This window comes from Variovorax sp. ZS18.2.2 (genome assembly GCF_024701975.1).
Lineage (GTDB): Bacteria > Pseudomonadota > Gammaproteobacteria > Burkholderiales > Burkholderiaceae_C > Variovorax.
Genome location: NZ_JANLNM010000008.1, coordinates 278844 through 369688 on the forward strand (window position 1 = coordinate 278844; position 90845 = coordinate 369688).

99 protein-coding genes, 1 tRNA gene and 1 riboswitch (1 of these 101 only partly in view) are annotated in these 90845 nt (G+C 66.6%); of the genes, 57 read left to right on the forward strand and 43 right to left on the reverse strand.

Annotation, left to right across the window (positions count from 1 at the left end):
• The 5 genes in view from NU688_RS26815 to rbsD are tightly spaced (at most 27 nt apart) and all read left to right on the forward strand, a layout consistent with a single transcriptional unit that may run on beyond the window.
• Positions 1–324: the final stretch of a sugar ABC transporter ATP-binding protein gene (locus tag NU688_RS26815; RefSeq protein WP_257863906.1), read on the forward strand. 1308 nt of this gene lie to the left of the window's left edge; only the last 324 of its 1632 coding nucleotides appear in the window; its start codon lies off the left edge, out of view; the stop codon is at positions 322–324.
• Positions 321–1307 carry an ABC transporter permease gene (locus NU688_RS26820; RefSeq protein WP_257863907.1) on the forward strand — a complete coding sequence of 329 codons (987 nt, stop codon included), beginning with the start codon at positions 321–323 and terminating at the stop codon, positions 1305–1307. Before NU688_RS26815 ends, NU688_RS26820 begins: the two co-directional genes overlap by 4 nt.
• A 27-nt stretch (positions 1308–1334) precedes the next feature.
• On the forward strand, positions 1335–2432 hold the full coding sequence (locus NU688_RS26825) for a LacI family DNA-binding transcriptional regulator (RefSeq protein WP_257863908.1): 1098 nt from the start codon (positions 1335–1337) through the stop codon (positions 2430–2432).
• Positions 2429–3403, forward strand: coding sequence for a ribokinase (gene rbsK, locus NU688_RS26830; protein ID WP_257863909.1), 975 nt, complete (start codon positions 2429–2431; stop codon positions 3401–3403). Before NU688_RS26825 ends, rbsK begins: the two co-directional genes overlap by 4 nt.
• Positions 3400–3798, forward strand: coding sequence for a D-ribose pyranase (rbsD, locus tag NU688_RS26835; protein ID WP_257863910.1), 399 nt, complete (start codon positions 3400–3402; stop codon positions 3796–3798). The genes rbsK and rbsD overlap by 4 nt, the downstream gene beginning before the upstream one ends.
• Position 3799: 1 nt before the next feature.
• Here rbsD and NU688_RS26840 read toward each other — a convergent pair whose 3' ends face one another.
• Positions 3800–4681, reverse strand: coding sequence for an MOSC domain-containing protein (locus tag NU688_RS26840; protein WP_257863911.1), 882 nt, complete (start codon positions 4679–4681; stop codon positions 3800–3802).
• A 127-nt stretch (positions 4682–4808) separates the two neighbouring features.
• Here NU688_RS26840 and NU688_RS26845 point away from each other — a divergent pair, with 127 nt between their 5' ends.
• Genes NU688_RS26845 through NU688_RS26855 form a run of 3 tightly spaced genes read left to right on the forward strand, consistent with a single transcriptional unit; the run spans position 4809 to position 8528 of the window.
• Positions 4809–5936 (forward strand): FAD-dependent monooxygenase, encoded by a 1128-nt coding sequence (locus NU688_RS26845; RefSeq protein ID WP_257863912.1) that lies wholly within the window; start codon positions 4809–4811, stop codon positions 5934–5936.
• 37 nt (positions 5937–5973) lie between these two features.
• Positions 5974–6696 (forward strand): DsbC family protein, encoded by a 723-nt coding sequence (locus NU688_RS26850; protein WP_257863913.1) that lies wholly within the window; start codon positions 5974–5976, stop codon positions 6694–6696.
• Positions 6696–8528 carry a M61 family metallopeptidase gene (locus tag NU688_RS26855; protein ID WP_257863914.1) on the forward strand — a complete coding sequence of 611 codons (1833 nt, stop codon included), beginning with the start codon at positions 6696–6698 and terminating at the stop codon, positions 8526–8528. Before NU688_RS26850 ends, NU688_RS26855 begins: the two co-directional genes overlap by 1 nt.
• Here NU688_RS26855 and NU688_RS26860 read toward each other — a convergent pair.
• A complete protein-coding gene (locus NU688_RS26860; protein ID WP_257863915.1) occupies positions 8525–9115 on the reverse strand; it encodes a DUF2325 domain-containing protein in 591 nt (196 codons plus the stop codon). The two genes, NU688_RS26855 and NU688_RS26860, sit on opposite strands and share 4 nt — an antisense overlap.
• A 129-nt stretch (positions 9116–9244) precedes the next feature.
• On the opposite strand from NU688_RS26860, the gene NU688_RS26865 reads away from it, so the two are divergent.
• The gene (locus NU688_RS26865; protein WP_257863916.1) at positions 9245–10024 is read left to right on the forward strand and encodes an enoyl-CoA hydratase; all 780 of its coding nucleotides are present in this window, start codon (positions 9245–9247) and stop codon (positions 10022–10024) included.
• A 27-nt stretch (positions 10025–10051) separates the two neighbouring features.
• Here the strand turns inward: NU688_RS26865 and NU688_RS26870 are convergent, their stop codons facing one another.
• The gene (locus tag NU688_RS26870) at positions 10052–11407 is read right to left on the reverse strand and encodes a hypothetical protein (RefSeq protein ID WP_257863917.1); all 1356 of its coding nucleotides are present in this window, start codon (positions 11405–11407) and stop codon (positions 10052–10054) included.
• Positions 11408–11480: 73 nt separating this feature from the next.
• Positions 11481–12146 (reverse strand): sigma-70 family RNA polymerase sigma factor, encoded by a 666-nt coding sequence (locus tag NU688_RS26875; RefSeq protein ID WP_257863918.1) that lies wholly within the window; start codon positions 12144–12146, stop codon positions 11481–11483.
• A 135-nt stretch (positions 12147–12281) separates the two neighbouring features.
• Between NU688_RS26875 and NU688_RS26880 the strand changes: the two genes are divergently transcribed.
• A complete protein-coding gene (locus NU688_RS26880) occupies positions 12282–13817 on the forward strand; it encodes a VWA domain-containing protein (protein WP_257863919.1) in 1536 nt (511 codons plus the stop codon).
• A gap of 53 nt (positions 13818–13870) precedes the next feature.
• Positions 13871–13947 (forward strand) — tRNA-Met (locus NU688_RS26885).
• A gap of 51 nt (positions 13948–13998) precedes the next feature.
• Here NU688_RS26885 and NU688_RS26890 read toward each other — a convergent pair.
• Positions 13999–14958, reverse strand: coding sequence for a LysR family transcriptional regulator (locus tag NU688_RS26890; protein WP_257863920.1), 960 nt, complete (start codon positions 14956–14958; stop codon positions 13999–14001).
• A 112-nt stretch (positions 14959–15070) separates the two neighbouring features.
• Here NU688_RS26890 and NU688_RS26895 point away from each other — a divergent pair, with 112 nt between their 5' ends.
• The 5 genes from NU688_RS26895 to NU688_RS26915 all read left to right on the forward strand — a co-directional run bounded on the left by NU688_RS26895 (position 15071) and on the right by NU688_RS26915 (position 17352).
• Positions 15071–15634, forward strand: coding sequence for an ester cyclase (locus tag NU688_RS26895; protein ID WP_374684696.1), 564 nt, complete (start codon positions 15071–15073; stop codon positions 15632–15634).
• A gap of 58 nt (positions 15635–15692) precedes the next feature.
• Positions 15693–16415, forward strand: a complete 723-nt coding sequence (locus NU688_RS26900) for an SDR family oxidoreductase (protein WP_257863921.1) — start codon at positions 15693–15695, stop codon at positions 16413–16415.
• Between the two features lie 21 nt (positions 16416–16436).
• Positions 16437–16871, forward strand: a complete 435-nt coding sequence (locus tag NU688_RS26905) for an extradiol dioxygenase (protein WP_257863922.1) — start codon at positions 16437–16439, stop codon at positions 16869–16871.
• A 125-nt stretch (positions 16872–16996) separates the two neighbouring features.
• Complete coding sequence (locus tag NU688_RS26910) at positions 16997–17131, forward strand: hypothetical protein (RefSeq protein ID WP_257863923.1); 135 nt, start codon at positions 16997–16999, stop codon at positions 17129–17131.
• Complete coding sequence (locus NU688_RS26915; protein ID WP_257863924.1) at positions 17128–17352, forward strand: hypothetical protein; 225 nt, start codon at positions 17128–17130, stop codon at positions 17350–17352. The genes NU688_RS26910 and NU688_RS26915 overlap by 4 nt, the downstream gene beginning before the upstream one ends.
• 112 nt (positions 17353–17464) lie before the next feature.
• Here NU688_RS26915 and NU688_RS26920 read toward each other — a convergent pair whose 3' ends face one another.
• On the reverse strand, positions 17465–18115 hold the full coding sequence (locus NU688_RS26920) for a TetR/AcrR family transcriptional regulator (RefSeq protein WP_257863925.1): 651 nt from the start codon (positions 18113–18115) through the stop codon (positions 17465–17467).
• Positions 18116–18232: 117 nt separating this feature from the next.
• On the opposite strand from NU688_RS26920, the gene NU688_RS26925 reads away from it, so the two are divergent.
• Together NU688_RS26925 and NU688_RS26930 are read left to right on the forward strand one after the other, a co-directional pair.
• Positions 18233–19330, forward strand: a complete 1098-nt coding sequence (locus NU688_RS26925; protein ID WP_257863926.1) for an NAD(P)/FAD-dependent oxidoreductase — start codon at positions 18233–18235, stop codon at positions 19328–19330.
• Positions 19327–20457 (forward strand): hypothetical protein, encoded by a 1131-nt coding sequence (locus NU688_RS26930; protein ID WP_257863927.1) that lies wholly within the window; start codon positions 19327–19329, stop codon positions 20455–20457. The genes NU688_RS26925 and NU688_RS26930 overlap by 4 nt, the downstream gene beginning before the upstream one ends.
• 101 nt (positions 20458–20558) lie before the next feature.
• Here NU688_RS26930 and NU688_RS34090 read toward each other — a convergent pair whose 3' ends face one another.
• From NU688_RS34090 to NU688_RS26940, 3 genes are all read right to left on the reverse strand, one after another.
• Entirely contained in the window at positions 20559–20753 is a 195-nt protein-coding gene (locus NU688_RS34090; protein ID WP_374684691.1) for a hypothetical protein, read from the reverse strand.
• Entirely contained in the window at positions 20754–22745 is a 1992-nt protein-coding gene (locus tag NU688_RS26935) for a TonB-dependent siderophore receptor (protein WP_374684692.1), read from the reverse strand.
• An 89-nt stretch (positions 22746–22834) separates the two neighbouring features.
• Positions 22835–23227, reverse strand: a complete 393-nt coding sequence (locus tag NU688_RS26940) for a DUF2946 domain-containing protein (protein ID WP_257863928.1) — start codon at positions 23225–23227, stop codon at positions 22835–22837.
• On the opposite strand from NU688_RS26940, the gene NU688_RS26945 reads away from it, so the two are divergent.
• Positions 23213–23347 carry a hypothetical protein gene (locus NU688_RS26945; RefSeq protein ID WP_257863929.1) on the forward strand — a complete coding sequence of 45 codons (135 nt, stop codon included), beginning with the start codon at positions 23213–23215 and terminating at the stop codon, positions 23345–23347. The genes NU688_RS26940 and NU688_RS26945 overlap by 15 nt on opposite strands.
• Positions 23348–23520: 173 nt before the next feature.
• Positions 23521–24738, forward strand: coding sequence for a chromate efflux transporter (gene chrA / locus NU688_RS26950; protein WP_257863999.1), 1218 nt, complete (start codon positions 23521–23523; stop codon positions 24736–24738).
• 17 nt (positions 24739–24755) lie between these two features.
• Here chrA and NU688_RS26955 read toward each other — a convergent pair whose 3' ends face one another.
• The 3 genes from NU688_RS26955 to NU688_RS26965 form a co-directional block, all read right to left on the reverse strand.
• A complete protein-coding gene (locus NU688_RS26955; RefSeq protein ID WP_257863930.1) occupies positions 24756–25202 on the reverse strand; it encodes an SRPBCC family protein in 447 nt (148 codons plus the stop codon).
• 104 nt (positions 25203–25306) lie between these two features.
• Entirely contained in the window at positions 25307–25747 is a 441-nt protein-coding gene (locus NU688_RS26960; RefSeq protein WP_257863931.1) for a DNA-binding transcriptional regulator, read from the reverse strand.
• A 104-nt stretch (positions 25748–25851) separates the two neighbouring features.
• Positions 25852–26283 (reverse strand): GNAT family N-acetyltransferase, encoded by a 432-nt coding sequence (locus tag NU688_RS26965; RefSeq protein WP_257863932.1) that lies wholly within the window; start codon positions 26281–26283, stop codon positions 25852–25854.
• 83 nt (positions 26284–26366) lie between these two features.
• Here NU688_RS26965 and NU688_RS26970 point away from each other — a divergent pair, with 83 nt between their 5' ends.
• The 3 genes from NU688_RS26970 to NU688_RS26980 all read left to right on the forward strand — a co-directional run bounded on the left by NU688_RS26970 (position 26367) and on the right by NU688_RS26980 (position 28007).
• The gene (locus tag NU688_RS26970; protein WP_257863933.1) at positions 26367–26768 is read left to right on the forward strand and encodes a DUF2946 family protein; all 402 of its coding nucleotides are present in this window, start codon (positions 26367–26369) and stop codon (positions 26766–26768) included.
• Positions 26769–26858: 90 nt separating this feature from the next.
• Entirely contained in the window at positions 26859–27476 is a 618-nt protein-coding gene (locus NU688_RS26975; protein ID WP_257863934.1) for an SCO family protein, read from the forward strand.
• Positions 27477–27521: 45 nt separating this feature from the next.
• Positions 27522–28007 carry a copper chaperone PCu(A)C gene (locus NU688_RS26980; protein ID WP_374684693.1) on the forward strand — a complete coding sequence of 162 codons (486 nt, stop codon included), beginning with the start codon at positions 27522–27524 and terminating at the stop codon, positions 28005–28007.
• 27 nt (positions 28008–28034) lie between these two features.
• Here the strand turns inward: NU688_RS26980 and NU688_RS26985 are convergent, their stop codons facing one another.
• Both NU688_RS26985 and NU688_RS26990 read right to left on the reverse strand, forming a co-directional pair.
• The gene (locus tag NU688_RS26985) at positions 28035–28529 is read right to left on the reverse strand and encodes a hypothetical protein (RefSeq protein WP_257863935.1); all 495 of its coding nucleotides are present in this window, start codon (positions 28527–28529) and stop codon (positions 28035–28037) included.
• A 267-nt stretch (positions 28530–28796) separates the two neighbouring features.
• Positions 28797–30437 carry a 3-(methylthio)propionyl-CoA ligase gene (locus NU688_RS26990; protein ID WP_257863936.1) on the reverse strand — a complete coding sequence of 547 codons (1641 nt, stop codon included), beginning with the start codon at positions 30435–30437 and terminating at the stop codon, positions 28797–28799.
• 176 nt (positions 30438–30613) lie between these two features.
• Here NU688_RS26990 and NU688_RS26995 point away from each other — a divergent pair, with 176 nt between their 5' ends.
• From NU688_RS26995 to NU688_RS27030, 8 genes are all read left to right on the forward strand, one after another.
• Positions 30614–31285 (forward strand): nitroreductase, encoded by a 672-nt coding sequence (locus tag NU688_RS26995; RefSeq protein ID WP_257863937.1) that lies wholly within the window; start codon positions 30614–30616, stop codon positions 31283–31285.
• 65 nt (positions 31286–31350) lie between these two features.
• Positions 31351–32145: a phosphodiesterase gene (locus tag NU688_RS27000; RefSeq protein WP_257863938.1), complete on the forward strand. Its 795-nt coding sequence runs from the start codon at positions 31351–31353 to the stop codon at positions 32143–32145.
• A 42-nt stretch (positions 32146–32187) separates the two neighbouring features.
• The gene (locus NU688_RS27005; RefSeq protein WP_257863939.1) at positions 32188–32967 is read left to right on the forward strand and encodes an AraC family transcriptional regulator; all 780 of its coding nucleotides are present in this window, start codon (positions 32188–32190) and stop codon (positions 32965–32967) included.
• A gap of 35 nt (positions 32968–33002) precedes the next feature.
• Positions 33003–33878 carry a DMT family transporter gene (locus NU688_RS27010; RefSeq protein WP_257863940.1) on the forward strand — a complete coding sequence of 292 codons (876 nt, stop codon included), beginning with the start codon at positions 33003–33005 and terminating at the stop codon, positions 33876–33878.
• Between the two features lie 104 nt (positions 33879–33982).
• The gene (locus NU688_RS27015) at positions 33983–34429 is read left to right on the forward strand and encodes a hypothetical protein (RefSeq protein WP_257863941.1); all 447 of its coding nucleotides are present in this window, start codon (positions 33983–33985) and stop codon (positions 34427–34429) included.
• 4 nt (positions 34430–34433) lie between these two features.
• Positions 34434–35153 (forward strand): ubiquinone/menaquinone biosynthesis methyltransferase, encoded by a 720-nt coding sequence (locus NU688_RS27020; RefSeq protein WP_257863942.1) that lies wholly within the window; start codon positions 34434–34436, stop codon positions 35151–35153.
• A gap of 200 nt (positions 35154–35353) precedes the next feature.
• Positions 35354–35836: a hypothetical protein gene (locus NU688_RS27025; RefSeq protein WP_257863943.1), complete on the forward strand. Its 483-nt coding sequence runs from the start codon at positions 35354–35356 to the stop codon at positions 35834–35836.
• A 98-nt stretch (positions 35837–35934) separates the two neighbouring features.
• Positions 35935–36204: a hypothetical protein gene (locus NU688_RS27030; RefSeq protein WP_257863944.1), complete on the forward strand. Its 270-nt coding sequence runs from the start codon at positions 35935–35937 to the stop codon at positions 36202–36204.
• Positions 36205–36279: 75 nt separating this feature from the next.
• Here the strand turns inward: NU688_RS27030 and NU688_RS27035 are convergent, their stop codons facing one another.
• The gene (locus NU688_RS27035; protein ID WP_257863945.1) at positions 36280–37023 is read right to left on the reverse strand and encodes an SDR family NAD(P)-dependent oxidoreductase; all 744 of its coding nucleotides are present in this window, start codon (positions 37021–37023) and stop codon (positions 36280–36282) included.
• A gap of 150 nt (positions 37024–37173) precedes the next feature.
• On the opposite strand from NU688_RS27035, the gene NU688_RS27040 reads away from it, so the two are divergent.
• Positions 37174–38082: an AraC family transcriptional regulator gene (locus tag NU688_RS27040; RefSeq protein ID WP_257863946.1), complete on the forward strand. Its 909-nt coding sequence runs from the start codon at positions 37174–37176 to the stop codon at positions 38080–38082.
• On the opposite strand, the gene NU688_RS27045 is transcribed toward NU688_RS27040, so the two are convergent.
• Both NU688_RS27045 and NU688_RS27050 read right to left on the reverse strand, forming a co-directional pair.
• Positions 38066–39244 (reverse strand): acetyl-CoA C-acetyltransferase, encoded by a 1179-nt coding sequence (locus tag NU688_RS27045; RefSeq protein WP_257863947.1) that lies wholly within the window; start codon positions 39242–39244, stop codon positions 38066–38068. The two genes, NU688_RS27040 and NU688_RS27045, sit on opposite strands and share 17 nt — an antisense overlap.
• A 31-nt stretch (positions 39245–39275) precedes the next feature.
• Complete coding sequence (locus NU688_RS27050; protein ID WP_206175684.1) at positions 39276–40058, reverse strand: SDR family NAD(P)-dependent oxidoreductase; 783 nt, start codon at positions 40056–40058, stop codon at positions 39276–39278.
• A 108-nt stretch (positions 40059–40166) separates the two neighbouring features.
• On the opposite strand from NU688_RS27050, the gene NU688_RS27055 reads away from it, so the two are divergent.
• The 3 genes from NU688_RS27055 to NU688_RS27065 all read left to right on the forward strand — a co-directional run bounded on the left by NU688_RS27055 (position 40167) and on the right by NU688_RS27065 (position 44290).
• Positions 40167–42896 carry a LuxR C-terminal-related transcriptional regulator gene (locus NU688_RS27055; RefSeq protein ID WP_257863948.1) on the forward strand — a complete coding sequence of 910 codons (2730 nt, stop codon included), beginning with the start codon at positions 40167–40169 and terminating at the stop codon, positions 42894–42896.
• Positions 42897–43112: 216 nt separating this feature from the next.
• A complete protein-coding gene (locus NU688_RS27060) occupies positions 43113–43913 on the forward strand; it encodes an AP2 domain-containing protein (RefSeq protein WP_257863949.1) in 801 nt (266 codons plus the stop codon).
• A complete protein-coding gene (locus NU688_RS27065) occupies positions 43910–44290 on the forward strand; it encodes a hypothetical protein (RefSeq protein ID WP_257863950.1) in 381 nt (126 codons plus the stop codon). The genes NU688_RS27060 and NU688_RS27065 overlap by 4 nt, the downstream gene beginning before the upstream one ends.
• A gap of 27 nt (positions 44291–44317) precedes the next feature.
• Here the strand turns inward: NU688_RS27065 and NU688_RS27070 are convergent, their stop codons facing one another.
• The 8 genes from NU688_RS27070 to NU688_RS27105 form a co-directional block, all read right to left on the reverse strand.
• Positions 44318–45466: an acyl-CoA dehydrogenase family protein gene (locus tag NU688_RS27070; RefSeq protein WP_257863951.1), complete on the reverse strand. Its 1149-nt coding sequence runs from the start codon at positions 45464–45466 to the stop codon at positions 44318–44320.
• A gap of 37 nt (positions 45467–45503) precedes the next feature.
• The gene (locus tag NU688_RS27075) at positions 45504–46607 is read right to left on the reverse strand and encodes a CaiB/BaiF CoA-transferase family protein (RefSeq protein ID WP_257863952.1); all 1104 of its coding nucleotides are present in this window, start codon (positions 46605–46607) and stop codon (positions 45504–45506) included.
• A 258-nt stretch (positions 46608–46865) separates the two neighbouring features.
• Positions 46866–47633: a type IVB secretion system protein IcmH/DotU gene (icmH, locus tag NU688_RS27080; protein WP_257863953.1), complete on the reverse strand. Its 768-nt coding sequence runs from the start codon at positions 47631–47633 to the stop codon at positions 46866–46868.
• Entirely contained in the window at positions 47633–48751 is a 1119-nt protein-coding gene (locus NU688_RS27085; protein ID WP_257863954.1) for a hypothetical protein, read from the reverse strand. The genes icmH and NU688_RS27085 overlap by 1 nt, the downstream gene beginning before the upstream one ends.
• 10 nt (positions 48752–48761) lie before the next feature.
• Positions 48762–51431 carry a T6SS effector BTH_I2691 family protein gene (locus NU688_RS27090; protein WP_257863955.1) on the reverse strand — a complete coding sequence of 890 codons (2670 nt, stop codon included), beginning with the start codon at positions 51429–51431 and terminating at the stop codon, positions 48762–48764.
• 3 nt (positions 51432–51434) lie between these two features.
• Positions 51435–52508, reverse strand: coding sequence for a DUF4123 domain-containing protein (locus NU688_RS27095; RefSeq protein ID WP_257863956.1), 1074 nt, complete (start codon positions 52506–52508; stop codon positions 51435–51437).
• On the reverse strand, positions 52508–55048 hold the full coding sequence (locus NU688_RS27100; protein ID WP_257863957.1) for a type VI secretion system Vgr family protein: 2541 nt from the start codon (positions 55046–55048) through the stop codon (positions 52508–52510). Before NU688_RS27100 ends, NU688_RS27095 begins: the two co-directional genes overlap by 1 nt.
• 233 nt (positions 55049–55281) lie before the next feature.
• Positions 55282–56151 (reverse strand): UDP-2,3-diacylglucosamine diphosphatase, encoded by an 870-nt coding sequence (locus NU688_RS27105; RefSeq protein WP_257863958.1) that lies wholly within the window; start codon positions 56149–56151, stop codon positions 55282–55284.
• Between the two features lie 94 nt (positions 56152–56245).
• On the opposite strand from NU688_RS27105, the gene NU688_RS27110 reads away from it, so the two are divergent.
• Entirely contained in the window at positions 56246–57991 is a 1746-nt protein-coding gene (locus tag NU688_RS27110) for a lysoplasmalogenase family protein (RefSeq protein ID WP_257863959.1), read from the forward strand.
• A 126-nt stretch (positions 57992–58117) separates the two neighbouring features.
• On the opposite strand, the gene NU688_RS27115 is transcribed toward NU688_RS27110, so the two are convergent.
• Genes NU688_RS27115 through ruvB form a run of 3 tightly spaced genes read right to left on the reverse strand, consistent with a single transcriptional unit; the run spans position 58118 to position 60521 of the window.
• Entirely contained in the window at positions 58118–58495 is a 378-nt protein-coding gene (locus NU688_RS27115) for a nuclear transport factor 2 family protein (RefSeq protein WP_257863960.1), read from the reverse strand.
• A 4-nt stretch (positions 58496–58499) separates the two neighbouring features.
• Positions 58500–59450 (reverse strand): CDF family Co(II)/Ni(II) efflux transporter DmeF, encoded by a 951-nt coding sequence (gene dmeF / locus NU688_RS27120; protein ID WP_257863961.1) that lies wholly within the window; start codon positions 59448–59450, stop codon positions 58500–58502.
• A 6-nt stretch (positions 59451–59456) separates the two neighbouring features.
• On the reverse strand, positions 59457–60521 hold the full coding sequence (ruvB, locus tag NU688_RS27125) for a Holliday junction branch migration DNA helicase RuvB (protein ID WP_257863962.1): 1065 nt from the start codon (positions 60519–60521) through the stop codon (positions 59457–59459).
• A 170-nt stretch (positions 60522–60691) separates the two neighbouring features.
• On the opposite strand from ruvB, the gene NU688_RS27130 reads away from it, so the two are divergent.
• From NU688_RS27130 to NU688_RS27160, 7 genes are read left to right on the forward strand one after another with little or no spacing between them, the layout of a single operon-like run.
• A complete protein-coding gene (locus NU688_RS27130) occupies positions 60692–61306 on the forward strand; it encodes a CDP-alcohol phosphatidyltransferase family protein (RefSeq protein ID WP_257863963.1) in 615 nt (204 codons plus the stop codon).
• Between the two features lie 35 nt (positions 61307–61341).
• Positions 61342–63108, forward strand: a complete 1767-nt coding sequence (locus tag NU688_RS27135; RefSeq protein ID WP_257863964.1) for a bifunctional alpha/beta hydrolase/class I SAM-dependent methyltransferase — start codon at positions 61342–61344, stop codon at positions 63106–63108.
• Positions 63105–64460, forward strand: a complete 1356-nt coding sequence (locus NU688_RS27140) for a phosphatase PAP2/dual specificity phosphatase family protein (protein WP_257863965.1) — start codon at positions 63105–63107, stop codon at positions 64458–64460. The genes NU688_RS27135 and NU688_RS27140 overlap by 4 nt, the downstream gene beginning before the upstream one ends.
• Positions 64453–64893: a hypothetical protein gene (locus NU688_RS27145; protein WP_257863966.1), complete on the forward strand. Its 441-nt coding sequence runs from the start codon at positions 64453–64455 to the stop codon at positions 64891–64893. Before NU688_RS27140 ends, NU688_RS27145 begins: the two co-directional genes overlap by 8 nt.
• Complete coding sequence (locus tag NU688_RS27150) at positions 64890–65597, forward strand: lysophospholipid acyltransferase family protein (protein ID WP_374684694.1); 708 nt, start codon at positions 64890–64892, stop codon at positions 65595–65597. Before NU688_RS27145 ends, NU688_RS27150 begins: the two co-directional genes overlap by 4 nt.
• On the forward strand, positions 65594–66550 hold the full coding sequence (locus NU688_RS27155; RefSeq protein ID WP_257863967.1) for a phosphatidate cytidylyltransferase: 957 nt from the start codon (positions 65594–65596) through the stop codon (positions 66548–66550). The genes NU688_RS27150 and NU688_RS27155 overlap by 4 nt, the downstream gene beginning before the upstream one ends.
• Complete coding sequence (locus NU688_RS27160; protein WP_257863968.1) at positions 66547–67173, forward strand: YdeI family protein; 627 nt, start codon at positions 66547–66549, stop codon at positions 67171–67173. Before NU688_RS27155 ends, NU688_RS27160 begins: the two co-directional genes overlap by 4 nt.
• On the opposite strand, the gene ruvA is transcribed toward NU688_RS27160, so the two are convergent.
• Positions 67174–67746 carry a Holliday junction branch migration protein RuvA gene (gene ruvA / locus NU688_RS27165; protein ID WP_257863969.1) on the reverse strand — a complete coding sequence of 191 codons (573 nt, stop codon included), beginning with the start codon at positions 67744–67746 and terminating at the stop codon, positions 67174–67176.
• A 20-nt stretch (positions 67747–67766) separates the two neighbouring features.
• Here ruvA and NU688_RS27170 point away from each other — a divergent pair, with 20 nt between their 5' ends.
• Genes NU688_RS27170 through NU688_RS27180 form a run of 3 tightly spaced genes read left to right on the forward strand, consistent with a single transcriptional unit; the run spans position 67767 to position 69785 of the window.
• On the forward strand, positions 67767–68717 hold the full coding sequence (locus NU688_RS27170) for a PhoH family protein (protein ID WP_257863970.1): 951 nt from the start codon (positions 67767–67769) through the stop codon (positions 68715–68717).
• A gap of 1 nt (position 68718) precedes the next feature.
• Complete coding sequence (ybeY, locus tag NU688_RS27175; protein WP_257864002.1) at positions 68719–69180, forward strand: rRNA maturation RNase YbeY; 462 nt, start codon at positions 68719–68721, stop codon at positions 69178–69180.
• Entirely contained in the window at positions 69177–69785 is a 609-nt protein-coding gene (locus NU688_RS27180; RefSeq protein WP_257863971.1) for a class I SAM-dependent methyltransferase, read from the forward strand. The genes ybeY and NU688_RS27180 overlap by 4 nt, the downstream gene beginning before the upstream one ends.
• On the opposite strand, the gene dtd is transcribed toward NU688_RS27180, so the two are convergent.
• On the reverse strand, positions 69779–70222 hold the full coding sequence (gene dtd / locus NU688_RS27185) for a D-aminoacyl-tRNA deacylase (RefSeq protein WP_257863972.1): 444 nt from the start codon (positions 70220–70222) through the stop codon (positions 69779–69781). The two genes, NU688_RS27180 and dtd, sit on opposite strands and share 7 nt — an antisense overlap.
• Positions 70219–71139: a cation diffusion facilitator family transporter gene (locus NU688_RS27190; protein WP_257863973.1), complete on the reverse strand. Its 921-nt coding sequence runs from the start codon at positions 71137–71139 to the stop codon at positions 70219–70221. Before NU688_RS27190 ends, dtd begins: the two co-directional genes overlap by 4 nt.
• A gap of 152 nt (positions 71140–71291) precedes the next feature.
• Here NU688_RS27190 and NU688_RS27195 point away from each other — a divergent pair, with 152 nt between their 5' ends.
• Entirely contained in the window at positions 71292–71777 is a 486-nt protein-coding gene (locus NU688_RS27195) for a FecR family protein (protein WP_257863974.1), read from the forward strand.
• Entirely contained in the window at positions 71774–72397 is a 624-nt protein-coding gene (locus tag NU688_RS27200; RefSeq protein ID WP_257863975.1) for an OmpA family protein, read from the forward strand. Before NU688_RS27195 ends, NU688_RS27200 begins: the two co-directional genes overlap by 4 nt.
• A gap of 37 nt (positions 72398–72434) precedes the next feature.
• Here the strand turns inward: NU688_RS27200 and tyrS are convergent, their stop codons facing one another.
• Positions 72435–73643, reverse strand: coding sequence for a tyrosine--tRNA ligase (tyrS, locus tag NU688_RS27205; protein WP_257863976.1), 1209 nt, complete (start codon positions 73641–73643; stop codon positions 72435–72437).
• Between the two features lie 183 nt (positions 73644–73826).
• On the opposite strand from tyrS, the gene NU688_RS27210 reads away from it, so the two are divergent.
• Entirely contained in the window at positions 73827–75176 is a 1350-nt protein-coding gene (locus NU688_RS27210; RefSeq protein WP_257863977.1) for a M23 family metallopeptidase, read from the forward strand.
• A gap of 37 nt (positions 75177–75213) precedes the next feature.
• A complete protein-coding gene (locus NU688_RS27215) occupies positions 75214–76338 on the forward strand; it encodes an anhydro-N-acetylmuramic acid kinase (protein ID WP_257863978.1) in 1125 nt (374 codons plus the stop codon).
• Between the two features lie 3 nt (positions 76339–76341).
• Here NU688_RS27215 and mdtD read toward each other — a convergent pair whose 3' ends face one another.
• The 5 genes from mdtD to NU688_RS27240 form a co-directional block, all read right to left on the reverse strand.
• Positions 76342–77775, reverse strand: a complete 1434-nt coding sequence (mdtD, locus tag NU688_RS27220) for a multidrug transporter subunit MdtD (protein ID WP_257863979.1) — start codon at positions 77773–77775, stop codon at positions 76342–76344.
• A 90-nt stretch (positions 77776–77865) separates the two neighbouring features.
• Positions 77866–78231 carry an iron-sulfur cluster insertion protein ErpA gene (gene erpA / locus NU688_RS27225; RefSeq protein ID WP_013543663.1) on the reverse strand — a complete coding sequence of 122 codons (366 nt, stop codon included), beginning with the start codon at positions 78229–78231 and terminating at the stop codon, positions 77866–77868.
• Positions 78232–78416: 185 nt separating this feature from the next.
• Entirely contained in the window at positions 78417–78809 is a 393-nt protein-coding gene (rpsI, locus tag NU688_RS27230; RefSeq protein WP_007827948.1) for a 30S ribosomal protein S9, read from the reverse strand.
• Positions 78810–78821: 12 nt separating this feature from the next.
• Positions 78822–79253, reverse strand: a complete 432-nt coding sequence (rplM, locus tag NU688_RS27235; RefSeq protein ID WP_013543664.1) for a 50S ribosomal protein L13 — start codon at positions 79251–79253, stop codon at positions 78822–78824.
• Positions 79254–79480: 227 nt separating this feature from the next.
• Complete coding sequence (locus NU688_RS27240; protein ID WP_257863980.1) at positions 79481–80020, reverse strand: hypothetical protein; 540 nt, start codon at positions 80018–80020, stop codon at positions 79481–79483.
• A gap of 88 nt (positions 80021–80108) precedes the next feature.
• On the opposite strand from NU688_RS27240, the gene NU688_RS27245 reads away from it, so the two are divergent.
• The gene (locus NU688_RS27245; protein WP_257863981.1) at positions 80109–81059 is read left to right on the forward strand and encodes a 23S rRNA (adenine(2030)-N(6))-methyltransferase RlmJ; all 951 of its coding nucleotides are present in this window, start codon (positions 80109–80111) and stop codon (positions 81057–81059) included.
• Positions 81060–81068: 9 nt separating this feature from the next.
• Here NU688_RS27245 and NU688_RS27250 read toward each other — a convergent pair whose 3' ends face one another.
• The 4 genes from NU688_RS27250 to ahcY form a co-directional block, all read right to left on the reverse strand.
• Positions 81069–81695, reverse strand: coding sequence for a septal ring lytic transglycosylase RlpA family protein (locus NU688_RS27250; protein WP_257864003.1), 627 nt, complete (start codon positions 81693–81695; stop codon positions 81069–81071).
• Positions 81696–81778: 83 nt separating this feature from the next.
• Complete coding sequence (metF, locus tag NU688_RS27255) at positions 81779–82603, reverse strand: methylenetetrahydrofolate reductase [NAD(P)H] (RefSeq protein ID WP_257863982.1); 825 nt, start codon at positions 82601–82603, stop codon at positions 81779–81781.
• A gap of 10 nt (positions 82604–82613) precedes the next feature.
• Positions 82614–83450 carry a TlyA family RNA methyltransferase gene (locus NU688_RS27260; protein WP_257863983.1) on the reverse strand — a complete coding sequence of 279 codons (837 nt, stop codon included), beginning with the start codon at positions 83448–83450 and terminating at the stop codon, positions 82614–82616.
• Positions 83451–83521: 71 nt separating this feature from the next.
• The gene (gene ahcY / locus NU688_RS27265; RefSeq protein ID WP_257863984.1) at positions 83522–84961 is read right to left on the reverse strand and encodes an adenosylhomocysteinase; all 1440 of its coding nucleotides are present in this window, start codon (positions 84959–84961) and stop codon (positions 83522–83524) included.
• Positions 84962–85034: 73 nt separating this feature from the next.
• Positions 85035–85103: riboswitch (S-adenosyl-L-homocysteine riboswitch) on the reverse strand.
• A 117-nt stretch (positions 85104–85220) separates the two neighbouring features.
• Between ahcY and NU688_RS27270 the strand changes: the two genes are divergently transcribed.
• The 6 genes from NU688_RS27270 to NU688_RS27295 all read left to right on the forward strand — a co-directional run bounded on the left by NU688_RS27270 (position 85221) and on the right by NU688_RS27295 (position 89594).
• Complete coding sequence (locus NU688_RS27270; RefSeq protein ID WP_257863985.1) at positions 85221–85856, forward strand: hypothetical protein; 636 nt, start codon at positions 85221–85223, stop codon at positions 85854–85856.
• A gap of 168 nt (positions 85857–86024) precedes the next feature.
• Entirely contained in the window at positions 86025–86528 is a 504-nt protein-coding gene (phaP, locus tag NU688_RS27275; protein WP_257863986.1) for a TIGR01841 family phasin, read from the forward strand.
• Positions 86529–86546: 18 nt separating this feature from the next.
• Positions 86547–87464: an alpha/beta fold hydrolase gene (locus NU688_RS27280; protein WP_257863987.1), complete on the forward strand. Its 918-nt coding sequence runs from the start codon at positions 86547–86549 to the stop codon at positions 87462–87464.
• 29 nt (positions 87465–87493) lie between these two features.
• The gene (locus NU688_RS27285; protein WP_257863988.1) at positions 87494–87919 is read left to right on the forward strand and encodes a hypothetical protein; all 426 of its coding nucleotides are present in this window, start codon (positions 87494–87496) and stop codon (positions 87917–87919) included.
• Positions 87916–88989, forward strand: coding sequence for an alpha/beta fold hydrolase (locus NU688_RS27290; protein ID WP_257863989.1), 1074 nt, complete (start codon positions 87916–87918; stop codon positions 88987–88989). Before NU688_RS27285 ends, NU688_RS27290 begins: the two co-directional genes overlap by 4 nt.
• Positions 88986–89594: a GNAT family N-acetyltransferase gene (locus tag NU688_RS27295; RefSeq protein WP_257863990.1), complete on the forward strand. Its 609-nt coding sequence runs from the start codon at positions 88986–88988 to the stop codon at positions 89592–89594. Before NU688_RS27290 ends, NU688_RS27295 begins: the two co-directional genes overlap by 4 nt.
• Here NU688_RS27295 and rfbC read toward each other — a convergent pair.
• Both rfbC and rfbA read right to left on the reverse strand, forming a co-directional pair.
• Entirely contained in the window at positions 89591–90136 is a 546-nt protein-coding gene (rfbC, locus tag NU688_RS27300) for a dTDP-4-dehydrorhamnose 3,5-epimerase (protein WP_257863991.1), read from the reverse strand. The genes NU688_RS27295 and rfbC overlap by 4 nt on opposite strands.
• Positions 90136–90845: glucose-1-phosphate thymidylyltransferase RfbA (gene rfbA / locus NU688_RS27305; RefSeq protein WP_257863992.1), on the reverse strand; the 710-nt coding region annotated here is incomplete at its 5' end. The genes rfbA and rfbC, both read right to left, overlap by 1 nt.

The following is a 90845-nucleotide window of genomic DNA, read 5'->3' on the forward strand; positions in this document are numbered from 1 at the left end:
GTGCTGCTGCTGGACGAACCCACGCGCGGCGTGGACGTCGGTGCACGCGCCGACCTGTACGCCGAACTCGACCGCATGACCGACGCCGGCAAGGCATTGCTGATGGTGTCGAGCGACCTGCGCGAACTGATGGCCATGTGCGACCGCATCGGCGTGATGAGCGCGGGCAAATTGGTCGCGGTGTTCGAGCGCGGCGAGTGGAGCGAACAATCGCTGCTCGCCGCCGCCTTCAGCGACGCCACCGGACGCCACGCCACGCCGGCAACTCCTTCCGCCCTCCCCGATTCGAACCCGGCCCAACCGGCCACTGCCGAGACACCATGAACGCAGCCGCCCCGACTTCCAACCCGCGCACCTCCGCACTGAAGGGCCAGCTGGGCACCTACCTCGGCCTCACGGTCGTGCTGGTGGGCATGGTCGCGCTCTTCGGCTCGATGAGCGAATACTTCCTCACGCGCGACACCTTCATCTCGATCGCCAACGAAATCCCCGCGCTCGCCGTGATGGCCGTGGGCATGACCTTCGTGCTGATCATCGCGGGCATCGACCTGTCGGTCGGCTCGGTGCTTGCGCTCAGCGCGGCCGTGACGGCCGCCGCCATCCTCGAATGGAAGCTCTCCGTTCCTCTCGCAGCCGTGCTCGGCCTGGCCACCGGCCTGATCTGCGGCACGGTGACGGGCGCGGTGTCGGTCGCCTGGCGGCTGCCGAGCTTCATCGTTTCGCTGGGCATGCTCGAAGCGGTGCGCGGCGGTGCTTACCTCGTCACCGATTCGCGCACGCAGTACGTGGGCGATGCCATCTCGGGCCTCGCCGCGCCGTGGATCGGCGGCATCTCCGCCGCCTTCGTGCTCGCGGTGGTTCTCGTCGTCGTCGGGCAGATGGTGCTCACGCGCACGGTCTTCGGCCGGCATGTGGTGGGCATCGGCACGAACGAAGAGGCGATGCGCCTGGCGGGTGTCGACCCGCGGCCGATCCGCGTCATCGTGTTCGCCGTCACCGGTCTTCTCGCGGGGCTTGCGGGTCTGATGCAGTCGGCGCGGCTCGAAGCGGCCGATCCGAATGCGGGCGTCGGCATCGAGCTGCAGGTGATCGCGGCCGTGGTCATCGGCGGCACCAGCCTCATGGGCGGACGCGGCTCGGTGGTCAACACCTTCTTCGGCGTGCTGATCATCGCGGTGCTCGAAGCAGGTCTGGCGCAGGTCGGCGCGAGCGAGCCGAGCAAACGGATCATCACCGGGGCGGTGATCGTGGTTGCGGTGATCATCGACACCTTGCGCCAGCGCCGTGCGGACCGCCGCCTGGCCTGACAAGTAAGGAACGAGGAACAACAAGCCATGGCCACCATCAAGGACGTCGCGCTGCGCGCGGGAGTCTCCGTCACCACCGTCTCGCACGTGGTCAACGACACGCGCCATGTGAGCGCCAAGGGCCGTGAGCGGGTCGAACTGGCGATTCGCGAACTGGGTTACGTGCCCAACGCGATGGCGCGCAGCCTGAAGAGCAACACCACCTCGACGCTGGGCATGCTGATCCCGAACAGCTCCAACCCCTACTTCGCCGAGATCGTGCGCATCGTGGAAGACCGCTGCTTCGGCGCCGGCTACACGCTGGTGCTGTGCAACACCGACGACGAGCCCCGCCGCCAGAGCGTGTACCTGCAGGTGCTGGCCGAACGCCGCATCGACGGGCTGATCGTGGTGTCGACGGGCGACGACGATTCGCTGGTCACGCAACTGCAGGGCCTGCGCATTCCCACGGTGCTGGTCGACCGCGAGATCGCCGACCCGAGCTGCGACCTGGTGGAAACCGCACACATGCAGGGCGGCCTGCTCGCGGTACGGCACCTGCTGTCGCTCGGCCACAAGCGCATCGCCTGCATCGGCGGCCCGGTGGGCCTCACGCCCAGTGAGCAGCGCATCGAGGGCTGGCGCATGGCGCTGGCCGAGGCCGGAGCCACGCCGAACGCCGATGCGCTGCTGTGGCGCGGCGCGTTCACCAGCCAGAGCGGCTACGAGGCGATGCACGCCATCCTGCGCACCGAGCATCCGCCTTCGGCCGTGTTCGTCTGCAACGACCTGATGGCCATCGGCGCACTGCGCGCCGCGCATGAAAGCGGCGTGCACGTGCCCGACGAGCTCTCGATCGTCGGCTTCGACGACATCGAACTCTCGGCCTACACCAGCCCGCCGCTCACCACCGTGGCGCAGCCCAAGGAGCGCATCGGCGCACTGGCGGTCGACATGCTGCTGGAGCGCGTCGGCGGCAAGCGGCGCGATGCGCGCAAGGTGGTGCTGCAGCCCGAGCTGCGCGTGCGCGCCTCGACCGCGCGCCATGCGAGCTTCCGCGAGCCCAGCGCGCCCGCACCTTCTTCTTCGGCGTCCGCCTCTGGCGCGGCGCCTTCAACGGAAAACCGAAAGTCCCGCACGCCGTGAGTTCGAAGCCTTCTTCCCGCAGTCCCGAACCATCGCTGCCGCCACCGCGCATCGTGGTGCTCGGCAGCCTCAACATGGACCTGGTGCTGCGCGTCCCCCATGCACCGGCCGCGGGCGAAACCCTGCTCGGCCATTCGATCGCCAACATTCCCGGCGGCAAGGGCGCCAATCAGGCCGTGAGTTGCGCGCGCGAAGGCGGGCAGGTGCGCATGATCGGCTGCGTGGGCAACGACGCCCACGGCCGCGCGCTGCGTGAATCGCTGGAGCGCGACGGCATCGACACCGCCGCGCTGCGCACGGTCGACGCCGAGCCCACGGGCACGGCGCTGATCCTGGTGGAAGACAGCGGCCAAAACCGCATCGTGATGATTCCCGGCGCCAACGCGAAGGTCGAGATCGACGAGGCCGCGTTGCGGCAGCAACTGGAGGGCGCGGCCTTCCTGGTGATGCAGTTCGAGACGCCGATGAACCAGATTGCGCGCGCCATCTCGGTGGCACACGAAGCGGGCTGCAAGGTGCTGCTGAACCCGTCGCCGGTGCAGGCGATCGCCGAGCCGCTCTGGCCGCGCATCGACACGCTGGTCGTCAACGAGATCGAGGCCGAGACGCTGTGCGGCCAATCGGCCGACAGCCCGCAGGACGCCGCGCTCGCGGGCCGGGCGCTGCGCGCCAAGGGCATCGCGCGCGTGGTCGTCACGCTCGGCTCGCGCGGCGCGGTGGCCGTCGATGCCGACGGTGCGCGCCATCATCCCGCGCCGAAGGTGCAGGCCGTCGACACCACCGCCGCCGGTGACACCTTTCTCGGTGCGCTGGCCGTGGCGCTGGGCGAAGGCCAATCGTTCGACGAAGCCGTGCGCCTGGGCATCCGCGCCGCGGCGCTCTGCATCCAGCAGCCCGGCGCCCAACCCTCAATTCCGCAGCGCGACGCCGTGCTGCAAAGCCCCCTGCCTCCCGACTGGATCACGCTGTGAAACGCTCTCCCCTGCTGCATGCCGAACTCTCGCAAGTGATTGCCGCGCTGGGGCATGGCGACATGGTCGTCATCGGCGATGCCGGGCTGCCGATTCCGGACGGTCCGAAGCGCATCGACCTCGCGCTCACGCCCGGCATTCCGCGCGTCGCGGACGTGCTCAAGGCCGTGCTGTCGGAGATGCAGGTGGAGCGCGCGCTGCTGGCGCGCGAGGCGGTGGAGCAACTGCCCGCCGGCACGCTGCCCGCATGGTGCGAAGGCCAGTTGGCCGTGGTGCCGGAGACGATCTCGCACGAGGAACTCAAGCGCCTGAGCGCTCGCGCCAAGGCCGTGATCCGCACCGGCGAATGCACGCCCTACGCCAACATCGTGTTGTGCGCGGGCGTGACGTTCTAAATCACTCGAACCGGTAGTTCGCGCCCACGGTCTGCCCGACCTTGAGCATGTGTTCCACGCCCTGCACCACGATGCAGTTCATGCCGAAGGTGATGCCGCCATCGACGCGCGCATCCGCGCGGTAGGTGCGCAGCACATTGCCGACCTCTGGGCTGCTGGTGCCGGTGGCCGGGTCGATGTCCGGGATCGGGCAGCGCGTGCAGGGCTTGACCGGCCTGAGTTCGGCTTCGCCTTCGCCGGTGGTGACGTGCAGCGCATCGACGCGATCCTCGTCGTGCGACTCGATGCCGGCCAGCACGATGTTCGGCCGGAAGCGTTCGATGCCGACCGCTTCGTGCCCCACCGCCGCGAGCCGCTCGTTGAGTTCGGCCAGCGAGCCCTCGCTCGCCACCAGCAGCGGATAGCCGTCGGCAAACTGGTTCAGCGCCTCGACACCATCGGTCCACTTCAGGCTCGACAGGCGTTTCTGCTCGGGGTCGAAGCGCACCAGCCGCAGGGTCTGCGGCTTGCCAGGCTCGGAGAGGAAATCGCTGAACCACTGGGCGGCGATGTCGCCCATGTCGTAGGCGGCGACTTCGTCTTTCCACACCCGCACGCGCACCGGCTTCTCGACCCGGTCGAAGGCCAGGTGCAGCGCCAGCATGCCGGGGGCGCGCAGCACCACCTCCATGTGCTTCATCTGCGGCTTGATGAGCGCCATGCGCGGGATCTGGCGCTGGGTGACGAACTCGCCGTTGGCATCGACCACCATCCAGGCCCGGTCGAACTCGAGGCCGGTTTCGGTCAGCAGCATTTCATTGAGTTCGACACCGGCACACGACTTGACGGGGTAGACGAACAGGCGCGCGATGGTGGCTTCGAGGTCGAAAACGGGCTGCGACACGGTGGGGGTTCCTTGAATCCTTGGAAAGCGACCGCGATTGTCCCGCATCGGCGCCGCCGGGAAACCCCTCGCCCACCGGGGGGCTGGCGCAGCGCGCCGGCGAACGGGCAACTCCTACAATCCTTTGATGGCCCTCCCCCCAGAAGTTTGCATTCGCGGCGCCGGCATCGTTGGCCGTACGCTGGCCCTGCTGCTCGCACGCGAGCGCGTGCGCGTGGCGCTGGTGGTGCCGCCGGCCGCACAGGGCAAGCAGGACATCCGCGCCTACGCGCTCAACACGGCCTCCCGCACCCTCCTCGAATCGCTGCGCGCCTGGCCCGATGCGGCCCATGCCACGCCGGTGCGCGAGATGCTGGTGCATGGCGACGAAGGCGGCCGCGTGCAGTTCAGCGCGGCGCGGCAGAAGGTCGATGCGCTGGCGTGGATCGTCGATGTGCCGGCGCTCGAGCAACAACTGACCGACGCGGTCCGCTTCCAGCCCCAGATCGAGGTCGTGGCCGAGCCCGTGCCCGCACCGCTCACGGTGGTGTGCGAAGGCAAGGCCAGCGCCACGCGTGAAGCGCTCGGCGTGAGCTACGAAGTCACGCGCTATCCGCAGCACGCGGTGGCCGCGCGCCTCGAAGCCGAACAATCGCACGACGGCATCGCGCGCCAGTGGTTCAACGACAAGGGCGAGGTGCTCGCGCTGCTGCCGCTGGGCGGCACGCACGGCAAGACGGTCGCGCTGGTGTGGTCGGTCGACCAGCTTCGAGCCCCCGCCCTGCTCGCGCAAGGCGACGAAGAATTCAACGCCGCGGTGACCGAGGCCAGCCATGGCGCGCTCGGTGCGCTCAAGCTCACGAGCGAGCGCGCGGCCTGGCCGCTCGCGCGCGCCATCGCCGACCGCTGGACCGGCGCGATGCCCGGGCAGCCGAACCGGTCGTGGGCACTCGCGGGCGATGCGGCCCACACGGTGCACCCGCTCGCGGGCCAGGGCCTGAACCTCGGCCTGGCCGACGCGGCCGCGCTGGCCGAGGTGATCAAGACACGCGACTACTGGCGCAACGTGGGCGATGCGCGGCTCCTCCGCCGCTACGAACGCGCCCGCCGTGCCGACGTGCTGCAGATGAGCCTGGCCACCGACGGACTGCAGCAACTTTTCTCGCACAACCTGGGTCCACTGCCTGCGTTGCGCAACTGGGGCATGCGCGGCTTCGACCGCACGCGCCTCGTCAAGCACTGGATCACTGCGCAAGCCATGGGCTTGAAGGCATGACACCCCACCTACCCGAATGAATCGAACGGACTTCTCGATGACCCTCGCTCGCACCCTTCTTCTCGCCGCCTGCACGCTGGGCGCGGTCATGACCGCCACCGCCGGCGAAGCCGAGATTCGCAAGAACCTCCCCACGCACATTCCGCAGTTCCCGTCGATCGACGAAGTGACGAAGTCGCCGATCAACGGCCTCTACGAAGTGCGGGTGAACGGCTCGCAGATCTTCTACACCGACGAGCAGGGCAGCTACCTGATCCAGGGCAACCTGATCGATGCAAAGACGCGCCGCAATCTCACCGAGGAGCGCGTCGAGAAGCTCAGCGAAGTCGCCTTCGACAAGCTGCCGCTGAAGGACTCGATCAAGATCGTGCGCGGCAACGGCAAGCGCAAGCTGGCGGTGTTCGAAGACCCGAACTGCGGCTACTGCAAGCGCTTCGAGAAGGACATGAAGACGATCGACAACGTCACCGTCTACCTGTTCCTCTACCCGGTGCTCGGCGCCGATTCGACCATCAAGTCGCGCGACATCTGGTGCAGCAAGGACAAGGGCAAGGCCTGGGGCGACTGGATGGAAGCCGGCACCAAGCCCGCCACCGCGGCGACCGGCTGCGACGTGACCCCGCTGCAGCGCAACGTCGAGTTCGGCCGCAAGTACAACATCACCGGCACGCCCACGCTGATCTTCAGCAACGGCACGCGCACGCCGGGCGCCATTCCTGCAGAGCAGGTCGAGAAGCAACTCGCCGCTTCCGCCAGCTGATGGCGACGAAAGCCGTGTCCCGGCGCGCAGCCGGCGCGCCCGCTGCAGGCGTGCGCTACCGCATCGAGTGCGCGGACCTGCATGCGCATCTCTTCGCCGTCACGCTGACCATCGACGCACCCGCCGCGCTGCAGCGGGTGACGCTGCCGGTGTGGATTCCGGGCAGTTACCTCGTGCGCGAATTCGCCAAGAACCTGCAGGGCCTGCGCGCTGTGCAGGGGCGCCGCAAGCCCGCGCTGACGCAGGTCGACAAGTGCAGCTGGCTGGTCGACTGCGCGCCGGGCCAGCCGCTGGTGCTGCACTACCAGGTCTGCGCGTACGACAACTCGGTGCGCACCGCCTGGCTCGACGCCGAGCGCGGCTTCTTCAACGGCACGAGCCTGTGCCTGCGCGTTGAGGGTCAGACCGATGCGCCGCACGCGCTCGACATCGTCGCGCCGTCATCAACGGCCGACGGCGCTGCCTGGTCGTGCGCCACCGCGCTCATGCCCACGAAGGTCGACAAGCAGGGCTTCGGGAGCTACCAGGCGAGCGGCTACGACGAACTGGCCGACAGTCCGGTCGAAATGGGCGCCTTCTGGAGCGCCGAATTCGACGCCTGCGGCGTGCCGCACCGCTTCGTGATCGCGGGCGCCGCGGCCTCGTTCGACGGCGACCGGCTGATCGCCGACACCAAAGCCATCTGCGAAGCCGAGATGCGCTTCTGGCACGGCGACAAGGCCGGCAAGCGCGGTGGAACGAAGCTGCCGATCGACCGCTACGTCTTCATGCTGAACGCGGTCGACGACGGCTACGGCGGACTCGAGCACCGGCATTCGACGGCGCTCATCTGCAACCGCCGCGACCTGCCGCAGCGCGGCGAGAAGAAAAAACAGCCAGAGGGCTACACCACGCTGATGGGCCTCATCAGCCACGAGTATTTCCACACCTGGAACGTCAAGCGCATGCGGCCGGCGGAGTTCGCCCGCTACGACTACAGCCGCGAGAACTACACGCAGTTGCTGTGGTTCTTCGAAGGCTTCACTAGCTACTACGACGACCTGCTGCTGCGACGCGCAGGGCGCATCGACGATGCGGCGTACCTGCGCCTCCTCAACAAGACCATCAACCAGGTGCAGCAGACGCCGGGCCGGCTCGTGCAGCCGGTCGCCGACGCGAGCTTCGACGCCTGGGTCAAGTACTACCGCCAGGATGAGCAGACGCCCAACAGCACGGTGAGCTACTACACCAAGGGCGCGCTGGTGGCACTGTGCTTCGACCTCACGCTGCGCCACGAAGGCAAGGGTTCGCTGGACGACGTGATGCGCCACCTGTGGACGCACAGCAGCGGCGGGCCGATCAGCGAGGCGGACATCGCGGCCGCGCTCGAGGCTGTCAGCGGCCGCTCGTATGCGCTGGAGCTCGCACGCTGGGTGCATTCGACCGAGGAACTGCCGCTCGCGCAGCTGCTGCGCGCGCATGGCGTGGCGACGCTCGAAGATCCGTCGCAACAGGCGCAGGTGCTCGGCGTGCGCGTGGCCGAAACCGGCGGCAGTGTGCAGGTGAAGGTGGTGCTGCGCGGCGGTGCGGCTGAAAAGGCCGGCTTCTCGGCCAACGACGAATGGATCGGCATCGAACTGCCCGCCGTCGGCAAGAAGAAGTCTGCGCAGGCCTGGCGCATCGCCAAGCTCGACGACCTCGCGCTGTATCTGGGCGACGCGACGAAGTTCACTGCCATCGTCGCGCGCGATCGCAAGCTGCTCCGACTGCCGCTCACGCTGCCGACAGGCGTGACCACATGGCGCCTGTTCACGCACGACGCCGCGAAAGTGACCGGCTGGCTGGCCGGCTAACTGGCGTTTTCGGTCACCGCGGGCTGCTGCCGAACGAACAGCATCGGCTGCGGCTCGCCCACCAGCACGCAGGGCTTGCCGGTGCGGCGGCAGTGGTCCTGCACGCGCCAATAGGCGCCGTGGCTCATGCAACCCGTCTGGCAGATCACGAGATCGGCGGCGCGCAGGCCCGCTTCGAGTGCCGGATCGTCGGCATCGTCGCCGCCGTCGTGGTGCAGGTAGCGGCCCCCGGCGATTTCGACCAGCTGACGTGCGAGCGACGGGGCTTCTTCCTCGCGGCCGACGCACAGCACGGCCTTTTCGCGCAGATCGGCAGGCGCTTCGGGCGTGGGCGGCATTTCGTGGCGCCGGCTGCCCGGCGACAGCAGGGCGTTCAGGCGCTTGGGCAGCGCGCCGCCGACGGCCGCGCGCGCCGCGAGCTCTTCGCGGACCATCGCAATGGCCGAATCGCGCGCCACCAGCGCGCCGCGCAGGCGCACGATCTGCGCCTCGAGCCGCTCGACCAGCGCGGCCTGTTCGGCCAGCAGGCGCGAGCAGCGCTCCTGCACCCGGGCATACGCCCGCAGCAACACGGCATGTTCTTGCATCGGGAACTCCATGCGGCCATTCTAGATGAGAGCAATTCTCAACTGGAAGGATATTGGGTGTCAGCAGGCCAGAAGCCTTGCTCGGTATAGTGGCCCGGACGAATTTTCCCCACCTCTCCCGGAGACACCATGAGCTACGAAAACATCGAAGTGCGGACCGAAGCAGGCAAGGTCGGCATCATCACCCTCAACCGCCCCAAGGCCCTGAATGCGCTCAACGACGCGCTGATGACCGAGCTGGGCCAGGCGCTCAAGGCCTTCGATGCGGACGAGGTCATCGGCTGCATCATCCTCACCGGCAGCGAACGCGCTTTCGCCGCGGGCGCCGACATCGCCGCGATGGCCAAGTACAGCTTCATCGACACCTACAAGGGCGACTACATCACCCGCAACTGGGAAACCATCCGCACGATCCGCAAGCCCGTGATCGGCGCGGTCGCCGGCTTCGCGCTGGGCGGCGGTTGCGAACTCGCGATGATGTGCGACTTCATCATCGCGGCCGACACCGCCAAGTTCGGCCAGCCCGAAATCAAGATCGGCGTGATCCCCGGCGCCGGCGGCACGCAGCGCCTGCCGCGCGCGGTGGGCAAGAGCAAGGCGATGGACATGGTGCTCACGGCCCGCATGATGGACGCCGCCGAAGCCGAGCGTGCGGGCCTCGTGAGCCGCGTGGTGCCTTACGAGAAGCTGGCCGACGAGGCACTGGGCGCGGCGCTGGTCATCTGCGGCTTCTCGCAGATCTCGGTGATGGCGGCCAAGGAATCGGTCAACCGTGCCTTCGAGAGCGGCCTGAGCGACGGCGTGATGTTCGAGCGCCGGCTGTTCCACGCGCTGTTCGCCACGGTCGACCAGAAGGAAGGCATGGACGCCTTCCTGAACAAGCGCGCGCCCGATTTCAAGAACGCCTGAAGGCGCTGCGGCGCGCGGCTCTATTAATTAGCGCGTCAGCAGCGCCCGCAGCGCAGCGAGCGCCTGCGCCGGCGGGGTGCCGACCGTTGCAGTGCCGCCGGGCTGCGGCGTCCAGCGCACCTGGTCGCCCGCGATCTCGAGCACGGCGATCACTGTTCCGCCTTGATGGAGCGACAGGCGCGCCTCGACCGGCGCGGCCAGTTGCATATCGGCCGCCGTGGCCGAGCGGGCCACCGTGTTCACCAGCGCCGCCAAGCCTTCGATGTCGCCGCGTGCGTGCTGCACGCCCAGGCCTGCACGCATGAAGTCGAAGGAAGTCCAGCGGTCGAGCGCGGAGAACGTTGAAGCGCCCGTCGGCGACCTTGTGGCCTTGGTGGCGGCAGCACGCGGCGGCGCCGTATCGCGCAGGGCGCCCGAGACGTCGGCATTCGGACTGCCTCCCCGCGCAACGGCTCCGAGTGCACTGCCCGCCGGCTCGCCGTGCCACGGCGGAGCCGCGCCAGGCGCAGGCGGCGCGGCCGCGATCGCGGGCGGACTTCTCTCGGGCACGGCGATGGGCGCAGGAGGCGCCACCGACGGCGCAGGCGCAGCTGCGTATGCACTGCGTCTCTCCTGCTCTCGTCCATCCAGCACGCTTTCGCTCTTTTGACGCACGCGCGCGGCCGATTCGGCAATGCCCGCCGCTTCCGCAGCGGGTGCCGCAGGCGCGGGTGGAGGCGGTGCCGCCGCGATGATGGCGGGCGCCGCGGGAGCTTGTGCCACAGCCGGTGCGGCTGGTGCGGCCGGCAGTTGCTCGGGCGGCACTTCTTTCGTCTCCGGCGCGGGGGCGGCCTGCTTGCGGGCAGGCGTTGGTGCCGGCTTGCGAGCGGCATCGACCGTCGCGCGGTCCGGCGCTTCCTTCGACGCATCGCGCGGTGATGCCGCGGGTGCCTCTGCGGCGGGCGCCTGCTGCGCTGCGATGGCGGGGCTGGGCGCCTGCGGTGCCGACTCCGCCGCGGGCGGCGTCGGCGCGGCAGCAGGTGCTGGCGCACTCGCCACCTTCGCCTCGCCATCGAGCCTCGCATCGGGAATCGGCTCGCGGTGCCACAGCACGGTCACGAAGCCGGCCACGAGCACGGTGGCGAAGGCCGCGTTCCAGGGCATGCGTGCGCGCGTGTCGCCGTTGCCGAACAGCCGGCGCCACCAAGGTGCGGCGCTCGCGTTGTTGGCGGCGGAGGCCGGCGCCGCTGCAGGCGCGGCCGCCAGGTTGTGCGCCATCTTCAGGATCGCATCGCGCGTGCGCGGATCGGGCGTCGCATCGCGATCGGGCGCATGGTCGAGCGCGCGGCGCAGCGCCGGGTCGCGCAGATCGCCGTTGTCGGAGAGATCGACGTCGTTGCTCATTGGTGCACCCTTGGCGCTGCGCGCCTTCCCGCCAAGCGGGAGCGAGCTTGCTTGGGGCGGCCCGGCGCGGCGCTCATGCGCGTTGCTCCAGCACCGACAGGTAGCGTTCCATGCAGCCGCGCAGCTTCTGCAAGCCATAGCGCAGGCGGCTGCGCACCGTCTCGAAACCGATCTCCAGGCTCGCAGCCAGCGCCTCGACGGTCAGGCCGTCTTCGTGGTGCAGCAGGAATGCGGCGCGCTGGTCGGCCGGCAGTTCGTCGAGGCAGGCCAGCAGGCGCCGACCGGCCGCGCGCCAGAAGGCCAGTTCTTCGGCGGACGGGTGCGCCGCGGCATCGACCGCGCCGCGCACGCCTCGGTCGAGCGTGGGTATGCCATCACCGTCGTCGTCCGGATGCGCATCGAGCGTCACTTCGCGCCCGCTCACCCGCAGGCGGTCCATCGCAAGGTTGTGCGCGATCGTGAAAGCCCAGGTGCGCCAGGCGGCGCCCTGCGGCGAGAAGCTCTCGCGCGCCGAGATGATCCGCACCCAGGTGTCCTGGAACACCTCGTCGGCCTGCGCCGTGAGCCGCGCGCCCAGCAGGCGTTTGACGAAGCGGAACAGCCCGCCCTCGTGGCGCGCATAGAGCACGTCGAACGCGGCGGCGTCACCGTGGGCGTAGGCCAGCATCAACTGATCGTCGGGCATGGCGTCGCGCTCGGTGGCGGCTTTGGCGGAAGGGGCGCGTGGGAGCGCAGACATCGGCGGATTTTCACCTGAGCTTGTACGGGCGGCGGCCGGCATCGGGGTTCGCCTCCAGAAAAAAAGTCGCACGGCCTAACCCCGTGGCCGCGCGCCGGCCGTATCAGCCTGCATCCCACAACCCGGAGTCCTTTCATGGCCCAGCCTTTCGCTCCCCGTTTTCGCCGCCCACTGGTCGTGCTGCTGTGCGCCCAGTTCCTCTTGAGCGCAAGCGGCGCCACCGAGATTCCGGCCGTCGGCGCCAACGCTCGGTGGCCCCAACCTGCCTTGCAGGTCTCGCAGACCGAGCCGAACTTTCAGGCGCCCTCGGCCACCCATTGCGCGCGGCCGGTACAGACCCATGAGACGCCGGGCGTACGGAATGCGCAGCTCCAAAGACCCAGGCCGACCCCGGCGCCAACGATGGGGCACCTCGACGCTGCGCCGCCCGAGGCATTGCGCAAGGCAACACCGGCCGCCGCAGCGGAGACGAAAGCCTACGGCTCGAGCGCTCGCGAGCTGAGCGCGGCCGTGCCGCCTGCTGCGGAATTTGCGCCGGCACCGGCCGCCGTGGCGCCTGTAGCGCCCCTACCGCCGGCCTCGCCGGCCCCGCGCGCCAGCATCGCCCAGCCCGTCCAGGCCGGACGCCCGGCGAACGAGCCCGTCACCGCCGGCATGGTCGACGACAACGCCGACTTCAACGAATACCTGAACTTCCGTGGCCGCACCCAGGTGGCCCATCGCGAGCGCGACATCAACATGCGCTACCTGCTCCAGGTGCGCGACGCGCGCGGCGCCGTCGTGCCCGATGCCGAAGTGGCGGTGCAGGCGCCCAGCGGCGCCGCCATGTGGGCGCGCACCGATGCGGGCGGGCGCGCCTGGCTGCATCCGCTCGCTTTCGACAGGACGCACAGCCGGATGTACGAGGTCACGGTCCGCAAGAACGGCCGGCAGGGCACGGCGTTCCTGCAACGCGGCCAGAAGAACGCGGTCGACGTGGTGATCGACAGGCCCGGCGCCGCCCCCGCGCGCGCCCAACTCGACCTGGTCTTTCTCATCGACGCCACCGGCTCGATGGTCGACGAGATCGCCAAGCTCAAGAGCACGCTGCGCACCATCGCCGACGAGGTGGCGCGGCTGCCGAGCCGCCCCGACACCTGTTTCGGACTGGTCGCCTACCGCGACGTCACCGACGACTTCGTCGTGCGCCGCCACGACTTCACCGACAACCTCAACGCCTTCCAGGGCGTGCTCAACGGACTGCAGGCCGCGGGCGGCGGCGACTACCCCGAGGCGATGAACGAGGCGCTGGCCGAAACGGTCCACCAGCTGAACTGGCGCGGCACGGGCACCACCCGCCTCGTCGTGCTGCTGGCCGATGCGCCGCCGCACCTGGACTACGGCGGCCCGCAGTACGACGACAGCATGGTCGCGGCGCTGGGCAAGGGCATCAAGGTGTTCAGCGTGGGCGCCTCGGGGCTCGACAAGCAGGGCGAATACATCCAGCGCCAGATCGCGCAGTACACCGGCGGGCGCTTCGTTTTCCTGACTTACAAGGAGGGCTCGAACCCCGCGAGCGGGCCGGGTTCGGAGACGCGGCACGATGTTGCGAACTACTCGGTCCAGACGCTCGACCGCCTGATCGTGCGGTTGGTGTCGGAAGAATTGGGCAAGTTGCCGGCGGGTGGTTGAACGGGTCCCGCGGACTGGGCTATAATTTTGGGCTCAGTGCAAAACGCTGAAACGGCTCTTTAGCTCAGTCGGTTAGAGCGATGGAATCATAATCCACAGGTCCGCGGTTCGAATCCGTGAAGAGCCACCAACATTACTTTCGCGGTTCTCCGCTTAAGTCAAAAAGCCCTAGGTAGATCAACTACTTAGGGCTTTTTTCATTGCGCTTGTTTCCAGGAGCGAGGAGCGCCTGCGGCGCCTGTCCATGCGCGAACTGCGCCACAAGCAAGTCGACGAACTGCCGCGTTCGCACCGGCAGGAAGCGACGTGATGCAAAGACCACCTGGATTGGCACGCTCTCGCCCATCCAGGCACTCATGACCTCGATCAGTCGGCCATCCGCCAATTCAGCCGCCACATCCCACACTGAGCGCCGCACCAGGCCGAGTCCGGCGAGAGCCCAGTCGTGGGCCTGCTCGCCGTTGTCCGTCACCATGTGTCCGCGCACGCGGACGGTGGTCAATGCATCACTGGAGCGATCGATCGGCCTGAAACTCCAGTCGGCATGCCCGGAGGCGCTGCGGGTCATCACGATGCAGTCGTGCGCCGCGAGGTCGACGGGCGTTTGCGGTGGTTCGCGGCGAGCCAGATAGGCCGGCGCGGCGCATACCACGCGTCTGTTCGACGCCAGCGGGCGCACGACCAATCGTGAGTCCTCCGACCCGCCGATTCGCACGGCGCAATCGAAGCCGCCTTCGATCAAATCCACCACCGAATCCGAGAGCGACAGCTGTACCGATACGCCAGGGTTGTCGAGCGCAAAGCGCGCCATGGCCGGCCCGACCCATCGGCGTCCCAACGCCACCGGCGAGGACACGCGCAGCACGCCGCGCGGTTCCTTCGAGCCGTGGCCGATGGCTGCTTCGGCCTCGTCCACATCCGCCAGGATGACCTGGCAACGCTCGAAGTAGATGGCGCCCTCATCGGTCAGTGCGAGCCGGCGCGAACTGCGATGCAGCAGACGCGTGCCCAGAGCCGCCTCCAGTCGCGCCAGGCGCTTGCTGCCGACGGCCGGCGAAAACCCCAGTTCGCGACCGGCTGCGGAAAGGCTGCCGGTGGTCACGGTCTGCACGAAGAGCTTCATGTCGGCGAGTTCGGGCATCTTTGTCTTCCTGGAACAGGTGGTTGTCAGATTTCGGCCATTTTCTCCGGAAGGGAAAAATTGGACAGTGAACACCTGCGCGACACATCGCGCGTCCATCCAGGAGTTCACCATGCCGTTTCTTCCTCTGCCTTCCCGTCGCGACGTCGGCCTCGCCTTTGCCATGGCGACGGCTGCCGCGGTTTCCGCCCCCACCTTCGCCGAGACGCCTGCGCCCTTGCCTCGGCCCGCCCACGTTGTCCAGGACCACTCGATTGGCAAGTCGCAACGCGAATCGATGACGCTGGCCGCACGGCGCTATTTCGCCTTCTGGAACACGGGTGACGAAAGCTATGCCCGGCTCGCGCTGTCACCCGATTTCGTGGACCGTACGCTGCCGGCGGGACGTCCACAGGGCTTCGAAGGCCCATTGTTCGCATCAAGGAACTTTCGCACCGCCGTGCCGGACCTGAAGGCCGAGGTACAGGAAATGATGCTCGTGGGGGACCGCGTGGTCGGGCGCCTGCACTTCACCGGCCACTACACCGGCACCTTTCAGGGCAAGGCTGGTAGCGGCCAGCCGGTGGATTTCATCGCAACCGACATCTACCGCATCGCCAACGGGCGGATCGCCGAGAACTGGCACCTCGAGGACAACCTGACGCTGCTGCAGCAGCTCGGCGTCGTGCATCCCTGAAATCGCCCTCGTCCTTTCGAGTTCCGAATCCCGAACACCCCAGCTACAGGAATTACCCATGTCTTGCTCTCTGACCAATCAGACCGTCGCCGTACTCGGCGGCAGCTCCGGCATCGGTCTTGCCGTCGCGCGTGGTGCACACCGGCTCGGTGCACGCGTGATCATCGGCGGACGCGATCCACAGCGAATTGCCGCGGCAGCGCGCGAGAACGCCGGCCTCGAGACCGCGACGCTGGACATCACCGACGAAGCGGAAGTGGCCGCCTTCTTCGAGCGCATCGGCACACTCGATCATCTGGTCGTGACGGCCGGTGCATTGCTCGGCTCGTCGCCGCTGGGCGCGCTCGACTTCAAGGCAGCGCGCGAAGCCTTCGACGTGAAGCTCACGGGCAGCCTCCTTGCGGCCAAACACGCCGCGCCGCGTCTGCGCCCGGGAGGCTCCATCGGGTTCACCTCCGGCATGCTTGCGCGCAAGCCCTCGCCCAACGCCGTCGTCAAGACGGCTATCAATGCGGCGCTGGAAGCCGCGACCAGGCAATTGGCGCGTGAGCTCGCGCCGGTGCGTGTCTATGCGATCAGCCCTGGGCCGGTGAACACGCCAAGCTGGCGCCTGATGGACGATTCCAGCCGCGCAGCGATGTTCGAAAAGCTCGGCAACACGCTGCCGGTGGGCTTTGCCGCCACCGACGACGACACCGCAGCCGGCTACCTGTTCGCGATGCAGGCACGTGCGCTCACGGGCGCCGTCATCGACCTCGATAGCGGTGCATTGGTCGCCTGAAGCAACGAACCTCACGCCCACATGATCACCACTGAACACAAGGCGGTCGATATCGGCGCGCCGTCACTTGACCATGTACTTCTTGTCACCCAGCACGCACAGCCAACGCTCGCGTTCCTCACCGAGGTGGTTGGACTGCACGTCGGCCCGAGGCCACCATTCCGTTTTGCCGGGTGGTGGCTGTATGCCGGAGACCGCGCAGTGGTGCACATCGCGCTGCGCGAAGTTGGTACAGCGCAAGAGCTCTCGAGGCAGGTGGGAGTTCGGACTTCCGGGGGCGGCGGTGGGGTCGTCGATCACATCGCCTTTCGCATGGTGAATGCCGCCGCCGTGCGCCAACGTCTCGATGACAGTGCTTGGCCGTACCACGAGGCTTGCGTTCCAGAAACGGGTGAGTGCCAATTCTTCGTTTCTATTCCCGAAGGTCCGGTTGTTGAATTGGTCGCGAGCAATTGAGCTTCGACCTCAGTCGTCGCCGCCCTTGGGCGCCGAGAGAAGCCGCACGGCCTCCGAGATATGCCGGCGCAAGGCGGCCTGACTCGCGCCCCTCGCCAGGCGACCCGGTCAATATGGTCAAGATCATGATCGACAGCGTCGCCCAGAACCCGGCGCCGCTTCGCATCGCACTGGGCGCCGACGCCTACACGGCCACTCACAAGACGTTGACGGAGCGTCTCGCCGCGCTCGAAGCGCAAAAGTGGTCAACGCCGGGGTGAAACTGACCGGCCTGCCTGTGGCCGAATTCACCGAGTCGCAGTTCGGCCGACTGTTCGACATCAACACGAGGGGCGCGTACTTCACGATGCAGAGCGCGACCGCGCGTGTTGTGGACAAAGGCAGGATCATCTACATCGGCTCCAGCACGACCGGATACCCCGGCCGGGCTATGCCCTCCATGGCAGCAGCAAGACGGCGAGCGACCTTTCCGCCTTTGTGAGCGGTCAGCTTTTGCTGCTGAGCGGCGGCGCCGCCGCTTGATCAGTGCCATGTGCCCCCTCGATGAGCGACAAGGGCAAGACCCGCTGCGACTGACTGGTGTTGGAGCCGCTCTATGCGGGCGACTTCTCGGCATATGGGCCTGCCGGCGGCAAGCCAAGAAGATCGGCAGCCAGGTTCACGGCCTTTTCGACTTCGTCCGGCAAGAACGGGTCGGTGCCTGTCATCAGCCGGTATTCGTTGGCGAACACCAGGCTGCTCGTGATCACGCCGATCACCGCATAGTGCAGCCGGCCCGGGTCGCCCGCCCGCGCCACGCCGGCGTCCTGCGCCGCGCGGATGGTGCGCGTCGAAATTTCGTAGTGCGGGCGCACGAAGGTCTCGAGCAGCCAGGTCAGGCGATCGCTGTTCGCCTGACCTTCGAAGGACAGCAGCCGGTGCAGCTCGGGCCGCTTGGCCGTGAACAGGGCGAACGCCCGCAGCATTTCCCGCATGGCGTCGGCCGGTCCAACCTGCTGGACCCGCTCGGCCCAGCGCGAAAGCGCCTGCTCCTGTGCTCCCTCTTCAAAGATGGAGGCGACCACCTGCCGCCACAGGGCATCCTTCGACTTGAAATGGTAGACAACGAGCTGGTGCTGCACGCCCGCATGCTGCGCAATCTGGCGCAGGCTCGATCCCTCGAAACCGGCTACGGCGAATATGTCGAGCGCCGCTGCAAGAATTCGTGCGCGCCCGTCTTGCAGATGGGTCCTGGGTTCGCTCATGCTGTTACCTCTTGGCAGGCCATGCAGCCCGGGTTGACTTTCCGATCGGAAAGTCTATCATCGCACCAAACTTTCCGATCGGAAAGTCAACCGGATTGAAGATTGGCGGGACCTCTGATGAAGCGAGTGATCGTGGTGGGTGGCGGCTATGCCGGCACAGCCCTTTCGAGGGCACTGGACAAAGTGGCGGACGTGCATCTCGTCGAGGCACGCGATCGCTTTGTCCACAACGTTGCAGCGATCCGCAGTGTCGTCGACCCATCGTTGCTCGACCGCATCCTCATCCCCTACGACCGGCTGCTGCATCGCGGCCGTGTCCGGCAAGGCACCGTGACCGGCGTGTCGGCACAGGGCGTCCGGTTGGCCGATGGCGAACACATCGAAGGCGACATCGTCGTGCTCGCGACGGGGTCGCGCTACGCGAGCCCGTTCAAGCCGCAAGGCGACTCCACCGAGGCATTTGCCGACGAACTGCGGGCGGTCCACGCCCAACTCGAAAGCATGAACAAGATCGCCATCGTCGGTGGCGGTGCAGTGGGGGTCGAGTTGGCCGGTGAAATCTCCACCGCCTACCCCGGCAAGGCCGTGACGCTCGTGTCGGGGTCCCCTGCGTTGATGCCTGGCTATTCCGACAAGCTGGCCGAAACCCTTGCAGCGCAGTTGCGCAGCAAGGGGGTGTCGCTGCAACTGAACACCAGGGTGGACACGCTGGCGTCCCCCGATCGCCCGTTCGCAGGCTCTCTGGATACAGGCCCGGAGGAAGCCGGCACGCAGTTGGTGTTTCCGGCGATGGGCGCCCGGCCGGTAACGACGGTGTTCGACCAGATCCCAGGGGTCAGCCGGGACTCGCAGGGTCGCGTCGTGCTCGATGCCTGGCTGCGACCTGCCGGTGCCCAGCATCTGTTCGCGCTCGGAGACGCGGCAGCCACAGGGGACCCCATGACGATCGTCGCCATCACACGCCAGGTTCCCTGGTTGAGCAAGACCATCGCGGCGGTGCTCGCAGGCCGGCCCCTCGATTCGTTGCCGCCGTACAGGCCATGGCCCATGCGCGGCATCCTGGTTCCGATTGGGCCAAGCGACGGCGCGAGCGTGCTGCCGGTGTTGCGCAACGGGGTGCAGGTCGGCAAGTGGGTGACTGCCCGTCTCAAGGGGCGTGAATTGTTTATTCCCCGCTACCTCAAAGAGTTCGGTTACGACGGAGCAACGCAATGACGAAATATCTTCGACTTGCGAGATGGATGGCAGTCGCGCTGTCTGTCGCGTTGGCGGCATGTTCGACCACCCCCACCACGGTGTCGGAGGGCGACAAGCTGCACTTCCAGACGACCCCGGCCGACTACGCCGCGCTCGGCCTCACCGACACCATCGTGCCGCGCGAGGACGGCCGGCGGACGACGCCAAGCCCCGAGAACTTCGAATGGTGGTACTTCGACGGATTGCTCGACGACGGAACCGTGGTCGTGATCTGGTTCGGTGACAACTGGTTCTACGGCTCGCACAAGCGAGCGGTCAGCATCGAGATGACCCTCCCCGGGCAGAAGACACGCCGCATCCTGCGCACCTTCGATGAACCGGGTGCCTTTTCGACCACCGGCGCGGACATCAAGATCGGCCCCCACACCTTCAAGGGCGACCTCGACACCTACACCATCCACGTCGACGCCAACGAGACCGGCGGCCTGGGCTGCGACCTGGTCCTGCGCCGGCTCGTGCCGTCCTTCCGACCCGCCACGGGTTACATGAGCGCCGGCAAGCAGTACTTCGCCTGGCTCGCCGCGGTGCCGGAAGGCAAGCTCAGTGGAACGATCACGACCGACAAGGTGACTCGCGCGGTCACCGGCAGCGGCTACCACGACCACAACTGGGGCAACGTGTCCCCGGCCGCGTTGTTTGACGGCTGGTGGTGGGGCCGGGCCCAGACCGGTCAACACACGGTGATCGCCTCGGTCCTGCAGGCCAAGCCCGCATTGGGCGGCCACCGCCTTCCGATCCTCTTCATCGGCGACGAGAAGAAAATCATCGTGAGTGCGATAGGAAACGACGTGACGTCCGTCGAAGGACCCGCTGTCGCCCACCCGGATCCAAAGCACCCCCGCACGATCGGCTCGAGTGTTTCCTTCGAAACGCCGAATGGCAGCCGGGCGCAGTTCAACATCTCGGATCGACTGCTGACGTCTTCCGATCTTCTGGCCAGCCAAGGCCTCCTGAAGCGCATGGCCGCGGGCGCCCTGGGACTGAAGCCCTGGTATACGCGCTTCGAAAGTTCGGTCACGACCAGGCTTCCAGGACAGCCTGCATCCACGGGCTCGGGCACGCTCGAATATTTCGAACTCCAATAGCCTCTCTGTACACGCAAGAACGGGACGTTGCGGGATTCAGGGATACTGGAGCGATCAGCAGCGCGGCGAATCGAGTTGGTTGAGTTCGTGGCTTGCCCTGGTCAGTAGTCCAACCTCAGCGTGAGCCTGGCGGTGCGCGGCGTACCCAGCTTGATCCAGTCCGAGACGAACTGATGGCTGCCCGTGTAGTACTTCTTGTCGAAGAGGTTGTCGATGTTGAATTGCAGCGCGGCCTTGGCACTGCCCAGCGCGAAGCGGTACGCCAGCATGGCGTCGACACGCGCATAGCCCGGCAACTAGAAGGTGTTGCCCACGTCGCCCTGGCGCTGGCTCTGCGCGAACACGCCCGCCCCACCGCTCCATTGGCTGTCGAAGGCATAGCGCGCCCACAGGCTGGCCGTGTGGCGTGCCACGTTGGCCAGTTGCCTGCCTTCGTAGGTCGGGTCTTCGGTGACCTTCGTGTCGGTGTAGGCGTAGGAGGCGATCAGCGAAAGCCGCTTCGTGATCTCGCCCGACACATCCCATTCGAGGCCACGCGAGCGCGCCTTGCCGATGGTGACCGTGTTGTAGTACGGCGCCGTGTCGGTGGGCACAGAACCGCCGCGATTGCGCTTCACGAGCTGATACAGCGCCACCGTCGAGCTGAGCTTGCCGTCGAACAGTTCGATCTTGTGGCCGATCTCGATCTGGCTGGCCTTCTCGGCCTTCAAGGCCGTCTGGGTCACCGAGTCGCGACCGTTGTTGGCCGAGACAGCGTCCTGGTACTGCGCATACACCGCCTGGTTGGGCGCGAACTGCCACACGGCGCCCAGGCGCGGCGTGGTGAAGGACGCCTTGTTGGGCAGCGTGGTGGTGTCGCCTGCATAAACGGCGCTGGTGCGGTCGTGACGCAGCGCACCGGTCAGGAACACGCCGTTGCCGAAGGCCAGCTGGTCCTGCACGTACACGCTGGTCCAGCGCTTCTGGTCGCGGATGTCCAGGGGCGACGACATGGCCGTGTCGAGCCGCGGCGTTGTACCGAGCAGCGGGTTGTAGATGTCCACCGCCGACAGTTGCTGGAAGTACGTGGTGCCGCTCTTGCGGCTGTTGTAGGCGTCGAAGCCCACCAGCACCGTGTGCTTGATGCCGCCAGTGTCGAACTTGCCGATCAGGTCCACGTTGAACTGGTCGAGCTTGTACTTTCCCTTGGGCCGCGCGTAGTAGTAATACCGGCACATCGGGTTGCCGGAGCCTGAACAGCTGTCGCCCGGCAGCACGCCGGCTCCAAGATCGACACGGTAGGGCGTGACGTCCACCTCCGAGGTGTCGCCGCGCACGCTCAATACCTTGCCCTTGAGCTGCCAGGTGTCCGACAGCTGGTGCGAGCCCTCGAGCTTCAGGCTGGTGGTCCTGGTGCCCGAAAGCGCCGGCGAATCGTTGAACTGCCGAGACCACGGCAGGTCGACGGGCCGGTCGCCGATGGCGGGCACGCCGTAGTCGGTGCGGTAACGCTGGCTGCTGTAGTCGATGGTCGCGATCACGCTGGTGCGCGCATTCGGCACCCAGGCAAGGCTGCCGGTGAATGCGCCGAGCTTGTCGGTCACGTGGTCGCGGATGGAGTTCGAGTTGTAGTACGAGGCCGCCACGCGCGCACGGACGGTGCCGTCCACATTGACCGGCCCCGATGCCTCGATGCCGGTGCGCGACAGCCCATACTGGCCGACCGTCTGCTCGAAGCTGAAGGCCGGCACGCTGCTGATCGGCTTGGTCACCACGTTGATCAGCCCGCCCGGCTCGGCGCGCCCGTACAGCACGCTGGAGGGGCCCTTGATCACTTCGACCGACTGGACATTGGCCATGTTGATCGGCACGCCCGTGACCTTGCTGCCGTCGATGTAGTAGCTGGAGCTTCCCGACATCGGGCCCATGGCCGTCATCGACGCGCTCGGGAAGCCGCGCAGGATCGCCAGCGGCTGCGCCGAGCCGTTGAAGCCAAAGTCGAACTGCACGCCGGCCACGTTGCGCAGCGCGTCGCCCAGGTTCAGCACGCCCTGGTCCTGGATGACCGACAGCGGCACGGTCTGCGTGCTTTGCGGGTTCTGCAGCGAGGGCGTCTCGGTGCGTGTCGCGGTCGAGCTTTCGGGGGCCTGATAGCCATCGCGGTCGCCAGTGACGGTGACGGCCGGCAGGCTTTGCTGCGTGTCGCTTTGGGCCAGTGCAGCACCGGCGCACAGGCCGAATCCGGCGACGCAGGCGGTGCCGATACTCAAATGCGTCATCGCGCGCAGTGCGCGTTCGACGAAGGTCATGGGAACTCCTGAAGCCGGACGCACCGGTCCGGCGAAAAACAAAAGAACCGCTCCCGTGCGTCAGTGCCGGCAGCGGAGGTCTTTGAACTTCAGGAGATGCGCGGAGGTGCGCGAGGCTGCGCAGTCGACCACGCGAACAATGTGCGCGGCGCTGCGAGAAAGAGCTCGGGCAGGCCGTACCGCAGCGTCGGCACGAACAGCACCGGCGACGATGCGGGCGCAAGACCCGGTTGTGCAGCGTGCGACGAGCAGTACGGGCAGTGTTGCTGGGCATGATCGCCCGGCTGCTTCGTCCTGGACGGTTCGGCGGCTGCGTCGTCGACATGAACCAACTGCTGACCGAGGATCGTGCAGACCTCGATCCATTGCGCGCCTTGCGACGATTGAAATGCATGCGACAGAACCGGTGCGACAGAGCCCATCAGGACCGCGACGCAGGCGATCCATGAGATGAGTTTTCCGAGGCGGTGGCCGACACGCATGGCGCGGATTCTAGATGTCTGAATCGAGGCCTGACTGTGGACGCCAGCGGCAATTTCTATGTGGCCGACACGGGAAACATCCGGCTCCGCAAGATCACACCACCTGCGCCCGGGCCATGAGCCGCAGGGCCGCTCCCAAGGCATCTTTCGACCCAGTGAAGACCACCGACACTGCTGAAACGGCTCTCCGCTAAAGTCAAAAGCCCCAGGTAGATCGACTACCTGGGGCTTTTTCCGTCTGGCCGTACCGAGAGTCCCCGCCCATGAACCTGCCCCAGCAATCCCAGCCAGACATGCCGCCCGAGGTCGATGCCACAGGCGACATCCGCTCGCGCGGCACGGTGCTCGAAGTTCTGCTCGCATTCCTCAAGCTCGGCCTGACATCTTTCGGCGGACCGGTCGCGCACCTCGGCTACTTCCGCGCGGAGTTCGTCGAGCGCCGCAAATGGCTGGACGACAAGAGCTACTCGGACCTGGTGGCGCTGTGCCAGTTCCTGCCCGGGCCCGCGAGCAGCCAGGTCGGCATCGCGCTGGGACTGGGGCGCGCGGGCTGGGGCGGTGCGATGGCCGCATGGATCGGCTTCACGCTCCCTTCGGCAGCGGTGCTCATTCTGTTTGCGGCCGGCGTCACGCAATGGGCGGCCCTTTCGCAATCGGGCGCCGTGCATGGTTTGAAGGTCGTCGCAGTCGCCGTCGTCGCGCAGGCGGTGTGGGGCATGGCCAAGTCGCTGTGCCCCGATCGCCTGCGTGCAGGCGTGGCCATCGCCGCGGCGCTGCTGGTGCTGGCGGTTCCCTCGGCGATGGGACAGATCACGGCCATCGTCGCGGGCGGCCTGGTCGGGCGATGGGCGCTGAAGCTCGGTCATCTTCCCACCGCCCAACACCGCGACTACGGTGTGAGCAAGGTGACCGGTGCCGCCCTGCTGGTTCTCTTCGTCGTCCTGCTCGCGGCGTTGCCGTTGCTGGCCGCGACGATGCACTCGCCGATGCTGTCTGTCGTTGCAAGCTTCTATCAGGCGGGAGCGCTGGTCTTTGGCGGCGGGCACGTCGTGCTCCCTTTGCTGCAGGCAGGGGTGGTGCCCGCAGGCCTGGTCTCGAACGATGTCTTCCTCGCGGGCTACGGCGCCGCCCAGGCGGTGCCGGGCCCTCTGTTCACGTTCGCGGCCTTCCTTGGCGCCGTCATGCCCAGCCCGTTTGGCGGCTGGCTGGGCGGGCTGGCATTGCTTCTTGCCATCTTCCTCCCCGCCGCGCTGCTCGTGGTCGGCGCGCTCCCTTTCTGGGAGACCCTGCGGCAGCGCGACGGTGTGCAGCGCGCGATGGCCGGCATCAATGCCGCGGTCGTCGGCGTCCTGCTGGCGGCGCTCTACGACCCGGTGTGGACGAGCGCCATCCACTCGCCAGCCGATTTCGGATTGGCCCTGGCGGCATTCGGGCTGCTGGTCTACGCGCGTCTTTCGCCGGTGCTGGTCGTTGCGCTGGCCGCTGTCGCCGGATGGCTGCTTGCCCTCTGAGGCCGAAGCCTCCGGCGCTACTCGTTGATCTCCGGTTCCACCAGCCTTGCGAGATTCTGCAGCGACTCCTGCCAGCCGAGATAGCAGGCTTCCACCGGAATCACTTCGGGCAGCCCTTCCTGGACGATGCTCAGCTCGGTGCCGACCGACACCTGCTTCAGCGTGACCGTCACCTGGACCTTCCCGGGCAGGTTCGGATCGTCGAAAACGTCGGTGTAGCGCAGCCGTTCGTTCGGCACGAGCTCCAGGTATTCGCCGCCGAACGAATGGCTCTTGCCCGTGGTGAAGTTCGTGAACGACATCCTGTACTTGCCGCCCACCTTGGCCTCCATCTCGTGGACCTTGCCCGTGAAGCCGTTGGGCGGCAACCACCGCGCCTTGGCGTCGGCATCGAGGAATGCCCGATAGACCTTTTCGGGTTTTGCGGCGAGGACGCGATGCAATCTGACCGTGTTGGTGCTCATGGTTCTTCCTTTCGAAACCGCGAGCCTACGGACATCCAATCTGCATCACAAGGACCGAGAAATCGTAGATCCTGCCAATGGCCCCCGCCGGGCGGAGCGTCCTTCTACGCAGTTTCCAGTCGCTCGGCCACTTCGTGCTTGCCCAGCTCTCTTACAACGGCGAGCTTCTCGAGCTGCGCCGCGCGCGGCCGGGCCTTCCCCTGCTCCCAGTGATAGATCGTCTGGCCCGACACGCCCACGAGTTTCCCGTAGGACGCGGCGGAGAGGCCGAGCTTGCTGCGATGCGCAGCCAGCCGCGTCGCGCTGAACCGCCGCTTCGGCCCCGACTCGCCCGCCTCATCGGAATCGTCGGCAGGCGCGCGCCGCGCGGAGCCCTTGGCGGCACGTCGCAGCTCTTTCTCCAGCGCACTCACCTGTCGCCGCAATGCAGCAATCGAGGCGCGATGGTTGGCGGATGCCTTTTTGAGAATGTCGATCTCCGCGCGCACTTCTTTCCTGGCAACGCGTGAGATCTCGGCTTTGAGGATGGATGCAATATTTGGCATGCCCGCATTGTGACCAAATCGTAAACATCCGCGGATGTCAGGATCTGTAAACGAAATGGTGAGGTATGGAGCCTGGGGCCTGGGCAGGCGTCCGCGTGGTTCACTCAGGGCACACGCACATAGACATCCGGCACGTACTTCTCCATGAGCGTGTGCGGCCGCGACGGCGGCGTGAAGTCGAACTTCGCATAGAGCCCATGCGCATCGCCGGTCGCCAGCATGAAGCGCCGCAGTCCCTGCAGTTGCGGATGGGCCATCACCGCAGCGACCAGCGCTGCGCTGTACCCCCTGCCGCGATGCTCCTTCAGCACGAACACATCGACAAGGTAGGCGAAGGTCGCGAAGTCGGACACGACCCGCGCAAACGCCACTTGCGATTCGCCGAGAAAGCCGCCGAAGTTCAACGAGTTGCCGATGGACGTTCGCACGGTCTCGATCGGAATCTGCCGCGCCCACGCCGACTCTTCCGACAGGAAGCGATGGATGAGCGACACGTCCAGGTCCTCGATTGCGGTGGAGATTCGAAGTTGATGCATGTCGTCGAGCATAAGCAAAGCCCTTTCATTCGCGAAGTGCTGGCACATGACCCGGCCGCACCCGTCGCCGATAATCCGCGCCAATGCCCACGCCCTTCCACGCCGCACCAAACAGGCACGCAGCCCCTGCGGTCTGGCGGCGTCCGGGTGTGCCGCTGATCCGCTGGGCGCTGCTGTGGTTCGCGCTGTCGATCGGCGCAGCCATCGCCTCGCCGATGGTGCATCCGCTGTCGATGGAACTGGTCTGCTCGGCCAGTGGTTCGGTCAAGGCCATCGTGCACACCGACGACGGCGCGCACGAACTGGGCACCGGTCATCTCGACTGCCCGCTGTGCGTGCTCGGCGGCGCACCGCCCGCGGCGCCAAGCGTCTCGCTGCCGGCCGTCGTGCCCGCGGTCCACGCGGCCGCAGCGGTCGCGCAGGCGCACATCGCCGCCATTACCGCAGCGCCGCCGCCGGCGCGCGGGCCGCCCTCGCTCTCCTGATTCGCTTCCGGTTCCCGCGCATGCGACGCCGCATCGCGCGTTCCCGCCATTCATGCGCTCGCGTTCGCGCGACCGCCAGAGAGAGCCTTCATGCACACGACACGACCTCGAAAATTTTCACGCCGCCATCTGCTCATCGCCGGCGGCGGCCTCGCCGCGCTGTCGCTCGCCGCCTGCGACAAGGTGCTGCCCGCGAGCTTCCACGGCATCGACATCACCGGCGCCAACTATGCGCAGGACTTCCGCCTGACCGACCCCGACGGCCGCGAGCGCACCGTGGCCGATTTCAAGGGCAAGGCCGTGATGCTGTTCTTCGGTTTCACGCAGTGCCCCGACGTCTGCCCCACCGCGCTGTTGCGCGCCGCCGAGATCCGACACATGCTCGGCGCCGATGGCGAGCGCCTGCAGGTGATCTTCGTCACCGTCGATCCGGAGCGCGACACGCCCGTCGTGCTCAAGGCCTACACGAACGCTTTCGATGCGAGCTTCATCGGCCTCTACGGCGACCTGCAGAGAACCAGCGAGACGGCCAAGGCCTTCAAGGCCTATTACAAGAAAGTGCCCACCGGTTCCTCGTACACGATGGACCATTCGGCCTTCAGCTACGTGTACGACCCGCAAGGAAAAATCCGGCTGGTGCTGCGCCACGAACAAGGCGCGCCGGAATGCGCCGAAGACCTGCGCACGATTCTCAAGACGACCGCCTGAACTTCTGTTCAACCCGATCCATTCATATCCAAGGAGATTTCTCTCATGACGAACATGACCCCCATCGCCCGCATCCTCGCCCTCTCCGCCGCTTCGTTCCTCGTGGCCACCGCGCACGCGCAGGTCACGGTGAAGGAGGCCTGGGTGCGTGCCACTGTGCCGCAGCAGCAGGCCACCGGCGCGTTCATGCAGCTCAGCGCCGCGAAGGACACCAAGCTCATCTCGGCCAGCTCGCCCGTCACGCCGATCGTCGAGGTCCACGAGATGGCCATGCAGGACGGCGTGATGCGCATGCGGCAAGTGCCGTCGGTCGTGCTGCCCGCGGGCAAGACGGTCGAGCTCAAGCCCGGCGGCTATCACGTGATGCTGCTGGACCTCAAGCAGCAGGTGAAGGAAGGCGACACGGTGCCGCTCACGCTGGTGTTCGAAGGCCAGGACGGCAAGCGCGAAACGCTGGAGGTGAAGGCGCCGGTGCGCGCGCTCAACGCCGCGGCCAAGCCCGCTGCCGCGCACGGCGAGCACAAGCACTGAGCGACGCCGCGAGAGAGGGTGCCGCGGCTAGCCGTCGACTTGCACCCGTCGCGCCGTCCCCGATTCGAAGAAGGCCGTGAAATAGCGGCCCGCCGATTCGAACAGGAACGTGGCGTCCCACGCCGCACGGACATCGCCATGCGCGGGAACCGTGAAGCCGTCGAGCTGGAAGGCTGTGCGCCACGCCGAAGGAAATGGCTGCTGCGTCGCCCACGATACGAACTCCGGCTCGAACACCGGGCGACATCGCAGGAACAAGCCATCGAGGTCCGCAAGCTGCGCGCGACAGAACGCTTCCGCCGCGGGGTCCGGCCCCTGCGCCGTGCCATTCATGGTGACCGAGATGCGGCGGTCGTCGCTGCCGGGAACCTGGAGCTCCGCTTCCCAATAGCACTTCGATGTGTCCCTGTGCGCGAAGTACACGAGCTGCTCGAAGTAGGGATGACCGACCTCCTTGTGCGACGACCTCCCGGTGAGATCGGCATTGAGAACGTCGAACAGTTTCTTGAAGAAGACGGGCACGCGCTTTCCCCCTCGAAAGCATCGTTCGCTGCGCACGAACGGCCGGCGATGTTACCCAAGACCGCCGCGCATCGCACAGGAAATCTGCTGGGGATTTCCCCTTATGCCGGTCACGAACCCACCGATTTGCGTAGCCCGGGCTCCCTCCTGGCCGAAGGGCTGCTCATTCAACAGGCAACGTGGTGGGAAGGCCCGTCAATGCTCGCTTTGAAGGGTGCGCTCCTCCGGCAACCCACAGAGTTGTCCACAGAAAAATCGAACAAGTCATCAAACTGACTTCGCCGCGACATATCCCTTGAACAACTCGCGCAGCTTGGTTTTCAGCAGCTTGCCGGTGGCTGTATGCGGCAGGCTGTCGACGAAAGCCACGTCCTCGGGCAGCCACCACTTCGCCACGCGCGTCGAAAGAAAAGTGAGCAGTTCCTCGCCCGTGACCTCCGCGCCCGCGCGCTTCACCACGATGAGCAGTGGCCGCTCCTGCCACTTCGGATGTGCGATGCCGATCACCGCGGCCTCTGCCACGGCCGGGTGCGCGCTCGCGGCGTTCTCCAGGTCGATCGACGAAATCCACTCGCCGCCCGACTTGATGACGTCCTTCCCGCGGTCGACCAACTGCACATAGCCGTCTTCGTCGATGGTGGCGACGTCGCCCGTCGGAAAGAAGCCTTCGGCATCGAGCACCGATCCGCCCTCGCCCTTGAAGTAGCCGCTCGCGATCCAAGGCCCGCGCACATGCAGGTGGCCGAAGGCCTTGCCGTCGTGCGGCAGGCGCCGGTCGTCCTCGCCGACGATCTTGATCTCCACGCCCCACACACCGCGGCCCTGCTTCATCTTCACCGTGGTCTGCTCCTCCTTCGATAGCGCGCGGTGCTTGGGCAGCAGGTTGCCGATCACGCCGATCGGGCTGGTCTCGGTCATGCCCCAGCCCTGCACGAAGTCGGCGCCGAAGTCGCGCTCGAAGCGTTCGATCATGGCGCGCGGCGTGGCCGCGCCGCCCACGCCGATGCGCTTCAGGCCGATCGCATGCGTGTCGATCTCGGGGTGCGCGTCGAAGTACTGGAAAAGCATCAGCCAGATGGTGGGCACGGCCTGCGAGAAGCCGACCTTCTCGTCGCGCATCAGCTCGTACAGGCTCTCCGGGTCCATGTGCGGGCCGGGCATCACCAGCTTCATGCCGGTCATGGCCGCCGCATACGGCATGCCCCAGGCGTTGGCATGGAACATCGGCACCGCGAGCAGCAGCGTCATCTGCGAGTTGACGCCGAAGGTATCGGGCGCGCACTCCATCAACGAATGCAGCACGGTGGAGCGGTGCGAATACAAGACACCCTTGGGGTTGCCTGTAGTGCCCGAGGTGTAGCAGAGCGACGAGGCGGTGCGCTCGTCGAACTCGGGCCAGGCGTATTGCTCGCTCTGCGCACCGACCAGCTCGTCGTAGCACAGCAGGTTCGGCACATCGATGGCGGGCATGTGCGCGCGGTCGGCCATCGCGATGAAGGCGCGCACGGTCTTGAGCTGCGGCGCGAGCTTCTCGACCAGCGGCGCGAAGGTCGTGTCGAAGAACAGCACCTTGTCTTCCGCGTGGTTGACGATGTAGTCGATCTGCTCCGGAAAGAGCCGCGGGTTCACCGTGTGCAGCACCGCGCCCGAGCCCGAGACGCCGTAGTACAGCGCGAGGTGCCGATACGTGTTCCATGCGAGCGTGCCCACGCGGTCGCCGGGCTCGATGCCGAGCACCTTCATCGCGTTGGCCACCTGCTTCGAGCGGCGCTGCACCTCCCCGTAGTTGGTGCGGTGGACCGGCCCCTCCACCGTGCGCCCCACGATCTCGGCATGCGGGTGGAAGGTGGCCGCATGGTCGATCAGCGAAGAGATCAACAGCGGGCGGTCTTGCATCAATCCGAACATGTTCTTGTCTCCTGTGCGCCGGGGAAATCTCATGCGGCGGCCGGCTGCATCGTAGGCAGGGGCCTCCGCACGCCACATCGTCGGAACGGACGATTGAGCACCCCGGGGTTGTCCCTAGCATCGGCCTCGTTCAAGATGAACGCATCCCCGCTCTCTTCCCGAATGAAAGCCAAAGCATGAACGTGTACGAAGCCGTTGCGAGCCGTCGATCGGTGCGCGAATTTTTGGGCACGCCCGTGGCGCCCGATGTCATCCGCCGCGTGCTGCAGGAAGCCTTGCGCGCGCCCTCGGGCGGCAACCTGCAGCCCTGGCACCTGCATGTGGTGGGCGGCGAGCGGCTCGACGAACTCAAGGCCCTCATGCGCACCCGCGTGCACGAAACGCCGACCGGCGAAGGCAGCGAGTACGACATCTACCCGCGCGAGCTCGTCGCGCCGTACCGCGACCGCCGCTTCGCAGTCGGCGAGGCGATGTATGCGCGCCTGGGCATTCCGCGCGAGGACAAGGCCGCGCGGCGCGAATGGTTTGCGCGCAACTACCAGTTCTTCGGCGCACCGCTCGCACTGTTCTGCACGGTCGATCGCCGCATGGGCCCGCCGCAGTGGTCCGACCTCGGGATGATGTTGCAGAACGTCATGCTGCTGCTGCGCGCCGAAGGGCTCGACAGCTGCCCGCAGGAATGCTGGGCGATCTATCCGCAGACCATCGGCCGGTTCATCGAACTGCCGCCCGAGCGCATGCTGTTCACCGGCATGTCCATCGGGTATGCGGACCGGAGCAAGCCGCTCGATGCACTGGTGACCGAGCGCGCACCGCTGGCCGAAGTGGCCGAATTCATCGGCATCTGATCCACAGGACATCGGCAGGGGGAACGAATCCTGCTTGGCTGCAGGAAACCACGAAACTCCCTTCCATGCTCATCGCCCAGATCTCCGATCCGCACGTCCGACCCGCCGGCCAGCTGTACCAGGGCGTGGTCGATTCGAACCGGATGTTCGAAGAGACCATCGCGCACCTGCACGCGCTCGACCGGCGGCCTGACCTGGTGCTGCTGACGGGCGACCTGGTCGATGAAGGCCGCCCCGAGGAATACGCGGAAGCCCGGCGCCTGCTGGCAAAGCTCTCGATTCCTTATCTCGTCATCCCCGGCAACCACGACCATCGCGAGAACTTCCGCTCCGCCTTCGCGGACCACGCCTACCTGCCCGCGACGGGCGCGCTGCACTACTGCATCGACACGCACCCGGTGCGCATCGTCGCGCTCGACTCCTGCATTCCCGGTCTCCACCACGGCCACGTCGATGCCGACGGCCTGGCATGGCTGCAGTGCACGCTCGCAGCCGACCGCAGCAAGCCGACGCTGCTGATGCTGCACCACCCGCCTTTCACCAGCGGCATTCCGTACATGGACAGCTACCGGTACATCGACACCGCACCGCTCGAAGCCATCGTGCGAAGCGTCGGCAACATCGAACTCGTGCTCTGCGGGCATGTGCACCGCACGATGCTCAGGCGCTGGGCGGGCACGGTCGTCTGTTCATGCCCGAGCAGCACGACCGAGATCGCGCTGCAGCTCGCACCTGATGCGGCGCCCGCGTCCTACCTGGGGCGGCCGGGCTGCATGCTGCATCTGTGGGACGAGGCAGAGGGCATGGTGAGCCATGTGAGCCACATCGGAAAGCTGGACGGGCCTTATCCGTTTGCGTGACACTGCCGCTCGCGACTTCACACACACGCACGCACGCACCCCATGCCCCAGGAACGAACCCTCATCTACGCCGGACGCGAGTTCGAGGTGGAGCACGTTCGCTCCCACACGCATGGCCATCATGAATGGAGCGCGCCGTACGTCATGGCGTCGCAGCGCATCGTCTTTCCGATCAGCCGCGCGATGCTGGACCTGCGCTTCGGCGCCAACACCTGGCTGGTCGATGGGCTGACTGCCATCAGCTTCGGGGACGCGGCGGTCTATCAGTTGCGGCCGGGCGCGCAGGCCATGCGGCGCAGTGTGGTCGTCAGTCGGCATCAACGGGTCTTGGGGCATTCGGAGCCGGCCTTCTGTTTGCTCTCGCCGAAATCGCTCTATCGCGTTCATGCGGCACAACAGCAGCTTGGATCGGGCAGCGACGATGCGACTTCCATCGCCTCGCTGGTCAGCGAGTTGCGTTCCGCGCGCAGGCTGATGCCGTTGACAGAGCCCGTCGCCAGCGCCCGGCGACTGCTCGCGGAAACCGCCGACCGGTACGCGGCACCGTCGCTGCACGAAATCGCCGATGCAGTCTCGCGCTCTCCGTTCCACATGGCACGCAGCTTCAGGAAGCAGACTGGCCTCAGCCTGCACCAGTACCGCCAGCATCTGCGTCTGGCTGCGGCAATGGAACGCCTCGTCGACGGCGACCGCGATCTCGCCGGCATCGCGCACGATCTCGGCTACTGCAGCCAGAGCCACCTGGGCACGGTGTTCAAACAAGAGGTCGGCGTCACGCTGGGCGAGGCCCGCCGCATGCTGCGCCCGGGCGCACGAATCTGATAGCTTTCGCGCCGGGCCGTCGCGAGACTCGCCCGATGGATCGCAACCTTCCCATCGGCTTTTTCGCCGCACTCGCCGCGGCACTCGTGGGCAGCGCCTGGCAACTCATCTCGCGCCACGGCGTCACCACCACACTCGGCCCGCTGGACATCGCGCTGCTGCGCTACGGCATACCGGCGCTGTTGCTCTGCCCCCTCCTGTTCGGCAAGGAGCGAGGCTTGCCCAAGGCACCACGCACAGCGCTCGTGCTGCTGGTCATCGGCGGTGGACTGCCCTTCGGGCTGCTGGTGCTCGCCGGCGCGCAGTGGGCGCCGGCCAGTCACATGGGCATCTTCCTGGCGGGCAGCTTGCCGCTCTTCACGGCCATCGGCGCGCGCATCCACAAGGGAGAGAAGGTGCAAGGCTTTCGATTGATCGGGCTTGTCTGCATCGCCCTCGGCATGGCGCTCTTTGCGGTGGGCAGCTTCCGGCCGGGCTCGCTGAGCTGGCAAGGCGATCTGCTCTTTCTCGCGGCCGCGATGCTCTGGGCCGTCTACTCGCTCGCCTTCGGGCATTGCGGCCTGACACCGTGGCAAGGTGCGGCCTTCGTCAACGGCTGGTCGACGCTGTTGCTGCTGCCGCTGCTGTGGTTCACGGGCATGCCGCGGCTGCTCAGCGCGCCCTGGCCCGATGTGGCGCTGCAGGCCGTGGGACAAGGCGTGGTCGCCGGCACGCTCGGCCTGGTGATCTACGCGGTGGCCATCTCGCACCTCGGCGCGGCCCGCGCCTCGCTGTCGGCCGCCGCCGTGCCTGTGCTGACCACGCTCGGCGCGGCCTGCTTCATGGGCGAGCCCATCACGGCGGCGGTGGTGCTGGCGTTGGCGCTGGTGGTGCCGGGGATCGTGCTTGCGAGCGGTGCGCGCATCAGGTAGCGGCGATCGGTCCGACCAGCCCAAGGGTGAGACATGACCCTGCGGCAGAATCCGCCCACTAACGCCCATCCGCGGCGGACCACCAGCACTCAGGGCATCGCACCATGGGCTTCAGCATCTACTACACCGCCAAGCGGGACACGCCCCTGACCCCCAGCGAGGTGCAGCGCATCGACGCGATCGTGCAATCGTTCGACATCACCGCCGAGATCGAGCGCTACGACCACACGGGCAAAGGCCTCAACTGGGAAAGCTTCACCCTCTACGAAACCTCCCATCTCAGCGGCGAAGAGGTGCTCTCGGGCGCAACAGCCCTCCCCGACAACAAGCCCTTCGCCATGCACAAGGGCGCGCGCCACTGGGTCGATTGCCTCAACCGGATTCGCCGCGAAGTGCTCGCCGATGCCAAGTGGAGCGTGCAGATCGAGGACGACACGCTGCTGTGGGACGACAAGCACGGCTGGCACGACAAGGCATCGGATGGGCTCGCATCACTCTGGCTGGGATGCTTGTTGAGTTCGCCGTTCCGACTGTTCACCCGGAGCGCATGAGCCCATGAACAACGCAGCCGACTTTCACACCCAGGAAGACGACGTGTTCGGCCGCATCGCCGGACGCTATGACCTTCTCTCGGATCTCTTCAGCTTCGGCATTCATCGGCTGTGGAAGCGGCGAGTCGCGGCGCTGATCACGCAGGAGCCGTGGACCGATCTCCTCGACGTCGCGGCAGGCACGGGCGATGTCGTCCTGAAGGTGGCGCAGCGCAAAGGCCTGCAATCCGGCCAGAAGATCGTCGCCACGGACATCAGCCCGCAGATGCTCGCGATCGCACGCCGTCGTGCCACGCAGTTGAAGGTGCCGGTCGAGTTCCGGGTGATCGATGCACATGCGATGCCGGACATCGCGGACAACAGCGTCGACCTCTATTCCATCTCGCTGGGCCTCAAGATCTGCGAGCGCAAGCTGGCGTTGCGCGAAGCGCTCCGCGTGCTGAAGCCGGGCGGCCGCTTCATCGCGCTGGAGGCATCCAACATTTCGGTGCGCTGGCTTCACCGCGCCTACCTCGGCTACATGGCCGTGTGCATGCCCGTCATCGGGTGGGCCGCGACCGGCGGCGATGCCTCGGCCTACCGCTACCTGCTCAAGGGCATCCAGGATTTCCCCACGGCCGAAGGGCTTGCCGCCGAACTCCGGGAGATGGGGTTCGCGGACGTGGCGTTCGAGCGGCTGTCGCTCGGCATCGTGGCGATCCATATCGCGCGCAAACCCCTCTAACCGCGCCCCTGACTGCTACCTTCGGTATCGTCACGCGATACTTTTTTCCTTTGCGCAGGGGACGGCCAGGTTGCGCCGTTACAGTCGCCGCGCCCGATTTTTCTGCATTGAAGAATCTCCCGGGCCCCTCCCGCCCCCGATCCTGAGCCGAGCACCCGGCACTTCGGGCGAACGCGTACGCAGACACCCGAAGCACCCCCATGTCGCTGGTCAAAAAAGCAATCGAAGAACACAAGGCCGCGATCGCCGCGCGTGCCGCCAGCAAGGCGGCGGCCGCCGTCAACACGCAGGTCGCCCGCGAAGCGTTTCTCTCGGAGTTCAAGGCGCGGGTCGAAGCAGGCGTGAGGCCGCTGCTCGATGCGTTCGTCGCGGACCTCGTCGCCTCGCGGCACGATGCGCTCGTCGACGACGACCTGGCCAACCCCTACAAGCCCTACATCTCGGTGCGCTTCTCGCCGGTCACCGGTGCGAGGCTTGAAGACCTCGCTTCGCGCGAGTCGGTCTTCACGCTGCGCGCCTTCGCGGCGACACGGCAGGTGCACCACGTGTCTTCCTACGACCAGCGCTCGGGCGAGCACGGCGTCACGCACGAGGCGCTGGGCATCGAGTCGGTGAATCCGTCGCGCGTCGAGCGGGGTTTCGAGGAGTGCCTGCGGGCCGCGCTGAAGGCCTGGCAGGCCTGAGTGCTTGAGCGGAACCGGCGACGTCCGCTTGCTTGCTTGCGTCGGACAGGATTTCGGCCAACAGTGGCGGCTTGCCCACATCCACGGAGGTTCATTCGATGGATGAAGACCTCGACGCACTCACCCGCGAAGCGCTGATCGCGGAAGTCCGCAAGCTGCGCGCCGCGATCCGTCAGCACAGGGATTCGAGCGGCCACGAACTCTGCTGGCACCACCCCGATCTCTGGGCGCTGCTGCCCGACAAACGCGACCCGCGTTTCATCGTGCCCGACTGGCCGCAGTTCATGCGGGGCTGCGTGCGATACCGGCAGTCGCTCGACGAGCAGGTGCCCGATGCGCCGCGGGCGGGGCTGGCGTTTGAAGACTGAGCCACGCCGGTACCCGGAGTCACTTCACGGCGGTGCTGCCAACTCTTGCAGACGAAACCGTGGCGCTCCCTGGGTTCAGACAGCGTAGCCGCCCGTGACCTCGATCGACTGCGCGTTGACCCAGCCGCTCTCGCCGGACAGCAGGTGGGCGATGACCCGGCCGACTTCCTCCGGCTCGCCGACGCGGCCAAGCGCGGTCTGCGATGCAAGCAGGGCCTCGAACTCGCTGGTCAACCCGCCGCCCAGCTCGGTGCGTATCGCGCCGGGGGACACGGCATTGGCGCGGATGCGCCGCTCGCCGAACTCCTTGGCCATGTAGCGCGTCAGCACTTCGAGCCCGCCCTTGAATGCCGCGTAGGGCGCGACGCCCGCGGTGGCCACGCGCGTCGTGGCGCTGGTGAGGTTCACGATGCTCGCGCCCTGCGCCATCAGCGGCAACAGTGCCTGCGTGAGAAAGAACGGCCCCTTCAAGTGGACGTTCATGAGGCCGTCGAACTCCGCGGGCGTGACCGTCTCGATGGGGTTGTAGAGCCCGTAGCCCGCGTTGTTGACCAGGCCGTGCAGCGTCGTGGCGCCCCATGTCGTCTTCAGCGCATGCCGCACCGTGTCGCGGAACGCGCCGAAGCTCTGCGCATCGGCCACGTCGAGCGCAAGCGCCACGGCCTTGCCGCCCGCAGCCTCGATGCGCCGGACGACGGCATCGGCCGCCGCCGGATTGCTCTTGTAGGTGAGGATGACGCCCATCCCGCGCTGTGCGCATTCGACCGCGGTGCTGGCTCCGATGCCTCGGCTGCCGCCGGTGATGACGATGACGCTCATGTCTTTCTTTCGTGTGTTGAGGTGTGCACTGACGATATCGATCGCCCCCCGACGCGGCATGCCTGTTCTTGCCTCAAGCCTGCCTATTCCTGCCCGATGGCCTGCCCGGTGACTTGTGCAATGCATCGCGCTGCGGTTAGATGCACGGCAATGAAAGATCAGCTGAACGAACTGCGCGCGCTCGCTGCGGGCGCCGCCAACCGGCGCACCGAGACCGGCATCCCGCGCGTGGCCATGGTCAAGGGCGCGATCCCCGAACACGAACTGGCTGCCGTCTACGACCCGATGGTCAATCTCATCCTGCAGGGCAGCAAGTCGATGACGGTGGGAGACCGCACGCTGCACTACGACCCCGCGACCTATTTCGTGATGTCCATCGACCTGCCCGCGGTCGGCACGGTGCGGCCGTCTGCCTCGGGCGAGCCGTATCTCGCCGTCAGCCTGACGCTCGATCCCGCCGTGGTTTCCGCCTTGCTGATCGACCTGCCCAAACCTGCCGATGCAGGCGAGCACCAGGCCGGCTTCTCGGTGGCCGCCGTGTCGGCCGAATTGATGGATGCCTGGGTCCGCATGCTGCGGCTCATGACGCGGCCGGACGACATCCCGGCGCTGGCGCCCGCCTACGAGCGCGAGATTCTCTACAGGGTGCTGCAGGGCCCGCACGGCTGGATGCTGCGCGACATCGCGAACCCCGACACCGCGCTCGCGCGCATCGGTCTCGCCATCCAGTGGATACGGCGCGACTTCGCCAAGCCGCTGCGCATCGACACGCTGGCCGAGAAAACCGCGATGAGCCCGTCCGCCTTCCACCGCCATTTCAAGACGGTGACCGCGATGAGCCCGCTGCAGTTCCAGAAGCGCATTCGCCTGCTGCAGGCGCGCATGTTGCTCATCGCGGGCGGCAGGAACGTCACCGCCGCCGCGTTCGACGTGGGCTACCAGAGCCCAACGCAGTTCAGCCGCGAGTACGCCCGCGCGTTCGGCCTGCCCCCGACGCAGGACGCGGCACGGATTCTCGAGACCGTGCGGGCGCCCGGCAGCCTCAGAGCCGCTCGATGATCGTCACGTTCGCCATGCCGCCGCCTTCGCACATCGTCTGCAGCCCATAGCGCTTGCCGCGCTGCGCGAGCGCGTGGACGAGCGTGGTCATCAGCTTGGTGCCCGAGGCGCCCAGCGGGTGCCCCAGCGCGATCGCGCCGCCGTTGACGTTCAGGCGGTCCGGGTCGGCGCCCAGTGTCTGCAGCCAGGCCAATGGCACCGGCGCGAAGGCTTCGTTGACCTCGTACAGGTCGATGTCCTCGATCTTCATGCCGGCCTTCTTCAAGGCGCGTTGCGTTGCGGGCAGCGGCGCCTCCAGCATGATCACCGGGTCGTGCCCCATCACGCTCATGTGGTGGATGCGCGCGAGCGGCTTCACGCCCAGCGCCTTGAGCCCGCGCTCGTTCACCACCATCACGCCGCTAGCGCCGTCGCAGATCTGACTCGCGCTGGCCGCGGTGCAGCGGCCGCCTTCGGCGATCAGCTTCACGCCGGCGATGCTCTCCAGCGTGGCGTCGTAGCGGATGCCTTCGTCGGTGGTGTGCAGATCGGCCGGCTCGGTGCCGTCGTTCATGCGAGCGGCCACGGGCACGATCTCGGCATCGAAGAGGCCCGCCTTCGTCGCGGCGATGGCGTTGCGATGGCTGCGCAGCGCGTAGGCGTCGAGCTCGGTTTTCTCGATGCCGTAGTTCTTCGCGATCATCTCGGCGCCGGTGAACTGGCTGAACTGGATGTCGGGGTAGCGCTTCTGCATCAGCGGGCTCACGTAGAAGCCCAGGCCGTTCTTCATCGGCAGGATGTTCGGCGTGCCCATGGGCACGCGCGTCATGCTCTCGACGCCGGCGGCGATCACGATGTCCATGCTGCCCGACATCACGGCCTGCGCCGCGAAGTGCAGCGCCTGCTGCGACGAGCCGCACTGCCGGTCGACAGAAGTGGCCGGCACCGACTCGGGCAGCCGCGAGGCCAGCACCGCATTGCGCGCGATGTTCGAAGCCTGCTCGCCGACCTGGCCGACGCAGCCCATGATGACGTCCTCGACCTGCGCAGGGTCGACATCGGTGCGCTCGACCAGCGCGTTGAGCACCTGTGCGGCGAGGTCGGCGGGGTGCCAGCCGGACAGGCGTCCGTTGCGGCGGCCGCCTGCGGTGCGGGCGGCGGCGACGATATAGGCTTCGGGCATGGGGGTCTCCTGTTGATTGCGAGAAATTGTCTTAGCGCGGCGCCATGCGGATTGCGCCATCCAGCCGCACGCTCTCGCCGTTGAAGTAGCCGTTGGTGATCATCAGCTCGGCCAGCGTCGCGTATTCCGCCGGATTGCCCAGGCGCTTGGGGAACGGCACCGAGGCCGCGAGCGCCGCCTTCACGTTGTCGGGTGCGCCCTGCAAAAGCGGCGTATCGAAGATGCCCGGCAGGATGGTGTTCACGCGGATGCCCTCGCTCATCAGGTCGCGCGCAATCGGCAGTGTCATGCCGACGATGCCGGCCTTCGACGCGGTGTAGGCCGCCTGCCCCATCTGCCCGTCCTGCGCGGCCACCGAGGCCGTGTTGACGATGGCGCCGCGCTCGCCGTCCTGCAGCATGTCGAGCGTGAGCATGCCGGCCGCCGACTTGGCGATGCAGCGGAAGGTGCCCACGAGGTTGATCTGGATGATGCGATCGAAGTTGGCGAGCGGAAAGTGCTTGATCTCGCCCGTCGCCTTGTCGCGGCTCGCGGTCTTCACCGCATTGCCGGTGCCCGCGCAGTTGACCAGCACCCGCTCCTGCCCGTGCGCCGCGCGGGCCTTGGCGAAGGCCGCGTCGACCTGCTCTTCGGAGGTGACGTCGACCTTGCAGAACACGCCGCCCAGTTCCTTCGCGAGCGCCTCGCCCTGCTCCGCGTTGAGGTCGAACAGCGCGACCTTCACGCCGTGGCTGGCCAGGCGGCGCGCGGTGGCGGCGCCCAGGCCCGAGGCGCCGCCGGTCACGACGGCGGAAATACTGGCATCGAGTTGCATCTTGGCTTGTCTCCGGATGGATTGTCTGAAAGCGACTTTAGGCCGCAGAATCGACCGCCGGAATCGTCGGAAGCGACGGAATTTCAAGGCGCTCACTCCCCGTTTGCGATGCCTTCTCCTGCTTCTCCACCGCCGCCCTCTCCCCGGATTCTCGAGACCAAGCTGAACCCGCCGGCGTTCGTCGTCACGCAGGTGCCGCGCACCACCATCGGCCAGGAGGTCGCGGCGGCCGGCGTCAAGCTGGTGCTGGTGCGCGCACCCGCCGGCTTCGGCAAGACCACCGCCATGGCGCAGATCCGCGAGCGCATGGAAGCGCAAGGCACCGCCACCGCCTGGCTCACGCTGGACCGTGCCGACAACGACGTCTCGCGCTTTCTCAACTGCCTGGCCGAGGCCGCGCAGCGCCTGGGCGTGGAAGAGCCCCGCGCCAACGGCCCCTTCGACGCCGTCGCCGCGCTGGCCGCGCACGACGCGCCCTTCACGCTCTTTCTGGACGACTTCGAGGTGGTGCAGGAGCCCGCCGTGCTCGGCCTCGTGCGCGAGATCATCGAGCAGCTGCCGCGCCGCGGGCAGATCGTGATCGGCTCGCGCAGCCTGCCCGACCTCAGCCTGGGGCGGCTGCGCGCGCGCGGCCAGCTGATGGAGATCGACACCGACCGCCTGCGCTTCACGCTGGAGGAAACCAGCGCCTTCTTCGGCTTGCGGCAGGCCCATGCATCGCAGACATCGCAAGGCTTGCAGACGCTGCCGGCCGACCTGCTCTCGCAACTGCACCGCAAGACCGAAGGCTGGGTGGCCGCCATCTGGCTCGCGTCGATGGCGCTGGAGCGGCACGGCACCGAGACCGGCTTTGTCGAGCGCTTCTCGGGCTCCGACCGCGCCGTGGCCGAGTACCTGGCCGAAGACGTGCTCGCACACCAGCCCAAGGAGATTCGCGACTTCCTGCTGCGCACCAGCATCCTTCGGCAGCTCGATGCCTCGGTGTGCCAGGCGCTCAACCCGCGCATCGACTGCGCGGCCATCCTGGAACAACTGGCCGCGGCCAACCTTTTTTTGACGCCGGTGAGCGGCGACGGCCGCGCGTGGCGCTATCACAGCCTGTTCGCCGACTTCCTGCGCGCCCAGCTGGCGCGAGACCACCCCGGCGAGATCGAGCGGCTGCACCTCGCGGCCTCGGGCTGGTACGAATCGCAGGACCGGCCCGTGCCCGCCATCGACCACGCGATCGAAGGCGGCGACCATCCGCATGCGTTGACGCTGCTCGACAGCTACGCGGGGCAGTTCCTCGAACAGGGCCGCATGCGCATGCTCGCGCGCTGGTTCTCCGCCATTCCGGAACACCAGCTGCGCGCGCACCCGTTTTTGCAGCCCATCGCGCTGTGGGCCACCTGCTTCACGCACGGGCCGTGGGAGGCGATGCAGATGCTCGAGCAATCGGGCTGCATCGACAGCGAGATTCCCGAAGTGCGCGCGAGCGCGCACACGCTCGTGCCGCTGCTGCTCGCGATGCAGGACCGGCACGACGAGGCGTATGAAGTGGGCCGCACCAGCCTTGCGCGGCTGCCCACCGGGCTGCCCTTTGCCGACAGCGTGCTGCTCAATGCGATGGCGCACATCCTCGCCGTGCGCGGCGACCAGCGCGAGGCGCAGCGCCTCCTCGATGCCGCGCGGCGGGAGCAAGGGAACAGCACCTTCAACCGCATGTACACCGAGTCGCTGGCGGGCCTGTTCGACCTGCACGAAGGCCGGCTGCGGCAGGCGACCGCGCGGCTGCGCATGGCAGTCGATACGACGCATGCCGTGTCCTACAACCACAGCCACGGCAACGCCTGGGCCGGCGTGCTGTATGCCGGCGTGGTGTACGAATCGAACCAGTTGCCGCAGGCCGACCACCTGCTGAATGTGTACCTGCCGCTCGCACGCGACGTGGGGCTGCCGGACCACATGATCCTGAGCCATGTGATGCGCTCGCGCATCGCGTTCCATGCGGGCGACATCGACGCGGCCGTGCAGGCGCTGACCGAACTCGAGTACCTCGGTCACCACCGGCAACTGCCGCGCGTGGTGGCCGGTGCGAAGCTGGAGCGCTCGCGCATGCTGCTGCTGCAGGGCAACGGGCCCGCGTCACGCGATGAGTTGTTGCGTGCGGACGATCCCGAGCTGTGGGAACGCGAACGTCGGCAACGGCTGCCCGCGCACGACCTCGACTACCTGGCGCTGGCGAAGGCGCGCTGGGAGATTGCATTCGGCGATGCGCGCGCGGCGCTGACGGCGCTCGATGCCGAGATGCACGCGGCCATCGCCTCGAACCGTTATCGCCGTGTGCTCAAGCTGCGCGTTCTGCGCGCGATGGCGTTGCAGCGCGCCGGCGATGTCGCTGCCGCGATCGATGAGATCAGCGCCGTGCTGCAGACGGCGAGCCAGGAAGGCTTCATGCGGCTGATCCTCGATGAAGGGCCGGCTGTGGGCATGCTGGTGCAGCGGTATGCGAATGCGGCGGCGCAGGAGGTGGCTGCTTCGTCTGCTCCCTCGACGCGCGGTGATCCGATTTTTGCGGACTATCTGCAGCGGCTCCTGCAGGCGATGGGGCCGATGGCGGCGGTCGATGCGGAAACGGCGCCGGCTGCTGGCGATGCAATCAAGGAGCCGCTGACGCGCAAGGAGATCCGGGTGCTGCAGTTGCTGGCGGAGGGGTATTCGAACAATGCGATGGCGGAGAAATTGTTCGTGTCGGACAGCACGGTGCGCACGCACCTGCGGAATATCAATATGAAGCTGGATGCGAAGAGTCGAACGCAGGCTGTGGCGATTGCGCGACGGCTGGGCGTGATTCGGTAGTTCCAGCGCCCCGTCACCCCCCTCGCCGCCATGGCACAGCGTTGCCGCGAGGCTGCCCGCTGTCGGCGAGCACCCCCGGCCTTCCGTCCAGTCGCCTCAGGACTACGGAAATCGGTGATACCGCCACCCCCGCGCAATCCCTAGCATGGCTGACAGAACAGCCCAGCCCGCCAGGGAGCCCCCAGCAGAAATGCTGAACAAAGCAGCGCGTCCGAAATGCCCAGAGGTATCCCCAACCCCGCCGCCATGTACGGCATCGCCCCTCGCCCCTGGGGCTTTGAAGTCTCGCTCGTGCGCAACGGCATCCGTTACTACCGGCAGTTCGGCAAGGCCAGCTACGGCGGCCTCGAGCAGGCGCTGCTGCAGGCGCAGGACTGGCGCGACGCCGTAGTGCGCAGCGTGCCGCCGGTGGCGCGGCGCACGCGGGCCGAAAAACTGCGGGCCAACAACACGACGGGCGTCTCCGGCGTCTTCTGCCAGGTCGCGTCCGGCGGCCGGGTGCGAGCGTGGGTCGCAAAAACCTACATCGGGCAGGACGAGATCCTTCGCACCGACTTTCCGGTCGATGCGGTGGGCAGCGGGGCGCTGGCGCTCGCCATCGAGGAGCGCGAAAAGCAACTGGAACGCATGTCGGGCCTGGCGCGGCTGCATCCGGCCGAAGAGGCGATCCGCCAGGGCCTGACGCTGCAGCCGCCGGGGCCGCGCGTTTCCAAGCGCTCGAAATCCGAAATCACCCGCAGCACCAACTCCAGCGGCGTGAGCGGGGTGCAGTTCAAGATGCCCAACGCGGGCCATCCCGGCTACTGGCTGGCGACCACGTTCACCGCGGGCAAGGGCAGCGTGTGCAAGGCTTTCTCGGTGAAGGAGCACGGCCACGACATGGCCAAGAGCCTCGCCATTGCCGAGCGCGAGCGCCAGCTCGCCGAAAAACTGAAGGAAGCCGAGCAGCAACACGCATCGTCGTCGCCCGACCTCTTTCTTGCACGCAGGGCCGGCGGCCAGACGGCCCGGCCATGACGAACCTCAAACCCCTTCATCAGCTGCTGCGGGTGGCTTCGCATCTGCTCGACCAGGCGGCCACGGAGGTGCGCGAGACCCAGCTGGAGCCGACCTCCGAGAACATCGAGAGCATCGGCCGGGCGCTCCTCGAGGTGATGGAGGTGCAGCGCAAGATCTTCGCGGAGCATCCCGAGCTGCGACCCAAGACGCTCGCGGCGTCCGACCGGGAGGCCGACGCCAACAAGCTCTTCACCCAGTTCATGCTCGAAGCGCTGGAGCTGGAAGACACGGGCAACACCGTGGCGGCGGTGGAGCGCTATACGCGTTTCATCGGCATCTCGCCCTCGTACCACCACCGCGAGATCGCGCGGGCCGAGATCCGTCGGCTGACTTAGTTAGTTAGTTGATCAGCCACCGGGCGTTCACAGCGCCCGTGAAATCACCTCTTTCATGATCTCGTTGGTGCCGCCGTAGATGCGCTGCACCCGCGCATCGGCGTACATGCGCGCAACCATGTATTCGTTCATGTAGCCGTAGCCGCCGAAGAGCTGCAGGCATTCGTCCATCACGCGGCCCTGCGCCTCGGTGCCCCAGAGCTTGGCCATGGAGGCGGTGGCGGTGTCGAGCCGGCCGGCGACGAGGTCTTCGACGCAGCGGTCGATGAAGGCGCGGCCCACCTTGATCTGCGTGGCGATTTCGGCGAGCTTGAACTTGGTGTTCTGGAACTCGGCAATCGGCTTGCCGAAGGCCTTGCGGTCGCGCACGTAGTCGAGCGTGGCTTCGTAGGCACCCTCCATGGCGGCGAGCGCGGTCACGCCGATGATGGTGCGCTCGTAGGGCAGGTCGCTCATCAACTGGAAGAAGCCCTGCCCCTCCTGGCCGCCGAGCAGCGCATCGGCGCTCACGCGCACATCGTCGAAGAAAAGCTCGGAGGTGTCCTGCGCCTTCATGCCGATCTTGTCGAGCACGCGGCCCACGCGAAAGCCCTCGCAGCCTTCGGTCTCGACGATGAGGATCGAGGTGCCCTTGGCGCCTTGCGCCGGGTCGGTCTTGCACACCACCAGCACCAGGCCGGCGAGGTAGCCGTTGGTGATGAAGGTCTTCGATCCGTTGATGAGGTAGCCGCCGTCTTTTTTCTCGGCGCGGGTGCGCACGCCCTGCAGGTCGGAGCCGGCGCCGGGTTCGGTCATGGCGATGGCGCCGATCAGCTCGCCGCTCGCCATGCGGGGCAGGTAGCGCTGCTTCTGTTCCTCGGTGCCGTGGTTGAGGACGTAGTGCGCGACGATGGCGTGCACCGAGGTCGCCATGCCGGTGAGCCCGCGGCGCGACATCTCTTCGTACACCACGGCCTCGTGGCGGAAGTCGCCGCCGGCGCCGCCGTAGTCGTCGGGGATGTCGGCGCACAGGAGGCCGAGCGCGCCGGCCTTGCGCCAGACCTCGTGGCCGACGTGGCCGCGCTTGCGGGCCTCTTCATCGTGCGGGAGCACTTCGGTTTCGACGAAGCGCACCACGTTGTCGCGGTAGAGCTCGAGGTCTTCATCGCTCCAGGAGCGGCGGAAGTCGATGGGCATGGGAGTTTTCCTTTTTGGTTGTTTTGTGGAGGCGCGCTCAGCCAGCCGCGACGGGCGCGATCGTCGCGCCCCAGCGGCGCAGCATGGCCTCGCCGTTGTCGTGGGCGGTGGCGGGCGGCATCACGGGCGCGGTGCGGCTGAAGCGCGGCGCGGGCGCGGGCTGCACCACGCCGCCGACGTTCGCAAAGGTGCCGCGCGCCACGTTGTGCGGGTGCGCGGGGGCCTCGTCCCAGTCGAGCACGGGGGCGAAGCAGGCGTCGCTGCCTTCGAGCAGCACGCACCATTCGTCGCGCGTGCGGGTGCGGAACAGGTCGGCCATGCGCAGCTTGAGCAGCGGCCAGCGGTCGGCGTCCATCTGCGCGTCGAAGGCGGTGTCGTCGGCGATGCCGCAGCGCTCGCGCAGCAGCGCATAGAACTGCGGCTCGATGGCGCCCACGGCCACGTACTTGCCATCGGCACAGGCATAGGTGTCGTAGAAGTGCGCGCCGCCGTCGAGCATGTTCTCGCCGCGCTGGTTGCTCCACATGCCGGCCGACTTGAAGCCGTACATCATCGAAGACAGCAGCGCCGCGCCGTCGGTCATCGCGGCATCGACCACCTGGCCCTGACCCGAGCCCTTGGCTTCATGCAGCGCGGCCAGGATGCCGAAGGCCAGCAGCATCGCGCCGCCGCCGAAGTCGCCCACGTAGTTGAGCGGCGGCACCGGCGGCTCGCCCGCGCGGCCGATGGCGTGCAGCGCGCCGCTGATGGCGATGTAGTTGATGTCGTGGCCCGCCGCATGCGAAAGCGGGCCGTGCTGACCCCAGCCGGTCATGCGGCCGTAGACCAGACGCGGGTTGCGCGCATGGCACTCTGCCGGGCCGAGGCCCAGGCGCTCCATCACGCCGGGACGAAAGCCTTCGATGAGCACGTCGGCCTTGGCGATGGCGTCGAGCACGTTCTCGGCCGCGCCTTCCGCGCGCAGGTCGATCTGCAGCGTGCTGCGACCGCGCGCGAGGATGTCGTAGGGCGCGGTGCGCGTGCCGGGGCGCTCGATGCGGACGACCTCCGCGCCCATGTCGGCGAAGAGCATCGCGCAGAACGGGCCGGGGCCGATGCCCGCCATCTCGATCACCCGAAGGCCTTGCAATGGACCTGCCATGGTCTGTCTCCTTTGTTGGGAGGCATCTTGGCGCGGGGGCGGTGGGGGTGCATCGTCCAAAGCGACGAATGCGGGGTGCTGTCTCCTTCTTTCTATAGGGCGGTGGCGTGCAGCTTCGCCGCGCGCCGCGGCTGAATTCGTCTCGCCAGCTCAGGCGGCGACTGCTTCGCGCGCCCGCGTCGCCTTCGAGGGCACCGGCATGTGCTCAGCCCGCGCCTCTGCGCCACTTGTCGTGCTTCTTGATGATCTGGTTCGCGCTCATTGAAACAGCGCCTGCGCAGTGTCCGCCAGCTCGCCGGGCAGCACTTGGCCCCACAGCAAGCTCTCGATCACGTTCCAATGCGCCCGGTGCATGCCGTCGCCCCGGCAAGAACGCACCGTTGAAAAGAGGGTATGACGGATGTCGTCGAGAACGCGCTTGCCATTGGTGGCTCTGCGATACGCGCCTTCGAACCCCAGTGCGATGACGATCAGCAGCAGCTCCAGCACGTCGACGTGTTCGGCTGGTCTCTTGAGCAGGTTCGCCATGAACTTGAAAACGTTCTCGCCGCCTCTGCCGTCGCCATGAAACTGAACCGCCAGCAGTCGTCCGGTCCAGGTGTTGACGCCAGTGGTGGCGTCTGTCGCCCAGACGGACAGGCCCGCCGCTTCATCGAGCGCGGTGCACAGCATGTAGCTCGCGCCGGTGATGTACTCCTTGCGGATAAAAGCATCCGCGCACACGGACTGGAAGCTGCCGACCTCGCGCACCAGATCGCGGTGCAAGGTACCGGCGTGCGCTGCGTCGAACTGCCTGGCCATGTGAACCAGGGCCAGCAGCAGCGGCCGGGCCGCCTCGATCAGAGGGACGCGGGCAGCCTGAACGGCCACCAAACGGTCGGGCTGAGGGGACTGGCGGGAGAGGATCTGTTCACTCGTCAGGAGAGGCTTGGGCTGGGGCTTGGGAGCGCCTGCTGCGGCAAGGCGCTGGGCGGCCTGCTCGAAGTGGTTGTAAGCAGCGAGCGCGAACTCTTTGCGAAGCGGCATCAATCCCTCCGCGCCTGCGCTGCAGCCAATGCCTCGGCGGTGCCATAGCGCTCCATCAATTCCACTTCTTCGTCCTTGCTCAACTGCCCCCTGGCGCGGTAGACCAGCGCCGTCATCACGGCCCCCGTTTGCACGGGTCTGTCCTCGGGCTCGCCCATGCCGCTGTCGCTTTGCCATTCCTTTGGGAAACGCGGCCAACTGCAAGTGATCTGGCTGCTCATGTGAAAGAAGGTTTCCATGAAGCCGGGTCTGCACTCCTGCCTGTACTGGCGGCTGCTGGGCAGACCGCAGTAGGTGGTGTAGTCCGGGTGCAGGTAGCGCGCGATGCCTTTAAAGTTAGCTGGTGCATCGGGCGGAATGCGGTCGATGGTGGGCCCGGTTTCCATGTATTGGCGGATGTATTCCCACAAGTGGGCTGCGCCGCTGGGACCGGTGACGGCGGGGCCTGCGAACAGGCAGTCTTCGCCTTGGGCCGTAGGGTCGGTTGCGTCGAAAGGCGGGTGGTACAGGGCCAGGGCCTTGATGGTCTGCTTGGCTCCAGCGCTGGTGCCCTCGGGCTCGAACAGTGCGACCAGTCGATCCCACTCGAACACCGCGTTGCCTCCGCAGTACTTGGGACGCAGCACATACACCTTGCGTGTGAGCCGATTGAAGCGGATGCGACCTCGTGCAAAAGTGAAGAAGCAGGTGCGCATGCCCATGTAGTAGAACCAAGCGAAGATCATGAAGGCGGAGGCTGCGGCCATGGGAAATAGCAGAAGCCAGCCAAGCCAAAGAATAGTATTCGGGACCTCATCGCCGATAACAAAGAAAAAAATGATTTCCCCGAAGAGAAGCGGATGTACCGCAAGCCCGTACCACATCCAAACAATAAGCAGCGCTGGCAAGATCACATAGGGATTCCCAATCCCTGCGCGCCACTGCAAATTCCACCCGGAATTGCACAACTCCAGATAGGCCTCGTTCTGCGCGAAGGCAGAGCCATTGGGGATCGTGACTCCCCTTGCGCCTGAGCGGTTGATCGGCCATTGCTTCTGGCCTTCAAGGTTGATATGGGCCCGGCCCTTCTCGATGGATTTTTTTCGTGCTACCGCGTAGCTGTTTTCTCGAACGAACATGGGTTTTTACTCAAACAGATTGCAATTCACTCTTGGCATTGGCGAACTCTTGCAGCGTATCCCGCAAGTTGTCGTGTATTGGCTTCTTGCCCTTGCGTTGTTTGTTCAGGGGAATATCGCGCAGCCAGGTGATCCACTTTTCCTCACTCAATAGCAGCACGAAAATCGTGCTGCCAATTGCTAACACCGCGCCCGCCAAGCCCAAGGTCGCCGCGGCCGCGGCCCAGGCGCTGCTTTCAACACCAAAAATCGCCGCGCCAGTGCCTAGGATGGTGAAGATGGTTCCAGCAACGCTTGCCACTTGCGCAGCAAACAGGCCGCTACTGCCTCGCTGGTACGACTTCCACGCATCCACCCCATCCAACACCACCGAAAACATCGCCGCCGGCCCCAGGAACTTGAACGCCGTCATCCGCAGGCTCTTGAGATGAAGCGCCTTGATGCTGTCCAACCCTTCGATAAGTGCCGGGTACTTGTAGGCGTCGTACCCCTTCACCCCCTTGTAGATCGTTTCGTCATACGCCTTGGCGCGCCAGTCATACAGGCTGCCGATGCCTTGCAGCAATTGGCCCGAAAGATCAAAGGCGCTGCGCGCATCGAGCTTGGTGCCCAGCTGATTGCCCTTGATGATGGCGGCGCCCAGGTCCATCAGCGCACCCAACATCGCGGTACGTGTGCCAGGGGCCGCACTGCGTGCGCGCTCCAGCGCCGCGACCTTACCGGCGCGGGTGGCCGGATCGGCAATGGACTCCAGCTTCTTGGCGCGCAGCGCAATGCGCTTGGCGTTCTCCGCAACGTCGCTCTGCAGTTGCGCCACCGCTTTGTGCACGGTGCTGCCCAGGGTGCTCATGCCGGCCAAGGCCAAGTGCTGCACCATCCGTGCCTCCAGTTGCGACGCTTTCCAGCCGCTGATGCCGGTCGCGGCGCGCGCCGAGAGCAGGGAGAACACGTGGCCGACCCAGGCCGCCTTGCGCAGCATCGCAGGCGCGTCGGGGTTTTGCGCTTCTTCAATGAAGCCCAGTGCCTTGTCGCCCAAGGCCAGGCGCCCCGCCATCAATTTAAGGTTTGTCGCCAATGTGTCGGCCATGGCGGCTTCGGGCTCGGCCGCCGGAGTCACCACAACCGGGGGCTTGGCGTTTTCCAGGCTCTTGTAGGCCGCCTGAAGGGTGACGCTGTTGAAGCACAGCAGGCGCGACAGCAGGCTGCCGCCCCACGGATTCATTGCCAGCAGCGCCTGACGGCCGGCCTCATGCGTTTCCAGGCCTGCCAGGCACTGAGCGAGCTGCAGGCTCAATGCGGCGCCGCCGCCGGGTTTGTCGATCTTGCCGTCCTGATTGCTGAAACGGCCCAGGGCCGCGAGCAACAGGCTGCCGAACACCCATTTGCTCTGATCGCGACCCAGTGCCGCCACTCTGTCTTGCGCTTGCCCCTGCCGTACCTTTTGCTCCTGCAGGATGTCACGTGCCGCGGCCTGGTCGAACCATTGGCTGCAGGTGCTCTGCACGGCTGACTGGGCGTTGCTCAGTTCGCGCTGGTAGTTGGCCGTGCGCGCTGCGGTCCGGCGTGCACTTTCCTTGGCGGCCTCCAAGGGGTCGCGCGGCAGCGGCGCATGGATGCGTGCCGACTCCGCGAAGCCCCGGTCAACGCGCGCGACGGCGCCTTGTTGCGCGAGTGCGATCAACCCCTGCGCCCCGACGGCCGTCTGAAACACCCATTCGTTGCTCACGTCCTTGTGATGCCCCGTGGCACTGGACGCCTGCCAATGGCTATAGACGATTTGCGCTTCGGCCTGCAGGTGTCCCAGCTCTTGCGCAATGCCGATGGCGTCATCGCATGCGACGACCGCTCCACCCTTGTCGGTCAGGAATTTGGCAATGTTTTGCAGGCGCTTGCCGTGTGCGCCGGCGTAGTCGAGCTGTTTGACCAGCGAGGTTTCTTCAACTGTGATTTTTCCGGCGTGTTCGCCCGTGATCAGATAGTGATCCCTCTCCACAAAGCGCTTGTTCTCATAGTCGCCCCACCCACGCTCCATCGCATTGCTGCCCATCAGGCCGTACAACTGGGGCTCCAGCGCATCGCGCACGGCTTCGTCCTTCAGCGCTTTGAATTCGGCCACGCTCCAGCCATTGGGGTCCGGGCGGGGCACCGCGGTGTCGGGCGCGGCCTTGCTGCCGTTGGCCCAGCTGGCTACGTCGAAGCTTTGTGTGTACTTGTCCAGGTCGCTGTCGATGACCTTGCTCAAGTGATCGGGGTCCATCGGGTCGGGGTGGAACAGGTAGTTCAGCTTCGTGACATCCTTGGCGCCCTTGATCCATACAAGGCTTCTGTTGGCACCCCATTCCTGCGGACTGCAAGCGGCAAGGCCTTCGGCTTCTTTGGGGTGATCGACGTCGAATCGGGTCAGGTAGCCATGCGAATGCACGGCGTAGCCGAACCATGCAGGGCGCCGGCAGTTGGTTTCGATCCGGATGTACAAGTAACCCGCGCGCAGCATGCGCACGTTGTATTTCGCGGTCTGGAGCGCAACGCCGCCTGGCTGGTTTTTTAGATTTCCACCGGGCTTGAGCTTGTCCAGCGCCGCCGCGCCTTTGTCGGTGGCGCTGTAGGCTGCGCCGTAGCGCGTGAACAGAATCGGCAGTCCGGTTTGGGCGCATTGATCGCAGGGGTTCTTGCAGGCCATGGCTTATCTTTTTTGAGGCTGGATGATCTGGTTCAGAACCATCGAAAAACTGGCATCGGGCCGATCGCGCAGTTGGTCTTCGATCCGGCTCAAGGTCGGTGCCAGATGCGGCAGGCGCCAGTCGATGGCGCGCGCAGGGCCTTCTTTGGGGGCATGCATCCAGGTGATCCAGACATAGTCTTCAAGATCAAGGCCTTTCAGATCCATGCGCGCGGCATCGACCAGCATTTGCTGCAGGCTGTCTGGATCAGGCTGGGCCTCGGGCGGTATGTCGTGCCTGGCATAGCTGCGCCAGATCGAGTTGGCATCCGGCGAGACACCCGAGAGAAACCATTGCGTTTCGTCGAACAGATCGCGCGGCGATCCGCCCGCCTGCGTTCCGTAGGGAAGCACCGGCGCCTTGGCACAAAACCATTGGGCAGGCTCAGGCCTGCCGCTGAACGGCCCCCAGGGTTGCATCAGCGACCACCATTGCGTGACCGGGCCAAGCCACCGGCTTTGCTGCAAGGGACTCAGCGCGGGCCAGACACGCTGCATGACGCGCGAGTCCTGATAGCGAAACAGCACGCTCTCTTCTTTGTAGGGAGGCCGCTGGTCGCCCAGGCCAACCCAATGCCGGGTGATGGCCTGCGCCGATTCATGGCTGATGACCACACCGCAGAAGTCCTGTTTGGTGACGCGCTCGTTCACCTGCTGCGAAGCGAACTTCAGGCAATGCGCCAACCATGCGAGCAGGTCTCGAGTCTTGAATCCCGGGACGGGGACAACCAACTCCTCGGGCAACTCCAGCAGGCAGGGTGCGCGCTCTTCGCGGTATTCGAAGCAGCTGTCGGGCACGCTGACGCGGTCGCGCGCCCATTGGGGAAATTGCTCGCACAGTTCTTGCGCCAGTGGGTTTCCGTCCCAGCGGTTGAACAACAGGTAGGCCCGCTGGGGAAGCGGCTCTTTTCTGCTCCTGGATGTGTCTTCGGACGCCTTGGGCGAAAGCGCGGTCAGAGCACCCCAGCCCTGCATCAGCGCATCGATCAGTTTTTCGCTGTGGGCCTTTTGCCCTTCTGCATCAGCGTCGCCGATCATCAGCGCGACACCGAGTTACCGCCGTTGTCGGCAGCGTTTTCCTTGGTGGCACACGCCTTGTCGTTCACGGGCCGGGTGGGCTTGGAGTCGCCCGCAACGTAGCTGTGAACGCCGGCGTGGTTGGTGTACTTGCCGGCGGTCCCCTTGGTGATGCTGCCCGCGCTGTATTCGCCGTAGCTGCTCCCGCCATTGATGGTCAGCCTGGTCTTGGCCGTGATGTTGATGATGTCGGCGGTCAGCTCGATCTTGTCTTTGGCGTGCATCTTGATGGAGTTCTCAAGTGCCTTGATCTCGATGTCGGCCTGGGCTGCAATCACTTCCATGCCGTTTTGCATGGCGTAGACCTTGAACGCCTCCAGCGCAACCGCGATCAGGCTGCCGCCGCTGTTGATGCTGGTGTGCGCGGAACTGGTGATTTGTGTGTGTTCGACGCTGGCGATGTGCGTGGAGCCACCCGAGGTAACAGCGATGCCACTCGGGCTGGCAAGCACCAGATGGGGGTCGACCAGTTCCGGAAATCGTCCTTCCTGTGGATTGCCGCCACTGCCCTTGATGGTGTCGTTCTGTTTCTTGAGGGCCTTGGCGACCGCATCCTGATCACCTTTGATCTGGGCCTTGCTGGTACGGGCCGCATCGGATTGGCCTTCGATCAGATCGCGGGCCAGCGCGAGGCGCGGGACGGCGTCGCCCAGGTCTTTGGCATGACCTGCGGCCTCCATGCGGGCTTCGGTGGTGATGAGCATGCCGTCGGCTGCGCGCATGACACCATGGCCATCGGTGCGCAGCTCGTAGCCTTGGCCGCGCCGGTCCTTGCGCCCGGCGTTGTCTTCGACGCGGGTGATGGAGCCCAGGCTCAACGAACTGGACTGGTGATCGCTCTTGAGCTGGACTTGAATTTCCCCGGCCGTGTCGTCCAGAACCACCTGATTGCTGCGCCCCGCAGAACTGTTGCCGCCACCGCCGACAAGTTCTCGCGAGCGAAACCCGGAAAGCGCTGCCTGTTCAGGCAGCTTGTACGGCGGCATGTTCATCTGGTTGTAGACACGGCCTGTGCAGATGGGCAGGTCGGGGTCGCCACCGAAGAAGTCGATGACGACCTCTTGTCCAATGCGGGGGAGATGCATTGCGCCGAGCTGGTTGCCTGCCCATGCCTCGCTCACGCGCACCTTGCAGGAACTGTTCTGATCGAACTGGCCGTCGCGGTCCCACGGAAACTGGACCTTGATGCGGCCGTATTCGTCGGTCCAGATGTTCTGGCCGGCGGGGCCGACGACAACCGCATTCTGCGGACCACCCGTCTTGGGCTTGGGGCGGGTGAGCGCGGGGCGCAACTCTTCTTTGACCGGGTGCGCCGTGAAGTCGACACTCACCTTCCAGTTTTGCGAACGGCCAGGGGTGGCCTCCTTGACCTGACTGTCTTGCCCGACGTCTTCGATCACGAAGTCCGTATGCAGGATCAGGTATTCGGCGTTCGCACTTTCGCGCGGGTGCTTTTGCATGCGAAACGTGCAGCCCGGCACCATGCCACGCAAGTTGCCTGCGGCATCTGCGCGGGCGCCGTGGGTGCGCAGGTGCTCCATGCGCAACCGGGCGAAGGCACGACCTTCGGTGGACGGATCGTTGGGGCCCGTGCCCCCGGCCTCCGGTTGCACGAAATGACTGCCGCCGACACTTGCGTGGTACTGGTACACCTCGCCGTTGGCGTGGCTCGTCGGACGCGGTGCACTGTTCTGACCGATCAGCCGGGCCCTGCTGCGTGTGTAGTCGTAGTCTCTGGTGACGTAGGCACCACTGGTGAGTTGGTTGTGCGCCGCGAAGCGATGGATGTATTCGGCGTCGGTCTTGTAGCCAGGGGTATGGAATTCGACGTTCGCGTAGGCGGCGCTGGGGCATTCTCGGTAGGCCGCCATCGCATCCGACAGAACCAAGCGATGGGCGCCATCGCTGTGCTCGAAGTGGTAGTTGATGCCGTACTCCTGGCACAGGCGCTCGAAGAACTCGAAGTTGCTCTCGTTCCATTGCACGCAGTAGTCGCGCATCGGATAGGTGTCGTACAACCTCTTTTCCACGGGGAACGAATAATTGCCCAACACCTGATCGAGCGTTTTGACGACTGTCTGGTCCTGGTAGATCTTGCAGTCGCAATTCAGGGTCGCCAGGTGCAGCCAGGGACGAATGACGAAGCGGTAGACCACATGGCGGCCTGCTTCGCCTTCCATGACGGCATCCGTCACGATGCCGCTGATTTGTCGTGTTCCGGCACCGGTCCCGTAGGTGCTGGCGCCAACGGTTCCGGCCAACAGCTCGCCAGAGCCATCCAGCTCGATCACGCAGGTAATTGCTTGCCCGATGAAGCCGTCGAGGTTGAAATCGGCCGCGCCGCTCGCACCGAGATTCAGCGCATCGGGCGTCTTGAGGATGAGTTCGTACGCGAAGAGGCCGTTCACGCCTTCGCGGCCGGCCAGCCGCACGGGCACCAATGCGGGCAGCCCCAGGCTCGAGGGGATGGCGGTGCTGATGACGGAGAGGGTTTGGGGCACTGGCGACAGACCTGATGGATGGCAAACCAAAAAGTCTGGGGCACACGGAACCCGCACATTCGCAAACAATAGTCAAACGACCAGCACCCCGGCAATGGGCACGCGAGAGCGCGAAAAATTCACGGCTCAAGAACCAGAGTTTTTCCCAACGGGATTGGATCGTCTGCGTGCGCTGGGCGCGACGAGCAGTAACGTCAAGGCACCACCACGTCGCGGCGCCGGCTCTGCCTCCGTCAGGACGCGATGGCTTCCCGGGCCGGCATCACCTTCGACGGCACCGGCATGTGCTCGGCCCAGTCGATGATTTCCAGCGTGCCGTCGGCATACTCGGCCAGTGCCGTGAGGCTTTCCACCCAGTCGCCGTCGTTGCAGTAGAGGATGCCGTCGATGTCGCGCATCTCGGCATGGTGGATGTGGCCGCACACCACGCCCTGCGCGCCGCGCTTGCGGGCCTCGCGCGCCACGGCGTTCTCGAAGTCGCCCACGTAGCTCACCGCGCGCTTCACCTTGCCCTTGAGGTACTTGGAGAGCGACCAGTACGGCAGCCCCATGCGCGCGCGCAGCGAGTTGAGATGGCGGTTCAGCTTGAGCGTGAATTCGTAGAGCGAGTCGCCCACATAGGCGAGCCACTTGGCGCACTGGATCACGCCGTCGAACAGGTCGCCGTGGATGATCCACAACTTGCGGCCGTCGGCGGTTTCATGAATCCATTCGTCGGCCACGTCGATGCCGCCGAAGTTGTGGTTGAGGTACTTGCGGGCGAACTCGTCGTGGTTGCCCGGAATGAAGATCACGCGCGTGCCCTTGCGCGCCTTGCGCAGCAGCTTCTGGATTACGTCGTTGTGCGCCTGCGGCCAGTACCAGTGGCGCTTGAGCTGCCAGCCGTCGATGATGTCGCCGACCAGGAACAGGGTCTCGCATTCGGTGTGCTTGAGAAAGTCGAGCAGCGCGCGGGCCTGGCAGCCGGGCGTGCCCAGGTGCAGGTCGGAGATCCAGAGGGTGCGGAATTGCAGCGGTGGACGCTGGCGATCTTCGTCCTCCGGCTCAGGAGTCCCGGTCGCGGTGTCGCGCCATGCGCGAAGGAAAGCGTCGTCGCGTTGCATGGACGGGTAGGCTCCCACTCGCACGTGACAGTGCAATGGCACACCCGTGACATCCCGGTGACGCGTGGCCCTGGCGCAACGCCACAATCGCGCGATGCGCCCTGGCCAGATCATCGTTCTTGCGACCCCCGTGTTCCTCCTGCTGATCGCGATCGAATTCGCGGTGGGCCGCGCGAGGGCGCGCCGCGGCACGGGGCACGACACCTACCGGCTGGCCGATGCGGTCAACAGCATTGGCCTGGGCATGCTGAGCCAGATCAGCGCGGTGCTCACCGGGCTCTTGCGCATCGGCATCTACACCGCGGTGTATTCGGCGGTGGCGCTCTTTCCGCAAGAGGCCGCCAGCGACTTCTGGACCGCCTGGTACGGCTGGCTGCTGGCGCTGGTGTTCTATGACTTCTGCTACTACTGGCTGCACCGCATGGGCCACGAGTCGGCCGTGCTGTGGGCGGCGCATGTGGTGCACCACCAGAGCCAGCACTACAACCTGTCGACGGCGCTGCGGCAGACATCGAGCGGCGCGCTGCTCGGCTGGATCTTCTATATGCCGATGGCGGTGGCCGGCGTGCCGCCGCTGGTGTTCGTCGTGGTGGCGCTCATCGACTTGCTCTACCAGTTCTGGGTGCATACCGAGCAGGTCGGCAAGCTCGGCTGGTTCGACCGCTGGTTCTGCTCGCCGTCGAACCACCGGGTGCATCACGCGGTGAACGACAGTTATATCGACCGCAACTACGGCGGCGTCCTGATCGTGTGGGACCGCATGTTCGGCACCTTCCGCGAAGAGGACGAGCGCTGCGTCTACGGCACGCGCGGCGAGCTGAAAAGCTGGGACCCGCTGTGGGCCAATGCCGAGGTGTACTGGGCGCTGGCCAAGGACTCGTGGCATGCGCGCAGCTGGGCCGACAAGCTGCGCGTGTGGCTCAAGCCGCCCGGCTGGCGCCCGGCCGATGTGGCGGCGCGCTTTCCGAAGCCGGCCTTCGACATCGCGAAGGTCACGCGCTACGAGCCGGTGGTGAGCCGCGCGGTGCAGTGGTTCGCGGGCGTGCAGTTTTTGTTGATGCTGGGCGGCGTGGTGGTCTTCCTGTGGTTCTCCGACGACATGCCGCTGCCGCAGGCGGCCGTATGGCTGGCCACGCTGACTGCCCTTCTCTGGGCCATCGGCGCGGTGCTGCAGGGGCGGCTGTCGGTCACCGAGGTGCTGCTGGTCGAGGCGGCCGCGCTGGCGACGGCGAGCGCGGCGCTGGGCATCGACTGGCTGCACCACATCTGCAAGCCGCTGGCGCTGTCGATCGCCGTCGTCTTCGCCGCGCGGCGCGCGATGAAGGCGGGCGGCGTGACGCGCTTCGACGGGCTGCTGCTGGCGGGGCTGATCGCCTCGTTGGCGGGCGACGTGCTTTTGATGGGTTCTGCGGCGCTGTTCGTGCCCGGGCTCATCTGTTTTCTTCTCGCGCACCTGGCGTACATCGCGCTGTTCCGCATCGGCGTGGGCATGTTCCCGCGCCGCAAGGTGCTGGCGACAACGCTCTTGATCGGCGCGGGGATGTACGCGTTTCTCTGGCAGGGCGGGCTGCCGCCTGCGCTGCGCCTTCCGGTCGGGGTCTACGTGGTGGTGATCGCCTGCATGGCGGCCCAGGCCATCGGGCGCGCGGCGGTGCTGCGTGCAGCCGATCCGTCAGCCGTGTGGGTGGCGGTGGGCGCGTGCTTCTTCATGCTGAGCGATGCGCTGCTGGCGACCAATCGCTTTGTCGCGCCGCTGCCGCTGGCGCAGTTGTGGGTGCTGGCGACTTATTACGCGGCGCAGGTGCTGATCGTGCGGCACGTTCGCTGCCCCTCTGCCTGACTGGCTCCCTCCCCCGCTGGGGGAGGGCTGGGGTGGGGGCACGCGGCGTATCCATCGAGCGCCCTGCCTGCCCCCATCCCAACCTTCCCCCAGAGGGGGAAGGAGCAAGAAGAAAACGCCGCGCTTCTATGCGGCCCGTCGGCCCATCGTCGGCGAGCCGATCTCGAACGACGCCGTTTGAATCAGGCCGTCTCTGACCACATAGACGCAGACCATCTCCACCGTGCCAACCCCGTCGGGAAAGTTGCGCGTCACCACCTCATGGTCGATCACGACATTTCCCATGACCGAGCGCTGCAGCAGATGCGCATGAAGATCGGGCTCGGCAAAGCGGACCTCGGTGCGGGCGCGCAACTCGGCGTGCCCGGAGGCCAGCAGCTTTCCTGCCAGTTCGTATTGGCGGGCGTCTTCGGCATAGGCCGCCAGCCACGCCGAAAGATCCTTGGCGTTGTAGGCGGCCAGTTGGCGCTCGACCACGGCCTCTGCGGAAAGATGAATGGACATCGGCTCAGTCCGCGCAGCGCTGGATTTCCACCGTCGAGTGGCGGATCTCCTCGTGCATCGAAAAGCAGGCGCGCACCTCGTCGGCCGTGAGCGTCGGCGAGTGGGTCACCACAGTGAGCGCACAGGCGTAGGCATCGCGACCGACACGCCAGACGTGCAGGTCGGCCACGCGGGTTTCCGAGGCGGCCAGCGTGGTCTCCACGCCTTCGCGGATCTCTTCGGTGACCGGGTGGTCCATCTCGCGGTCGAGCAGCACCTTGCCGGTTTCCTTCAAGAGGCCCCGGGCCCAGCTGGCGACCAGCACCGCGCCGACGATGCCCATGGCCGGGTCGAGCCAGGCCCAGCCGTAGAACCAGCCGCCGAGCAGCGCCGCGATGGCGAGCACCGATGTGGCGGCATCGGCCACCACGTGCAGGTAGGCGGAGCGCAGGTTGAGGTCGTGGCCGTGTTCGTGCGAGTGACCGTGATCGTGGCCGTGGTGGTGATGCCCATGGTCATGGTGCGTGCCACCCAACAGCCGCGCACAGACCAGGTTGACCACGAGCCCCAGCACCGCCACCGAAATCGCCTCGGGGTAGTGAATCGCCGAAGGCGACCACAGCCGTTCCAGCGAGCCCACCACCATCAACGCCGCCACGCCGAGCAGCAGCAGCGCGCTCGCGAAGCCGCCGAGCACCTCGATCTTCCAGGTGCCGAAGGCGAAGCGCGGGTCGCGCGCATAGCGGCGCGCGGCCGCATAGGCGAAGGCGCTCAGGCCGATGGCCAGCGCGTGCGAGCTCATGTGCCAGCCGTCGGCCAGAAGCGCCATCGAGTTGAACCACCAGCCGGCGCCGATCTCGACCACCATCATCGCGGCGGTGATCCACATCACCAGGCGGGTGCTGCGCTCGGCCGAAGCATTGCCGGCGCCGAAGTGGTGGTCGTGCTGCCAGGCGCTCAGGTCATGGGTGTGCATGGGTCTTCAAACTCCGAAAAGGTCCTGTCCGTCCGAACGGCTCGAAGGCGGCGTCACGCCCAGGTGACGGTAGGCCGCCAGCGTGGCGATGCGGCCGCGCGGCGTGCGCTGCAGGTAGCCCTGCTGGATGAGGTAGGGCTCGATCACGTCCTCGATGGTGTCGCGCTCCTCGCCGATGCTGGCGGCCACGTTGTCCAGGCCGACCGGGCCGCCGTCGAAGCGGTGGATCACGGCTTCGAGCAGCTTCCTGTCCATCAGGTCGAAGCCCTGCGGATCGACGTCGAGCATCGCGAGCGCCTTGTGGGCGATCTCTTCGGTGATGCGGCCGTCGCCCTTGACCTCGGCGTAGTCGCGCACGCGGCGCAGCAGGCGGTTGGCGATGCGAGGCGTGCCGCGCGAGCGGCGGGCGATCTCGAAGCCGCCGGTGGCGTCGGTTTCCACCTTGAGCAGACGCGCGCTGCGGGTCACGATGAGCGCCAGTTCTTCGGGCGTGTAGAACTCCAGCCGCGCCACGATGCCGAAACGGTCGCGCAGCGGGTTGGTCAGCATGCCGGCGCGGGTGGTGGCGCCCACCAGGGTGAAGGGCTGCAGGTCGAGCTTGATGCTGCGCGCCGCGGGGCCTTCGCCGATCATGATGTCGATCTGGTAGTCCTCCAGCGCGGGATACAGGATTTCCTCGACGACCGGGCTCAGGCGGTGGATCTCGTCGATGAAGAGCACGTCGTTGGGCTCGAGGTTGGTCAGCAGCGCCGCCAGGTCCTTGGGCTTCTCGAGCACCGGGCCGGAGGTCTGGCGCAGGTTGACGCCCAGCTCGGCCGCGATGATGTGCGACAGCGTGGTCTTGCCGAGGCCGGGCGGGCCGAACAGCAGCACGTGGTCGAGCGCTTCCTTGCGCTTGCGCGCGGCGCCGATGAAGATTTCGAGCTGCTCGCGCACCTTGGCCTGGCCGACGTATTCGTCGAGCAGCTTGGGGCGCAGGGCCCGCTCTATCGCCTCTTCGTTGGGCGAAGCGGGGGCGGCAGACACCACGCGTTGTGGGGCGGGCGCGAAATCGTCGGTCTGGATGGTCATTGCGAGGGGGGTGTGCGCTGAAGAGTTTAGTGCCGAGCGCCGCGCCGGGCCGCCCCAAGCAAGAGAGCGGCCCCCTCGGGGGGGCAACGAGGACACGAAGTGCCGAGCGTGGGGGCCATTCTCACTGGCAGAATGCTTTGGCCATATAACGAACGAGGGGAAGGCAGCACGTGTCGATCTACGAATTGAAGCCGCGTTTCCAGGCCCTGCTCCGGCCACTGGTGGTCCGGCTGCATGCGATGGGCGTCACGGCCAACCAGGTCACGCTGGCGGCGTGCGTCGTCTCGGTCGCGCTCGGGCTCTGGCTTTTCTTTGCGGCGCCTTCGCTTGCAGCCTTCGGGCTCATTCCGGCCTGGATGTTCCTGCGCATGGCCTTCAATGCCATCGACGGCATGCTGGCCCGCGAGCACAACCAGCAAAGCAAGCTGGGCGCCTTCCTCAACGAACTGACCGACGTGGTCTCCGACGCCGCGCTCTACCTGCCCTTTGCGCTGGTGGTGCCCTTCAGCCCGTTCTGGGTCGGCACGGTGATCGTGCTGGCCGGGCTCAGCGAATTCGCCGGCGCGCTGGGTCCCACGGTGGGCGCCTCGCGCCGCTACGACGGCCCGCTGGGCAAGAGCGACCGGGCCTTCGTGTTCGGCGCACTCGGCCTCTATGTGGCGCTGGGCTGGCCGCTCGCAGGCTGGACGGCCTGGCTGATGCCGCTACTGGCGGCGCTCGTGGCCTGGACCATCGTCAACCGCATCCGCCGCGCATTGGCCGAAGCCGATGCCGCCGGCCGCTGAACACATACCTACAAACAGATATCGACAGGGATTCAATGACCGACACCACACCACGCATCGCGCAAGAGCTGCACTTCCAGACGCACGACGGCGAATCGCTTTTCTACCGCCACTGGCCGGCCACGGGCGCCGTGCGCCGCGGCGCCATCGTGCTGTTCCACCGCGGCCACGAGCACGGCGCGCGCATGGCGCACCTGGTCGACGAACTCGATCTGCCCGATTTCGACTTCTACGCCTGGGACGCGCGCGGCCACGGCCGCTCGCCGGGCCAGCGCGGCTACAGCCCGAGCTTCGGCACCTCGGTGCGCGACGTGCAGACCTTCGTCCACCACATCGGCACCGCGCACGGCGTAGCCGAGCAGGACATCCACGTGGTCGCGCAGAGCGTGGGCGCAGTGCTGATCGCCACCTGGGCGCACGACTACGCCCCCAAGGTGCGAGGCCTCACGCTGGCCTCGCCGGCCTTCAAGGTGAAGCTCTATGTGCCCTTCGCGCGCGCCGGGCTCGGGCTGATGCACAAGCTGCGCGGCCTCTTTTTCGTCAACAGCTACGTGAAGGCGAAGTTCCTCACGCACGACCCGGAACGCATCGCGAGCTACGAAAGCGATCCGCTGATCTCGCGGCCCATCGCGGTCAACATCCTGCTCGGCCTCTACGAAGCGGCCGACCGCGTGGTGGCCGATGCCAACGCGATCACGCTGCCGGTGCAGTTGCTCATTTCCGGCGCCGACTGGGTGGTGCACCACAAGCCGCAGCACCAGTTCTTCGAGCGGCTGGGCAGCGCCGTGAAGACCAAGACCGAACTGCCGGGCTTCTTTCACGACACGCTGGGCGAAAAAGACCGGGCGCCGGCCGTCGCGCAGATCCGCGAATTCATCCTGCAGCGCTTCGACGCGCCCGCCGTGCCGGTCGACCGCACCGCGGCGCACCTCGCCGGCGACACGGCCGACGAATCGCGCGCACTGGCCGAACCGCTCTCGCCGCTGTCGGCGCGCGGCGCCTACTGGGCGATGACGCGCGGTGGGCTGCGCATCGGCGGCAAGCTGTCGAACGGCATCGCGCTCGGTCACGCGACCGGCTTCGACTCGGGCAGCACGCTCGACTACGTCTACCGCAACCGCCCCGCAGGCAAGGGGCCGCTGGGCCGGAGCATCGACAACACCTACCTCAACTCGATCGGCTGGCGCGGCATCCGGCAACGCAAGATCCACGTCGAGGAGCTGCTGCGCATTGCGATGGAGCGGCTGGCCGAAATGCACCGCGAGGTGCGGGTGATGGACATCGCCGCAGGCCACGGCCGCTACGTGCTCGACGCGGTGCTCGCGAGCCCGGTCAAGGCCAGCTCGATCCTGCTGCGCGACTACAGCGACATCAACGTGCGCGACGGCCGCGCACTCATCGCCGAGAAGGGGCTGCAGGACACCGCGCAGTTCGTGCAGGCCGATGCCTTCGACCGCATCAGCCTCGCTACGGTGACGCCGCGGCCCACGCTGGCGGTGGTGTCGGGCCTGTACGAACTCTTCCCCGACAACGAGATGGTGCAGCGCTCGCTCGCGGGCGTGGGCGATGCGGTGGAAGACCGCGGCTACCTCGTCTACACCGGGCAGCCGTGGCATCCGCAGCTCGAAATGATCGCGCGCGCACTCACCAGCCACCGCCAGGGCGAGGCCTGGGTCATGCGCCGCCGCACGCAGGTCGAGATGGACCAACTGGTGGAAGAAGCGGGCTTCCGCAAGATCGACCAGCGGGTCGATGAGTGGGGGATCTTTACGGTTTCGCTGGCGGTGCGTACCGGGCGATGAAAGCTTGGCTTGGGCAGCGTCCGTGGAAGCGCGCTGCCGCATGGCTGGTGTTCCTCGGGCCGCTGTTCTATGCGACCTACGGCTTCGCCAACTGGTGGGCCACCACGCGCGCGAACGTGCCTTCGATGGCCTTCGACTGGGAGCGGCAGATCCCGTTCTGGCCATGGACGATCTTCCCGTACTGGACGATCAATGTGTTCTACGCGCTGTCGCTGTTCCTCGCGCGCAGCAAGCACACGCTGGACCGGCATGCACTGCGGCTCGTCACGGCGACGCTCGTCGCCTGCACCTGCTTCATCGTCTGGCCGCTGCATTTCAGCTTCGGGCAGCCGCCAGTCGATGGCGCGCCGGCGTTTCTCTTCAACGCGCTGCGCGGCTTCGACCAGCCGTTCAACCAGGCGCCTTCGCTGCATATCGCGCTGGCCGTGATCCTGTGGGACTGGTACCGGCAATTCATCCGTCCGTTGTGGGCGCGGCTGGTGCTGCATGTGTGGGCGTTCGCGATCTGCGCCTCGGTGCTCACGACGTGGCAGCACCACTTCATCGACATTCCGACCGGCGCTCTGCTCGGGGTGGTGTGCGTGTGGCTGTGGCCACTGGAACGGGTGGTGTCGATGCGGCGCGCCTGGCAGGTCACGCGCTTTGCCCGAGACAGGCAGCGCTGGAAGCTCGCGGGGTTCTATGCGGTGGGCGCGGTGCTGTTCCTCGCCGCTGCCTTATACGGCGGCGGTGTGTGGCTGTGGCTCGCATGGCCGGCCGCATCGCTCGCCTTCGTGGCGCTCAACTACATCGGTTTCGGCGCGCGCGGCTTCCAGATGGACGGACGCGGGCGCATGGGCTGGGCGGCGCGCTGGATGCTCGCGCCTTACCGGCTCGGCGCCGCGATCAACGCCTGGCTCTGGACGCGCAAGCTGCCCGCATCGGTAGAGGTGGTGCCCGGCCTGCGGCTCGGCCGGCGACCCACGCGGGCCGAATGGCTCGCCGCCGGCAAGCCGCGGCTCGTGAGCCTGTGCGCCGAATTGCAGATGCCGGCCGGCGTGCCGCATGCGCGCTGCGTGCCCTTGCTCGACCTGACAGTGCCGCCGACAGTGCGGCTGCAGCGCGCAGCCGCGGTCATCGAAGGGCAGCGGCGCAACGCCGATGGTGCCCCCGTGTGGGTCTGCTGCGCGCTCGGCTTTTCGCGCAGCGCCGCGGCGGTGATCGCATGGCTCGGCCGCTACGGCTCGGCAGGCGGCCTCGCGCAAGCCGAGGACGCGGTGCGCCGTGCCCGGCCGCAGATCGTGCTGCGCCCCGCATGGCTGCGTTCGCTCGCGCCCTTGAATCCTGTGCGGGAGGTTCCACCCCATGACTGACAACGACCGCGCCACCTGCGCCGCGCTCGCCGGCCTGCTGCGCGCCTTCACGGTGCTGGCGGCCTGGGGCTTCGCGCTGACGTGCATCGCGGCGCTGGTGCTCGCGCTCACGCTGCGTTCGCTCCCGACCACGCCCACCATGGGCTTCGGCGCAGTCGTGATCCTCGGCGTGCTCGAGCGCTATTTCGCCTTCCGGCTGCGGCTGGACCAGACGCTGTTCGACGACCTGGCGCGCGGCACCATCGCCTCGCTCGACGCACTCGACCGCGCACTGGACCGCCTCGGCCTTCGCAATGCGCCGTCGTCGCCTTCCACACGGCCGCTCGACGACCGCGTGCAGGGCACCCGCCAGCTCATGCAGCGCCATGCCATCGTGGTCGCCTGCCAGAGCGCCATGTTCCTTCTTGCCTTGATGACACAGGATTTCTCTTGACCGACGAAAACAAGAACAACGACAAACCGGAGAGCACGGTGCTGCGCCGCGCGCTCGCCGTGGTGGCAGGCAAGCTGATCATCGGCGCCGCGGGCCTGCTGACCGGCGTGCGCGCCATCTGGAGTGGCACCACGCCCAAGGCCGAACAGACGCTCTACTTCGCCAATCACACGAGCCACGGCGACTTCGTGCTGCTGTGGGCGACGCTGCCGCCCGACCTGCGCGCCCTCACCCGGCCGGTGGCGGGACAGGACTACTGGATGGCCTCGAAGGTGCGCCAGTTCATCGGCGCCGACGTGTTCAACGCGCTCATGATCCGCCGCGACGGCTCGGGCCAGGGCGACAACCCGGTCGAGCAGATGAAGGAGGCGCTGGAAGCCGGCGACTCGCTCATCATGTTTCCCGAGGGCACGCGCAACACCGGCGACGAGATCCTGCTGCCGCTCAAGAGCGGCCTCTTCCACCTGGCGCGCGCCTGCCCCAGCGTGCGGCTGGTGCCGGTGTGGATCGAGAACCTGAAGCGCGTGCTGCCCAAGGGCACGCTGGTGCCGATTCCGCTGGCCTGCACGGTGCGCTTCGGCACGCCCATCAAGCTGGCCGAGGACGAAGACAAGAACACCTTCATCGCCCGCGCACGCACCGCCATGCTCGACCTGCGCCCCGAATACGACCGCAACGACAAGGCCGAAGGCGCCGCATCATGATGGAACTGTCTCCCTTCGCGTGGACCACGCTCAAGCTCTTCGGCGGCGTCTTCGGCGTGCTGCTGCTGGCCTCGGCCATCGGTGCGCTGCTCAAGTGGCGGGTGGCGCACGGCCAGCCGCATTCGGTGATCGACAACCTCAACTCCCGCGTGAACGCGTGGTGGGTGATGGTGGCGGTGATCGGGCTGGCCTTCGCCTTCGGCAAGGGCGGCGTGATCGTGCTCTTCTATTTGATCTCGTTCTATGCGCTGCGCGAATTCATCAGCCTCGCGTACACGCGGCGCGGCGACCATGCGGCGATCGCGCTCGCGTTCTTCATTGCGCTGCCGGGGCAGTACTTCCTGATCTGGATCGAGTGGTACGGGCTCTATTCGATCTTCATCCCGGTCTATGCCTTCCTGATCCTGCCGATCCTCGCGGCGGTGGGCGGCGACACGCAGCGCTTTCTGGAGCGCACCTCCAAGATCCAGTGGGGCCTGATGGTGTGCGTGTTCTGCATCAGCCACGTGCCCGCGCTGCTCACGCTGCAGATCCCGGGCTTCGAGGGCCGCAACCTGCTGCTGATCGCGTTCCTGGTGATCGTGGTGCAGGGCAGCGACGTGCTGCAGTACGTGTGGGGCAAGCTCTTCGGCAAGCGCAAGGTCGCGCCCGAGCTCTCGCCCTCCAAGACCTGGGAAGGCCTGATCGGCGGCGTGGCGAGTGCCACCGCACTGGGCGCGGCGCTCTATTGGGCGACGCCGTTCAACCCGTGGCAGGCGGCGCTGATGGCTTTCATGATCTGCTTCATGGGCTTCTTCGGCGGCCTCGTGATGTCGGCCATCAAGCGCGATCGCGGCGTGAAGGACTGGGGTTCGATGATCGAGGGCCACGGCGGCATGCTCGACCGGCTGGACTCGGTGATCTTCGCGGCGCCGATCTACTTTCACGCGCTGCGCTACTGGTGGGTGCCGTGACCACGGCGGCAGTCAAGAAGGTTGCGAAGCCCGCTGCGAAAGTGGAGCGCATCGTCGATGACACGCCCGCAGAGTTCGCCAATGCTGCGGCGCTCGCACGCTGGTACAAGCGCCACCACGGCACGCATGCCGGCGTGTGGCTGCGCATCGCGAAGAAGGCCAGCGGCATCGCCTCCGTCGACCACCCCGAGGCACTCGAGATCGCGCTGTGCTTCGGCTGGATCGACGGGCAGCGCAAGAGCGACGGCGAACAGTATTTCCTGCAGCGCTTCACGCCGCGCACCGCGCGCAGCACCTGGTCAAAGATCAACCGCGACAAGGCGCTGAAGCTGATCGACGAAGCGCGCATGCAGCCGGCCGGGCTGGCCGAGGTGGAACGCGCAAAGGCCGATGGCCGCTGGGACGCGGCCTACGACGCCGCGAGCGTGGCGACCGTGCCGCCCGACCTGCAGGCCGCGCTCGATGCGAACAAGAAGGCCGCGAAGTTCTTCGCCACGCTGGACGCGCGCAACCGCTATGCGGTGCTGTTCCGCACGCAGGGCGCGAAGAAGGTCGAGACGCGTGCGCGGCGCATCGCGCAGTTCGTGGCGATGCTGGCGAAGGGCGAGAAGGTCTATCCCTGATTACTTCGCCAGCGCCTTCAGCGCCAGCTTGATGCCTTCGCTCACCGTCGCATCCTTGGGCAGCGCCTTGAGCGCCAATGCCGCTTCCTTGTCGCTGTAGCCCAACGCGATCAGCGCCTGCAGGATGTCGGCCTGCGCGTCGGAGGTCGCATGCGTCGGCAGTCCGATGTCCGCGCCCAGCTTGCCCTTGAGCTCCAGCAGCAGCCGCTCGGCGGTCTTCTTGCCGATGCCCGGAATCTTCACGAGCCGGCCGAGTTCCTGCGTGGTGATCGCCTGCGACAGCTCGCCCACGCTCATGCCGGAGAGCACCCCGAGCGCGGTGCGCGGGCCCACGCCGGTGATCTTGATGAGCTGGCGGAAGGCCGCACGCTCCTCGGCGGTGCCGAAACCGTAGAGAATCTGCGCGTCCTCGCGCACCACGAAGTGCGTGAGCAGCGAAACGCGCTCTCCGGTGCCGGGCAGGTTGTAGAACGTGCTCATCGGCACATCGACCTCGTAGCCGACGCCATTGCAGTCCACCACCACTTGCGGTGGGTTGCGCTCGGCCAGTACGCCGGTGAGTTTGCCTATCATGGGTGCCCTTTTTCCTTGAAATGTCCGGCGTGATTCTGCGACACACCTTTACCCCACCGAACAACTCGCGCCTCGGACACCTGTGCGGACCACTGGACGCCCACCTGCGCCGCATCGAAGAAGCGCTGGGCGTGAAGATCGCGCACCGCCACGAGCAGTTCAAGGTCGATGGCCCCAAGGCCTCGGCGCAGCGCGCGATGGACGTGCTGCAGGCGCTGTACGAAATCGCCCAGCGTCCGATCGATCCGGCCGTGGTGCAGCTCACGCTGGCGGGCGATGGCTCGATGAGCGACGAGGATTCGGCCATGCTCGTCACCCGCCGCGCCGACCTGCGCGCGCGCACGCCGACACAGGCGCTGTACCTGGACAACATCGCCAAGCACGACATCACCTTCGGCATCGGCCCGGCCGGCACCGGCAAGACCTACCTCGCGGTGGCCTGCGCGGTCGATGCGCTGGAGCGCGCGGCGGTGCAACGCATCGTGCTCACGCGGCCGGCCGTGGAAGCCGGTGAGCGGCTCGGCTTTCTGCCGGGCGACCTGACGCAGAAGGTCGACCCCTACCTGCGCCCGCTGTACGACGCGCTCTACGACCTCATGGGCTACGAGAAGGTGCAGAAGGCCTTCGAGCGCAACGCGCTGGAGATCGCGCCGCTGGCCTTCATGCGCGGGCGCACGCTGAACAACGCGTTCGTGATCCTCGATGAGGCGCAGAACACCTCGGTCGAGCAGATGAAGATGTTCCTCACGCGCATCGGCTTCGGCGCGAAGGCGGTGGTGACGGGCGACGTGAGCCAGATCGACCTGCCCAAGCAGCAGCTCAGCGGCCTGATCGACGCCGAGCGCGTGCTCAGGCGCGTGAGCGGCATCGCGATCACGCACTTCACGAGTGCCGACGTGGTGCGGCATCCGCTGGTGGCGAAGATCGTGGACGCCTACGACGGGCAGCGCAAACGCACGAGTGCGCACTGAGATGGCGCTGCCGGCACTTTCTCTTTCGCTGCAGTTCGGTCGCTTCAAGGGCGTCGAGCGGCACCGCATCGCGCTGCCGCGCCACCGCGTCACGCGCTGCATCCGCCATGCGTTGGACATCGACGGCGAGATCACGGTGCGCATCGTCGATGCCGACGAAGGCCAGCGCCTGAACCGCGAATTCCGCGGCAAGGACTACGCGACCAACGTGCTGACCTTCGACTATGCGCAGAGCCCGGTCGCCATGGCCGACCTGGTGCTGTGCGCGCCGGTGGTCGCGCGCGAGGCGAAGGAGCAACGCAAGACGCTGGCCGCGCACTACGCGCACCTGCTGGTGCACGGCACGCTGCACGCGCAGGGCTGGGACCACGAGACCAGCGAAGCCGACGCCGACGAGATGGAGGCATACGAAATCCAGATCCTCGCGGAGCTGGGCATCCGCAATCCCTACGGCAAGGGATGACGGCAGAGGGCGGCGATCGCTGGCTGGAGCGATGGCTGCCATTGCTCGTCGAGCGGGCGGGCGCTGGCCAGGTGCTCGAACTGGGCTGTGCCGAGGGCCGCGACACCGCCACGCTGGTCGATGCGGGGTTGCAGGTCGTGGCGATCGAGTTGTCGTCGGAAGCAGTCGAACGCGCCCGTCTGCGAGTGCCTGAGGGCGCGCAGTTCCATTGCCAGGATTTTCGTGATCCGTTTCCGCTGGCGGCCAGCGCCACGGTCGGCGTGGTGCTGGCCAGCCTGTCGCTGCACTATTTCGAATGGGGCGCGACGCTGGAACTGGTGCGGCGAATTCATCGCGTGCTGCGCCCGGACGGCGTGCTGCTGTGCCGCCTCAATTCGGTCAACGACCTGCACTACGGCGGGCGCGGTCCGTCGCCGATCACCGGACGGGATGAAGACTGCTTCTATCTGTTCGACGGTTTTCCCAAACGCTTCTTCGACCGCGCCGCGGTGGAGCGGCTCTTTGCCGACGGCTGGCGCATGCGGCATCTCGAAGAGGTCACCATCGACCGCTATGCGCACCCGAAGGTCGCATGGGAAGCTCTGCTCGAGCCCCTGCCCTACTGAGTCATCTGCAGCGGGATGGTGACCGGCCCGTCGTTGAGCAGGTGCACCTGCATGTCGGCGCCGAATTCGCCGGTGGCCACCACCGGATGCGCGGCGCGCGCCTGTGCCACGAAGTACTCGTAGAGCCGCCGGCCTTCATCGGGCGGCGCGGCGAGCGTGAAGCTGGGGCGGTTGCCGCCGCTCACGTCGGCCGCCAGCGTGAATTGACTCACCACCAGCAGGCCGCCGCCGATGTCCTGCACGCTGCGGTTCATCTTGCCGGCCTCGTCCGAGAAGATGCGCAGCTTGAGGATCTTGGCGAGCATGCGGTCGGCGAGCGCATCGACGTCGCCGCGTTCCGCGCACAAGAGGACGAGCAGGCCCGCATCGATGGCACCGACGGTCTGGCCGGCAATGTCGACGCGGGCGTTCGCGACGCGCTGGAGGATGGCTTTCATGGGTGTCCGTGTTCTTCCACGATCTGGGTGGCGCGCGCTTCCATGGTGAGCGGCAGCAGCTGGATGGTGACGCGCAGGCCGGGCACGGCGTCCATCAGGGCCTGCTCGAGTTCGTCGCGGAGGCTGGCCGCGCGCTGCAGGGTCCAGTCGCCGGGCACGTGCATGTGCAGGTCGGCAAAGCGGCGCTGGCCGGCACCGCGCGTCACCATGTCGTCGAAGCGCAGCCGGCTGCCCTCAGGTTGGCGCGCCGCGAAGGCGTCGAGCGTGGCGCGCACGATGGCAAGGGTGTCGGCGTCGAGGGCTTTGTCCATCAGGCCCTGCGACGAACGCCACACCAGCTTGACGCCCTCGCGCACGATGTTGAGCGCCACGCCGATGGCCAGCAGCGGATCGAGCCAGAGCCAGCCGCTGAAATGCACGCCGACGATGCCGATGACAACGGCGGCGGAGGTCCACACGTCGGTCATCAGGTGGCGGCCGTCGGCCTCCAGCGCGATGGAGCGATGGATGCGCGCGGCGCGGAACAGCATCACCGCGAGCGCCGCATTGAGGCCCGAGCTGAACACCGACAGCGCCAGCCCCCAGCCCAACTGTTCGAGCGGCTGGGGCGACAGCAGCCGCTGCACCGACACCCACAGGATCGCCACCGCAGCGCCGACGATCAGGATGCCTTCGAAGCCGGAGGAGAAGTATTCGGCCTTGTGGTGGCCGTAGGGATGGTCGTCATCGGCCGGCCGCTCGGCAATCGTCACCATTGCCAAGGCGAACATGGCGCTGGCAAGATTGACGAACGACTCCATCGCATCGGAGATCAGGCCCATCGAATTGGTCATGTACCCCGCCAGCCCCTTGAGCACGATGGTGACCAGGGCAACGGCCACGGAGACGCGGAGCAGTGTTTTGGGAGTGAGCGTCATGGGCAATCGGGACGGCGAATCGACAAAAGACGACGCAAAAAACGGCAAAAGGCCGCAGGATGACGCTGAATTATCGACACAGTGTCCATATGTAACGCCTTCGGCTTAATATTTGTGACTATTGCGAAACATTCTTCACAGAGAGTCGGACGATGAAAAAACTCTTGAACATTTTGGGCGGCCTCGCCCTGCTGGGCGCCACCATGATGGCCCAGGCCCAGACAACGCCGGCCCCGGCCGCCGCGGTCCCCGACCTCCAGGCCGGTTTCGTGAAATCGGTGCGCGGCAATGTGCAACTGCTCAGCGCCGCCGGCACCGCACGCACCGCCGCCGCGGGCGATGCCCTGGGGTCTGTCGACCGCATCGTGACCGGCCCCGACTCCTCGGCAGCCGTGGTTCTGCGGGACGACACGACCCTGGTGGTCGGTCCCTCCTCGCGGCTGGACCTGAAGGAATTCCACTTCGACGCCACCACCCGCGACGGCGGCCTCCTGGTCTCGCTGCTGCGCGGCTCGATGCGCATGATCACCGGCCTGATCGGCAAGACCAACCCCGACGCGGTACGGGTCGAAACGCAGACCGCCACCATCGGCATTCGCGGCACCGACTTCATCGTTCAAGCCGACGGAAAGCCATGATGACGACGCGCATGTCACCCCGCCCGCTCCTTCTTCTTGCCACCGTATTGATCACCGCATTGCTCGCCGCCTGCTCGACGCCGGGCACGCGGGTCGTGCTGCTGCCGCAGGCCGACGGCAAGCCTTCCGCCGTCGTGGTGCGCGCCAAGGACGGGGAAGAAGTCCTTTCCAAGCCCTACCAGCGTGCAACGGCCGCAGTGGGTGCCAGCGGTGCGCCGGTGGTCGATCAGGTCGATCCGGCCAAGGTACAGGCGGAAAACAAGCCGCTCTTCGACATGCGCCCGCCCCCGCCGCAGCGCTACACGGTGTTCTTCGAGGTCGGCGGCACCACGCTGACCCCGGCTTCGCAACAGGTCATGACCGAGGCGCTGGCCGCGGCACTGGCACGCAGCGGCGGCGACATCGTGGTGACCGGCCACACCGACACCAAGGGCACCGGCGAATCGAACGACCAGTTGTCGCGCCGCCGGGCGCAGGAAGTGGTTCAGCTTTTCGTCGAGCGGCAGTTCCCGGCCAACCGCGTCGAGGCCGTGGGCCGCGGCGAGCGCGACCTGGCCGTGCCGACCGCCGACGAGGTGGACGAGCCGCGCAACCGGCGGGTCACCATCGAAGTCCGGTAATCAAAGCAAAAGGCCCCGAGGGGCCTTTTCTTTGGGGTCAGCTCAGGGTCACGCGCGCGAACTTGCGCTTGCCGACCTGCACCACGTAACTGCCCGCAGGCAACTTCAGCCCCTTGTCGCTGATCACGACCGAGTCGACGCGCACGCCGCCGCCGTCGATCAGGCGGTTGCCATCCCCGGCAGAAGAAGCCAGATTGGCTTGCTTGAGCAGTTGGCCGATGCCCAGCGGCGCGCCACTGAGCGACACCTCGGGAATCTCGTCCGGCACGCCGCCCTTGCTGCGGTTGATGAAATCCTGCTCGGCCGTCTCGGCGGCCGCCGCGCTGTGAAAGCGCGCAGTGATTTCCTTGGCCAGCGCGACCTTCGCATCCTTCGGGTTGCGGCCGCCCGCGATCTCGGCCTTCAGCGCCTCGATCTGCTCCAGCGACTGGAAGCTCAAGAGCGTGTACCAGCGCCACATCAGGTCGTCGGAAATCGACAGCACCTTGGCAAACATGGTGTTGGCGTCTTCGCTGATGCCGATGTAGTTGTTCTTGCTTTTGGACATCTTCTCGACGCCATCGAGCCCTTCCAGCAGCGGCATAGTGAGTATGCACTGCGGTTCTTGACCGTATTCCTGCTGGAGATGGCGGCCAACGAGCAGGTTGAACTTCTGATCGGTGCCGCCCAGTTCGAGGTCGCTCTTGAGCGCCACCGAGTCGTAGCCCTGCATCAGCGGGTAGAGGAATTCATGGACCGAGATCGACTGGCCGGCCTTGAACCGCTTGTTGAAATCGTCGCGTTCCATCATCCGGGCGACCGTGTACTTGGCGGCCAGCTGGATCATTCCGCGGGCGCCCAGCGGGTCGCTCCATTCGGAGTTGTAGCGAATCTCGGTCTTCTCGGGGTCCAGTACCAGGCTGGCCTGCTTGTAGTAAGTCTGGGCGTTGGCCTCGATCTGCTCCCGGGTGAGCGGCGGGCGGGTGTTGTTGCGGCCGGAGGGGTCGCCGATCGTGCTGGTGAAGTCGCCGATCAGGAAGATCACCCGGTGCCCCAGGTCCTGAAGCTGGCGCATCTTGTTGAGCACCACGGTGTGGCCGATATGGATGTCCGGGGCGGTCGGGTCGAGCCCGAGCTTGATGCGAAGGGGGGTTCCGGTGGCTTCGGAGCGCTGGAGCTTCCGCACCCACTCGTCCTGCGGCAGCAGCTCGTCAGCCCCACGGAGGGATATTTCGAGCGCACGTCCTACACTATTTGAGAGGGTCATGGATGTAACAGATTCGGCCTTTACGGGCTTTTTTGGCTGACTTTTGGGATGCCGAAGCTATACTCAGCCCGACTTTTCAAGCGCCGAATTCTAAGCGGCGCTTTTTCCGCACCGTCTGCTGCCGCCCTGAACGTACTGGGCCTTGCAGCACGGATTTGCAGAACCTGAGCTGGAATTCATAGTTTGATCAACGGCATTCTTGCCGCCGAGGAGCTCCTTGCTTCTCGCGTGGCCTATACGTTCCGGACCTACCCCAAGCAGATCACCGCTGTCATCGCGGCGGCTTTGTTGAGCGCCGGCACCCTCGCGGTGGCCTCGCTGGGTCCTGACGCTTCCGACCTCCCGGTCCACCAGATTCTCGAAGCCACCGCCGCGCCGCAGTCCTTTGCGGACCAGAGCGCATCGCTCGAGGGCTTCAGCTTCACGCTGTTCCGCACCGACACCACCCGTTCGAGCGACACGGCCGAAGCCCTGCTCCGGCGCCTGGGCATTTCGGACCCCGCCGCCACCGCCTTCGTGCGCGGCAGCGGTGAAGCCCGCGGTGCGCTGTTCGCGCGCGTCGGCCGCACCGTCACGGCCGAAGCCACGCAGGAAAACCAGCTCAAGAAGCTCAGCGCCCGCTGGATTCCCGACGGCGACGGCGGCTTCAAGCGTTTCGTGATCGAGCGCACGCCCGTCGGCTTCGTCGCCCTCACCGAGCGCGACACGCTGACGTCGGGCACGCGCCTGGCGAGCGGCACCGTCCGCACCTCGCTGTTCGCCGCCACCGACGACGCGCGCATTCCCGACGCAGTGGCGAGCCAGCTGGCCGACATCTTTGCAGGCGACGTCGACGTGCGGGCCCTGCGCAAGGGCGACCGCTTCGCAGTGGTCTACGAGACCTTCGAAGCCGATGGCCAGGCGCTGCGCAGCGGCCGCGTGCTCTCGGCCGAGTTCGAGAACAACGGCAAGATCCACCAGGCTGTCTGGTTCCAGCCCCCGGGCGCGGGCCAGAAGGGCAGCTACTACCGCCCGAATGGCGACAGCCTGCGCAAGGCCTACTTGGCGACGCCGGTCGAGTTCTCGCGCGTGTCCAGCGGTTTCGCGATGCGCATGCATCCGATCCTGAACAGCTGGCGCCAGCACAACGGTGTCGACTACGCGGCACCCACCGGCACCTCGGTGCGCACGGTCGGCGACGGCACGGTCGATTTCGCCGGCACGCAAAGCGGCTACGGCAACATCGTCATCATCAATCACCGCAACAACCAGCAGACGGCGTATGCGCACCTGAGCCGCATCGATGTCAAGGCCGGCCAGAGCGTGAGCCAGGGCCAGGCGATCGGCGCGGTGGGCTCCACCGGCTGGGCCACCGGCCCGCACCTGCACTTCGAATTCCGCGTGGGCGGCGTCTACCAGGACCCGGCTTCCATCGCACAAGAAGGCGGCGCACCGATCACCGCGGCCCTGCGTCCGGCCTTCGAACGGATCGCCGTCGGCGCCCGCACCGAACTGGCAGCCGCCTTCTCCGTCATTCAGGCCAGCGCGGACTGAACACGCGCGGCGGTCTTCTCCAGACACCGAGCCTGAGATGACCGCCGAGTTTTTCATCGGCCTGATGTCAGGCACCTCGCTCGACGGCGTCGACGGCGTGCTTGCCGACTTTTCCGACGGCCGGATCGCGGTGAAGGCCTACGCCACCGCGGAGTTTCCCGTGGCCTTGCGCGCGGAGCTCCTGGCACTCAACACACCCGGCGACAACGAATTGCATCGCGCGGCACTGGCCGGCAACGGGCTCGCCCGGGCCTATGCCGGGGTGGTGCAGCAGTTGCTGGCGGACAGCGGCATTGCCGCCGGCGCAATCACCGCCATCGGCGCGCACGGGCAGACGGTGCGCCACCGGCCGCTCGAATTCGACGACGTCGGCTACACCCTGCAGATCAACAACCCCTCGCTGCTGGCCGAACTGACCGGCATCGACGTGGTCGGCGACTTTCGCAGCCGCGATCTCGCCGCAGGCGGCCAGGGCGCTCCGCTGGTGCCGGCGTTTCACCGCGCCCTGTTCGCGCGCCCCGACGAGACCGTCGCGGTGCTGAACATCGGCGGTATTTCCAACCTGAGCCTGCTCCCGGCCACCAATGCGCCCGACGGCGCCATCGTGCTGGGCTTCGACTGCGGCCCCGGCAATGCGCTGATGGATCACTGGTGCCAGACTTACCAGGGCCAGCCCTTCGACCGCGGCGGCCAATGGGCGGCAAGCGGGCAGGTGCTGCCCCAGTTGCTCGCGCAATTGCGGGCCGATCCGTATTTCGCCAAGGCGCCACCCAAAAGCACGGGGCGCGACCTGTTCAATCCGACCTGGCTGGCTTCGCAATTGGGGACCACGGCCATGGCACCGGCTGACGTGCAGGCCACGCTGACCGAACTGACGGCGCGTACCTGCGCCGCCGACCTTCTCAGCTACGGAAAAGATAGCAAGCTGCTGATCGTGTGCGGCGGTGGCGCGCTGAACGATCACCTGCTTGGGCGCCTGCGCGCGCTGCTTCCCGGCGTGAAAGTGGTCGCATCGACCGACCAGGGCCTGCCACCGCAACAGGTCGAGGCCGCAGCATTCGCCTGGCTCGCGCGCTGCACCGTCCGGCGCGAAGCGGGCAATCTGGCCAGCGTGACCGGGGCGCGCGGCGCACGCGTGCTGGGCGCGATCTACCCGGCCTGAGCTTCAACCCTGGCCGGAAACCTCCGGCTGCGCAGGTTGTGCCGCGCGCACTTCTGCGGGCAAATGCCAGAAGATCAGCGCAGATGCCACCGTGATCAGCCCCATGCTCGCAAAAGTGGCCTGAAAGGCATCGAGCGTGTGAGCGGCCGTCTCGGTGCCGAAGATCCCGTTGTAGCCCGCCAGCACGGCACCAGCCGCCGCTACACCCAGGCTCATCGCCAGCATCTGCACCATCGACAGCAGGCTGTTGCCGCTGCTGGCCATGCTGCCGTCCAGGTCCTTGAGCGTGATCGTGTTCATCGCGGTGAACTGCAGGGAGTTGACCGCGCCGAAAGCCAGCAGTTGCAGCACATGCAGCGCCATGGGCTGGCCGGGCGCCGTCAGGCCGAAGCTGGCCATGGTGCAGCCCACCAGCACGGTATTGACCACCAGCACCTTGCGGTAGCCGTGGCGGGTGATCAGCGGCGTGGCAAAGCGCTTCATGGCCATGCCCGCGAGGGCGATCGGCAGCATCATCAGACCGGCCCGCACCGGCGAATAGCCCATCGACACCTGCAGCAGCAGCGGCACGAGAAAGGGCATGCAGCTGCTGCCGAGGCGCGAGAACAGGTTGCCGATCAGCCCGATGCTGAGCGTCGGCACGCCGAACAACGAGGGGGCGAACAGCGGCTCGGGCGTGCGCGCGGCGCGCAGCCAGTAGGCCACCACACTCGCGAAGCCGAAGATCAGCACGACCATCACGCCGCCCTGGCGCAGGCCGAGCTCGGACACGCCGTCGAGCGCGAGCGAGATCGCCACCATGCCGAAGGCCAGCATCGCGTAGCCCACGCTGTCGAACCGCTTCTGGATGGCGCCGCGCAGGTCCGGCATGTATTTGAGGGTGGCGATGCAGCCCGCCAGTCCGACCGGCACGTTGATCAGGAAGATCCAGTGCCAGGAGGCGTACTGCACCAGCCAACCGCCCAGCGTGGGGCCCAGCAAGGGGCCTATGAGCCCCGGGATCGCGACGAAGCTCATCGCCTGCAGGAATTCGCCGCGCGGCACCGTGCGCAGCAGCGCCAGGCGCCCCACAGGCAGCAGCAACGCGCCGCCCAGGCCCTGCACCACCCGCGCCGCCACGAGCTGCCCCAGCCCCTGCGACAGCGCGCAGAGGACGGAACCGGCGGCAAACAGCACGATGGCCGCGAAGAAGATGCGCCGCGTGCCGAAGCGGTCGGCGATCCAGCCCGAGGCAGGGATCAGCATCGCCATCGTGAGCGCATAGGCCACCACCACCGACTGCATGCGCAGCGGACTCACGTTCAGGCTCGCGGCCATCGCCGGCAGCGCGGTGTTGATGATGGTGGCATCCAGCGTCTGCATGAAAAAGCCGACGGCCACGAGCCACAGCAGGCTCTTGCGGGAAGGATCGACGGCAGTGGCGGCTTCGGGCGTCATGGGAGAAGAAGGGAAGCGAAAAACGACGGGCAGCAAAAAGCCGCCCGGAGGCGGCTTTCTTGGAGGGGCCTTGTCAGCGGCATCCAGGCATCAGGCCGAGAAGCTCGATCCGCAGCCGCAGGTGCTGGTGGCGTTCGGGTTCTTGATCACGAACTGGGCGCCCTGAAGGTCTTCCTTGTAGTCGATCTCGGCGCCGACCAGGTACTGGTAGCTCATGGCATCGATCAGCAGCGACACGCCATTCTTGGTCATGGTGGTGTCGTCTTCGTTGGTGATTTCATCGAAGGTGAAACCGTACTGGAAGCCGGAGCAGCCGCCGCCCTGCACGAACACACGCAGCTTCAGCTCGGGATTGCCTTCCTCGGCGATCAGGTCGGCCACCTTGGCTGCCGCGCTGTCGGTGAAGACGATTGGCTCGGGCATCTGGGTCTGGATGTTTTCGGCTACGGCGCTCATGAGAGGTAACTCCTTGGGGGTGGCCGGACATGCGGCCAAGGGAACGAATGCTACTGCAATGCCGCATTTTCGGCAGATTGCCTGCGGCGTGCACCCATCGCAAGTGGGGTCGGAAACCACACCCACCAGGATGCACCCAATGAAAAAGCCGCCCGAAGGCGGCTTTTTGTTCGCAACGAACAGGATCAGCGCTTGCTGAACTGCTTGCGACGACGGGCGGAGTGCAGGCCGACCTTCTTACGTTCGACTTCACGCGCATCGCGCGTCACGAAGCCGGCTTGGCTCAGCACGGGCTTGAGCGTTGCGTCGTAGTCGATCAGCGCACGGGTGATGCCGTGGCGCGTGGCGCCGGCTTGACCCGATTCGCCGCCACCGTTCACGTTGACCATCACGTCGAAAGCTTCGAGGTTGTTGGTCAGCGCCAGGGGCTGTTTGGCAATCATGATCGAGGTTTCGCGGCCGAAGAACTCTTGGATGTCCTTGCCGTTGACCGTGATCTTGCCGGTGCCTTTTTTCAGAAATACACGGGCGACGCTGGATTTGCGACGGCCGGTGCCATTGTTCCATTCACCAATCATTCTCAAGGCTCCTTACAGTTCCAGCACTTTGGGCTGTTGGGCGGTATGCGGGTGCTCAGCACCACCGTACACCTTGAGTTTCTTGATCATCGCGTAGCCAAGCGGACCCTTGGGCAGCATGCCCTTGACGGCCTTTTCCAGGGCGCGGCCCGGGAACTTGGATTGCATGTCGCGGAAGTTGGTGGCACTGATGCCGCCCGGATAGCCCGAGTGACGGTAGTACACCTTGTCGATCGACTTGGCGCCGGTGACGCGCAGTTGCGCGGCGTTGATGATGACGATGAAGTCACCGGTATCGACGTGAGGCGTGTAAATGGCCTTGTGTTTGCCGCGCAAACGGAGAGCAACTTCGCTGGCTACTCGTCCGAGGACCTTGTCGGTCGCGTCAATCACAAACCACTCGTGCGTCACGTCAGCGGGCTTGGCGCTGAACGTTTTGGTCATGAGTTTTTCTCTTGAAAAGAGGGTTTGGCGAGCCCTTTTCCACGGTCGGCGTTCCTCTGATGGGAATCTCTTAGGTGGGTTTCACGCGCCTCCCGCCAATGACGGACGGGTTGCGTGCCTTCGCCGCGGGGCCACAAAAACGCTGCGAAGCCCGCGATTATATGAAGAATTGGCCGATCTGGCCAATTTCGAGCCTCGGCCGCTCGACAGGAGGCTGACCGCCCCGTTCAGCGCACGGGCGCAGTCACCGGCCCGGTCAGCGCCGCAGCCTTTGTTGCCGGGACATCGAGCTTGCGCACCAGCGTGCCGGTGTCCAGGCTTTCGTCGCGGTGGCCGCTGCGGTCGTACAGGCGTTCTTCGCCGATGACCACCTGGATCCAGGTCGGGTAGCTGTAGGCCGTGCCGGCACTGTCATCGACCGCCGCGCCGATCACGCCACCGGCCACCACGAAGTTGCCCAGAAAACCGATGTTGGGTCGCGAGATCGCCTGCCCGGTGGCCACGCCCTGGCCGTCGACGGTGCACTGGATCATCAGGTCGGCCCGCGAGCGACGCACGCCGATGACCCGACCGGACCGCATCCTCACCTTGGCCTTGTCGTTGACGGCCCTGCATCGCGCATCGGGAATGACTTCCCCGGTCTGCGACAGGACATCGACGCGCATCGGCTGATCGAGCCCCTGGCTGAGGGCGGCGCAGCCGCCCAGGACCGACAAAATTCCCATCGTGGCCGCGAGGCCCCAAAATCTCCAGTTCGACGGACTCATCCTGTTTCCCTCTCGTTTTGTAATTTGATGTTACCGCGGCTTCGCTGAAGAGGCTGTTGCGCATCTGCCACCTATCCCGGAATCCCTCATGTTCAGTTACCGCCACGCCTTCCATGCCGGCAACCACGCCGACGTGCTCAAGCACACGGTGCTGATTGCCACGCTCGACCACCTGCTTGAAAAAGAAGCGGCCCTCACGGTCGTCGACACCCACGCCGGCGCGGGCCTCTACCGGCTCGATGGCGACTACGCCGACACCAGCGGCGAAGCGGCCGACGGCATCCTGCGCCTGCTTGCTCCTCCCAAAGAGCCCGCCACACCCGCGCCAGCCGCGAAGTCGGCGGCCAAGAAAGTGGCGCCGGAGCCAGAGGCCCCATTGGCCGACGCGATCGCGCGCTACCTCGGCGTGATCCACGACTTCAACCCCAAGGGCGGCGCCCGCGTCTACCCCGGCTCGCCGTTCATCGTGCAGCACCTGCTGCGCGACCACGACAAGCTCAAGCTGTTCGAGCTGCACCCGACCGACGCGCGCACCCTCGACGCCAACATCGCCCAGCTCGAGGCCGGCCGCCAGATCGCCGTGCTGCGCGAAGACGGCTTCGGCAGCGCCACCAAGTTCCTGCCGCCGCCGTCCCGCCGCGCGCTGGTGCTGATGGACCCGAGCTACGAGATCAAGAGCGACTACGCCCGGGTGCTCGACTTCGCGGCCGAGGCGCTCAAGCGCTTTGCCACGGGCACCTACGCTGTCTGGTATCCGATCATTCCGCGGCCCGAGGCGCACGACCTGCCGCGCCGGCTCAAGACCATGGCGACCAAGGCCGGCAAGCCGTGGCTGCATGCCACGCTGACGGTCAAGTCGAGCAAGCTGACGGCCACGCCCACCGGCGAGACCAAGCGCCCCGGCCTGCCGGCCAGCGGCATGTTCCTGATCAACCCGCCCTACACGTTGAAGCCGCTGCTCGCGGCAGCGCTGCCGCAGTTGGCCGAGAAGCTGGCGCAGGACCGCAACGCGACCTTCTCGCTCGACAGCGGCGGCTGACCCAACCGGTCAGCGGCGACGGCGCGGCGGCACAACCGCCTTGCGGCGCGCCGGCACCGTGGCCTTGGCGCGATCGGCACCCGGCGCCACGGGCGCGGCAACCTCGCCGGGCTCGACAGCGACACCGCCGCAGCGCATGCCTGCGGGGCCGACGACCGACAGCGCCACCTGCTTGATCCCGAGCCCCGTCAGGCCGATGCGGTCGGCCGCGGCCCGGCTCAGGTCGATCACGCGGCCCTGCGCATAGGGGCCGCGATCGTTGATGCGCACCAGCACCTCGCTGCCGTTGACCAGGCTGCGCACGCAAACGCGCGTGTTGAACGGCAGGGTCTTGTGGGCGGCCGTCATGGCCGTCATGTCGAAGCGTTCGCCGCTGGCCGTCTTGCGCTGGTGGAACTGGATGCCGTACCAGGACGCGCCGCCGCGCTCGAAGATCTCGCGCGGGCCGTCGTCGCCGGGCACGCCGTCGTCGGGCGTCAGTTCGCCGGTGCCGGACACCGCAAGGTCATAACGCACCGATGGCACATCCGACCGCGCCGAAGCGCCCGCTGGAACGGCCAGCCCCGGCGACAGCGGCCGCAGGCGCGAGCCCGCTGCCGCCCCCGGATCGGCACCGCCTTCGGTGGCAGGCGGCATGGCGCAGCCCGCAAGCACGCAGGTGGCCGCAACGAGCACGAGGCGAAGCCCCGCGCGCAGCGACGAACCTGCGGCACGCCCTCTCAATCGAGGCGCTCCAGCACAGCCAGCGTCGCCGCCGACTGGTTCATTGTGTAGAAGTGGATCGCGGGTGCGCCGCCGTCCCGCAGGCGCGCGCAGAGGTCGGTCACCACGTCCAGGCCGAAGGCCTTGATCGAGGCCGTGTCGTCACCGAAGCCCTGCAGGCGCAGGCGGATCCAGCGCGGGATCTCGGCGCCGCAGGCGTCCGAGAAGCGCATGAGCTGCGTCGAACTCGTGATGGGCATGATGCCCGGCACGATCGGCGTGTCGATACCGAGCTTGCGCACGTCGTCGACGAAGCGGAAGTAAGCCTCGGGGCTGAAGAAGTACTGCGTGATGGCCGAATCGGCGCCCGCCTTCACCTTGGCGGCGAAGGCCTGCAGGTCGGCCTCGGGCGAGCGTGCCTGGGGATGCACTTCGGGATAGCAGGCCACCTCGATGTGGAAGTCGCTGCCCGTTTCCTCGCGGATGAAGGCCACGAGATCGCTCGCATAGTGGAACTCGCCGCCGATGCCGTAGCCGCTCGGCAGGTCGCCGCGCAATGCCACGAGGCGCTTGACGCCCATCGCCTTCAATTCGGCCAATTGCTCGCGCACCGTGGCGCGCGTGGCGCCGATGCAAGAGAAGTGGCTGGCGGCATCGACGCCCTCGGACAGGATCTCCTGCACCGCACCGAAGGTGCCCTGGTGCGTGGAGCCGCCCGCGCCATACGTGACCGAGCAGAACTGGGGCTTGCGCACATACAGCTGCTGGCGCACCGCGCGCAGCTTGACCGCGCCTTCGGGCGTCTTGGTCGGGAAGAATTCGAAACTCAGCGGAAGGCGCACCTGCGTCTCCTTAGGAGCCGTTCGCGCCGGACGCGCGCTCGGCGTGAATGAAAAACTCGCGGTTGCCGTCGCCACCGGCGATCGGGCTGTCGAACCAGCGCAGCACTTTCAGGTCGAGCGCCGCGCAGGCATCGTGCAGGCGCTTCTCGACCACCGCGTACATCGAGTCGTCGCGCACGATGCCGCCCTTGCCGACCTGGCCGGGCTGCAGTTCGAACTGCGGCTTGACCAGCATCAGCAGCTGGCCGTCGTCGGCCAGGAACTGCACCACGGCCGGCAGCACCAGCGTGAGCGAGATGAACGACAGGTCGCCGACGATGAGGTCGAAGCGCGGCTCGGCCGCGGCTTCGATCGCCTCGCCAACCTCTGCCGCATCTTCCGCCTCGGCGTCCTCGCCATCGTCCACCTGCAGATCGTCCGCAGACAACGCCCGCGCATTGACGCCTTCGATGGCGACCACGCGCTCGTCCTCGCGCAACTTCGCATGCAGTTGCCCGTGGCCGACGTCGACGCCCACGACCTTCGTCGCGCCGCGTTGCAGCAGGCAATCGGTGAAACCGCCGGTCGACTGGCCTACGTCGAGGCACAGCTTGCCGGCGGGATCGACACCGCTCACGGTCAGCGCGCCCTCGAGCTTGAGCCCGCCGCGGGACACGTAGCGCGCCTCGGCCGCATCGGCGAGCTCGAGCTCGGCGGATTCAGGCACTTCGTCCTTGTTCTTGACGACCGAGCGCCATGCGTCGCTCGTGCCCGCATCGCGCCAGCGCATGCCGCCGGCGATGAGCCGCACGGCTTGCGAACGCGACGCGGCAAGGCCGCGCTCCACCAACAGTTGATCAGCGCGCATGAGCGAAGCGCCGGGCCGCCCCAAGCAAGCTCGCACCGCAGTGCGAAGCACGGAGGTTTTTCATCATGCTTTTAGTAGCGGTACGTGTCGGGCTTGTACGGGCCGTTCTTGCTCACGCCAATGTAGGCAGCTTGCGAGTCGGTCAGTTCGGTCAGCATCGCGCCGACCTTCTTCAGGTGCAGGCGTGCGACCTTCTCGTCCAGGTGCTTGGGCAGCACGTAGACCTTGCCGGCCTTGTAGGCGTCCTGCTTGGTGAAGAGCTCGATCTGTGCAATGGTCTGGTTCGCGAACGACGACGACATCACGAAGCTCGGGTGGCCCGTGCCGCAGCCCAGGTTCACCAGGCGGCCCTTGGCCAGCAGGATGATCTTCTTGCCGTCCGGGAAGGTGATGTGGTCGACCTGCGGCTTGATTTCTTCCCACTCGTACTTCTCGATCGAAGCGACGTCGATCTCGTTGTCGAAATGGCCGATGTTGCAGACGATGGCCTGGTCCTTCATCTTGGCCATCGTGTCGTGCGTGATGACGTCCTTGTTGCCGGTGGTCGTCACGAAGATGTCGGCCTTGTCGGCGGCGTATTCCATCGTCACGACCTTGTAGCCTTCCATCGCGGCCTGCAGGGCGTTGATCGGGTCGATTTCGGTGACCCACACCTGGGCGCTCAGTGCGCGCAGTGCCTGGGCCGAGCCCTTGCCCACGTCGCCATAGCCGGCCACGCAAGCCACCTTGCCGGCGATCATCACGTCGGTCGCGCGCTTGATGCCGTCCACCAGCGATTCGCGGCAGCCGTACAGGTTGTCGAACTTGCTCTTGGTGACCGAGTCGTTCACGTTGATGGCGCGGAACAGCAGCGTGCCCTTGGCGCTCATTTCGTTCAGGCGGTGCACGCCGGTGGTCGTCTCTTCGGTCACGCCGATGATCTCGGCGGACTTGCGGGTGTACCAGGTCGAATCGACAGCCAGCTTGGCCTTGATCGCGGCGTAGAGGATGCGTTCTTCCTCGCTGGTCGGGTTGGCCAGCACGCCCAGATCCTTCTCGGCGCGTTGGCCCAGGTGCATCAGCAGCGTGGCATCGCCGCCGTCGTCCAGGATCATGTTCGGGCCTTCACCCTTCGAGCCCTTGGGGCCGAAGTCGAAGATGCTGTGGGTGTAGCCCCAGTAGTCTTCCAGCGACTCACCCTTGATCGCGAACACCGGCGTGCCCGAAGCGGCGATGGCCGCGGCGGCATGGTCCTGCGTCGAGAAGATGTTGCACGAAGCCCAGCGCACGGTGGCACCGAGGGCCTGCAGCGTCTCGATCAGCACGGCCGTCTGAATGGTCATGTGCAGCGAGCCGGTGATGCGCGCGCCCTTGAGCGGCTGCGCCTTCGAGAACTCTTCGCGGATGGCCATCAGGCCGGGCATTTCGGTTTCCGCAATGCGGATTTCCTTGCGGCCCCAGGCGGCGAGGGACAGGTCGGCAATCGCCTGGTCGGCAGTTGAAACGGGGGTGGGCTTGAGAACGGCGCTCATGAGAACTCCAAAACTGGTTTGAAAGATGCCACTGCGTACGGGGTCTGACGGAAAAAGGACTCACCGCGAGAACAGCGGGTGAGCGTGGTTGCGATGTGGTCCGAGCCTCACGCCTGATGGCGCTGCAACGCTCCTCGGAACGGCGGATTGTAGACGCGGCGCCGGTCCGAGCCAACCGCTGGGGTATCCCGCATGACGGGAAGCACGTTTCGTTTTCGAGGCGTACATTGATCCGCACCCCAACACCAAGATCCCTTCCATGTTCTCCAGAATCTCCTCGACCCTGCTGGCCTCGGCCGCACTTCTTGCCGCCGCTGCCGCGCCGGTCCTCGCCTCCGCGCAAGCCGCCTCCGAACAAGTCCGCATCCGCGGCACCATCGTCCGCGTCGACGCCAAGACCCTCGTCGTGCAGGACCGCGGCGGCGAAGTCGTCAGCCTTGCGCGCCCGGCCGACATGCAGCTGTCGGAGGTCTACCGCATCAAGCTGTCCGACATCAAGAAGGGCAGCTTCATCGGCACCGCCGCGATGCCGCAGGCCGATGGTTCTCAGAAGGCGCTCGAAGTCGTGGTGTTCCCCGAGGCCGCGCGCGGCACCGGCGAAGGGCACCGGCCGTGGGACCTGCTGCCGCAGAGCACCATGACCAACGCCACCGTCGCCGACCTGGCCGCGGCACCGAAATCGGTGCGCGGCGGACAGCAATTGCGCCTGACCTACAAGGGCGGCGAGAAGACCGTCATCGTGCCGCCCGACGTGCCGGTCGTGACCTTCCGCCCCGGCACCGAGGCGCTCCTGGTGCCCGGCGCCAAGGTGCTGGTCAATGCGCAGGAAAAGAACGGCACGCCCACGGCGCTGCGCGTCACGGCCGGGCGCAACGGCTTCGCGCCGCCGATGTAAGCGCCGATGTAAGGCAAGTCACCCAAGGGAAATCCCGCAGGCAAATTTGTCGCTGCGGGAACCGCGGGCGCGCCGGTGCGGCGTATCGTGGCGAGGGACTTTTGCCGTCCGGCCGGTCCTTGTTTGTTTGCCATTCACCCGATCACCCGACACAGGAGATACCGCACCATGGCCACTGCCAAGAAAGCCGCCGCCAAGAAGACCACTGCCAGCAGTAGCAGCAGCACCACCAAGGCGGCCGCTCCCAACGCCGCCGACATGCTCAACCCGCTGAAGAATCTCAAGGGCATGACCGATCGCCTGCAGAACCTCGACCTCACCGGCAGCGCCGGCAAGCTGCTCGACAGCGGCCGCAAGGATCTGGCGGCGCTGATGCAGGCCAACGAAAAGTCCTACCAGGGCCTGCAGACCGTGGTGCAGCGGCAGACCGAAATGATCAAGAGCGCCATCAGCGAATGGCAGACGGCCGCCAAGGAAATGCCCGGCAAGGACGCCAAGGCCAACCTCGCCAAGCTCGACGAGCTCGGCCGCCAGTCGTTCCAGCGCGCCATCGACGACATCAAGGAGCTGGCCAACCTCGCGGCCAAGTCGCAGGCCGATGCCTTCGACGTGGTGCGCCAGCGCATTCAGGCCAACGTGGACGAAGTGACCAAGCTGCTGCAGCGCAAGTAGGCGCAAGGCGCTCGCGCGATGACCGCCGTCCCACCCCCTATCGAGCGGCGCAGGGTCGTCAACGGCGTTGAAATCGCGTGGGACAGCTTCGGCGACCCCGCCGCGTCGCCGCTCGTCCTGATCATGGGCCTCGGCGCCCAGATGGTCGCCTGGGACGACACGTTCTGCGCCCGTCTTGCCGAAGCCGGCGGGCACCGCGTGATCCGCTTCGACAACCGCGACATCGGCCATTCGACGCACCTGTCGCACCTGGGCATTCCCGACATCCAGGCGCTGATGCTGCAGGCCATGGCGGGCAAGCCGCTCGCGGTGCCCTACACCTTGCGGGACATGGCCAACGACTGCATCGGCCTGCTCGATGCGCTCGGTATCGACCGCGCGCACATCGTGGGCGCCTCGATGGGCGGCGCCATCGGGCAGGAGATGGCCATCCATCACCCGCAGCGCATGCGCTCCTTCACCAGCATCATGTCGACCACGGGCAACCCGACGCTGCCGCCGCCCACGCCCGAGGCGATGGCGGTGCTGTTCTCGCCGACGCCGCTCTCCTTCGATGCCTATCTGCCGCACTACAGGAAGGTCTGGCATGTGCTGCGCGGCCCCGACTTTCCGCTCGACGAGGCGCGCGATGCCGAGCGCGCGCAACTCATCTTCCTGCGCGGGCTCAACCCGGGCGGCGTGGCGCGCCAGCTGGCGGCGATCTTCGCCTCCGGCAACCGCAAGCCCGCGCTGCGCGACGTGCAGGTGCCGACGCTGGTGATCCACGGCGACGCCGATCCGCTGGTGCCAGTCGAGTGCGGCGTGGACGTGGCCGATGCGATCGCCGGCGCGAAGCTGCTGCGCATTCCGCGCATGGGCCACGCGCTGCCGATTTCGATGTGGCCGCAGATCATCGACGCCATCGCCGCGCACACCGGGCAGCTTCGCGACCATTGAACGACCGATAGACGATGGGGCCTCTGTCCATGAACAAGTTCTCCCCCCTCGACCCGATGGCCATGTGGCGCGAGCTCACGGCCCAATGGGAAAAGAGCACCAACGAATTCGCCAACGAAACCATGGCCTCGGACCCGTTCCGCCAAGGCATGCACGGCGGCATGAACACCTCGCTCACGGCGCAGAAGGCGCTGGGCGACCTGATGGCGCGCTACCTCACGATGCTGAACCTGCCCACACGCGCGGACATCCAGGCGCTGGGCGAGCAATTGCAAAGCATCGACGATCACCTGGCGAACATCAGCCGCGCCATGGAAAGCGGACGCGGCCCGGCTGCGTCTGCGACGACCCATGCGGCGCCCCAACCGCGTCGCACCAAGAAGCCCCCGCAGGCTGAAGCAGCCGCTCCGCCTCCGGCCGCTCCGAAGCGCCCCGCCGGAAAGCGCGCACGATGAGCGCCGTCGCAGACGCCTTCGCCCTGCCCGACATCGGCGCGGAGATCGAGCGCGCGATCCAGCGCAACCTCAAGGGCCTGGACTTCCTGATTTCGGCCGCGCCGGCCATGGGACAGACGGCCAGGGACGAAATCCACCGCCGCGGCACGCTGAGCCTGTACCACTACCGCCCGCTGGTCGACGAGATCTACCGCGTGCCGCTCTTGATCGTCATGGCGACCACGAACCGCGGCTACATCCTGGACCTCGCGCCGGGCCAGAGCATGGTCGAGCACCTGCTGCTCCAGGGCTATGACGTCTACATGATGGATTGGAACGCGCCCCGCCCCCAGGAAAAGCAGCTGCGCATCGAGGACTACGTGCTCGACTTCATCCCCGATTCGCTGCGGCGCGTGCAGGCGCGCTCCGGCGAGGAAGACGTCACGCTCGTCGGCTACTGCATGGGCGGCGTGCTTTCCACGCTCTATGCAGCGCTGCATCCCGATGGGCCGATCAAGAACCTCGCGCTCTTCACCACGCCTGTCGACTTCAGCCGCATGAAGCTCTTCCATGCGTGGTCGGACCGGCGTTATTTCGACGTCGACCGGCTCATCGACACCGTGGGCAACGTGCCGCCCGAGATGCTGTTCGCCTCCTTCGACATGCTGCGCCCCGCGGGCCGCAGCGCCGGCGCGGTGCAGCTCTGGGACAACATGGCCAACGACGAATTCGTCAAGTCGTACCGCATGTTCGACCGCTGGGGCGCCGAGATGCTGCCGCTGGCCGGCGAGTACTTCCGCCAGACCGTGAAAGAGCTGATGTGGGACAACAAGCTCCTGCGGAACGAATTGGTGCTCGGCGGCCGCAAGGTGCTGTTGCAGAACATCAAGGTGCCGGTGCTGCACGCGCTCGCGCAGCACGACCACATCGTTCCTTATGAAGCTGGGCAGCCGCTGATCGCCAACATCGGCTCGACCGACAAGGAAGAGGTGGTGCTAAAGGGCGGCCACGTCAGCCTGGCCGCGGGCGCCAACGCGGTGCGCCGGCTGTGGCCCAAACTCGACGACTGGCTTGGAGTGCGCTCGACATGACCATCACTGCTGTCTCCGACTCTTTTTCGCGGACCTATCCGCGCACCGTGACGAGCAGCGAAGGCAACATCGTCCTGCGGCTGATGAACGCGGACGACGCGGCCGCCGTGCTGGCTTTCGCACAGGGCCTGCCCGCGCACGACCTGCTCTTTTTGCCGCGCGACATCACCGAGCCCAAGGTGATGAACGCCTGGGTCCGCGCCATCGAGCGCGGCGACATCGACAGCGTGCTCGCGGTGCGCGGCACCACGGTGCTCGGCTGTGCGGCGGTGATCCGCGATCCGCACTCCTGGTCCAGCCACGTGGCCGAACTGCGCCTCTTGGCCGCGCCCGAGTTGCGCGGCAGCGGCCTCGGCCATCGGCTCGCACGCGAGGCCTGCGCGCTGGCCATCGAACGCGGCGCGGAAAAACTCGTCGCGCGCATGACCGTCGACCAGCGCAGCGCCATCGCCGTCTTCCAGGCCCTGGGCTTTCGCCCCGAGGCGCTGCTGAGCAAGCACGTGAAAGACCGGCAGGGCGTGACGCACGACCTCGTGGTGTTGAGCCACGACGTGGCGCAGTTCGAGGCGCAGATGCGGGCGTATGGGATGACGGAGGCGTTCTAGGAGATCTCCGCGTTTTCCAGTCGCGCACCAGCCAGATCCTTGGCCGAGAGTTGCGGGCCGACACCGGTATCCGGCCACGCGATCGCCAGGCCGGGGTCGTTCCACGCGATGCAGCGCTCGTGTGCAGGCGCGTAGTAGTCGGTGGTCTTGTAGAGAAACTCCGCCGTATCGCTCAGCACGAGGAATCCGTGCGCACACCCTGCGGGCACCCACAGCTGCTTGTGGTTGTCTTCGGTCAGATCGACACCCACCCATCGGCCGAAGGTCGGCGAGGACTTGCGGATATCGACCGCCACGTCGAACACCGCGCCTTGCGCGACCCGGACCAACTTGCCTTGGGGCTGCCGGACCTGGTAATGCAGCCCGCGCAGCACACCCTTCACCGAACGCGAATGGTTGTCCTGCACGAAGTCAACGTGCCTGCCGATGGCTTCGTCAAAGGCCTTCTGATTGAAGCTCTCGAAGAAAAAACCGCGCGCATCACCGAACACCCTGGGTTCGATCACCAGCACATCGGGGATCGTGGTGGACGTGACCTTCATCAGCGCACCTCCTCGGCCAGCAGATGGGCCAGGTACTGGCCGTAGCCGTTCTTCCGAAGCGGCGCAGCCAGGCGCGACAACTGCTCGTCGTCGATATAGCCGTTGCGCCAGGCGATCTCTTCGGGGCATGCGATCTTCAGGCCTTGGCGATGTTCCAGCGTCGCGATGAACTGCCCCGCCTCCAGCAAGCTCTCATGCGTGCCCGTATCGAGCCACGCATAGCCGCGCTGCATGATCTGCACATTGAGCTTGCCAAGGTCGAGGTAGGCCTGGTTGACGGCCGTGATCTCCAGTTCGCCACGGGCGCTGGGCTTGACGGCCTTCGCGATATCGACGACCTGGTTGTCGTAGAAGTAAAGGCCGGTCACTGCGTAGTTGCTCTTCGGCGCGACCGGCTTCTCTTCGATGCTGCTGGCCTTGCCCTGTGCATCGAAGGCCACCACGCCGTAGCGCTCGGGATCCTGCACGTGGTACGCAAACACGGTGGCACCGGTCTCCTGCGCGTTGGCGCTGCTCAACAGATGGGCGAAGTCGTGGCCATAGAAGATGTTGTCCCCCAACACCAGCGCACTGGGGTCGTTCCCCACGAACTTCTCGCCAATGATGAACGCCTGCGCCAGCCCGTCCGGACTCGGCTGCACCGCGTACTGCAGGTTGATGCCCCACTGGCTGCCATCGCCCAGCAACTGCTGGAAGCGCGGCGTGTCCT

Coding starts and splice junctions, on each gene's coding strand:
- NU688_RS26820 (WP_257863907.1), top strand. CDS start 321: ATGAACGCAGCCGCCCCGACTTCCAACCCGCGCACCTCCGCACTGAAG.
- NU688_RS26875 (WP_257863918.1), bottom strand. CDS start 12,146: ATGTCTGCGCTCCCACGCGCCCCTTCCGCCAAAGCCGCCACCGAGCGC.
- NU688_RS26880 (WP_257863919.1), top strand. CDS start 12,282: ATGGCCCAGCCTTTCGCTCCCCGTTTTCGCCGCCCACTGGTCGTGCTG.
- NU688_RS27240 (WP_257863980.1), bottom strand. CDS start 80,020: ATGAGTCCGTCGAACTGGAGATTTTGGGGCCTCGCGGCCACGATGGGA.
- NU688_RS26890 (WP_257863920.1), bottom strand. CDS start 14,958: ATGCCCGAACTCGCCGACATGAAGCTCTTCGTGCAGACCGTGACCACC.
- NU688_RS26955 (WP_257863930.1), bottom strand. CDS start 25,202: ATGAGCACCAACACGGTCAGATTGCATCGCGTCCTCGCCGCAAAACCC.
- tyrS (WP_257863976.1), bottom strand. CDS start 73,643: ATGACCCTCTCAAATAGTGTAGGACGTGCGCTCGAAATATCCCTCCGT.
- NU688_RS27020 (WP_257863942.1), top strand. CDS start 34,434: ATGAACAACGCAGCCGACTTTCACACCCAGGAAGACGACGTGTTCGGC.
- NU688_RS26930 (WP_257863927.1), top strand. CDS start 19,327: ATGACGAAATATCTTCGACTTGCGAGATGGATGGCAGTCGCGCTGTCT.
- NU688_RS27040 (WP_257863946.1), top strand. CDS start 37,174: ATGAAAGATCAGCTGAACGAACTGCGCGCGCTCGCTGCGGGCGCCGCC.
- NU688_RS26940 (WP_257863928.1), bottom strand. CDS start 23,227: ATGCGTGTCGGCCACCGCCTCGGAAAACTCATCTCATGGATCGCCTGC.
- NU688_RS26995 (WP_257863937.1), top strand. CDS start 30,614: ATGAACGTGTACGAAGCCGTTGCGAGCCGTCGATCGGTGCGCGAATTT.
- NU688_RS27170 (WP_257863970.1), top strand. CDS start 67,767: ATGTCCGGCGTGATTCTGCGACACACCTTTACCCCACCGAACAACTCG.
- rplM (WP_013543664.1), bottom strand. CDS start 79,253: ATGACCAAAACGTTCAGCGCCAAGCCCGCTGACGTGACGCACGAGTGG.
- NU688_RS27250 (WP_257864003.1), bottom strand. CDS start 81,695: ATGCCGCCTGCCACCGAAGGCGGTGCCGATCCGGGGGCGGCAGCGGGC.
- NU688_RS27055 (WP_257863948.1), top strand. CDS start 40,167: ATGCCTTCTCCTGCTTCTCCACCGCCGCCCTCTCCCCGGATTCTCGAG.
- NU688_RS27060 (WP_257863949.1), top strand. CDS start 43,113: ATGCCCAGAGGTATCCCCAACCCCGCCGCCATGTACGGCATCGCCCCT.
- NU688_RS27045 (WP_257863947.1), bottom strand. CDS start 39,244: ATGCCCGAAGCCTATATCGTCGCCGCCGCCCGCACCGCAGGCGGCCGC.
- NU688_RS26850 (WP_257863913.1), top strand. CDS start 5,974: ATGACCCTCGCTCGCACCCTTCTTCTCGCCGCCTGCACGCTGGGCGCG.
- NU688_RS26895 (WP_374684696.1), top strand. CDS start 15,071: ATGCCGTTTCTTCCTCTGCCTTCCCGTCGCGACGTCGGCCTCGCCTTT.
- NU688_RS26910 (WP_257863923.1), top strand. CDS start 16,997: ATGATCGACAGCGTCGCCCAGAACCCGGCGCCGCTTCGCATCGCACTG.
- chrA (WP_257863999.1), top strand. CDS start 23,521: ATGCCGCCCGAGGTCGATGCCACAGGCGACATCCGCTCGCGCGGCACG.
- NU688_RS27095 (WP_257863956.1), bottom strand. CDS start 52,508: ATGATCGGCGACGCTGATGCAGAAGGGCAAAAGGCCCACAGCGAAAAA.
- NU688_RS27290 (WP_257863989.1), top strand. CDS start 87,916: ATGAGCGCCGTCGCAGACGCCTTCGCCCTGCCCGACATCGGCGCGGAG.
- NU688_RS27135 (WP_257863964.1), top strand. CDS start 61,342: ATGACCGACACCACACCACGCATCGCGCAAGAGCTGCACTTCCAGACG.
- NU688_RS26980 (WP_374684693.1), top strand. CDS start 27,522: ATGACGAACATGACCCCCATCGCCCGCATCCTCGCCCTCTCCGCCGCT.
- NU688_RS27010 (WP_257863940.1), top strand. CDS start 33,003: ATGGATCGCAACCTTCCCATCGGCTTTTTCGCCGCACTCGCCGCGGCA.
- NU688_RS27270 (WP_257863985.1), top strand. CDS start 85,221: ATGTTCTCCAGAATCTCCTCGACCCTGCTGGCCTCGGCCGCACTTCTT.
- NU688_RS27015 (WP_257863941.1), top strand. CDS start 33,983: ATGGGCTTCAGCATCTACTACACCGCCAAGCGGGACACGCCCCTGACC.
- rpsI (WP_007827948.1), bottom strand. CDS start 78,809: ATGATTGGTGAATGGAACAATGGCACCGGCCGTCGCAAATCCAGCGTC.
- NU688_RS26905 (WP_257863922.1), top strand. CDS start 16,437: ATGATCACCACTGAACACAAGGCGGTCGATATCGGCGCGCCGTCACTT.
- NU688_RS27190 (WP_257863973.1), bottom strand. CDS start 71,139: ATGACGCTCACTCCCAAAACACTGCTCCGCGTCTCCGTGGCCGTTGCC.
- NU688_RS27245 (WP_257863981.1), top strand. CDS start 80,109: ATGTTCAGTTACCGCCACGCCTTCCATGCCGGCAACCACGCCGACGTG.
- NU688_RS26965 (WP_257863932.1), bottom strand. CDS start 26,283: ATGCATCAACTTCGAATCTCCACCGCAATCGAGGACCTGGACGTGTCG.
- NU688_RS27105 (WP_257863958.1), bottom strand. CDS start 56,151: ATGCAACGCGACGACGCTTTCCTTCGCGCATGGCGCGACACCGCGACC.
- NU688_RS26845 (WP_257863912.1), top strand. CDS start 4,809: ATGGCCCTCCCCCCAGAAGTTTGCATTCGCGGCGCCGGCATCGTTGGC.
- NU688_RS26860 (WP_257863915.1), bottom strand. CDS start 9,115: ATGCAAGAACATGCCGTGTTGCTGCGGGCGTATGCCCGGGTGCAGGAG.
- NU688_RS26825 (WP_257863908.1), top strand. CDS start 1,335: ATGGCCACCATCAAGGACGTCGCGCTGCGCGCGGGAGTCTCCGTCACC.
- NU688_RS27195 (WP_257863974.1), top strand. CDS start 71,292: ATGAAAAAACTCTTGAACATTTTGGGCGGCCTCGCCCTGCTGGGCGCC.
- NU688_RS27085 (WP_257863954.1), bottom strand. CDS start 48,751: ATGTTCGTTCGAGAAAACAGCTACGCGGTAGCACGAAAAAAATCCATC.
- NU688_RS26935 (WP_374684692.1), bottom strand. CDS start 22,745: ATGACCTTCGTCGAACGCGCACTGCGCGCGATGACGCATTTGAGTATC.
- NU688_RS26920 (WP_257863925.1), bottom strand. CDS start 18,115: ATGAGCGAACCCAGGACCCATCTGCAAGACGGGCGCGCACGAATTCTT.
- NU688_RS27025 (WP_257863943.1), top strand. CDS start 35,354: ATGTCGCTGGTCAAAAAAGCAATCGAAGAACACAAGGCCGCGATCGCC.
- NU688_RS27050 (WP_206175684.1), bottom strand. CDS start 40,058: ATGCAACTCGATGCCAGTATTTCCGCCGTCGTGACCGGCGGCGCCTCG.
- NU688_RS27180 (WP_257863971.1), top strand. CDS start 69,177: ATGACGGCAGAGGGCGGCGATCGCTGGCTGGAGCGATGGCTGCCATTG.
- NU688_RS27035 (WP_257863945.1), bottom strand. CDS start 37,023: ATGAGCGTCATCGTCATCACCGGCGGCAGCCGAGGCATCGGAGCCAGC.
- ruvA (WP_257863969.1), bottom strand. CDS start 67,746: ATGATAGGCAAACTCACCGGCGTACTGGCCGAGCGCAACCCACCGCAA.
- NU688_RS27200 (WP_257863975.1), top strand. CDS start 71,774: ATGATGACGACGCGCATGTCACCCCGCCCGCTCCTTCTTCTTGCCACC.
- NU688_RS27155 (WP_257863967.1), top strand. CDS start 65,594: ATGATGGAACTGTCTCCCTTCGCGTGGACCACGCTCAAGCTCTTCGGC.
- NU688_RS26960 (WP_257863931.1), bottom strand. CDS start 25,747: ATGCCAAATATTGCATCCATCCTCAAAGCCGAGATCTCACGCGTTGCC.
- NU688_RS27070 (WP_257863951.1), bottom strand. CDS start 45,466: ATGCCCATCGACTTCCGCCGCTCCTGGAGCGATGAAGACCTCGAGCTC.
- erpA (WP_013543663.1), bottom strand. CDS start 78,231: ATGAGCGCCGTAGCCGAAAACATCCAGACCCAGATGCCCGAGCCAATC.
- NU688_RS27005 (WP_257863939.1), top strand. CDS start 32,188: ATGCCCCAGGAACGAACCCTCATCTACGCCGGACGCGAGTTCGAGGTG.
- NU688_RS26855 (WP_257863914.1), top strand. CDS start 6,696: ATGGCGACGAAAGCCGTGTCCCGGCGCGCAGCCGGCGCGCCCGCTGCA.
- NU688_RS27065 (WP_257863950.1), top strand. CDS start 43,910: ATGACGAACCTCAAACCCCTTCATCAGCTGCTGCGGGTGGCTTCGCAT.
- NU688_RS27285 (WP_257863988.1), top strand. CDS start 87,494: ATGAACAAGTTCTCCCCCCTCGACCCGATGGCCATGTGGCGCGAGCTC.
- NU688_RS27115 (WP_257863960.1), bottom strand. CDS start 58,495: ATGTCCATTCATCTTTCCGCAGAGGCCGTGGTCGAGCGCCAACTGGCC.
- NU688_RS27215 (WP_257863978.1), top strand. CDS start 75,214: ATGACCGCCGAGTTTTTCATCGGCCTGATGTCAGGCACCTCGCTCGAC.
- ybeY (WP_257864002.1), top strand. CDS start 68,719: ATGGCGCTGCCGGCACTTTCTCTTTCGCTGCAGTTCGGTCGCTTCAAG.
- NU688_RS27140 (WP_257863965.1), top strand. CDS start 63,105: ATGAAAGCTTGGCTTGGGCAGCGTCCGTGGAAGCGCGCTGCCGCATGG.
- NU688_RS27110 (WP_257863959.1), top strand. CDS start 56,246: ATGCGCCCTGGCCAGATCATCGTTCTTGCGACCCCCGTGTTCCTCCTG.
- phaP (WP_257863986.1), top strand. CDS start 86,025: ATGGCCACTGCCAAGAAAGCCGCCGCCAAGAAGACCACTGCCAGCAGT.
- rfbC (WP_257863991.1), bottom strand. CDS start 90,136: ATGAAGGTCACGTCCACCACGATCCCCGATGTGCTGGTGATCGAACCC.
- icmH (WP_257863953.1), bottom strand. CDS start 47,633: ATGCCGCTTCGCAAAGAGTTCGCGCTCGCTGCTTACAACCACTTCGAG.
- mdtD (WP_257863979.1), bottom strand. CDS start 77,775: ATGACGCCCGAAGCCGCCACTGCCGTCGATCCTTCCCGCAAGAGCCTG.
- dmeF (WP_257863961.1), bottom strand. CDS start 59,450: ATGCACACCCATGACCTGAGCGCCTGGCAGCACGACCACCACTTCGGC.
- ruvB (WP_257863962.1), bottom strand. CDS start 60,521: ATGACCATCCAGACCGACGATTTCGCGCCCGCCCCACAACGCGTGGTG.
- NU688_RS27145 (WP_257863966.1), top strand. CDS start 64,453: ATGACTGACAACGACCGCGCCACCTGCGCCGCGCTCGCCGGCCTGCTG.
- NU688_RS26990 (WP_257863936.1), bottom strand. CDS start 30,437: ATGTTCGGATTGATGCAAGACCGCCCGCTGTTGATCTCTTCGCTGATC.
- NU688_RS27280 (WP_257863987.1), top strand. CDS start 86,547: ATGACCGCCGTCCCACCCCCTATCGAGCGGCGCAGGGTCGTCAACGGC.
- dtd (WP_257863972.1), bottom strand. CDS start 70,222: ATGAAAGCCATCCTCCAGCGCGTCGCGAACGCCCGCGTCGACATTGCC.
- NU688_RS26970 (WP_257863933.1), top strand. CDS start 26,367: ATGCCCACGCCCTTCCACGCCGCACCAAACAGGCACGCAGCCCCTGCG.
- NU688_RS27075 (WP_257863952.1), bottom strand. CDS start 46,607: ATGGCAGGTCCATTGCAAGGCCTTCGGGTGATCGAGATGGCGGGCATC.
- NU688_RS27295 (WP_257863990.1), top strand. CDS start 88,986: ATGACCATCACTGCTGTCTCCGACTCTTTTTCGCGGACCTATCCGCGC.
- NU688_RS26865 (WP_257863916.1), top strand. CDS start 9,245: ATGAGCTACGAAAACATCGAAGTGCGGACCGAAGCAGGCAAGGTCGGC.
- NU688_RS26975 (WP_257863934.1), top strand. CDS start 26,859: ATGCACACGACACGACCTCGAAAATTTTCACGCCGCCATCTGCTCATC.
- NU688_RS26900 (WP_257863921.1), top strand. CDS start 15,693: ATGTCTTGCTCTCTGACCAATCAGACCGTCGCCGTACTCGGCGGCAGC.
- NU688_RS26870 (WP_257863917.1), bottom strand. CDS start 11,407: ATGAGCAACGACGTCGATCTCTCCGACAACGGCGATCTGCGCGACCCG.
- NU688_RS27090 (WP_257863955.1), bottom strand. CDS start 51,431: ATGGCCTGCAAGAACCCCTGCGATCAATGCGCCCAAACCGGACTGCCG.
- NU688_RS27030 (WP_257863944.1), top strand. CDS start 35,935: ATGGATGAAGACCTCGACGCACTCACCCGCGAAGCGCTGATCGCGGAA.
- NU688_RS27260 (WP_257863983.1), bottom strand. CDS start 83,450: ATGCGCGCTGATCAACTGTTGGTGGAGCGCGGCCTTGCCGCGTCGCGT.
- ahcY (WP_257863984.1), bottom strand. CDS start 84,961: ATGAGCGCCGTTCTCAAGCCCACCCCCGTTTCAACTGCCGACCAGGCG.
- NU688_RS26925 (WP_257863926.1), top strand. CDS start 18,233: ATGAAGCGAGTGATCGTGGTGGGTGGCGGCTATGCCGGCACAGCCCTT.
- NU688_RS27000 (WP_257863938.1), top strand. CDS start 31,351: ATGCTCATCGCCCAGATCTCCGATCCGCACGTCCGACCCGCCGGCCAG.